The 115,343-nt window shown below is 37.1% G+C and carries 96 protein-coding genes and 1 riboswitch (1 of these 97 only partly in view); of the genes, 63 read left to right on the top strand and 33 right to left on the bottom strand.

Going from position 1 to position 115,343, the window contains the following annotated elements; all coding sequences use genetic code 11:
• A protein-coding gene (locus XM47_RS04055; protein ID WP_048689975.1) for a PAS domain-containing sensor histidine kinase crosses the window boundary here: on the top strand, nucleotides 1-1,532 show its 3' portion. The gene continues 295 nt to the left of window position 1, outside the view; 1,532 of the gene's 1,827 nt are visible here — the last part of the coding sequence; its start codon lies beyond the left edge, outside the window; its stop codon occupies nucleotides 1,530-1,532.
• Between the two features lie 6 nt (nucleotides 1,533-1,538).
• A complete protein-coding gene (locus tag XM47_RS04050; protein WP_048689973.1) occupies nucleotides 1,539-1,883 on the top strand; it encodes a response regulator in 345 nt (114 codons plus the stop codon).
• A 75-nt stretch (nucleotides 1,884-1,958) separates the two neighbouring features.
• Here XM47_RS04050 and XM47_RS04045 read toward each other — a convergent pair whose 3' ends face one another.
• From XM47_RS04045 to pepA, 3 genes are read right to left on the bottom strand one after another with little or no spacing between them, the layout of a single operon-like run.
• Nucleotides 1,959-4,808, bottom strand: coding sequence for a valine--tRNA ligase (locus XM47_RS04045; protein WP_048689966.1), 2,850 nt, complete (start codon nucleotides 4,806-4,808; stop codon nucleotides 1,959-1,961).
• 21 nt (nucleotides 4,809-4,829) lie between these two features.
• Entirely contained in the window at nucleotides 4,830-5,288 is a 459-nt protein-coding gene (locus XM47_RS04040) for a DNA polymerase III subunit chi (protein WP_048690128.1), read from the bottom strand.
• An 11-nt stretch (nucleotides 5,289-5,299) separates the two neighbouring features.
• Entirely contained in the window at nucleotides 5,300-6,811 is a 1,512-nt protein-coding gene (gene pepA / locus XM47_RS04035; RefSeq protein ID WP_048689963.1) for a leucyl aminopeptidase, read from the bottom strand.
• 262 nt (nucleotides 6,812-7,073) lie between these two features.
• Between pepA and lptF the strand changes: the two genes are divergently transcribed.
• Nucleotides 7,074-8,183, top strand: a complete 1,110-nt coding sequence (gene lptF, locus XM47_RS04030; protein WP_048689958.1) for an LPS export ABC transporter permease LptF — start codon at nucleotides 7,074-7,076, stop codon at nucleotides 8,181-8,183.
• Entirely contained in the window at nucleotides 8,183-9,250 is a 1,068-nt protein-coding gene (gene lptG / locus XM47_RS04025; RefSeq protein WP_048689955.1) for an LPS export ABC transporter permease LptG, read from the top strand. The genes lptF and lptG overlap by 1 nt, the downstream gene beginning before the upstream one ends.
• Before the next feature lie 3 nt (nucleotides 9,251-9,253).
• On the opposite strand, the gene XM47_RS18705 is transcribed toward lptG, so the two are convergent.
• On the bottom strand, nucleotides 9,254-12,136 hold the full coding sequence (locus XM47_RS18705; RefSeq protein WP_053084507.1) for a hybrid sensor histidine kinase/response regulator: 2,883 nt from the start codon (nucleotides 12,134-12,136) through the stop codon (nucleotides 9,254-9,256).
• A complete protein-coding gene (locus XM47_RS04015) occupies nucleotides 12,133-13,236 on the bottom strand; it encodes an ABC transporter substrate-binding protein (RefSeq protein WP_048689952.1) in 1,104 nt (367 codons plus the stop codon). The genes XM47_RS18705 and XM47_RS04015 overlap by 4 nt, the downstream gene beginning before the upstream one ends.
• A gap of 158 nt (nucleotides 13,237-13,394) precedes the next feature.
• Between XM47_RS04015 and XM47_RS04010 the strand changes: the two genes are divergently transcribed.
• Nucleotides 13,395-13,769 (top strand): YbaN family protein, encoded by a 375-nt coding sequence (locus XM47_RS04010; protein WP_077066462.1) that lies wholly within the window; start codon nucleotides 13,395-13,397, stop codon nucleotides 13,767-13,769.
• Here the strand turns inward: XM47_RS04010 and XM47_RS04005 are convergent, their stop codons facing one another.
• On the bottom strand, nucleotides 13,770-14,972 hold the full coding sequence (locus tag XM47_RS04005; RefSeq protein ID WP_172656499.1) for a flagellar assembly protein T N-terminal domain-containing protein: 1,203 nt from the start codon (nucleotides 14,970-14,972) through the stop codon (nucleotides 13,770-13,772).
• A 186-nt stretch (nucleotides 14,973-15,158) separates the two neighbouring features.
• Between XM47_RS04005 and XM47_RS04000 the strand changes: the two genes are divergently transcribed.
• Genes XM47_RS04000 through XM47_RS18700 form a run of 3 tightly spaced genes read left to right on the top strand, consistent with a single transcriptional unit; the run spans nucleotide 15,159 to nucleotide 17,021 of the window.
• Nucleotides 15,159-15,821, top strand: a complete 663-nt coding sequence (locus XM47_RS04000; protein WP_048689949.1) for a FlgO family outer membrane protein — start codon at nucleotides 15,159-15,161, stop codon at nucleotides 15,819-15,821.
• Nucleotides 15,818-16,288 (top strand): LPP20 family lipoprotein, encoded by a 471-nt coding sequence (locus XM47_RS03995; RefSeq protein WP_048689948.1) that lies wholly within the window; start codon nucleotides 15,818-15,820, stop codon nucleotides 16,286-16,288. The genes XM47_RS04000 and XM47_RS03995 overlap by 4 nt, the downstream gene beginning before the upstream one ends.
• 13 nt (nucleotides 16,289-16,301) lie before the next feature.
• Nucleotides 16,302-17,021, top strand: coding sequence for a FlgO family outer membrane protein (locus XM47_RS18700; RefSeq protein ID WP_149865446.1), 720 nt, complete (start codon nucleotides 16,302-16,304; stop codon nucleotides 17,019-17,021).
• A gap of 239 nt (nucleotides 17,022-17,260) precedes the next feature.
• On the opposite strand, the gene XM47_RS03985 is transcribed toward XM47_RS18700, so the two are convergent.
• From XM47_RS03985 to XM47_RS03970, 4 genes are all read right to left on the bottom strand, one after another.
• The gene (locus XM47_RS03985) at nucleotides 17,261-18,061 is read right to left on the bottom strand and encodes an ion transporter (RefSeq protein WP_048689946.1); all 801 of its coding nucleotides are present in this window, start codon (nucleotides 18,059-18,061) and stop codon (nucleotides 17,261-17,263) included.
• Between the two features lie 127 nt (nucleotides 18,062-18,188).
• Nucleotides 18,189-18,629: a Holliday junction resolvase RuvX gene (gene ruvX, locus XM47_RS03980; protein ID WP_048689945.1), complete on the bottom strand. Its 441-nt coding sequence runs from the start codon at nucleotides 18,627-18,629 to the stop codon at nucleotides 18,189-18,191.
• A 74-nt stretch (nucleotides 18,630-18,703) separates the two neighbouring features.
• Nucleotides 18,704-19,261 carry a YqgE/AlgH family protein gene (locus XM47_RS03975; RefSeq protein WP_048689942.1) on the bottom strand — a complete coding sequence of 186 codons (558 nt, stop codon included), beginning with the start codon at nucleotides 19,259-19,261 and terminating at the stop codon, nucleotides 18,704-18,706.
• Between the two features lie 30 nt (nucleotides 19,262-19,291).
• Nucleotides 19,292-20,221 carry a LysR substrate-binding domain-containing protein gene (locus XM47_RS03970; protein ID WP_048689940.1) on the bottom strand — a complete coding sequence of 310 codons (930 nt, stop codon included), beginning with the start codon at nucleotides 20,219-20,221 and terminating at the stop codon, nucleotides 19,292-19,294.
• 537 nt (nucleotides 20,222-20,758) lie between these two features.
• Here XM47_RS03970 and XM47_RS03965 point away from each other — a divergent pair.
• The 4 genes from XM47_RS03965 to XM47_RS03950 all read left to right on the top strand — a co-directional run bounded on the left by XM47_RS03965 (nucleotide 20,759) and on the right by XM47_RS03950 (nucleotide 24,489).
• Nucleotides 20,759-21,904 carry a methyl-accepting chemotaxis protein gene (locus XM47_RS03965; protein WP_048689937.1) on the top strand — a complete coding sequence of 382 codons (1,146 nt, stop codon included), beginning with the start codon at nucleotides 20,759-20,761 and terminating at the stop codon, nucleotides 21,902-21,904.
• An 11-nt stretch (nucleotides 21,905-21,915) separates the two neighbouring features.
• Nucleotides 21,916-22,773 (top strand): hypothetical protein, encoded by an 858-nt coding sequence (locus XM47_RS03960; RefSeq protein WP_048689935.1) that lies wholly within the window; start codon nucleotides 21,916-21,918, stop codon nucleotides 22,771-22,773.
• Between the two features lie 98 nt (nucleotides 22,774-22,871).
• Nucleotides 22,872-23,843 (top strand): aldo/keto reductase, encoded by a 972-nt coding sequence (locus XM47_RS03955; RefSeq protein ID WP_048689932.1) that lies wholly within the window; start codon nucleotides 22,872-22,874, stop codon nucleotides 23,841-23,843.
• A gap of 37 nt (nucleotides 23,844-23,880) precedes the next feature.
• Nucleotides 23,881-24,489, top strand: coding sequence for an HAD family hydrolase (locus tag XM47_RS03950; protein WP_048689930.1), 609 nt, complete (start codon nucleotides 23,881-23,883; stop codon nucleotides 24,487-24,489).
• 143 nt (nucleotides 24,490-24,632) lie between these two features.
• Here the strand turns inward: XM47_RS03950 and XM47_RS03945 are convergent, their stop codons facing one another.
• Nucleotides 24,633-25,937 carry a dicarboxylate/amino acid:cation symporter gene (locus XM47_RS03945; protein ID WP_281175789.1) on the bottom strand — a complete coding sequence of 435 codons (1,305 nt, stop codon included), beginning with the start codon at nucleotides 25,935-25,937 and terminating at the stop codon, nucleotides 24,633-24,635.
• Between the two features lie 133 nt (nucleotides 25,938-26,070).
• On the opposite strand from XM47_RS03945, the gene XM47_RS03940 reads away from it, so the two are divergent.
• A complete protein-coding gene (locus XM47_RS03940) occupies nucleotides 26,071-29,925 on the top strand; it encodes an Ig-like domain-containing protein (protein ID WP_048689926.1) in 3,855 nt (1,284 codons plus the stop codon).
• Here the strand turns inward: XM47_RS03940 and XM47_RS03935 are convergent.
• Complete coding sequence (locus XM47_RS03935) at nucleotides 29,881-31,065, bottom strand: N-succinylarginine dihydrolase (protein ID WP_048689923.1); 1,185 nt, start codon at nucleotides 31,063-31,065, stop codon at nucleotides 29,881-29,883. The genes XM47_RS03940 and XM47_RS03935 overlap by 45 nt on opposite strands.
• 188 nt (nucleotides 31,066-31,253) lie before the next feature.
• On the opposite strand from XM47_RS03935, the gene topA reads away from it, so the two are divergent.
• Both topA and XM47_RS03925 read left to right on the top strand, forming a co-directional pair.
• Complete coding sequence (topA, locus tag XM47_RS03930; protein ID WP_048689919.1) at nucleotides 31,254-33,923, top strand: type I DNA topoisomerase; 2,670 nt, start codon at nucleotides 31,254-31,256, stop codon at nucleotides 33,921-33,923.
• A gap of 294 nt (nucleotides 33,924-34,217) precedes the next feature.
• Nucleotides 34,218-34,568: a VOC family protein gene (locus XM47_RS03925; protein WP_048689916.1), complete on the top strand. Its 351-nt coding sequence runs from the start codon at nucleotides 34,218-34,220 to the stop codon at nucleotides 34,566-34,568.
• Between the two features lie 297 nt (nucleotides 34,569-34,865).
• Here XM47_RS03925 and XM47_RS03920 read toward each other — a convergent pair whose 3' ends face one another.
• Together XM47_RS03920 and XM47_RS03915 are read right to left on the bottom strand one after the other, a co-directional pair.
• Entirely contained in the window at nucleotides 34,866-36,050 is a 1,185-nt protein-coding gene (locus tag XM47_RS03920) for a hypothetical protein (protein ID WP_048689913.1), read from the bottom strand.
• A gap of 1 nt (nucleotide 36,051) precedes the next feature.
• The gene (locus tag XM47_RS03915) at nucleotides 36,052-38,025 is read right to left on the bottom strand and encodes a TonB-dependent receptor plug domain-containing protein (RefSeq protein ID WP_048689912.1); all 1,974 of its coding nucleotides are present in this window, start codon (nucleotides 38,023-38,025) and stop codon (nucleotides 36,052-36,054) included.
• 79 nt (nucleotides 38,026-38,104) lie between these two features.
• Nucleotides 38,105-38,308: riboswitch (cobalamin riboswitch) on the bottom strand.
• A gap of 240 nt (nucleotides 38,309-38,548) precedes the next feature.
• Here XM47_RS03915 and XM47_RS03910 point away from each other — a divergent pair.
• The 4 genes from XM47_RS03910 (at nucleotide 38,549) to XM47_RS03895 (ending at nucleotide 42,388) form a co-directional block, all read left to right on the top strand.
• Nucleotides 38,549-39,739: an amino acid aminotransferase gene (locus XM47_RS03910; protein ID WP_048689909.1), complete on the top strand. Its 1,191-nt coding sequence runs from the start codon at nucleotides 38,549-38,551 to the stop codon at nucleotides 39,737-39,739.
• Between the two features lie 97 nt (nucleotides 39,740-39,836).
• Nucleotides 39,837-40,427 carry a hypothetical protein gene (locus XM47_RS03905; RefSeq protein WP_048689906.1) on the top strand — a complete coding sequence of 197 codons (591 nt, stop codon included), beginning with the start codon at nucleotides 39,837-39,839 and terminating at the stop codon, nucleotides 40,425-40,427.
• 232 nt (nucleotides 40,428-40,659) lie between these two features.
• A complete protein-coding gene (locus XM47_RS03900) occupies nucleotides 40,660-41,535 on the top strand; it encodes a 6-carboxytetrahydropterin synthase (protein ID WP_048690111.1) in 876 nt (291 codons plus the stop codon).
• Nucleotides 41,516-42,388 carry a M23 family metallopeptidase gene (locus tag XM47_RS03895; protein ID WP_245623417.1) on the top strand — a complete coding sequence of 291 codons (873 nt, stop codon included), beginning with the start codon at nucleotides 41,516-41,518 and terminating at the stop codon, nucleotides 42,386-42,388. The genes XM47_RS03900 and XM47_RS03895 overlap by 20 nt, the downstream gene beginning before the upstream one ends.
• A 313-nt stretch (nucleotides 42,389-42,701) precedes the next feature.
• Here XM47_RS03895 and XM47_RS03890 read toward each other — a convergent pair whose 3' ends face one another.
• From XM47_RS03890 to lolB, 3 genes are all read right to left on the bottom strand, one after another.
• Nucleotides 42,702-43,655 carry a ribose-phosphate pyrophosphokinase gene (locus XM47_RS03890; RefSeq protein WP_048689905.1) on the bottom strand — a complete coding sequence of 318 codons (954 nt, stop codon included), beginning with the start codon at nucleotides 43,653-43,655 and terminating at the stop codon, nucleotides 42,702-42,704.
• 119 nt (nucleotides 43,656-43,774) lie between these two features.
• Nucleotides 43,775-44,629, bottom strand: coding sequence for a 4-(cytidine 5'-diphospho)-2-C-methyl-D-erythritol kinase (gene ispE / locus XM47_RS03885; RefSeq protein ID WP_048689902.1), 855 nt, complete (start codon nucleotides 44,627-44,629; stop codon nucleotides 43,775-43,777).
• Nucleotides 44,626-45,222, bottom strand: a complete 597-nt coding sequence (gene lolB / locus XM47_RS03880) for a lipoprotein insertase outer membrane protein LolB (RefSeq protein ID WP_048689899.1) — start codon at nucleotides 45,220-45,222, stop codon at nucleotides 44,626-44,628. The genes ispE and lolB overlap by 4 nt, the downstream gene beginning before the upstream one ends.
• 75 nt (nucleotides 45,223-45,297) lie before the next feature.
• Between lolB and hemA the strand changes: the two genes are divergently transcribed.
• The 5 genes from hemA (at nucleotide 45,298) to XM47_RS03855 (ending at nucleotide 50,682) form a co-directional block, all read left to right on the top strand.
• Nucleotides 45,298-46,557, top strand: coding sequence for a glutamyl-tRNA reductase (hemA, locus tag XM47_RS03875; RefSeq protein WP_048689897.1), 1,260 nt, complete (start codon nucleotides 45,298-45,300; stop codon nucleotides 46,555-46,557).
• Between the two features lie 20 nt (nucleotides 46,558-46,577).
• Nucleotides 46,578-47,663: a peptide chain release factor 1 gene (prfA, locus tag XM47_RS03870; protein WP_048689893.1), complete on the top strand. Its 1,086-nt coding sequence runs from the start codon at nucleotides 46,578-46,580 to the stop codon at nucleotides 47,661-47,663.
• 8 nt (nucleotides 47,664-47,671) lie between these two features.
• Nucleotides 47,672-48,535, top strand: a complete 864-nt coding sequence (gene prmC / locus XM47_RS03865; RefSeq protein ID WP_342669140.1) for a peptide chain release factor N(5)-glutamine methyltransferase — start codon at nucleotides 47,672-47,674, stop codon at nucleotides 48,533-48,535.
• Nucleotides 48,536-48,743: 208 nt separating this feature from the next.
• Nucleotides 48,744-49,499, top strand: coding sequence for a hypothetical protein (locus tag XM47_RS03860; RefSeq protein ID WP_048689891.1), 756 nt, complete (start codon nucleotides 48,744-48,746; stop codon nucleotides 49,497-49,499).
• Between the two features lie 37 nt (nucleotides 49,500-49,536).
• The gene (locus XM47_RS03855; protein ID WP_172656498.1) at nucleotides 49,537-50,682 is read left to right on the top strand and encodes a family 43 glycosylhydrolase; all 1,146 of its coding nucleotides are present in this window, start codon (nucleotides 49,537-49,539) and stop codon (nucleotides 50,680-50,682) included.
• A gap of 7 nt (nucleotides 50,683-50,689) precedes the next feature.
• Here XM47_RS03855 and XM47_RS03850 read toward each other — a convergent pair whose 3' ends face one another.
• Genes XM47_RS03850 through purM form a run of 3 tightly spaced genes read right to left on the bottom strand, consistent with a single transcriptional unit; the run spans nucleotide 50,690 to nucleotide 53,121 of the window.
• Nucleotides 50,690-51,436 carry a DUF3108 domain-containing protein gene (locus XM47_RS03850; RefSeq protein ID WP_048689886.1) on the bottom strand — a complete coding sequence of 249 codons (747 nt, stop codon included), beginning with the start codon at nucleotides 51,434-51,436 and terminating at the stop codon, nucleotides 50,690-50,692.
• Nucleotides 51,426-52,076 (bottom strand): phosphoribosylglycinamide formyltransferase, encoded by a 651-nt coding sequence (gene purN / locus XM47_RS03845; protein ID WP_048689884.1) that lies wholly within the window; start codon nucleotides 52,074-52,076, stop codon nucleotides 51,426-51,428. Before purN ends, XM47_RS03850 begins: the two co-directional genes overlap by 11 nt.
• A 4-nt stretch (nucleotides 52,077-52,080) precedes the next feature.
• On the bottom strand, nucleotides 52,081-53,121 hold the full coding sequence (gene purM / locus XM47_RS03840) for a phosphoribosylformylglycinamidine cyclo-ligase (protein WP_048689882.1): 1,041 nt from the start codon (nucleotides 53,119-53,121) through the stop codon (nucleotides 52,081-52,083).
• Nucleotides 53,122-53,371: 250 nt separating this feature from the next.
• Between purM and XM47_RS03835 the strand changes: the two genes are divergently transcribed.
• The 9 genes from XM47_RS03835 (at nucleotide 53,372) to XM47_RS03800 (ending at nucleotide 64,711) form a co-directional block, all read left to right on the top strand.
• Complete coding sequence (locus XM47_RS03835; protein ID WP_172656497.1) at nucleotides 53,372-54,454, top strand: DUF2066 domain-containing protein; 1,083 nt, start codon at nucleotides 53,372-53,374, stop codon at nucleotides 54,452-54,454.
• Between the two features lie 5 nt (nucleotides 54,455-54,459).
• Nucleotides 54,460-55,164: a DnaA regulatory inactivator Hda gene (hda, locus tag XM47_RS03830; RefSeq protein ID WP_048689876.1), complete on the top strand. Its 705-nt coding sequence runs from the start codon at nucleotides 54,460-54,462 to the stop codon at nucleotides 55,162-55,164.
• Between the two features lie 130 nt (nucleotides 55,165-55,294).
• Complete coding sequence (locus XM47_RS03825) at nucleotides 55,295-55,570, top strand: hypothetical protein (RefSeq protein WP_048689874.1); 276 nt, start codon at nucleotides 55,295-55,297, stop codon at nucleotides 55,568-55,570.
• Between the two features lie 18 nt (nucleotides 55,571-55,588).
• Nucleotides 55,589-56,290 carry an RNA chaperone ProQ gene (gene proQ, locus XM47_RS03820; RefSeq protein ID WP_078061832.1) on the top strand — a complete coding sequence of 234 codons (702 nt, stop codon included), beginning with the start codon at nucleotides 55,589-55,591 and terminating at the stop codon, nucleotides 56,288-56,290.
• Nucleotides 56,291-56,414: 124 nt separating this feature from the next.
• On the top strand, nucleotides 56,415-58,457 hold the full coding sequence (prc, locus tag XM47_RS03815; protein ID WP_048689872.1) for a carboxy terminal-processing peptidase: 2,043 nt from the start codon (nucleotides 56,415-56,417) through the stop codon (nucleotides 58,455-58,457).
• Between the two features lie 91 nt (nucleotides 58,458-58,548).
• Nucleotides 58,549-59,922 carry a sodium-dependent transporter gene (locus tag XM47_RS03810; RefSeq protein ID WP_048689869.1) on the top strand — a complete coding sequence of 458 codons (1,374 nt, stop codon included), beginning with the start codon at nucleotides 58,549-58,551 and terminating at the stop codon, nucleotides 59,920-59,922.
• A 59-nt stretch (nucleotides 59,923-59,981) separates the two neighbouring features.
• The gene (gene pepN / locus XM47_RS03805; protein WP_048690097.1) at nucleotides 59,982-62,597 is read left to right on the top strand and encodes an aminopeptidase N; all 2,616 of its coding nucleotides are present in this window, start codon (nucleotides 59,982-59,984) and stop codon (nucleotides 62,595-62,597) included.
• 59 nt (nucleotides 62,598-62,656) lie between these two features.
• Nucleotides 62,657-62,887 carry a DUF2835 family protein gene (locus XM47_RS18830; RefSeq protein WP_077066459.1) on the top strand — a complete coding sequence of 77 codons (231 nt, stop codon included), beginning with the start codon at nucleotides 62,657-62,659 and terminating at the stop codon, nucleotides 62,885-62,887.
• 252 nt (nucleotides 62,888-63,139) lie between these two features.
• Nucleotides 63,140-64,711 carry a hypothetical protein gene (locus XM47_RS03800; protein WP_149865444.1) on the top strand — a complete coding sequence of 524 codons (1,572 nt, stop codon included), beginning with the start codon at nucleotides 63,140-63,142 and terminating at the stop codon, nucleotides 64,709-64,711.
• A 97-nt stretch (nucleotides 64,712-64,808) separates the two neighbouring features.
• On the opposite strand, the gene infA is transcribed toward XM47_RS03800, so the two are convergent.
• Entirely contained in the window at nucleotides 64,809-65,027 is a 219-nt protein-coding gene (gene infA, locus XM47_RS03795; protein ID WP_048689862.1) for a translation initiation factor IF-1, read from the bottom strand.
• A gap of 260 nt (nucleotides 65,028-65,287) precedes the next feature.
• On the opposite strand from infA, the gene XM47_RS03790 reads away from it, so the two are divergent.
• Entirely contained in the window at nucleotides 65,288-65,818 is a 531-nt protein-coding gene (locus tag XM47_RS03790) for a YaeQ family protein (RefSeq protein WP_048689859.1), read from the top strand.
• Between the two features lie 118 nt (nucleotides 65,819-65,936).
• Nucleotides 65,937-67,577, top strand: coding sequence for a response regulator (locus XM47_RS03785; RefSeq protein ID WP_048689857.1), 1,641 nt, complete (start codon nucleotides 65,937-65,939; stop codon nucleotides 67,575-67,577).
• Here the strand turns inward: XM47_RS03785 and XM47_RS03780 are convergent.
• From XM47_RS03780 to nhaD, 6 genes are all read right to left on the bottom strand, one after another.
• A complete protein-coding gene (locus XM47_RS03780) occupies nucleotides 67,574-68,287 on the bottom strand; it encodes an arginyltransferase (RefSeq protein WP_048689854.1) in 714 nt (237 codons plus the stop codon). The two genes, XM47_RS03785 and XM47_RS03780, sit on opposite strands and share 4 nt — an antisense overlap.
• Nucleotides 68,277-68,906 carry a leucyl/phenylalanyl-tRNA--protein transferase gene (gene aat / locus XM47_RS03775; RefSeq protein ID WP_245623416.1) on the bottom strand — a complete coding sequence of 210 codons (630 nt, stop codon included), beginning with the start codon at nucleotides 68,904-68,906 and terminating at the stop codon, nucleotides 68,277-68,279. The genes XM47_RS03780 and aat overlap by 11 nt, the downstream gene beginning before the upstream one ends.
• 175 nt (nucleotides 68,907-69,081) lie before the next feature.
• Entirely contained in the window at nucleotides 69,082-70,035 is a 954-nt protein-coding gene (gene trxB, locus XM47_RS03770) for a thioredoxin-disulfide reductase (protein ID WP_048689850.1), read from the bottom strand.
• Nucleotides 70,036-70,133: 98 nt separating this feature from the next.
• Nucleotides 70,134-70,868: an oxygen-binding di-iron domain-containing protein gene (locus XM47_RS03765; protein WP_048689848.1), complete on the bottom strand. Its 735-nt coding sequence runs from the start codon at nucleotides 70,866-70,868 to the stop codon at nucleotides 70,134-70,136.
• On the bottom strand, nucleotides 70,865-71,482 hold the full coding sequence (locus XM47_RS19025; protein WP_149865443.1) for a hypothetical protein: 618 nt from the start codon (nucleotides 71,480-71,482) through the stop codon (nucleotides 70,865-70,867). Before XM47_RS19025 ends, XM47_RS03765 begins: the two co-directional genes overlap by 4 nt.
• Nucleotides 71,483-71,784: 302 nt before the next feature.
• The gene (gene nhaD, locus XM47_RS03750) at nucleotides 71,785-73,251 is read right to left on the bottom strand and encodes a sodium:proton antiporter NhaD (RefSeq protein ID WP_078061830.1); all 1,467 of its coding nucleotides are present in this window, start codon (nucleotides 73,249-73,251) and stop codon (nucleotides 71,785-71,787) included.
• A 771-nt stretch (nucleotides 73,252-74,022) separates the two neighbouring features.
• Here nhaD and XM47_RS03745 point away from each other — a divergent pair.
• The 5 genes from XM47_RS03745 (at nucleotide 74,023) to XM47_RS03725 (ending at nucleotide 81,696) form a co-directional block, all read left to right on the top strand.
• The gene (locus XM47_RS03745; protein ID WP_149865442.1) at nucleotides 74,023-75,417 is read left to right on the top strand and encodes a TolC family protein; all 1,395 of its coding nucleotides are present in this window, start codon (nucleotides 74,023-74,025) and stop codon (nucleotides 75,415-75,417) included.
• The gene (locus tag XM47_RS03740) at nucleotides 75,410-76,744 is read left to right on the top strand and encodes an efflux RND transporter periplasmic adaptor subunit (protein WP_077066458.1); all 1,335 of its coding nucleotides are present in this window, start codon (nucleotides 75,410-75,412) and stop codon (nucleotides 76,742-76,744) included. Before XM47_RS03745 ends, XM47_RS03740 begins: the two co-directional genes overlap by 8 nt.
• Nucleotides 76,744-79,833, top strand: a complete 3,090-nt coding sequence (locus XM47_RS03735; protein WP_048689837.1) for an efflux RND transporter permease subunit — start codon at nucleotides 76,744-76,746, stop codon at nucleotides 79,831-79,833. Before XM47_RS03740 ends, XM47_RS03735 begins: the two co-directional genes overlap by 1 nt.
• Nucleotides 79,834-80,080: 247 nt before the next feature.
• The gene (locus tag XM47_RS03730; RefSeq protein ID WP_048689834.1) at nucleotides 80,081-81,274 is read left to right on the top strand and encodes a porin family protein; all 1,194 of its coding nucleotides are present in this window, start codon (nucleotides 80,081-80,083) and stop codon (nucleotides 81,272-81,274) included.
• On the top strand, nucleotides 81,262-81,696 hold the full coding sequence (locus tag XM47_RS03725; protein ID WP_048689829.1) for a hypothetical protein: 435 nt from the start codon (nucleotides 81,262-81,264) through the stop codon (nucleotides 81,694-81,696). The genes XM47_RS03730 and XM47_RS03725 overlap by 13 nt, the downstream gene beginning before the upstream one ends.
• On the opposite strand, the gene XM47_RS03720 is transcribed toward XM47_RS03725, so the two are convergent.
• A complete protein-coding gene (locus XM47_RS03720) occupies nucleotides 81,688-83,826 on the bottom strand; it encodes a putative bifunctional diguanylate cyclase/phosphodiesterase (protein WP_048689826.1) in 2,139 nt (712 codons plus the stop codon). The genes XM47_RS03725 and XM47_RS03720 overlap by 9 nt on opposite strands.
• Before the next feature lie 307 nt (nucleotides 83,827-84,133).
• On the opposite strand from XM47_RS03720, the gene glnS reads away from it, so the two are divergent.
• Together glnS and XM47_RS03710 are read left to right on the top strand one after the other, a co-directional pair.
• On the top strand, nucleotides 84,134-85,795 hold the full coding sequence (gene glnS, locus XM47_RS03715; protein ID WP_048689824.1) for a glutamine--tRNA ligase: 1,662 nt from the start codon (nucleotides 84,134-84,136) through the stop codon (nucleotides 85,793-85,795).
• A gap of 148 nt (nucleotides 85,796-85,943) precedes the next feature.
• The gene (locus XM47_RS03710; RefSeq protein ID WP_048689822.1) at nucleotides 85,944-86,501 is read left to right on the top strand and encodes a YaeQ family protein; all 558 of its coding nucleotides are present in this window, start codon (nucleotides 85,944-85,946) and stop codon (nucleotides 86,499-86,501) included.
• Between the two features lie 28 nt (nucleotides 86,502-86,529).
• On the opposite strand, the gene XM47_RS03705 is transcribed toward XM47_RS03710, so the two are convergent.
• Together XM47_RS03705 and XM47_RS03700 are read right to left on the bottom strand one after the other, a co-directional pair.
• Nucleotides 86,530-86,841, bottom strand: a complete 312-nt coding sequence (locus XM47_RS03705; protein ID WP_048689819.1) for an EscU/YscU/HrcU family type III secretion system export apparatus switch protein — start codon at nucleotides 86,839-86,841, stop codon at nucleotides 86,530-86,532.
• Nucleotides 86,838-89,156: a flagellar hook-length control protein FliK gene (locus XM47_RS03700; protein ID WP_048689816.1), complete on the bottom strand. Its 2,319-nt coding sequence runs from the start codon at nucleotides 89,154-89,156 to the stop codon at nucleotides 86,838-86,840. The genes XM47_RS03705 and XM47_RS03700 overlap by 4 nt, the downstream gene beginning before the upstream one ends.
• Nucleotides 89,157-89,259: 103 nt before the next feature.
• Between XM47_RS03700 and ccmA the strand changes: the two genes are divergently transcribed.
• The 10 genes from ccmA to XM47_RS03650 all read left to right on the top strand — a co-directional run bounded on the left by ccmA (nucleotide 89,260) and on the right by XM47_RS03650 (nucleotide 98,323).
• A complete protein-coding gene (ccmA, locus tag XM47_RS03695) occupies nucleotides 89,260-89,859 on the top strand; it encodes a cytochrome c biogenesis heme-transporting ATPase CcmA (RefSeq protein ID WP_048689814.1) in 600 nt (199 codons plus the stop codon).
• Between the two features lie 2 nt (nucleotides 89,860-89,861).
• Nucleotides 89,862-90,536, top strand: a complete 675-nt coding sequence (ccmB, locus tag XM47_RS03690; RefSeq protein WP_048689812.1) for a heme exporter protein CcmB — start codon at nucleotides 89,862-89,864, stop codon at nucleotides 90,534-90,536.
• Nucleotides 90,537-90,580: 44 nt separating this feature from the next.
• On the top strand, nucleotides 90,581-91,312 hold the full coding sequence (locus XM47_RS03685; RefSeq protein ID WP_048689808.1) for a heme ABC transporter permease: 732 nt from the start codon (nucleotides 90,581-90,583) through the stop codon (nucleotides 91,310-91,312).
• A 69-nt stretch (nucleotides 91,313-91,381) separates the two neighbouring features.
• Nucleotides 91,382-91,591, top strand: a complete 210-nt coding sequence (gene ccmD / locus XM47_RS03680) for a heme exporter protein CcmD (protein WP_048689806.1) — start codon at nucleotides 91,382-91,384, stop codon at nucleotides 91,589-91,591.
• A complete protein-coding gene (ccmE, locus tag XM47_RS03675) occupies nucleotides 91,588-92,076 on the top strand; it encodes a cytochrome c maturation protein CcmE (protein WP_048689803.1) in 489 nt (162 codons plus the stop codon). The genes ccmD and ccmE overlap by 4 nt, the downstream gene beginning before the upstream one ends.
• A gap of 3 nt (nucleotides 92,077-92,079) precedes the next feature.
• Nucleotides 92,080-94,059 (top strand): heme lyase CcmF/NrfE family subunit, encoded by a 1,980-nt coding sequence (locus tag XM47_RS03670; RefSeq protein ID WP_048689800.1) that lies wholly within the window; start codon nucleotides 92,080-92,082, stop codon nucleotides 94,057-94,059.
• Complete coding sequence (locus tag XM47_RS03665) at nucleotides 94,056-94,643, top strand: DsbE family thiol:disulfide interchange protein (protein ID WP_048689797.1); 588 nt, start codon at nucleotides 94,056-94,058, stop codon at nucleotides 94,641-94,643. The genes XM47_RS03670 and XM47_RS03665 overlap by 4 nt, the downstream gene beginning before the upstream one ends.
• A 13-nt stretch (nucleotides 94,644-94,656) precedes the next feature.
• The gene (locus XM47_RS03660) at nucleotides 94,657-95,163 is read left to right on the top strand and encodes a cytochrome c-type biogenesis protein (RefSeq protein ID WP_048689794.1); all 507 of its coding nucleotides are present in this window, start codon (nucleotides 94,657-94,659) and stop codon (nucleotides 95,161-95,163) included.
• A gap of 1 nt (nucleotide 95,164) precedes the next feature.
• Nucleotides 95,165-96,445 carry a c-type cytochrome biogenesis protein CcmI gene (ccmI, locus tag XM47_RS03655; RefSeq protein ID WP_048689791.1) on the top strand — a complete coding sequence of 427 codons (1,281 nt, stop codon included), beginning with the start codon at nucleotides 95,165-95,167 and terminating at the stop codon, nucleotides 96,443-96,445.
• 447 nt (nucleotides 96,446-96,892) lie between these two features.
• The gene (locus XM47_RS03650; protein WP_077066457.1) at nucleotides 96,893-98,323 is read left to right on the top strand and encodes a glycosyl hydrolase 53 family protein; all 1,431 of its coding nucleotides are present in this window, start codon (nucleotides 96,893-96,895) and stop codon (nucleotides 98,321-98,323) included.
• 123 nt (nucleotides 98,324-98,446) lie between these two features.
• On the opposite strand, the gene XM47_RS03645 is transcribed toward XM47_RS03650, so the two are convergent.
• The 3 genes from XM47_RS03645 to XM47_RS03635 are packed head-to-tail and all read right to left on the bottom strand — an operon-like array spanning nucleotide 98,447 to nucleotide 101,073.
• Complete coding sequence (locus XM47_RS03645) at nucleotides 98,447-98,872, bottom strand: hypothetical protein (protein WP_048689789.1); 426 nt, start codon at nucleotides 98,870-98,872, stop codon at nucleotides 98,447-98,449.
• Nucleotides 98,865-99,686 (bottom strand): nucleotidyltransferase family protein, encoded by an 822-nt coding sequence (locus tag XM47_RS03640; RefSeq protein ID WP_048689786.1) that lies wholly within the window; start codon nucleotides 99,684-99,686, stop codon nucleotides 98,865-98,867. The genes XM47_RS03645 and XM47_RS03640 overlap by 8 nt, the downstream gene beginning before the upstream one ends.
• Nucleotides 99,679-101,073: a deoxyguanosinetriphosphate triphosphohydrolase family protein gene (locus XM47_RS03635; protein WP_048690088.1), complete on the bottom strand. Its 1,395-nt coding sequence runs from the start codon at nucleotides 101,071-101,073 to the stop codon at nucleotides 99,679-99,681. The genes XM47_RS03640 and XM47_RS03635 overlap by 8 nt, the downstream gene beginning before the upstream one ends.
• A 282-nt stretch (nucleotides 101,074-101,355) precedes the next feature.
• On the opposite strand from XM47_RS03635, the gene XM47_RS03630 reads away from it, so the two are divergent.
• From XM47_RS03630 to XM47_RS03580, 11 genes are all read left to right on the top strand, one after another.
• On the top strand, nucleotides 101,356-101,916 hold the full coding sequence (locus XM47_RS03630; RefSeq protein WP_048689783.1) for a hypothetical protein: 561 nt from the start codon (nucleotides 101,356-101,358) through the stop codon (nucleotides 101,914-101,916).
• 155 nt (nucleotides 101,917-102,071) lie between these two features.
• Complete coding sequence (flgF, locus tag XM47_RS03625) at nucleotides 102,072-102,836, top strand: flagellar basal-body rod protein FlgF (RefSeq protein ID WP_048689781.1); 765 nt, start codon at nucleotides 102,072-102,074, stop codon at nucleotides 102,834-102,836.
• Between the two features lie 28 nt (nucleotides 102,837-102,864).
• Nucleotides 102,865-103,653 carry a flagellar basal-body rod protein FlgG gene (gene flgG / locus XM47_RS03620; protein WP_048689779.1) on the top strand — a complete coding sequence of 263 codons (789 nt, stop codon included), beginning with the start codon at nucleotides 102,865-102,867 and terminating at the stop codon, nucleotides 103,651-103,653.
• A gap of 27 nt (nucleotides 103,654-103,680) precedes the next feature.
• Entirely contained in the window at nucleotides 103,681-104,373 is a 693-nt protein-coding gene (gene flgH, locus XM47_RS03615) for a flagellar basal body L-ring protein FlgH (protein ID WP_048689776.1), read from the top strand.
• Nucleotides 104,374-104,382: 9 nt separating this feature from the next.
• Nucleotides 104,383-105,489, top strand: coding sequence for a flagellar basal body P-ring protein FlgI (locus XM47_RS03610; protein WP_048689775.1), 1,107 nt, complete (start codon nucleotides 104,383-104,385; stop codon nucleotides 105,487-105,489).
• Nucleotides 105,490-105,506: 17 nt separating this feature from the next.
• Complete coding sequence (gene flgJ, locus XM47_RS03605) at nucleotides 105,507-106,466, top strand: flagellar assembly peptidoglycan hydrolase FlgJ (protein ID WP_048689772.1); 960 nt, start codon at nucleotides 105,507-105,509, stop codon at nucleotides 106,464-106,466.
• Between the two features lie 56 nt (nucleotides 106,467-106,522).
• Nucleotides 106,523-108,580 (top strand): flagellar hook-associated protein FlgK, encoded by a 2,058-nt coding sequence (flgK, locus tag XM47_RS03600; RefSeq protein ID WP_048689770.1) that lies wholly within the window; start codon nucleotides 106,523-106,525, stop codon nucleotides 108,578-108,580.
• A 3-nt stretch (nucleotides 108,581-108,583) separates the two neighbouring features.
• On the top strand, nucleotides 108,584-109,810 hold the full coding sequence (gene flgL / locus XM47_RS03595) for a flagellar hook-associated protein FlgL (RefSeq protein WP_048689767.1): 1,227 nt from the start codon (nucleotides 108,584-108,586) through the stop codon (nucleotides 109,808-109,810).
• Nucleotides 109,811-110,345: 535 nt separating this feature from the next.
• Entirely contained in the window at nucleotides 110,346-111,170 is an 825-nt protein-coding gene (locus XM47_RS03590) for a flagellin N-terminal helical domain-containing protein (RefSeq protein ID WP_048689764.1), read from the top strand.
• A 1,748-nt stretch (nucleotides 111,171-112,918) separates the two neighbouring features.
• Nucleotides 112,919-113,743, top strand: coding sequence for a flagellin N-terminal helical domain-containing protein (locus XM47_RS03585; protein ID WP_048689761.1), 825 nt, complete (start codon nucleotides 112,919-112,921; stop codon nucleotides 113,741-113,743).
• Between the two features lie 453 nt (nucleotides 113,744-114,196).
• On the top strand, nucleotides 114,197-115,024 hold the full coding sequence (locus XM47_RS03580) for a flagellin N-terminal helical domain-containing protein (protein ID WP_048689758.1): 828 nt from the start codon (nucleotides 114,197-114,199) through the stop codon (nucleotides 115,022-115,024).
• Nucleotides 115,025-115,343 lie beyond the last annotated feature (319 nt).

The raw sequence follows: 115,343 nt of genomic DNA, 5'->3' as shown, positions 1-115,343 counted from the left end.
GCGGCTCTTATGATAGAGATAAACAACTCATATTTGCAGTAGCCCACGATGTTACTGAAATAAAAAAAGCACAAAATATTTCGCTGCAAATAGAGAAAGCACTATATAAAGAAACTATTTTGGCAAAAACAGACTCTAATGGAGTCATTATTGAAGTTAATGATAAGTTTTGCCAGATAAGTGGTTATTCGAAACAAGAATTGATCGGCAAAACCCACAAATTAGTTAATTCGGGGCATCATCCTAAGTCTTTTTTTAAGTCTATGTGGCAGACTATTTCTTCTGGGAATACTTGGACCGGCGTGATTAAGAATGTTAGTAAATCTGGTCAATTTTATTTTGTTCAAAGTGTTCTTACGCCTATTTTTGATGCCGATGGGAACATAGTTAATTATCTGGCTATCCGCCAAGACATTACCGACAGTATAGTTAACCAAGCTAAGTTAACTAAAACGCTCGAAATTTTAAATGAAACTAACTCTATTGCGAATGTTGGTGGCTGGGAGCTAGATATTGAAACTGGTGATCTAACTTGGACTGAAGAAACGTTTAAGATTTTAGAAGTAGAGCAAAGAGTAGACTCAAAACCTATATTAGAAGAGGGAATAAAGCTCTTTACACCAGAATATATTCCCGTCATTGAAAATGCGGTTAACAGAGCGATTCAATATGGGGAATCTTATAGTTTAGAGCTACAGGCATTAACCGCTAAAGGTAATGTCGTCTGGGTATATACTAATGGTAAACCGAATTATAAAGATGGCAAGATAGTTTCCTTATCCGGCACAATACAAAATATAGATTTAAGAAAAAGCGCAGAAATAAAATACGCTAAAGAAAGACAGAAAAGTGCTCAAAACGCCAAATTTGCTTCATTAGGTGAATTATCGGCTAGTGTTGCACATGAGATTAATAATCCATTAGGCATTATCTCTGGAACTGCAGAGCTGGTTGCTAGGCCTAATTTTAAATTAGAGAAACTAGCTACTAAGATGGATGTTATCCATAAATCAGCCGATCGTATTTCACATATAGTTAAAAGTTTAAGAAAATTTTCAAGAACAGATGAAGTTAATGTCAAAAATGCTTATTCGATATCGCAAATTATTGAAGAAGCGATTACTTTAACTCAACCTAAGTTACAGCGAGAACTAGTTGAATTAAATTACACGGATTCTTCTAACGCTATGGTACTGTGTAATGAGATTGAAATTGAACAGGTTATGATAAATTTAATTAATAATGCAATTGATGCTGTTCAAGATTTGGCGGATAAGTGGATTAAAATTATTGTGCAAGACATTGGCAGCTTAGTACAGCTTGAAATAATTGACTCTGGTTCTGGTATACCAGAATCTATTCAACCTAGAATATTTGATCCTTTTTATACAACTAAAAATGTGGGTGAGGGTACGGGCTTAGGTTTGTCTATTATTAAAGGTATTCTCGATGATCATCAAGCCAATATATCGATTAACAATGACAGTACTCATACTTGTTTCATAATTCAATTTCCGAAACACGGAGGTTAGCAGTATATGTTTAGCCTGATATATTTAGATGATGAGCTTTCTTATTGTGAGATGTTCGAAGAATATTTTGCTTCCGATAACTTAGAAATTTTTACCTTTTCTTCTGCAAACAAAGCAATAAAGTTTTGTAATGATTCAGAGCGTAAAATAGATTTAGCATTTTTGGACTATAGATTAGCGGATACCACAGGCGTTGAAGTTGCTAAAGCAATTAGTTCGGATATACCAAAAATCTTGGTGACGGGCGAATTAACCAAACCTAACAGTGACGAATTTATTTATTTTATTAGTAAGCCTTTTAAATTTAGTGAGATAGAAGAAATCCTTCTCAAATGTAATTTATCTTTATAGCCCGGGTTTAGGTATCAAAAGCCGATCTAGTGATCGGCTTTTTCAGACTATTTTTCAGAGTGCAAAATTGCGCGATTAAAGTGCTTTAATCGTCGATTTTTGTTCTTCTAATTTACTGATAGCAGTTTGCATTTCAGCTAATTTAGCTTTTTCTTTGTCAATGACGGCAGCAGGTGCTTTGCTGACAAAATTATCATTTTTCAGCTTGCCTTCAACACGAGCTAAGTCTTTAGCAATTTTTTCGATATTTTTGTCGATTCGAGCAAGCTCAGCTTCAACATCAATTAAACCCGCCATAGGAATTAAGATAGACATTTCACCGACTAATGCAGCAGATGAAACAGGCGCTTCGTCTCCTTCATTCAGCACTGTAATGCTTTCCAGTTTGGCTAAACCTTGCAAGAAACCTTGGTTTTCTGTTAATCGGCGCTTATCTTCTGCGCTTGCATTTTTAATGAATGTATTTAGTGGTTTGTTCGGAGATATATCCATTTCACCACGAATATTTCGTATACCTAAAATAAACTGTTTAACCCAATCTAAATCAGCCATTGCTGCTTCGTCTACTTTATTCGCATCAAAAGTAGGGAAGGCTTGGAGCATAATAGTATCTTGATTAACACCCGTTAATGGCGCCACGTTTTTCCAAATTGCATCTGTGATATAAGGAATAAGTGGGTGCATTAAACGTAATAGTTTCTCTAATACGGTAATAAGCGTATAGCGAGTTGCTCTTTGCTGTGCTTCAGTACCCGAATTCAACACAGGTTTAGTTAATTCTAAATACCAATCACAGAACTGGTTCCAAGTGAATTCGTAAGCTGTATTTGCCGCTAAATCGAATCTATAGTTGTCTAAATGATCGGTGAAGGTTTTTACAGTGTTTTCGAACTGGCCTAAGATCCATCTGTCCGCTAATGAGTATTCAAAATCTTGGTTGTCGCCATAGCCACAATCTTGATCTTGAGTGTTCATCAACACATAACGGCTTGCATTCCATAACTTATTACAGAAGTTACGGTAGCCTTCTAGCCGGTTCATATCCCAATTGATATCGCGTCCTGTTGAAGCCATCGCCGCTAATGTGAATCTAAGCGCATCAGTACCGTGTGCTTCAATCCCTGCTTCAAATGCTTTGCGAGTATTCTTTTCGATCTTTTTAGCTAGCTGAGGCTGCATCATGTTGCCACAGCGCTTTTCAACTAAAGATTCTAAATCTATACCATCTATCATATCGATAGGGTCGAGTACGTTACCTTTCGATTTTGACATCTTGTCACCGTTTTCATCACGGATCAGACCAGTCACATAAACGGTTTTAAATGGCACTTGCGCTTTACCATTTTCATCTTTATTAAAGTGCATCGTCATCATGATCATACGAGCAACCCAGAAGAAAATAATGTCAAAACCAGTGACTAATACATCGGTCGGGTGGAATGTTTTAAGATCGGGTGTCTGTTCTGGCCAACCTAGAGTTGAGAAAGTCCAAAGTGCAGATGAGAACCATGTATCTAAAACATCTTCATCTTGGGTTAATTTCACGTCATCGGCTAATTGGTTTTCGGCACGCACTTCAGCTTCATCTCGACCGACATACACTTGACCATTTTCGTCATACCAAGCTGGAATTCTGTGACCCCACCATAACTGACGAGAAATACACCAGTCTTGAACGTCATTCATCCAAGAGAAGTACATGTTTTCGTACTGTTTTGGTACAAACTGGATTTCACCATCTTTAACGGCTTGAACTGCAGGCTCAGCTAGAGGCGCTACTCTAACGTACCATTGGTCTGTTAGTAATGGCTCAATAACAACGCCACTTCTGTCACCATATGGAACAGTTAAACTGTGATCTTCAATCTCTTCGAGTAAACCCGCTTCTTCAAATTCAGCTATGATTGCTTTACGTGCAGCAAAACGGTCTAATCCATGTAGGCGCTCAGGAATTGGCGCGTCTAGTTCAATTGCTTTACCAGTAAAGTCGTAGCTTTCACCTTGGCTTAAAATTGCAGCATCTTTATCAAAGATGTTGATCATAGGAAGCTGATGGCGTTTACCGACTTCGTTATCGTTAAAGTCGTGTGCTGGAGTGATTTTTACACAACCTGTGCCTTTTTCCATATCAGCATGCTCGTCAGCGACGATGCTGATGCGGCGGTTAACTATAGGTAATATGATGTCTTTACCAATTAGATCTTGGTATCTTTCGTCTTCAGGGTTAACAGCCACACCCGTATCACCTAACATGGTTTCTGGGCGAGTCGTAGCAACAACTATGTAATCTTTGCCGTCTTGGGTTTTAACACCATCGGCGAGTGGATATCTTAGGTTCCACATTGAACCTTTTTTATCTTTGTTTTCAACTTCTAGGTCAGAAATTGCAGTATGAAGTTTTGGATCCCAGTTAACTAAGCGTTTACCACGATAGATTAAGTCTTCTTTATGTAAGCGAACAAAAACTTCTTTAACCGCTTCAGATAAACCTTCATCCATAGTAAAACGTTCACGATCCCAATCAACAGAAGCACCTAAGCGTCTTAATTGTTTCGTGATAGTGCCGCCAGATTCTTTTTTCCAATCCCAAATACGGTCGATGAAAGCATCGCGACCCAAATCATGACGTGTTTTGTCTTCTTCGGCAGCTAGTTTTCTTTCTACAACCATTTGGGTTGCAATACCAGCATGGTCAGTACCAACTTGCCAAAGCGTGTTGTTGCCTTGCATACGCTTGTAGCGAATTAAGGTATCCATAATGGTATCTTGGAACGCATGTCCCATGTGTAAGCTACCAGTTACGTTTGGTGGCGGTATCATAATTGAATATGAATCACCTTGACCTGATGGTTTAAAGTAACCTTTTTCTTCCCATGATTGATATAAGGCTTGCTCGATTGCGCTTGGATTAAACTTAGTTTCCATAAAACTCTGTACTCAAATTTTTTACTTAAAATTGGCGATTTCAGCTGGGCTTGTTTGAATCACATAGCCAGCTTGTCTAAATGCTTTGTATCTTTCTCTAGCAGCTTGTTTCTGTACTTCGTCAGCTGGCACAAAATCATAAATGTGCTGAAATTTTCTTCCGAATTGAGGCACTTGCTGGCTAAAGTTAATTAATATTGGATACCTATTGGTTGGCGCTTGGTCGCCAATTTCAACTGGCGAACCAAAACTAGGGCCTTCACCTTGCAGATTGTGTGCAACAAAATGCTCAGGTGAAAATTGCCAGAGGGTTTCATCTATCGCTTCGGCAGTTTTTTTATCTTTGGTATAGATAAAAACTTTTTGCTTATCGCGATAGAGATTAGCCGTTAATTCACAAGCAAATTGATGCAAATCAGCCTCTGACGTAGAGTCAACTTGAGGTGATTCAGGCATGATAAAAAAAGTAACTTGTGTCATGGTATTGGCCACTAATCTTGGCTTTTATTGTTCGCGCGATTAATTAAATATTGGGTTAATAAAGGGACAGGACGTCCTGTTGAACCTTTATTTTTACCACTCACCCATGCAGTACCGGCAATATCTAAATGTGCCCAATGATACTTTTTGGTAAAGCGAGATAAGAAGCAACCTGCTGTAATACTACCAGCTGGCTTACCACCTATATTGGCAATATCGGCAAATGGACTTTCAATTTGCTCTTGATACTCATCCCATAAAGGTAGGCGCCAAGCTTTATCGCCTGATTGCTCTGAAGCATTAATTAAATCATGCGACAACGGATTATGATTACCCATAACACCAGTTGCATGGTGACCCAAGGCGATAACACATGCACCGGTTAAGGTTGCAACATCAATTACTACGTCAGGGTTAAAGCGCTCTACATAAGTTAAGGCATCACATAATACTAAACGGCCTTCGGCATCTGTATTTAATACTTCAACGGTTAAACCTGACATTGTCGTAAGAATATCGCCCGGGCGATAAGCATTACCTGCAGGCATGTTTTCACAGCCGGCTAATATACCAATTACTTTGATTGGTAAATTTAATTCAGCAAGCGCATTCATTGTGCCTAGTACGCTGGCTGCACCACCCATGTCATATTTCATTTCATCCATGCCAGGACCTGGTTTTAATGAAATACCACCTGTATCAAAAGTAAGGCCTTTACCAACTAAAACGATAGGTGCAGCGTCTTCAGGTGCATTTTCACCTGTGTAGCTAATCACTGACATAACAGATTCATTTTCTGAACCTCGACCAACTGCTAAATAAGAACCCATACCCAATTCAGCCATTTCAGCTTCTTTAACTAAGTGAGTGGTGACAGTTGAATATCTATTTGCCAAATCAAGTGCTTGTTCGCCTAAATATTCAGGGTTACAAATGTTAGGTGGCATATTAGCAACGTCACGACAAACTTTTTGTCCTGCGGTGATAGCTAGCCCATGCTCGATTGCTTTTTCGCCAGACACTAACTCGCGACGAGTTGGCACATTAAATACAATTTTGCGCAGCGGTCTACGAGCTTCTTCTTTTTTACTTTTCAGCTGGTTGAAGGTATATAAGCAATCTTGAGCTGCTTCAACTGCTAATCTTACTTTCCAGTAATTGTCTCGACCTTTAACATGTAATTCAGACAGGAAACAAACTGTTTCCATTGAACCTGTTTCGTTCAGCGTATTAATTGTTTTTGCAATAATTTGTTTATATTGGCGCTCATCTAGTTCACGTTCTTTACCACAACCTACGAGTAAAATACGTTCACTTAATACGTTAGGTACATGGTGTAAAAGCAGCATTTGACCGGCTTTACCTTCGATATCGCCACGTCTTAATAGGTTACTAATGTAGCCATCACTAATTTTATCTAATTGCTCAGCAACAGGTGTTAACCGACGCGGTTCAAACACGCCAACTACAATACAAGCACTGCGCTGTTTTTCAGGACTACCACTTTTGACGCTAAATTCCATATTGACCTCTAAATACGATGGATCGAGATTAATCTTATTTGTTTTTTAATTAATTTTTTGATTATTATCCCAATCAAATTGGACGAATGAGAATAATCAGTAAATAATAGTCAAAAATTCGGTTAGACTATTTAATTATTTTTGATTCTAACTCAAATTTTGCCATATTGGACTGCAATAAATAGATTTTTATTATAAAAATAACCAGTTTACTTAAATTTATTCGTGATTGCATCAAAATACAAATTTTACGGACATTCTCTTGATTATTTTTCGTTATATTTTTGCAGAAACATTTAAAGCCCAATTAGCGGTTTTTACTGTTTTACTGACAATTTTTACTTCGCAAACTTTAATGCGTGTTTTAGATGATGCATTGGAAGGAAAAGTACCCACAGAACTCGTATTTGGCATGCTTATGCTTAATATTCCGCCATTATCAGGATTGATTTTACCTCTAAGCCTCTTTATTGGTATTTTTCTAGCGCATGGGCAAATGTACGCTGATAGTGAAATGACAGTCGTTAAGGCTTGTGGTGTCAGCGAATGGTATGTTACTCGTGTCACTTTAGTGCTCGCGTTATTAATTGCATTATTAACCGCGTTTCATACTTTGTGGTGGACACCATCGTCATATGAACAAAGAGAAATTTTAAGGCAAGAAATTAAAGCCGATGCTGGGTTGGCAACTCTAATGCCGGGGCAATTTCAATATTCTAGTAATCAAAAATCCGTCATTTTTGTTCATAGTTCAGATAAAGATACGCAAGAGTTAGAGAAAATCTTTGTTGCTCAGGTTCAAAATAGAGAACAAATCGGCAATCGTTTTAATTTAGTCTATGCGGAAAAAGGCTATGTCGAGCAGGTTTCAACAGGCGCAGAAATGCTTAGACTAACAGATGGTCATGCTTATCAGGGGAGTATAGGTATGCTGGATTATAAACTTTCTGACTTCCAGCGTTATAGCATGATCATCAAAGAGCAAACGATTGAAGAACTAAGACTTAAAATAATGGCGATACCTACTTTAGAGCTATTATCTCGGGATGATAGCGCAGCACAAGCTGAATTACAGTGGCGTATATCCTTACCGCTTGCTGTCATTATTGTCGCTTTAATTGCTGTGCCTTTAGCTAGGGTAAAACCAAGGCAAGGTAAATACGCCAAATTAGTACCAGCATTTGCAATTTACCTAGTTTATTTTTTATTACTGATGGCAGGACGCTCGGCACTAGAAGATGGCAAAATACCGATGAAATTAGGACTTTGGTGGATACATGCGGGCGCTTTGGTTTACGGTATCTATTTATTTACCATGGAAAGAACATTAGGTAGACAGCTCCTCAGTATATTCACAAGGAGCAAAGCATAATGTTTAAGTTAGTTGATTTGTATATAGGTAAAGCCATAGCCGCTTCTACTTTTTTCTCTGTACTTATGTTAACTGCACTAAGTGGATTGATTCGATTTGTAGAGCAGCTTAGGTATATTGGACGTGGGACCTATACTATGTCTGATGCCTCTATGTTTGTTTTATATTCTATGCCTCGCGACTTAGAAGTTTTTTTTCCAATGGCTGCTTTGCTAGGCGGGTTAATTGGATTAGGGGCCTTAGCTTCGAATAGTGAGTTGATCGTACTCCAAGCTGCAGGTATGTCACGTCTTAAGATTATCAAGTCTGTAATGAAAACGACGACTGTATTAGTCGTTATTGTTTTGATTATTGGTGAGTATTTTGCTCCAAAGTTAGAACAACTGGGTGATGAACTCAGAAATGGCGCAATTTATGGCAGTCAACAAGAGACTTCAGCTAAACAGATATGGTTAAAAGATATTGGTAAATTTGTTCATGTAGGTGACGCTAAACACCCAGAAAAATTGTCTGATGTGACTATATATGACTTCGATAAATCTCTGAATCTAACCAAAGTCGTCAGTGCTCAATCTGCTGAGTTTCAACAATCGGATTGGTTACTCAAGAATGTAGAAGAAACTTTAATCAGCCCAGATAAGATTGAAAAAATCACCTTTAATGAACAAGTTTGGCAGACTAAATTAACCCCAGATAAATTGACTATAGTTGCAGCGACACCGGAAGCTTTATCTATTACCGAGTTGTCTGATTATTTAGATTACCTCAAAACCAATGAGCAAGAGTCAGGGCGCTACCAACTCGCTTTTTGGCGTAAAATTTTACAGCCGATAACCGTTGCGGTAATGATGTTAATGGCATTATCTTTTATTTTTGGTCCATTACGCAGTACCTCTATGGGCACACGTATTTTAATGGGTGTGATGACTGGTTTTGGTTTCTTTATTTCGAACCGTATTTTTGGTCCTGTTGTCTTGGTATACGAGTTTCCTCCTGTGTTAGGTGCTTTACTGCCAAGCCTTTTATTTACATTGATTGCGATCAATATGATTAAGCGGCAAAGATAGAGTTTACCTAAGCCATTTCTCGATCATTTTTTCTAGCGCTTGCGGATCAATTGGTTTGCTTAAATAATCTGTCATACCTGCGTTTAGGCACTTTTGTTTGTCGCCGACCATAGCATTAGCTGTCATGGCGATAATTGGAATGTTTTTAAATTGCTCTCCAGCCGAACCTTTTCTGATATGTTGAGTTGCTTCATAGCCGTCCATTTCAGGCATCTGACAATCCATTAGAATTAGGTCATATTCTTGGCTTAATTCTGAGTCAGATAGGGCTTTAAGTGCTTCCACGCCATCGCCAGCTAAATCGCAATTTAATTGCATGTTTTCCAATAAATTGAGTGCTACAGTTTGATTAATAAAGTTGTCTTCTACCAGTAGTAATCTTTTGTTTTCTCGCCAGTTAACTTGATTATCTTGGGTCGCTTCGTCTGCTCTTTTTAATGATTTTAAGTAGTTATGTGTGACTAAAGGAGTTGCCTTTTCCAGTACTTTTCCACCGCTTAAAACCACAGCTAGCGAGTCTAATAAATCAGATGTTGTCGCAGGTTTGGTAAAATAAGCATTAAATCCTATTTCACCAAACAACTCAGGATCTCCTGGTCTATCCAACGAAGTCATCATAATTAATTTAATATGATCTAAGTTTTTATTTTGTCGAATGATTGTTCCTAATTCTGCGCCGTCCATTACTGGCATTTGCATGTCTAGCAGCGCAACTTCAAATTGTTCTGCATATTCAGTTTGGTCTAATAAGTTTAGGGCACTGTCAGCTGAACTCGCTTGGGTTACAATGGCTCCCCAGTTTTCAAGTTGGCCTTGTAATACTGCTAAATTTGTTTGGTTGTCATCGACAATCAGAATATGTTTTTGTTTGATATCAAACTTAGGTAACACATATTCTGATTGTTCACTAACCCCAAGTTTTAGGTGGAAAGTAAAGCAGGTACCTTGGCCTTTTTGACTCGTTACAGAAATATCCCCATTCATTAATAAACAAAGCTTTTTGACTATGGCTAAGCCTAAACCTGTGCCACCGTATTTACGTGTGGTAGAAGCATCTACTTGGGTAAATGAATCGAATAAGCTAGATGTTTTATCTGGGTTAATGCCTATACCTGTGTCTTGGATGGAGCAGTGAAAGCTTAATTCTGAATCATTGATAGCTTTGGTTGAAGCTCTAATCACGATTTCACCTTTTTCGGTAAATTTAAGTGCGTTACCGACAAGGTTGGTTAATATTTGCTTGAGTCTGCCCGGATCGCCTTTGACCATAGACTGCTCAATATGAGTTAAGTCTAGAATTAGCTCAAGCCCTTGTTCTTGCGCTTTGAAAGACATTAACTCTGAAAAATCGCCAATTTCACGCCTGAGATTAAAATCTAAATTCTCTAATTCGAGTTTACCTGCATCTACTTTAGAGAAATCTAAAATATCATTGATGATAGTCAGTAATGATTCGCCACTTGCTTTTGCTAGTTTGGCGTAATGTTTTTGTTTTTCATTTAAATTGTCGTGCAGTAGTAAACTGAGCATACCTAGAATACCATTCATAGGCGTGCGTATTTCATGACTCATAGTTGCCAAAAAGTCGCCTTTTGCTTGTGCCGCAATTTCAGCCTTGTCTTTGGCTAAGACGAGTTCTTCTTCGTGCTGTTTCCTAACTGTTAGCATATGATTAAAAGCATATGCTAATTTCCCAATTTCATTATTTTCTATGATTTCGACTTGTTGATTTGTTTCACCCGATGCGACGCGCATGCTCGCTTTTGCCAGTTTGGATAAAGGCTGGGTTATATTTTTTGCTCTGTATATGGCGACAATCACAACGAGTAAGCTAGTGATAAACAGTAATAAAATACCTAGATAGGCTAAGTTTTTTGCTGGTGCTAGGGCTATGTCTTCGTTTACTTCACTAATGAGCGCCCAATTTTGGTTGGCAATTTTGATTGGGTGTAAAGTGCCAATAACTGGGGTTGAATCGGGCCCTATATAAGTATTTGTCCTAATATTTTCATGATTCAAAATTTGATTTGATTGTAGTGCTGTTTGCCATTGTCTTATTGGAGGTGTGAGAACTTGAGAGCTTAAAACTTGATTCCAATTATTTGTATTTATCGGTGTGTAAAGCAGACCTTGCTCATTAATTAGATAGTAGTTAATTTGGTTATTGTTTTCTCTGTGATTAATCAATAGGTTAAAAATTCTGTCTAGTCGTAATTGGATCGCAAAAACACCTATGATTTCAGCATTATCGTTAATGATAGGTGCTGTGATGAAGCCGGCAAGTTCGCCATTAGAAGGCGCGTAGCGCTCAATGCCTGAAAATGCTGGTTTACCAGTTGTTAAACTATATCGATAGGCTTGACTTAAACCACTCGTTGCTAACTCAGGTGAAGACAATAAGCTTTGGCCTAAATCAGATTCTTTAACCACAGTAAAGAGTATATTGCCGTTATCATCGATTAAAAATAAATCGTAAACGTAATCATAGTTATAGTTATATTTGACTAAATCACTGCCAAGTTTATGAGTTAATTTGGTCCAAGAATAAGATTCGACAAAATCAGGCGGAGACGTATTCTCCTGTTCTAACATTTGTTTTAATTCAATTAAAAATCGAGTATTTGTCTCTGACTCTGCTTGAGCCTCTAAATCCATAAAACGATAATCAAACCAATTTTTAATAAATTGAATACTTAATCGGGACGTGTTTTCTAATTGGCTGGAAGCCGCTTTCACTAAATCCTGACTAGCGGATTGAAAATTTAGCCAAGACACTAGGATGAGTGGTGCAATAGATAAAATTAAAAACCATAAAATCAGGGTATGCTTGATTGATGTGTAGTTTTTGTCTTTCGCTTTGACTTTAGCGTTGACGTTGTCACTCATAGCGGGTCACCAAACTTAGCGTGACTAGAAAGGTTTAAATCTATGTTAAAACGCTCATCGGCAAACTTATCTATATCAATTTTCTGTTTTAAAATTCTGGCTTCAACAGCGATTTGCATGATTTGGTTTAAACCTGCTTTGTCAATATTTAATTGATTGTAATTAATTACTTTTAATTCAGGATCTAAACTCGCGATTATTGCTTTAGCTGTGTGTGACGGTATGTATTGATGAATGATATCGACTAGTTCGGCTAATGCTTGCTGGTTGCTTCTTGCTTGCTCAATATCTTGGCCTGCTTTATGAATGTAAAACATGACTTCTTTTATAGCTGCTTGCTTATTCTTAATCGCGGTATTATTCGCCAGTGCTATGCACTCTACATGGCCAACATTCGATTTTAAAACTTGTTTTGAATACCAAGCTACTTTGCCAAAACCTTCTGTTTCTACCACATCAGCCCAAGGTAGAGATTGTTCAAATGCAGCAGCTTTGCCTCTAATACTTTTGCGAAGGAGAAATAATGGAGCTTTCGGTGGCGCTATACTCACCCCAATAACATGGGTATCAGCATTAGGTAAAATACTCATACTCAGCCCATGATTTTTTAAGTATTGGTATAGCACGACTGCATGAGTGGACTGTAAATGAGGCAGGGCAATTTCGATTGGTCGATTGGTTTTGTGGTAAGTAGCAAGTATAGCTTTGGCTGTTTTTTCATCTGCGGCTCTATCTTTTCTACTTTTAGCAATGGGGATTAATTTTTCTAACTCCTCATTGATAGCCAAAGCATTGCCATCTCTATGCATAAGTCCAATCCACTTGAAATTAGGTTTTTTATGATACATGTGCATTGCCAATGGACTCATGACAAAAGCTATATCCGATTTCTCTTCTAAAAAGTAAGCTTGTAATAAGTCCCAATTCTTCATTTGCTTAAGTTCAAAGTTAGCGTATTGCATTTTATCTTTATACTTATGATGAGCAACTATGGCAGCGTAATGATCTGCTAGGGGAATATATACCGCAGAGATGTTTTGTTTTGCTTGTCCCCCAAAAGAGAGGAGTAAAGAAAGTATAATCAAAACCTGTGGTTTCAAAGCGACCTCAAATCAATGACTTTATTTAGTTTGTTTTGAATAGTTTAGCTTATGTTAAAAGAATTGCTGCGATTCGAAACGGAAATTTATATCTGAATTAACGCTTTTCTAAATCTTGATTTAAAATAGTAAAAGATAAATCACTTAAAGGAATTAAAATGCAATCTAAATTAGTGAATTTTAGTTTGATGTGTGCAGGTTGGTTAGCCATGGTTTTGGCTGTACTTGGGGTTATTTTACCTTTATTGCCGACCACACCTTTCGTTTTGTTAGCTGCGACGTGTTTTGCCAAGTCGTCACCTAAATTCCATGCTTGGTTATTAAATCAAAAATTCTTTGGTGAAATTATTCGTAACTACCAAACCTATGGTGGCATGACGTTAAAAAGTAAAAAACAAGCTATTTTACTGATATGGATAGGGATGAGTATCTCAATTATCTTAATGCAAAAACTCATGGTTGCTTTTATATTGATTGCAATTGGCCTATCAGTATCAACTTATTTATGGCGCTTACCTTGTGTTAAAAATTAGCTAATTGTGAACAACTGGCATTAAAATATCGCCAATTTGAATATTAGCTAAATATGATTGATCTTCAGTACTTGCCACAGCTGAATTTGCATAAGTTTGGGATACTACGACTTTATAAGGGCTAATAATAAAGTGTGGTCGGGTATGTCCAGCCTGATCAACAAAGTTTGCTTGATGCAGTACTTTAAACTTATCACCTATGTTGACACTGTTTTCGCTGCCTAAATTTAGTCTTAGCATAGTGCTATTAGCGTCAATCACATAAGCTTTTGAATTAACACATTGGGCTATGTTTTCTAGTTCATTGATAGCTTTATCTAATGTGTTATCTATCATTTGACCATATTGGGTTAACCAAAATTGGCGGCTATGGATATTTATCTTATCTTTTGGATCTAAATCCCAGACTGCATCTGATTGAAAGTTAAAGCTTTGCAGTAATTCACCTGAATAACCATCGTGTAAGCTAAGTTGCATTTCAAAAAACCTTATGCCGTAGGCGCCAGTTAACCATTGTGATATTTGATTATTGGCTTTGCCTAAGGATAAATCCGTCAAACTACCAGATAGCACTAGTTGGCTGTCACTTTGCCTAGATATTTCTTTTATTTCGTTAAATTTTAATTGCTGGCTTTGTGGCTGCTCAACTGCGGGCAGAATTAAATTTGGGGTATAAGATCGGACATTTAGGTTAGTAGATTGAGAGTGTAATTTATTGAAAATTGTTTTACTAACTACTTGTCCTAGCTGATATAACTGACCAACTTGGGCTTGTTCTTGATGCTGTATATTGAAATTAACGACAGAGATAGATTTTTGGTAACCTGTGGTAAAGCATTGCCTATCTTCGGCAAAAATATCTGCTCTGAGCGTAATGGATAGCTCACCATTTAGAATACTTTCGTTAACGGTTTCGATTTCATTCACTACGCCAGAACTTCTCACCATGAACATATCTTGAGTCAATAATCCATTTGTGACCTGTTGGGTACTGGTAACAGAGGCGCCAGAAAACAATAAAGCTTCTTTTACTGCCTCTTCAACCGCTTTTTTTCTGGCTTTATCTATTTGGCCATTAATGACTTTGGCACTACCAGTCGATTGATACCAAGCCGCATGTAAACTAGCGACTGGCGAGCTCAACAGTAAAACAGATAAGGCTGCAATTAATTTTGATCTAGTTTGTTTTCTGTGTGCTTTCATACTTGGCTCTATACTAAGTTCTGTTTTCGACGGTTTTCTGACGTTTTGTTCCATATTAATGAGTAAAGCGAAATTTGTGCCAGTAAATTATAATTTCTAGGGTTAATTGAATTGCCGTGTAAAACTGGAATAAAAATTGCCTTGTTAACTTCAGTTGCTTTATTTAAGCGGTAAAAGGTCAAATTTATGACAACACGAATGCGAATATTTTGCTTAGTACTCCTAACTCAGTTTATGACTGCTTGTGCTTACAAAACGTCTCATAGCTATTTAGTACCAGAAGCACCAAAAAATTCGGATAAACATTATTATCAACCACAAGTTAGTGCTTTATCAATCAAAGCATACAGCTTTATGCTGGCGGACGAATTACTACTTAATGTTGATTTAGACGAAATTGCAGGTCGTTCAGTCGCGGTAACTCGATTTGTTGAACAAGATAGCCGGCAAGATATGAATTATTCGGGTAAGCCCCTGAAACATTTAGGTGGACAATTAGAAGAAAGCTTTGTTTATGAACTCAATAAGCGAGGCTATAAAGTGATTGATTTTAAATTAGCGCAAAATATTAAGGTGACGAATCAAGGTGATTTAATTTGGAGTAGAAACGTCGACGAATTGAATCCAGTCATCGAAGCGACTTATGTTGTTGCTGGTACATTAACGCCACATCAAAATGGCGCGGTAGTTAATTTACGTATGGTTAATATGAGAAATCAAAAAGTGATGGCCACGGCTATGGGGTTTGTTCCTAGTAATTTATTTTGGGCTGATGAAGAAGTGATGAGTCGAGATGGCATCTTAATTCATAAAGGCGAAAGACCAAGAGTTTATGGAGCAAAACAATGAAGCCTTTTTTAATCGTATGTTTTAGCTTACTTACATTAGCTGGATGTCAGTTAACAACACCGACTGTCACTATTGATAAAAATTACCAGTGGTTGTACCAGCTGCCAGAAGAAGATTATGTGGTCACTGCTACAGGTTATGCCCCCATATCGAGTCAGTTAGGCAATGACAAAACCACGAAAATGGTCAAAGCGATAAAAGCCTCTAAATTAGATGCGTATCGAGATTTATCAGAAAAAGTTCACGGTTTTAAATTATCTGCCGATGTTAGATTAAAAGATCTTGTTTTAGGCGACGAAAAAATGAAAGCCTCGGTTCAAGGTGTGATTAAAGGTGCAAGACTGGTTAAATCTTATCATCTAGATGGGGTTTATATTACCGAGTTAGAGCTTAATTTAAGAGATATGTACCGAGTCAGAGCCTTTACAAATGGCCAAACTAAAATTATTAACTCAAGGTATTACTAGTACCGGAGGCTATATGAAAAAATTACTAATATTACCTGCGATTATGTCTTTATCTGCTTGTCAGTCTTTAAACGATTGGTATCAAGATCAAGTTTTGGTTGAAAATGAAATGCCTAAAGAGGCAGTAGCGCCAACAGAGCAAGAAAATCGACTTACGCTTGAAGCATTTAATGGTCATCAAGATCCGGCTTTACTAAATCATTGGGCGCGTGATCCGCACAAATATTTGAATAATTATAATCAACACATCAGATCGGATACTCGTTTAAGTGTTAGTGATTATGTTGAAGCTATGTCAATTAAACTAGTAAAAAGCATGCGTTATGTGACAGATAAAACGCCAATTGCAGTTGCGAGTTTTGTACCTGTGGATTCTAATTTAGAGCAAACGAATTTATTGGGTATTCATTTAGCAGAGAGTTTTCAGCATCAAGCGCAAGTTTTAGGCTTGTCTGTGATTGATTATAAATCGACTGGTACTATAAGAGTCACAGAAACTGGAGATTTTGCTTTAAGCCGTGATATTGACGAATTAAGGCAGTGGCACCCAATTGAGTATATTTTAACCGGTACTTTTAGTTATAAAGATACAGGCGTAGAAGTGCATGCACGTGTGGTCGGTATCGAATCAAGAAGCATAGTTGCTTCGGCTCAGGGTTTTATACCTAATTCTGTTGCCCAAGAACTCATGCCGAGTATGGTTAAAGATGGCATAAAATTGGTTAAAAACTAAGTTTAGCCAATATTAAATCCGGTATAAAAAAACGAGCAAAAGCTCGTTTTTTATATGGTTCGAAGACTTAAACTAAATTAACCTCAACTCGATAACAACTTGCTTTCTTGAGGGCCTTTTTCCTGATAACTGCGTTGAATTCGCTTTGTTCTAAGAAAAATACCGCTCCGAAATAAAAATTTAATAATATCAATAGCTTCATGGGTTTAGCTAATTTCTTATCCCGAGCTAAGGTTAAATTAAGCTTTTTCTGACAATTGCTTTATCATCTGTTTTAGTTCGTTAATTTCTTGCTTAAGCTCTGTCATGCTTGGCTCGACACCATGCTTTTCCTGTTTCGCTTTTAAATGCTCTTCTTCCATTACATTCATGACGATACCTATCACCATATTTAAAAATGCAAAAGCCGTGAAGAAGATAAAAGTCATGTAGAAGATCCAACTGAAAGGATAAACCTCCATAGTTTCGTACTGGATATCAGTCCAATCTTCAAATGTCATTATTCTAAACAGGGTTAGCATAGAAATTGCGATATTACCCCAAAGCACATCATTGATATCTTTAAACATAAAGCTGCCGACTGCGGCGTATATGTAAAAGATGATAAACAATAACAAAACGACATAGCCTAGTTGAGGTAATGCTTTGATTAATGAGTTAATCAGCACTCTGAGTTCAGGAATAATGGACACCATGCGCAATACTCTGAATACTCTAACTAAGCGGGCGAGTAGTGCCATTTCTGAGTCATTAATTGGAATTAAGCTAATCACCACAACGAGCGTGTCAAAAACATTCCATCCGGATTTGAAGAAGTGCTTTTTGTTTGGCTCGGTGATAAATCGTATTGCGAGTTCGAAAACAAAAAATAGCGTGATAAAAGCATCTAGGATCTGAGTTGCTGATAAAGCTAAATCAGGCAAGTCATAGGTTTTGGCACCTATCTCTAATGCAGAAATGATAATGACAAAAATAACAAAAAACTCAAATGCCTTGTGACTGCGCAAGGCTTCTAATTTTTGATGGATAGCTCGGTACATAATGCTCAATATTTGGTTAAAAAGGAACGCAGGGAATCATAAATTTAGTCGTGAAAAGGTCAAGCTTTAGTTTACAAATATTGCAAGCTTATGCTGTATTAATCAGATTCAGGCTAATGATTAGCGATTAACAAGCTTGGGCTTCAAACCAGCTCATTAAAATAATTTCAGCGGATTTCGAGTCAATTTTATCTTTTTGTAAATTGCGATAACCACCAACTTCGAACAAGTAAGATTTAGCATCGACAGTTGTTAATCTTTCATCATAAGTTTCAACTGGATAACCAAAGCGACCGTGTAAACGATTGGCGAATTTTTTTGCTCTTTGGGTGATTTCTTGCTCGGTGCCATCCATATTAAGTGGCAGGCCGACAAGTAGTAGATCGGGTTTCCAATTGTTCAGTTCTTTTTCAATTAAGTCCCAGTTTGGAATGCCATCTTTAGCTTTTAATGCTGCTAGAGATTTAGTGGAGTATGAGAGCTCTTGACCAATCGCAACGCCGATACTTTTAGTACCATAATCAAAAGCCATAACGGTTCTTTGGCCAAATTTTTCATCTAATTTCATATGTAGGAATTCTAGTTTAAGCTGAACTCGTTATTGTACCTATGCGGCACCTAAAGTGGAAATAATATCAAAATTTATGCATGGCCAGCGCTGTCGCTGATTTGCCAAGTCGCGAAGCCAAGTGTTTCTGTTGCTCTTTGCCACCTTTGATGGATAGGTGTGTTAAAGAGTATTTCAGCTGTGGCTGGAATCGTTATCCAAGTATTTTCGAGTAATTCCTCCTCTAGCTGATCTTTATCCCAACCAGCATAACCTAAACAAATGAGTACATTTTCAGGTTCTTCACTTGTGCCTATTGATTCTAAAATATCTCTAGAAGTCGTGACCATGATGTCATCCGATAACTTTAATGAGCTTTTTAACCCTTTTTTAGGTGAATGAATGACGAAGCCGCGTTCAACATTAACTGGGCCTCCAGCATAGACAGGTATTTTGTCATTTATTGATTTGCCAGTGGTTTCAATTTCAATTTGTTCAAGCAGCTCAGTTAATATGATATCTGTAGGGTGATTAATGACTATTCCCATTGCACCGTTTTCGTCATGTTCACAAATATAAGTAACAGTTCGCTCAAAATACTTGTCTTCGAGAGACGGCATTGCAATTAATAAATGATTTTTTAAACTTTGCATTGAATCCCTTAAATTTAGTTTTCATACATTCTAATTATGGTTAACTTTAATCGGTTTTACATTATTTAAATTATTTAAACTGACAGTTTTACTGATATTAAAGAATGATTGAAGATATGCACGATTTTTTTCACGATATTTTACCGCTGCATACAACTCACTTTGTAACCCTGTTTTTGATAGGGGAATTGATTTAACCAAGCCTTGCTCTTCATATTCTTTAATCGCCCAAGAAGGTAAAGCCGCTACACCTAAATCAGCTGTCACCATTTGCAGTATCATTAAAGTTTGATCAACTTTTTTAATCTTTTTAGGCTGGACATTGGCAGGCAAAAGTAAATATTTAAAAATGTCTAGTCTAGCTGGCTCGACAGGGTAAGTTATTAAGGTTTGCTGGGTTAAATCTTGTGCATTGATGTAGTTTTTATTTGCTAATTCATGATTCGGTGACGTGACTAATACCATGTCAAAGCTGAACAAGGGCTCAAAATGAAACTCATTGGTTTCGAAAACGTCAGAAGTGATAACCAAATCTAATTCGCCTTCAGCTAATCCAGGCATAGCATCAAACATATAATCGTTGTTGAAACTTAATTCAACCATAGGCCAAGTCTGGTGAAATTGACTAATAGCTGGCATTAGCCATTGAAAACAGCTGTGGCATTCTATAGCGAGTCTTAGTTTGCCTTTATTCTGATGCTTAATATCTTTGATTCTATTTTCGCTATCTTGTATTTCAGGTAATACCTTTTCTGCTAAATCTTTGAGAATTTGGCCTTCAGCAGTGAACTTAATCGGTGAGGTTTTTCTTAAATAAATTGGATTGCCAATTTTTATTTCTAACTCTTTTATTTGATGTGACAGTGCAGATGGCGTTGTGTGTAGCCACTCTGCAGATTTAGCTAAGCTTCCCGTATTAGCCAAAGCTCGAATGGTTTTGAGGTGTTTAATTTCTATCATGAAAATATATCAACTTTAAATTAAAATTGTTGAGTTTAATTCATTTTAATCTTTCAGTCATACTATGCAATCACTAATCGTAAATTAGCTCGAAATTTTGCTGTAGCAAATAGCAAAAAATTTAAGCTAGCTTTGATTTATTACTTCAGCGTAATAGATTGCTATCTAACCTTAACTCGGGATAAGAAATTAGCCAATCCCCTTAAACTATTGCTATTATTGATTTTTTATTTCTTGAAAGGTATTTTTTCTTAGAACAAGGCGAATTTGCGTACGTAATAGCTGGCTATTACTAGCGAATTCAACGCAGTTATCAGGAAAAAGGCCCTCAAGAAAGCAAGTTGTTATCCCGAATTGAGGTTATCTATCGCACTGATAAGGTGCGAATGGACTCTAATGATTCAGGGCCAGTCGAGTCAAAATACAGCTTTAAGTAATAAATCGCCTAACGATAGTAAAAACTATATTAAAAACAATGTCTTGATGTGTTGGCACTTTAATTGCTTTGCTTTTGTTGCAAACACTGAGAGGAAGTGAATGAATACTGTAATGGCGCAGCCCACATATTTATTGATAAAAAGCATTGGATTGGTAAAAACAGCTTGGTTAATTTGGTTGTTTATCTTAGCGGCTGTGACTGGAACGTTTTGGATGCCAGATATAGTCCTGTATATATTTATTTTCTTAGCGGTTTATTTATCCGCATCCATATTTTTTGCGCTCGTCGGCGAATTAGATACCTTAGAACAAAAACTCGGGATTACAAATACAGCAGAATTTGATTACAGAAAGCTAGAGTTACAGTCAATTGCACTAGGTAAGCCGATCTTACGTTTGATTGATACATTAAGAGAACTTAGTCGTAATCATTTAAATTTAGTTGAACGTATGTCTGAGGTGGAGCATTCTTCTGTTCAAGTTATTGAATCTGCAAATCAAGTTTCAGTCAATGTTAAAAAACAATCTGACTCAACCAATTCAACTGCAGCCGCTATCTTAGAAATTAGTCAATCTCTCGAAGATGTTGTAGATAAAATTAACAATGTTCATACTGCATCAACGCATGCGTTAGATGTCACCTCGCAAGGACGAACTAGCATTTCTCAACTTAAAATAGAAATTGAACAAGTAAAGTTTGAAGCTGAACAAACTCAATTGCAAATGTCATCGTTAGATGAACTATCCGCAACCGTTGCGAGTATGTCGCAATCAATTCAGGATATTTCGGCGCAGACAAACCTACTTGCGCTAAATGCTTCTATTGAAGCGGCTAGAGCAGGTGAATTTGGGCGAGGTTTTGCTGTGGTTGCTGAAGAGGTTAGAGCTTTAGCACAACGCAGTAATGAATCTGCAGACAATATTATAAAAAATGTGAGTTCGGTTCGGGATCAAAGTCATCAAGTAACTGAAAAAATGATGGATGTGGTGGAGCGAACTCGACGCTGTTTTGATACTGCACTTCAAGCAGATGAAGCCTTAAATGAAATTACCAAAGAGACACAAAACGTCCAAGATCAAATTAATATTATTTCGGCTAATACCGAGCAACAGAATATGGCAACTCGAGAAATATCCCAACATATAGAGTTAGTTGTCGAAGGTGCTCGAGATAACGCAGAGGTAGCCGATCAAGCGGCAAAAGTTGCTGAACATTTAAAAAATCTCACGTTAAAGTCGATATAAAGGAGTTGTAAATGAATATCACTTATCTTGTTTCCATTGTGCTAGGCGTGAGTTTAATCACTTTGTTAGTTTATTTTGTTATTAGACAAAAGAAGAAAATTAAACGGTTACAAAACGAGGGATTATCTCTTATCAACCGAGTGAAAAATTTAATTAGTAATATTCAAAAGCACAGAGGCTGGTCTTCTGCTTATGCTAGAGGTGACACTTCAGTATTAGCCAATATTCAAGCGCTTCAATTAGAAATTGAAACCATTACTAAGGGATTAGAATCCGAAAATAAAATTAAATCTTTTGACCGCTGGGCAGGGTATGTTGAGCACTGGGGTCGATTGTCTAAAAATGTTTTGTCTTTATCATCAGACAATAGCTTTAAGCAACACACCCAGTTGATCGGTAATATGTTGTATTTGTTGGAAGATGTTGCAGAAAAACATTTTTTAACTGTCGAAGCTTTACCTAATTTTCCTATGGTTAGTTTGTTGTGGCGTGAATTATTGCATGTATCTGAATGTGTCGGTCAGTCTAGAGCTTTGGGGACAGGCGTTGCGACAGTTAAAGTTTGTAATCGCGTGGAAAAAATAAGATTAGGTTTTTTAAGGCAAAAAATAACCGAAATGTCAGAGATAACCTATGCCCAGCTCAAAGAATATAATCGAGATCAGAGCTCGGCAGAATTAAATATATTGATAGAAAAATCGAGCAAGCAAACACGCTATTTGTGTTCTGTAATCGAGCATGAATTAGTAGATTGTGAGCAAATAAAACTGGACGCCAAAAATTATTTTGAACTCGCAACTCAAGCGATGAATGCACTGAATGAAATTTTTGAAATGGAACTGAAAAAAATAGAACAAAATTTTCAGTAGCTACATTCGTATTCAATAAAATTAACCCAGTTAGACTACATCAAACCAAACTAAATTTGCTATATTGATTCAAATTTCCAAGATAAATTAGAACTAATATGGCAAATTTAGCAATACAAACTCATTTTCCTAATGCGAGCCAAGTGATTTATGGCTGTATGGGACTCGGGGGAGGCTGGAACCAAGGGAAAGTTGGCACCAGCGAAGTTCAGCAAGCCGAAAACATCATAGATGTGTGCTTATCAGAGCAGATTAACTTTTTTGATCACGCAGATATTTATGCCTTTCAAAAAGCAGAAATCGCCTTTGGCGGGGCGCTGAAAAATCAGCCTACACTGCGCGAAAAAATGATACTCCAAAGTAAATGTGGAATACGTTTAGCTGAAGATGGCCAAGTAAAACACTATGATTTGTCTAAAGATTGGATAATTAAAAGTGTCGAGGGCATATTATCTCGTTTAAATACAGAATATTTAGATATCTTGTTACTCCATAGGCCCGATCCTCTGATGCAGCCTGATGAAATTGCTGAAGCATTTTCAATATTAAAGCGAAGTGGCAAAGTCGACCATTTTGGTGTTTCGAATATGCACTCAGCCCAAGTTCAACTTATCCAATCTAGTTTAGATAGTCCTCTGGTCGCCAACCAACTAGAAATGAGTTTGGCTCAGTTAGATTGGCTTAATGAGGGTATCACTGCTTGTCAGCCAGGTTATCAAAATATCGCATTTAGTGCAGGCACCATAGAATATTCAATGATGAATGCGATTCAATTGCAAAGTTGGGGCTGTCTTGCACAAGGTTTGTTTAGTGGACGAGATGTGAGCAATCAATCTCAAGTTGTTCAAGCCACAGCTAGTTTGGTTAGCCAGTTAGCGCTGAAATATCAAACGAGTTTAGAAGCGATTGTTTTAGCATTTTTATTTAAGCACCCAATGAATATGCAGGCTGTAATTGGTACAACTGATATTCAGCGGATCAAAAATTGCACTCAAGTCGCCAATGTTAATTTATCAAAAATGGATTGGTATTTATTATTTGAAACTGCTCGTGGTGCAGAAATGCCGTAAAGCCATAAAGCCAGTTTATTAAGGTTTGTTAGATTTTATGCAAAGAAAGTATGAAGTTATTGTTTTTGATTTAGGCGGTGTCTTATTGGATATTTCGGGCGTCCAAGATATTTTATCTTGGCTTGGAAATCGACTGACTTTGCCTGAATTTTGGCTTAAATGGATTAATTCTGACAATGTTCAAGCATTTGAAAAAGGTTTAATGTCTCCTGACACCTTTGTCCGTGAGCTGATCAATGAATTTGATTTAGCTGTAAGCGAGCAAGAATTTGTAGATTCATATTCAACCTGGATTAAAGGTGTGTTTCCAAGTGTAGAGAAAATAATTAATCAGTTAAAGCTAGATTATAAAGTAGCCTGTTTAACCAATACTAATTTGATTCATTGGCCTGAAATTGAAAAAATGCAGCTGCTTGCTCAATTAGATTATCAATTTGTGTCTTTTAAAATGGGGGCGGTAAAACCAAATTCTGACATTTATCAACTCATGTTGGATGAACTCTCGGTATCGCCAGAGCAGGTATTATTTGTTGATGATAACCAAATTAATGTTGATGCCGCTTTAGCTTTAGGCATAGATGCTTATAGAGTGGTGGGTATTAGCGAATTACAGGCATTGCTTAAGCAACTCAACCTTATCGATTAAAACAACTAAAGATATCTATTGGTCAATTAAAACGAAAACCTTGGCTGATAGGGTAAAGGTAATTAGATATTAATAACAAGCTCAAGCATAAATGATTGAGCTTGTTAATTTTGCTTAAATTTTACTCGTGAAAATTAATCGCTTTACATTGGCTTGTTAAATTTCGCCATATCTAACTCTTTTTCACTCTTAGCGACAATACAGCTGACCATAGAGTCACCAGTAACATTGACCGCGGTTCGAGTCATATCTAATAATCTATCAACACCTATGATTAATGCAATCCCTTCAACTGGCAGTCCAACCTGTTGGAAAACCATTGCAAGTAATATAAGACCCACACCTGGCACACCTGCAGCGCCAATCGAAGCTAAGGTTGCGGTTAATAATACCGCAACGTAATCAGCCATACTTAAATCGATTGCAAAAACCTGCGCAATAAACACAGTCGCAACCCCTTGCATAATCGCAGTTCCATCCATATTGATGGTTGCGCCTAATGGCACTGTGAAAGATGAAACCGAGTTATTAACGCCCATCTTCTCTGTCACAGTTCTCATGGTAATTGGCATGGTGGCGTTGCTGCTCGATGTGCTAAATGCAAAAAGAGCGGCTTCTTTCATCTTGGTTAAAAATATCACCGGATTTAGGCCGCTTAAAAATTTTAAAATGAGTGGGTATGTAATTAGTGCATGGATAAAAAGTACGGCTAAGACGGTTAAAAAGTACCAAATGAGTGGTTCAATGGCTAAATAGTCTAGATAAGTAAATAATTTTGCCATTAAGAAAAACACGCCGTATGGCGCTAGATTCATTAAAATAGCGACTAACTTCATGATGACTTCGTTTAAGTCGAAAAATAAGGCAGATAATCTTTCGCCAGCTTTACCTGATAATGCCATTGCGATACCAAATAAAATTGCAAAAACAATTATTTGTAGCATATTGCCTTTCGCCATCGCATCTATCGGGTTACTTGGAAACATGCCTAAAACAACCTCGACAAAGCTAGGCGCGGGCTTAGGTGTAAATTCTGTTTGGGTCTGTAAAGTAAAGCCTTGTCCCGGTTCAATAAAAGTTGCGACACTTAAAGCAAGTGTAATCGCTATGGCGGTTGTAATTAGGTAGAGGGCTAATGATTTTACGCCTAATCTTCCGATTTTGGCTGAATCGTTCAAGGAGCAGGTACCGCAAACTAATGAGACAAATACCAGAGGCACAACTAACATTTTTAAGCTGGTGATAAATATTTGACCTCCAACATGAAAAATGCCTTCAACAAAGAAGCCTTTTAATGATAACTCGAAAATACCTAGGTTTATTAGTGTGTCGGTTTCTTTGCTAACACCTAGTCCAAATAACTTACCAACTAAAATACCAAGTACCATAGCTATGATTATTCTGAATGTCAGGCTTGTTTTTAGCAGGCTTACGCTGTTTTGAATCAAGATTGTCTCCAATTATTTTAATTTTGTGAAAAATATCTAGATAATTTGTTTGTGATAACTGTGAGTTAAAACAAATTTGGGCTAGTATTATTGAGAATACATTACTATAGAACTTAAGACCATGGAGTGCAAAATGCTAAAGCAGTATCGCTATTGGCTCGTTACCTTATTTATTACATTGTTAAGTGCATGTAGTGGAGGAGGTACATTAGAAGATCAAAACAGTGAAGGCAGTACAGAAGAGTCGGTTAATTATAGTTTAACCTTATCCGCAGTGGATAATACCGGACAATCTATAGAACCCTATACAACGTCAGTCGATAACAAGTTAACTGTAACAGCAACCTTGCTTGCAAATGGCAGCCCAGCTTCAAATCAAATTATAAATTTTGGCACCAGCGCCGGTAGTATTTCGCCTTCAACTTCGGTGGCAACTAATACTTCTGGTCAAGCCATAATTGTATTGTCACCAGGAACAGAAGTAACTGCTGATGTGCTGACTGTATCCTACACTCCCTCTGGCGAGTCTGATATTACTCAAACTCTAAACTACACCAGTGCTGGTGGTGGGAGCTCTGGTGGTAGTTCTGATAATGTCATTCTTACAGGAAATTTCTTTAAATGCCCTGCCGATTTTGATGCTGAGCCACTAACAGTTAATGAGACGAACTGTACAATTAAAAATGGAGATAATGGAGTTAATAATATTAATTCGATTGAGCCTATATATCTTGTTATTCGTGTGATGGAATCGGACAACACCACACCTGTTGCTGATGCTATCGTTAATGCTAGTACGTCTTTAGCTAGTTTAAACGTTAGTTCTACATTGACTAATTCTACCGGTTACGCATTATTCAGGCTAAATGGTAACGGCGTTGCTTCTGCAGACGCTATCTCAATTTCTTCCAATGACGTGACCCAAAATTTCAATTATCAAGTATCGACAACCCAAATTCCAAGTGAAACCGTTTCTAGTGACTATTCTATTGTGCTTGAATTACTGGATGTTGAGACTAACACTGTTGCGATCAATCAAGTGAGTGCGGCTAACAAAGGTTTACTTAAAGCAACTGTAATGAAAAACGGTGCTGTTTTACCAGCCAATGAAATTGCACTAGTTTCGTTTAATGCAAATGTTGGAATTTTATCTCCGTCTTCAGCTAGAGCAATTACTAGTAATGGCATAGCGACGATAGCGCTTAGAGCCGGTAGCGTTCCTGATGCTGGCAGTGCTCAAGCGAGTATAGAAGTTGCGACTGGAACGGTTAGTTCTAATACTATTCTTTATACTAGTGCGGGTGATGATATCAATATAATTAGTGACAGATATCAACTAGATTTAAGGCTTGTGGAAAAAGGGACAGAGAATGATATCAATACGGTTTCTACCAGTGTTCAAGGAGAGTTAATTGCTAGATTAACTGACTCTAGTAGTAATCCAGTTGAAAATGCAGTGATTCAGTTTACGACGAGTTTAGGTAATTTATTTCCACAACTAGGAACCGCTATTACCAATGAACAAGGGGTTGCGACCTTAGATTTAACCCCAGGTTCAGTTAAAGGTGCTGGACAATTAACGGCCACTTTTGAAACCGCTCAAGCATTTGAATTTTTTGAATCTGCTGGAGATGAAATCGAGCAAGACGCAGCATATGACGTGACAGCCCTAATGTATGATTGTTCGGCTGATGGTGCAGACAAGACTAATGGAACAGGATGTACTTTAGATACTTCTGTCACTTTAACTCAACCAAGGGTTTTAGTGATTAAGGTGACTGAAGAAGATTCAGGTGTCAACGGCACAGGCATACCTAATATGTTAGTCAATGTAACAACGGATAATGGTAATTTGAGTCCAGAAAATGGCCGAATACTGACTAATTCAAATGGTTTCGCTTATGTTGATGTTAATGCCGGAGAGGGGATTGGCGCTGGACAGTTAGATATTACCTTACCAAGTTCAAATGCTTCAGGAACAACAACTGCCTTTTTCCAAATTGGCGCAGCCAATATTGCCATGGGTAACCAAGTGAACGGCAGTTTTGAAGAAACCGTTTTAGTTAAAGAAGTTGATGGCACCACTGACTTAGCTTCGTTAGCACCAGGTAGAACGGCTACCTTAGTGGTGAATATTATTAATCTAGAAGATGATACGCCTTACACCGCTCCTATTGATGTGTTGTTTTCATCAGCCTGTGCTTCACTTGAAGAGCCTAAAGCTAAAATAGATTCTGTTGTTAAATCTATTAATGGTGTTGCTAAAGCTACTTATGTTGCGGATGGCTGTGAAAGTCAAGATGTAGTAACTGCCACAGCAATTGCAGGCACTCGCTCACTGAGTGCAAATGGAACAGTCGTTTTAGATGATGTACCAGCGGATTCTGTTTTGTTTGTCTCTACCGAAATTGCAGATGAAGTTGTTACGGATAATCCGGTTATTACATTCCCTGGAACGGGCACAGCTGATAAGGCAACGCTAACATTTAAAGTTTTAGATGATAATAATAATCCTAAAGCAGGACAAAAAGTTAAATTTTCACTTGCGAATGATATAGGCGAAATTAACGGTTTAGGCGGAATAGAATTATCACCAACTGAAGCAATATCTTTTACCGATGGTACAGTACAAGTTAACGTTAAATCGGGTCGATTTGCTTCTGCTATAGTCGTTTTAGCTGAGTTGGTTGACTCGAGTGATGATTTAGTTGCTTATGCCGTTTCTAATAAACTCTCATCTACATCTGGTATTGCCGATCAAAACAGTTTCACTTTCGCTGCTGAGCATTTCAATGTGTATGGCTGGGATGTGATATCGGGCGAAAGTGAGTTAACCGTTGTTATGTCAGATCATACAAACCATCCTGTAATTGATGGTACGACTGTGACATTTTTTGCTGAAGGTGGTAACACATCAGCAGGTTCATGTTCAACTACGAATGGGGTTTGTACAACAACTTGGAGATCTGTCGATCCTAAGCCGCAAGGCGATAATTTAGATGATGGATTTTGTGATATTGGTAATGATAATGATCCAGCAAATGATACTGCTGTAGATGGCAAACCTTGTTATGACTTTGCACTTGCATCTCCGGTTTCGTTACGTCGAGCTAGAGCGGGTAGAGTCGGTATTTTAGCTTATGCCTTTGGTGAGGAAACCTTTGTTGATGCTAATAAAAACGGTATTTATGACGCAGGTGAAACATTTTATGATTTAGCTGAAGCGCATCGAGATGACAACCAAGATGGTGTGTTCTGTGGTATTCAATCTGGTTTAACACCAGCACCTGCACCGGCAGATCCTAATACTCCTTTTATTGACCGAGGAGATGTTACATTTGCACCGGGTGTTGATGAAGATGATTGTTTTAGAACCTCATCAAATGCAGATGAATATATACTTTTAGGAGCTGCTGATGAAGAGTTTATCGATATCAATAATGACCAAACTTACAATAAAGGAAATGGAATATATAATGGTTTAGCCTGCACGGTTGAAAATCAAACCGCGGGTGTTTGTAGTCGTGATTTAGTGTCTGTTCGACGCAGCTTAACGCTTGTTATGTCGGATGATAATGCGAGAATTCGTATTATTGCTGATAATTCAGAGATAGATTCCTCTACTGGGGTGATTAATCTATGTCGAACAGGCAGTACAGATGCAGCTTGTGTTACCTATGGTGATGGCGTATCTAGTGTTAACTTTACTGTCTATCTAACGGACTTAAATAATAACCCTATGCCGGCAGGTACGAAAATAGATGTGCAAACTTCTAATGGTGAATTAGTTGGAACAACTAGTTTTACTGTTGGTGAAACCAATACGGCAATTCCACAAGGCTTCCCGTTTACTGTTAAACGAGAAGTTGCTGGAGAAGGAAACTCGGTCGATGCTGCACCACTGACTATCACTATCACAACGGAAGCAACAGATACTCGAGCTTCAACTGTGACGGCCTATGCCATTACGGTTGTTGATAGTGATTGATTTAAGTTCCTTTTGATTTAAAACCACTCTTAAGCGCAAACAGGCGGGTCCTCCGCCGTTTGCCATACTTTCACTTAAATCTACAAAATGCACGCTCTGAATTGGATTGTCGCCTTGTAGAACGCTTTTAATTATATCTGCTGTTACTTGGTTTTTTTTACATTGCACAGGGCAAATTAAAGCCATTTTTTGGTCTGGCAGAGTCACAATCTGGCTATTAAATAAATAGGTTTGAACGGCTTGCTTTAAACTTAGCTCTTGTTCTGTAATTTCAATTAGATACAAAGGTTTATTCGGGTAAAAATCTTGCCATTTCTGTTTTATTTTCGCTATGACAGCTGCTGTGTTTGCAAAGCTAAGTTGATGGTAGAAAAATAGATTTTCATTACCGACAGAAATGACATCATTGTGAAAAACGCCAGCATTTATCGCGTTAGGATTTTGTTGGATATGTAGCGTGTAATCCGGATCTAATTTATGTTTTCTGGCAATTGCTAAACCGGCTTGTTTTGACTGTCTTGCTGGGTAGATCAGTTTAGCTACGACAGGCGACATAGGGTCAAATCCGTAGATAAATATATTTAACCCTTTTACACCATGATCTGGGCTTAATCTAATATGGTTTGCAGACCCTTCGTCGGCAAACCAAGTATGATTTGGTAAAGCTTGATGCAGGGTGAAAAGCTGAGAATCGTTAAATATGTTGGCTAAATTTTGTTTGGTAGTTGAAGTCTCAATTAAACGATGAAAATAAGTTTGTAAATTAGCCGGTGTAATATGTAATTTGCCATCTAAAGTATCGCATGATGGGCTTACAGTTGCTGCATTTGCGGCCCACATAGACGAAGCAGACAGCAAAGAGTTTTTTAATTTTTCATCTAATTTATCAAAGTCAGTTTGATTAAATACGCCAATTTGTTCGAGTAATTGTTTATTTGGTCTAGAATGGATCGGTAAGCTGTATTGGTGAATGCCTAAATTAGTTAATAAATTAAACTTATTTAACCATTCTTGGCTCGCTTTATCTGGATTGGCAAGTTTGTTTTTTGAGTTAATCGAAGCTAGGTTACCAATAGATAACCCTGAAAAATTGTGTGTTGGGGAAATTTGACCATCAAAATTGACTTCGTAATACTTCATAAAGTTATAAATGTTAAATTTATGAAAGAATACTTAAAATATAGACGAATTTTTCTCCGATCAGCGGCTAAATACAAATATCTGGATAAAAAGGCTTGCTAGATTATTCTTTTATCTATATATCTTTAAAAAAGAGGTGCGTTTTGCACTGTTTTATTCCAATTAATTTATAGAACTATTGATATCATATGGGAAAGTCACTCGTAATTGTCGAATCGCCAGCCAAAGCGAAAACAATCAATAAGTATCTAGGCAACCAATATGTTGTTAAATCGAGTATTGGTCATATTAGAGATTTACCAACTTCATCAAAAGGTAAGGTTGGACTAACTGCTGACACTAAAAAAATGTCAGCAGAAGAAAAAGCTGCTTATAAAAAGAAAAAAGAAAAAGCTGCGCTAGTTGCAAGAATGGGTGTAAACCCAGAACAAAGCTGGCAAGCTGAATATGACATCTTACCCGGTAAAGAAAAAGTCGTAGCTGAACTACAAAAACTAGCGAAAACAGCTGACACTGTTTATCTCGCAACGGATTTGGATAGAGAGGGAGAAGCAATCGCTTGGCACTTACGTGAAGTGATTGGCGGCGAAGATACTAAATACAAAAGAGTTGTATTTAATGAAATTACTAAAAAAGCAATTCAAGAAGCTTTCTCTCAACCTGATGAATTAAATATTGACCGTGTTAATGCCCAACAAGCAAGACGATTTTTAGACCGTGTTGTTGGTTTTATGGTTTCTCCGTTATTGTGGAAAAAAGTCGCTAGAGGTTTATCTGCCGGCCGAGTTCAATCAGTAGCTGTTCGCTTAGTTGTTGAACGTGAAAGAGAAATCAAAGCTTTTATTCCGGAAGAGTTCTGGGATATCCACGCAGATACAAACACAGCCGGTAAAGAAAACTTACGCTTAGAAGTCGTTAAACAAAACGGTAAAAACTTCAGACCTGTTAATAAAGCACAAGCGGATGCTGCGTTTGCTAAACTTGAACCAGCTGATTATCAAGTTTCAGATTGTGAGACACGCCCAACTTCTAGCCGACCAAGTGCTCCTTTTATAACGTCTACCTTACAACAAGCTGCGAGTACGCGTCTTGGCTTTGGTGTGAAGAAAACTATGATGCTTGCTCAGCGACTTTATGAAGCGGGTTACATCACTTATATGAGAACCGACTCAACCAATCTAAGTGCTGAAGCGGTTGCAAGCTGTCGAGATTTTATTGCCGATAATTATGGTAACAACTACTTACCAGATGAAGCTAAAATATACGGTAGTAAAGATGGCGCTCAAGAGGCCCATGAAGCCATACGTCCTTCTGTTGTCACTACAGTTGCAGAGTTAGTTGACGGGGTCGATGCGGATGCTAAACGATTATATGAACTGATCTGGCGTCAATTTGTGGCCTGCCAAATGGTTCCTGCAAAATATAACTCTAGTACTATCACAGTAAAAGCTTCTGATTTCGAGTTAAAAGCTAAAGGTCGAGTCTTGGTTTTTGATGGTTGGACACGAGTTCAGCCGCCAGCTTCTAAAAAAGGAGCTGAAGACCAACTGTTACCAGCCGTGAATGTTGGCGATAGTTTAATCCTTGATAAGCTCGATCCTAAACAGCACTTTACTAAGCCACCTGCAAGGTTCAGTGAAGCGGCTTTAGTTAAAGAATTAGAGAAAAAAGGTATAGGCCGACCTTCAACTTATGCTTCTATCATTAGTACGATACAAGATCGTGGCTATGTCAGATTAGAAAGTAAGCGTTTCTATGCTGAAAAAATGGGTGAAATTGTCACAGATAGATTGTTAGAGAATTTTGACGATTTAATGAGTTTTGATTTCACAGCGAATATGGAAAAGCATTTAGATGACATAGCAAATGGTGATTTGCAGTGGATAGCTGTGCTTGACCAATTCTATTCTGGCTTTAGTAATAAACTTGAATTAGCTGAAAAACCACCAGAAGACGGTGGTATGCGATTAAACCAACCAATTAGTACCAATATTGATTGTCCGGACTGTAATCGCCATATGACGATTAGAACGGCTTCTACAGGTGTTTTCCTAGGTTGTTCAGGCTACGCTTTACCACCAAAAGAACGTTGTACTAAAACAATGAACTTAACCCCGGGTGAAGAAGCAGTTGACGCTAACGATGAAGAAGCCGAAACAAATGCTTTACTTGCAAAAAAACGCTGTGAAAAATGTGGTACAGCTATGGACAGCTATCTAATCGATACAGAACGTAAATTACATGTTTGTGGTAATAATCCGTTGTGTGATGGTTTTGAAGTAGAGCAAGGTCAGTTCAAGATTAAAGGCTATGATGGCCCAATTATAGAGTGTGATAAATGTGAATCTGAAATGCAGCTTAAAAATGGCCGATTCGGCAAATATTTTGGTTGTACTAATGATGAATGTAAAAACACACGCAAATTATTAAGAAATGGACAACCAGCGCCACCAAAAGAAGATCCTGTGCCTTTACCAGAATTACCTTGTGAAAAATCAGATGCTTACTTTATGTTAAGAGATGGTGCTTCAGGCATCTTTATGGCAGCTCACAACTTCCCTAAATCAAGGGAAACTAGAGCGCCAAAAGTAGAAGAGTTAAAGCGCTTTAGAGACAGAATTTCACCTAAGTTTTATTATTTAGCTGATGGGCCTGAAAAAGATAATGCAGGTAATCTTGCCATTATTAAATATAGCCGAAAGTCTAAAGAGCAGTATTTAGCCTCTGAAGTTGAAGTTGATGGCAAAGTAAAAGCGACAGGCTGGTCTGCAAAGTATGTAGATGGCAAGTGGGTTGAAGAGATACCAAAACCCAAGGCTAAAGCCAAGCCGAAGGCTAAACCAAAAGCTAAGAGCTAGTGCAGTGAGTTAATTGAATTAAACAAAAGGCGAATTTTTATTCGCCTTTTTTATTGACTAAATTTTAGAGAATGAACTTTATTTTTGGTTAATAAATAATACCAATCCATCCTAATTATTACTCAATTTTACGGGTTAAAAAACACGTAAACTGCGTTATGAATTTTGTTATTAGTTTACGAGTAGCGGCAATTCATGCCTTGTTAGCACACTTTTTTTCTACGTAAAATATAGACCAAAAATTTAGGGGAACTGGTATAAACTAAACAAAGAATTGATTTGAGGAATTGTAATATGAAACCAACCGCAATTAATTATTTGGAGCTACCAGCTTGCAATATTCAAGCAACTCAGAGGTTTTTTAAAACGGTATTTAATTGGCAATTTCAAGATTATGGCCCTGATTATACCGAGTTTAAAGATACAGCGATAACAGGTGGTTTTTATCGGAGTGAGTTAGAATCAAGAGTGGCAACTGGAGGCGCGTTAGTTGTTTTTTATGCTGAAAATTTACCTCAAATTCAGAGCAAGATTAAAGCTGCTGGTGGCAGTATCATTAAGCCAATATTTGAGTTTCCTGGCGGTAAACGTTTCCACTTTTTAGAGCCGAGTGGAAACGAATTTGCGGTTTGGTCAGATACATAAGTTGAAAAGCATTTTGAATCAAGTTCAACAACTTATTGGTAAACAATCTCAACTAAGGATAACAGCTTTCTTTCTTGAGGGCCTTTTTCCTGATAATTGCGTTGAATTCGCTAGTAATAACCAGTTATTAGGTACGCAAATTGCCCTTGTTCTATGAAAAAATACCTTCAATAAATAAAAATTGGATAATATAAATAACTTCATAGTATTAGCTAATTTCTTATCTCGAGTTAAGGTTAATCAGCTTTAGTCTTAAACTTAATAAAAGTAAAGACTAAAGCAATTAATGGTAGGGGCTTAAAAAGCAGATAAGAATCGAATTGTATTAGGATTTAAGTCTGTGCTGATACGTTGGTTAATTAGCTCACCTGTCGCTGTGTTTAATAAATCCAAGCCAGGGTTATCTGGATTTGCGACAGCTATCCATAATTGGCCAAATGAATCTAAAGCAATATAATTGATATCTTCACTACCAGAGTTAGCTAATTTAGTATTGCTGATTTCACCTGTTGTTGGGTTAAATTTGTATAAGCTAGATATTTCATGATAACTAGGTGTATAAACAGAGCCTGTTACTGTTAAATATCCTTCAGTATTTGAAACAATGGCTACCCCAGAAATATTACTAGATGTGTTACCTTGTACATCTGCTGCTGATACTACGACTTGGCTCTCGTAGGTATTAGCGTTGATTCTCTCAATCAAGCTAGTGTCAATTGTGCCGTCATAAGCGTCATGTGTATGAATGTATAAGTTATCTTGGTACACAGTCAGTGAGTTTTCTAGAGGATTTGTACCAGATAACTTAATACCTTTAAAGTTATCATTTGCATCACTATTTGTTTCAATCTCTAGATCAGTCTCGGTATCAAATACTGCAACATAGGCATCATGAGTAGCCCAGTTTTCATCTAATCGTTGTAAACTAATGAATAGTTTTCCATTGATAATTTTAGCATCTGATGCCGAAGGTGCTTGTTTAGCCGCAGTTGGGTTATAAACCGATAAGTCGATTTCACCGAGTTTGAACTCAGCGTATGTGGCAGCTGATGGGTTAACAATCCAAACTGTTTCTGCGCCATATCGTATTAAATATGCCTTCGTATTATTTAGTACGGCAAGCTTGTATGGGTTTTGTGTGGTCGATTGCGAATCTAAGGTTGAATATTGATATTCAGCAGTAGTCGCTGTCGCCGCGTTATATTTAGTAATAGTATCTAAATTTCTTTTTCCGATATGGAAAATACTATTTCTATAGGTATCAATTGTATAGTCGCTGTCTGTTTTAGTGTAATAGGTTTCAACTGTATTTGTGGTTAAATCAACCGAAACAACTTCTGAGCTTGAGTAATCAGCAGCAACAGTTTGCACCACAACGCCAGTTGTGATTGGGCCAGATGCGCCATTGTCATTCGAACAAGCAGCGACTAAAGTCAAAGTTGCGGCTAACGGCGCGTATTTTAAAAGTGAATTAAACGGCATATTATAAATTCTCTATGGTTAAAGTAAGTTGCAGGCGTCTACCCTGTGTAGGGCGGTTGGCAAGATCTTGGTAGTGGTTATTAAATAAGTTAAAAACGGTAGTTGTTAACTTGTAATCTTGATATTGGTAACGAAGAGCAATATCTGTTTGGTTATTTAAGCTGTTGTCATGCCCATCATCAAATTTATTAGGCTTATTATAATAAAGCTTATCTCTTAGCTGCTGTGACCAAGTTAAGTTCAGCTGATCACTTGCTTTGTATGTGATTTGATAGTTAAAGTTGTAGTGGTATATACCGGGTAAATATCTATCATTTGAAGAGGTCACTTTATCCGAACTGGTATTAGAGTTTAGGAGTTCTGTCCTAGCACTTATATCGATAGCATCATTAAGTTTATAGCTAATACCGGATTCTACGCCTTGTAATTTAGCATCACTGACGTTTTCGTAATGACCAGCACCAGATGAATAATAGATAGCGACTATGCTATTGGTTAGGTTTTTATGATAAAAAGCGAAATCAAAAGCGAATGCTTGAGTTTGGTAATCATATTCAAAACTAATCGAATCCGATCTTTCGTCTTGTAAATTTTTATTACCTTTAAAAGCGCCTCTGTCGCCAAAGAGTTCAAATAGAGTGGGGGGGCGACTGGCAGAATGTAGATTCAGCACATAGTTAGATTGCTCGGCTTGGTAGGCTACCCCAAACTCAGTTGTATGGTAGGTTTTGTCTCTGTCAATTTTTTCTGGTGATAATGCATTTGTTTCAATATTGGAGTTAGACTCAAATTGACTTGAATGCTGAAAAAAACTTGACCAATTTGCCGAGTGGTAATTGATTCTATTCGTTAACACTATTTTTTCTTGTTTTGCACTAATGTCGCAATTTGACTTAACACTTGAACTTTGGTCACAGTAAAAGGTCTCGCTATTTTTATAGCTAGTTGATTGATATTTTTCAATTAAGGCATTCAGAGCAGGTACATAACTAATCTGGCCCCATTGAAATGACGGAGATAAATTTGCTGCTAGCGTTTTAGTTCGGTATTCACCTCTAAACTCTTCAATACCCTCAGGCCGATCAAAATAGTCTTCATATTTATTTTCAATGTACAAGCTCATTTGCATTGAGTTTACCCAACTCGACTGAAGCAGCCAGTCATCTTCAGCACCGATGCGCCAACTACGGGTTTTTAGCATAGAACTATTGTCTGGGTGATTGTTTTGGTAATTAGCAAAGTGTTTTTGCTGATGTTTCACATCTAAATTTAATTTAATTGCATGATCACTGAGGTTGAAGTTATCACTTAAGTAAAAATTAGTTTTTTGGTATTGGTTATTTTTCAGTTTTTGTTCAGAGAAGTTATTTGGGTTGTTATATTCTCTTAGAAGACTTTCATAATCATTATCGACGTTCAATAATTCAAAACCAGCAAGTAAACTGTGAGATTTAAATTTTTTGACCATGGAGGTTGATAAGGAATGGTAGCCAAAAGACCCAATTGAGGTAGCTAATCGGTTATGGTCTTTGTTAGGATTTAAAGTATTAATTTTAATTACGCCACCAATTGGCGTTAAACCCGAACCTAAACTTCCATTTTTACTTATTTCTAAAGATTCGACTTGGTCTAATGATAAGGTATTTAAATCAAAGCTACCAAATTGACTGTCGTTTAGTAATTGACCATCTAAGTAGATTTGAACTTGTTTGGTTGTTGAGCCCCGAATTGATACAGAAATTGGATTACCTACGCCTGATACTTGGCGAATTTGAACACCGGCCATTTTTTGTAGAACACTGGTTAAATCTTGACCTAAGGCTAAGAGAGATTTTCTATCGAACACTAGGCTATTGTTTATAGAGGCAGTTTGCTCTCCATTAACTTCGATGGTTTCAATTGTATCAGTTGACTCTTTAGCGAATGCTAGATTCAAGCTAGAAAATAAGAAGAATATTAGAAGTAAATATTTCATTTGGCCTCAGAAGAGGCGGGCAGTATCATGCTTTATGAATACATAGCAAAAGCACTTTACTTATCGCCCACCGCAATAAATCAATTATTATCTGTAGGCCGGTATCCGGGCTGACGACTGAATTACTCTGGTAATATCCTTCCCATATTTTTCAATACAGTGGTTAGCATTTAAGCTTATATTACTTTTAGTCGATCACCGTTGCGGGGGCAGCGTTGGATTTGTTACTCACCAAACTTCCCGTTTAACTTGTACGAAACAAGCACCTATCAAATTCGGCGCTACTCTAGTCTTTTATAATCGAGAGGTCAAATAATTAACTTGAATTTTATTCAGTGATAAGTTGGATTTTTTTAAACTGGTTTAGCAAAAATATCGGCATTAAATGACTGTTTATTCTGTTTTGTTGAATAAAAATTCAAAAATTATTGATCTTTTCTCGTCTATTATCTGTTCAGTCACAAAATACTGTTGTATTATATTGCTCCATTTTTTGCTTAATTTTAGTTAGGAACCTAAACCAATGTTTCAACAATTAACTAGTTTACCGCCAGATCCGTTATTAGGCATTGCCGTTGCTTATCGTCAAGATACTAACCCTAAAAAGGTTGACTTAGGTGTAGGTGTATATAAAACCGAAGATGGTAATACGCCAATTCTAACTAGCGTGAGCAAATCGTTACAAATTTTATTAGATTCAGAAGATTCTAAATCATACATTCAAGCTCGTGGTAACCAAGCTTTCTTAGATGGTATGGAAAAGCTAGTTTTAGGTGCGAACAACCCTTTACTTACTTCTGGTCGTGTTGAAAGTGTTCAAGCACCAGGTGGTACAGGTTCACTTAAATTAGGTTTTGAATTAATTAAACGTGGTAATCCAAATGCTAAAATTTGGGTGAGTGACCCAACTTGGGCAAACCATGTTGCTTTAATTAAATCTACAGGCTTAGCAACCGAAGCTTATCCTTATTATGATAAAGCGAATAGTAAGTTAAAAGCAGACGAAATGTTATCTACGCTTGCTGAGTTAGGTCCAAACGATGTTGTGTTACTACATGGGTGTTGTCATAACCCAACTGGAGAAGACATTACACCTGAATTATGGACTAAAATTGCTGATTTAGCGGTTGAAAAAGGTTTTGTACCTTTCATCGATATCGCTTATCAAGGATTTGGTGCTGATTTAGAAACTGATGTTGCCGGTGTACGTGAATTGGTCAGTAAAGTACCTGAAGCTTTGATTGTTACTTCATGTTCTAAAAACTTTGGCTTATACCGTGAGCGTACTGGTTTAATCACAACAATTAGTGAAACACCCGTTTCAGCGGGTATCGCTTTAACTCACGTGTTAAACATTGCACGTGAAATATATTCAATGCCACCTTCATACGGCGGTGCAGCAGTTGGTATTTTATTAGCAGATGATGCGTTAACAACTGAGTGGAAAACTGAATTAGCTGAAATGTGTGGTCGTATGCGCAACTTACGTGCTTTATTAGTAGATAAATTACACGAGCGTAACGTAGAAAAAGACTTTAGCTTCATCAACAACCAAAATGGTATGTTTACTTTCTTAGGTATTAACCCTGAGCAAGTACAACAAATTCGTGATGAATATGCAATTTATATGGCTGGTAGCAGCCGTATCAACATTGCTGGTATTTCTAACTCGAATGTTGATTACATAGCGGACGCTGTTGCAGCTGTATTATAATTTTAATACTGACAATATAAGCTAAGGCTTATATTTGAATGCTATTTAAAAGGCTAAAACTTTGTTTTAGCCTTTTTTATTTTTGAAAGGAATAAAAATGTACCGAAATATTATCTTGACCACTTTGCTTTGTTTGTTGGTGTCTGCTTGCTCAACTCGACAAGCAGGTGAGCGTTATTCAGGTTCAACAGAACAGCGACTTGTCACCTATAGTATTCAGGATATGGCTGAACAAATTAAAAGCGAGCCGCTAGATGAGTTAGCGAATCAAAAAGTAACTGTAGAAAGTTATTTTCTATTGAAAAACCATGTCACAGAATATGCTGAAGCCAAGATTACTACTGCTTTAACCGAAGAATTTGGCTCTGAATTTATTTCAGCAGATAAAATAGACGTGGGTGTTAACCCTGCTAAATATAAACTCAAATTATTTTTTACCTCGTTAGGCACAGATAGAGACAGTGCTGGATTAAGTATACCTTTAGTGGATTACTCTGATCCCGAAAGAAGTACTTCAATTAATATTTTAGCGGTAGATATGTATCATGGAATTTCCGAATGTGAATATTATTTAATGGAGATAGCGAGCGGTAAAATTGTTCAAGAAGGCAGATTAAAAGCGAGAGTAAGAACAGATAACTTTACCACGCCTTTCTTTAGTTTTCCTATTTCTGATATTGACGATTAGTAGACCTTAAAATAAGGGTAACAAGTTTTACGCTCAGAAAGCTCTAAAATAATCTTCAATAATAAAGCCTGCTAGTAGAACTAATATCAGTCTGCTAGCCGGCTAAAATACAAAATTTCCACTCAATCTAGCTGTTATATAGATTTACAATCTTAGTTTTGTGTTTACCCCTGTCATTTATTTAGATAGCGGTTATAATGCTGGGCTATTCTTCATAATTTATTATTTAACCATGCATTTGTTTGTTAACGATTTAACCGTAATTGATTTTTCCTACTTAGACACAGCAAGAGGTATTGTTGGCGAGAGTTGGATTGTTGATGTTGCATTAATTGGTCAATTGAATGAGCAAAATATGGTGCTTGATTTTGGTGTCGTAAAAAGCCAAATAAAACGAATAATAGATGATGAATTTGATCACAAATTACATATTCCAGAAGATTCTTCAGCGTTAATTCAAAAAGACAGCAAAGATGGCCAGCTCAGTGTGACCTTTAAAATGGATAGTTTAGATTTGATCCATATGTCAGCGCCTGATTCAGCCTATTGTTTTGTTCAATCAGAAAATATCAGCATTGAAGAAGTACTACCGCTGATTCGCTCTACTGTGATGCGTCATATGCCGGAAAATGTTAAAGACATTGAAATCACCCTGAGAGCTGAGAATATTACTCAAGAGTATTATCATTACAGTCACGGCTTGAAAAAGCATGATGGCAATTGTCAAAGGATAGTACACGGCCATAGATCAAAGGTAACTGTCTTTAAAAATGGACAAGCGGATAAAGATTGGCAGTCATATTGGCAAAAGCGCTGGCAAGATATTTATTTAGGTAGCGAAGAAGATCTCAATCAAGAATTATCGACAGATTTTTGTCTACAGAATAATGTCCTAGCGGATAATTATTACGGCTTCTCTTATACTGCTAATCAAGGCTTGTTTGAATTAGTTTGCCCTAAAGCTATATCGGATTTGATCGATAGAGATTCTACGGTTGAGTGTTTAGCCGAATTTATGCTTGAAGTGATGCAACAACAGGAACCAGAAGCCGAATTTAAAGTATTGGCCTATGAAGGAGTCTCAAAAGGTGCGATTGCCTACAGCTAAAACTTCAGCGAGATGTTTATCTCTGCTGATAAGCATTTTATTTTTTTTACCAGCGGCTGCAATTTCAGCGGCGGCAGACACTTCACTGATTATTCACCAACAAGTATTACAAGCTGGTGGCTTTATTAAAGGCCAAGTTAGCCATTGTGATGAATACGTTTTAACTTATAAAAAACACCAACAAAAAGCCAGATGTACTGAGCAAGGCGAGTTTTTATTAGGCTTTGGTCGTGATGATGCCGGTTTACATACAGTTAAGTTTAACCTCAAACCCAAAGGCCAATTTGTATTTCAGTTTAATGTCGCTGGCAGGGAATATAAAACCGATAAAGTAAATGGTGTGCCTAGTAAGACAGTTTCTCCACCTAAATCCGTCACCGAAAGAATCAGCAAAGAAAACGAACAAATATGGCTTGCGAGAAATAAAGACTCTAATTTACATGCCTTTTTACAATCTTTTATTTGGCCTGCTAAAGGTCGAATAAGTGGTGTTTATGGCAGCCAAAGAATTTTCAATGGTGTACCGAAAAGGCCGCACTTTGGATTAGACATAGCAGCTAAAACGGGTACTGAAGTTTATGCGCCTGCAGACGGTGTTATTCGTGTCGCACATCAAGATATGTTTTATTCAGGTGGAACCATTATTTTAGACCATGGCTATGGCATATCATCTACCTTTATTCACTTGTCTAAACTCGAAATTGAAGCCGGCCAAACAGTTAAGCAGGGTGATTTAATTGGACGTATTGGCAAGTCGGGTAGAGCAACCGGCCCTCATTTAGACTGGCGCATTAATTGGTTTCAAGTCAGACTTGATCCTGCTTTTTGGGTAAAACCTCAAGGTAACCTTTAAAGCCTTTAATCACTAATCCTTACTACTTGATTGTAGTTAAGCATATGATAATGTTAGGTTAAATGATTCGAGTATTACTCATACATCGTGATTAATCTACAATAGACTTTAGCTCAAAGACGAGTCTAGTAATAGCTGGCTATTACTAGCGAATTCAACGCAGTTATCAGGAAAAAGGCCCTCAAGAAAGCAAGTTTTTATCCCGAGTTGAGGTTACTTATATAATTTTACTTGGGTGAAGAATATTTTTTGGAGAGTTTAGAGAGGTGAGTCCTGATTTACCAAAGTGGTAAATCAGGAAATCGCGGCTTGATTAGTTATATAATTCAAACATAGCCGAAATAGATTCTTCATTGCTAACACGACGGATAGCTTCAGCAAGCATAGAACTCATAGTTAATTGAGTAACTTTTTCTAATTTAGCCATTTCAGGGGAAAGTGGGATAGAATCAGTAATAACTAAGCCATCTAATAATGAATCACGAATGTTTTCCGCGGCATTACCTGAGAATACAGCATGTGTTGCGTAACCAAATACTTTACGTGCACCTTTATCTTTAAGTGCTGAAGCAGCTTTAGAAAGCGTGCCACCCGTATCTATCATGTCATCAACAATGATACAGTCTCTGCCTTCGACATCACCAATAATATGCATAACTTGTGCGATATTCGCTTTTGGACGACGCTTATCGATAATAGCTAAATCACAATCATCGAACTGCTTAGCAATTGCTCTCGCTCGAACAACACCACCGATGTCAGGAGACACAATGACAGGGTTTTCAAAATTTTGGTCTGTCATATGCTCCAGTAAAATAGGGCTACCGAAGACGTTATCTACAGGAACGTCGAAGAAGCCTTGAATTTGTTCTGCGTGTAAATCAACCGTCATCACACGGTCTACACCAACATTTGATAAGAAATCAGCAACTACTTTAGCTGTGATTGGAACACGAGCAGAGCGTACACGTCTGTCTTGTCTAGCATAACCAAAATATGGGATAACAGCAGTAATACGACCAGCTGATGCACGACGAAGCGCATCGATCATAACGATTAACTCCATTAAGTTATCGTTAGTCGGTGCACAGGTCGATTGAATAATGAAAACATCAGCACCACGAACATTTTCATTTACTTGAACACTGATTTCACCATCACTGAATCGGCCTACGACACAAGAGCCTAATTTAATAAATAAACGGCTCGCAATTTTTTGCGCTAATTCCGGTGTTGCATTTCCGGCGAAAATTTTCATATCTGGCACGATATAGAACCTCAGGTGATATCTATGGTTAAAATATTAATTGGACAGTAAATCCAAACTAAATCAATAAATCTTAGCAATTATAGCATCTAATCTTATTTCTATTAATTGCTAAATTTTTATTTAAGTAATAAATTCAAATTCTTGAGTACAGGGGATTGCTGCAGTGTTTCTACAACCCAAGTCTGAATACCAATTGGTGCGGTTTTCTGAACTTTGAGTGCTTCATTTTTGCTAGAAAAAACCGCAAAACTACATGCACCTGTACCTGTCATTCGAGATGGCGCGTATTCTAACAACCAGTCCAAGGTTTTGGCAACTAAAGGAAAGCGAGAAGTTGCAATTGGTTGGCAATCATTGTGAGTTTTTGCAAATTGATACTGCTCAAAGTCAATCTTTGCTGTATTTCTACACAAATTTTCTTCACCAAAAATATCTTGGGTCGAAATATGACAATTTTCAGGTAAGGCAATTAATAAATACTGAGTCGACTGTTTAGTGTCATATAAAAATTCACCTATGCCTTCAGCAAAAGCGGTTTGGCCATTTACAAAAACGGGCACATCCGCACCGAGCGAAACGCCTATTTCCATCAATTGGGTTTGAGCCAAGCCGCAATTCCAAAGTTTATTGAGTACTAACAAACAAGTGGCTGCATTTGAGGAACCGCCACCTAAGCCACCGCCCATAGGGATTTGTTTGTTGCAGTGTATTTGAATCCCTAACTCAGTTTTTTTGTATGGTATTAACTTTTCTGCCGCTTTATAAATTAAGTTATTGGTTTTAGAAACACCGGCAGTATCGCCTGTTAATTCAATTGTATTTTCAAGCGTTTGAGTAAAGCTAAGCTCGTCGTATAGACTGATAAATTGAAACAAGGTTTGCAATTCGTGGTAGCCATTTTCTCTTTGTCCGGTAATGTGGAGAAACCAATTAATTTTAGCAGGGGACTGTACAACTAGGTTTTGGATCATTGATTAATATTTTTCCATTCATTAATTTGTAAAATAATCGTATTATCAAGGTGCTTGCACTTTATTTTACTGGGTAGCTTCACCTTGTGTAGCTTTTCGTAACTCAAGTAATCTACTACCCATTCTTGAGTTGGACTGGTTCTTATTAGCACTTTTTTTGCACTGCCGTCAGGGTGTTTAGAAATGACCACACCTTTATGTAAACCTTTTATCCAATTGCTTAAATCGGCAATTGGAATTTGCCAGCCAATTTTGCTTAGGATAAGCCCCTCAGGATCATTTGATTGATATTTTTCGCCATCAGCAGATATTTTTATCTTATGTTTATTGCCACTTATTTCTGCGACTTGAATACCTAAGTAAGTACTTAATTGCAAATGGTAATTTGAGTTATTCTGTCGCCAAAAAAGCGAGGCAGATTTGGTCTCGTACGGAGTCTTAACCGCTATTTTCCCTAGCATCTGAAAATTGACAATTTGTTTAGGGTGACTGATATCATCTAGCTGGCTTAAATCGGGTGTGATGCTACAGCCGGAGGATAATATGATGAAAATCAATAAAGTTATTAGTTTGATGTCGGTTAATGCTTTCAAATTTTGCTTCCATCCCGTAAAATTGCGAGCTCATTTTGCATTTATTTTTTCTTCTAGGTTTGTTGTAATTTTTTAATGGCTTTATTTTCTTTTGGCGTCAGCTATAAAACCGCTCCAGTAAGTATACGGGAGAAAGTTGCGTTTTCTACAGAGCAAATGGTTAATTCTATTGCTGACTTAAAACAACAAGCTCAAATCGACGAAGCTGTTATTGTTTCAACTTGTAACCGCACCGAAATTTTTGTCACTGCAAAAGCTTTCTCTCAAACTCAAGCTTTAGCTTGGCTTGCCCATACGCATTCTATTGAAGCCGAGCAGTTGACTCAAGTGGTTTATTTTTATCAAGACAGAGCAGTTACAGAACATTTAATGTCAGTTGCTTGCGGTTTAGACTCCATGGTTTTGGGCGAACCGCAAATTCTCGGTCAATTAAAACAAGCTTATGCGGTTGCGGATACACATAATTTTGTCTCAAGTAGTTTAGCCAGATTATTTCAAATGACTTTCTCTGTTGCTAAAGATGTACGGACTAATACAGATATTGGCAGTTCGGCTGTATCTGTTGCTTTTGCCGCAGTGAGTTTAGCTAAACATATTTTCTCCGATTTAAGTCAAAATAAAGTTTTACTCGTTGGTGCAGGTGAAACCACAGAATTAGTTGCTCGTCATTTAGCTGAAGCTGGTTGTAATAAAATGACGGTGGCAAACAGAAGTGTGCAAAGAGCTGAAACATTGGCTGAAATTTTCAATGCTGAAGTCTCTACGTTATCGCAAATACCTGAGTTACTCGTTAATGCTGATATAGTGGTTAGTTCAACCGCAAGCCAGTTACCGCTCATAGGTAAAGGTATGGTTGAGACTGCAATGAAGTTAAGAAAAAATCGACCTATGTTTGTTGTCGATTTAGCTGTGCCTAGAGATGTTGAATCTCAAGTTAATGATATCGACAATGTTTACCTTTATACCGTCGATGATTTGCAAGGCATAGTGCAAAAAAACCAAGAAAAAAGACAAGATGCAGCAGAGAAAGCTAAGCTTATTATCGAACAAGAAGTGATTAAATATCATGCTTGGTTAGAGTCACTAAAATCAGTTGATTATGTTCGAAGTTATCGAGCAAATGCCGATGACATAAAGCAAGCTTTGCTGCAAAAAGCGGTAAACCAGATAAATCAAGGAGCAGAGGTTGAAAAAGTATTAGCTGAATTTGCCAATAAATTAACCAATCAATTGGTGCATAGCCCGACTGTTGCACTAAATAAAGCAGCGGCTGAAAAAGATAAAGCCAAAATTGAATTTTTAGCTAAACACTTAGGTGTTCACTCTGAATCATAAATTTAAAAACTGAGTTTTAAATGAAAGAAACAATTATACGAAAATTAGAAGGTCTTGAAGAAAGATATGAAGAGGTTCAAGTTCTATTAGGCGAGCCTGATATTATTATGGACCAAGATAAGTTCCGTTCATTATCTAAAGAATATTCTCAACTTGAAGACGTCGTAAAAGGATTTCGAGATTATAAGCAAGCACTTGAAGATTTAGCTGCTGCAAACGAAATGATGGAAGAAGACGATGCTGAAATGCGTGAAATGGCGCAAGAAGAAGTCAAAGCAGCGAAAATTCAGTTAGAAGAGCTAACAGATGCGTTGCAAATTTTATTGTTGCCGAAAGACCCTAACGATGACAGAAACTGTTTTATCGAAATAAGGGCGGGTGCAGGCGGTGATGAAGCGGCTATCTTCGCTGGTGATTTATTCCGTATGTATTCTCGTTATGCTGAAACTAAACGTTGGCGTGTTGAGTTAATGAGCGCAAACGCAAGTGAGCAAGGTGGCTATAAGGAAATTGTTGTTCATGTAACAGGTGATGGTGCTTACGGGCGCTTAAAGTTTGAATCTGGTGGTCATAGGGTTCAACGTGTACCAGAAACTGAATCTCAAGGTCGAATTCATACCTCAGCTTGTACTGTTGCTATTTTGCCTGAAATTCCTGAAGCAGAAGCGATTCAAATTAATCCTGCTGATTTAAGAGTTGATACGTTCCGTGCATCTGGTGCTGGTGGTCAGCACGTTAATAAAACCGATTCTGCGATCCGTTTAACGCATTTACCTTCTGGCATAGTCGTTGAGTGTCAAGATGAAAGGTCACAACACAAGAACAGAGCTAAAGCTATGTCTGTGCTGGCGGCACGAATTCAGGCAGTTGAAGATGAAAAACGTCAAAAAGAAGAAGAGTCTACTCGCCGTAACCTAGTAGGTAGTGGTGATAGATCAGAGCGTATTCGTACTTATAACTACCCTCAAGGTCGTATCACAGATCATCGTATAAACTTAACGCTTTATCGTTTAAACGAGATAATTGCTGGTGAAGTGGATGCAGTTATTGACCCTATTATTCACGAGCATCAAGCTGATTTATTAGCAACCTTATCTGAAGATTAAGGTTTAATTTGTTTATAAATCAAAGTTTAGAGCAAGCTTGGCGACATGCTGCCAGCTTGCTGACAAAGTCTGATAGTGCAACACTAGATGCTCAACTGCTTTTATTAGCTGCAATTGAGCGCGAAAGCCGCATCTATTTGATGACGTATCCTGAAACCTTATTAACCTTTGAGCAAGCTGATAAATTTACTCAGCTAATTGAGCAAAGGTTAACTGGCAAACCAGTCGCACATATTTTAGGGATTCGTGAATTTTGGGGCTTACCTATCCAGGTAAACCCGAGTACTTTGATCCCTAGACCAGATACAGAGACTTTGATTGATACTGTGCTGGAGAAATATCGAGATAGAATAAATGAGCCTTTAACTGTGCTCGATTTAGGGACAGGTACAGGCGCTATCGCCTTAGCTTTAAAATCTGAATGCCCAAATTGGCAAGTACATGCAGTTGAATTTAACCCAGATGCGTTTCAACTGGCTATATCTAATAGCCAAAAGCTTAGCCTAGATATTGAGCTACATTTAGGTTCTTGGTTTTCAGCTTTGCCAAAAAACTTTCCTCTAAAATTTGATTTAATTGTATCAAATCCACCTTATATAGATGAAAACGACCCGCACTTAAATCAAGGCGATGTTTGCTTTGAACCTAAGTCAGCGTTAGTCGCCGATAATCAGGGCTTGTCTGATATTGAGTTAATCACACATCAAGCAAAAGGATTTTTAAAACCTTCGGCTTATTTAATGTTTGAACATGGTTATCAGCAAGCTGATTTAGTTCAGAACATCTTCCAGAGCGAAGGTTATTCAGCAATAGAAACGATTAAAGATATTGCTGAAAACGACAGGGTTACTCTTGCACAAAATTTATCTTAAACACATCTAAACACGCCTAAACAACTCAAACCTAGATTTTCTAACTCACTCTATAAAGCAAGCTATTTCCAGTATTCAGCTCAGCTGGTTCTCGATTGGATTTGGACTGTGTTGCTGAACTTAACCTTACATAAATTTACAATTACTAACTAAGCCTGATGCACTGAGTATAGTAAATTACACTTTTCGCGGTTAAAAAGGTAATTCAATGAAACATTTTATTTGGCTAAGCTTAGTGTCAATATTATTGATATCAGGGTGTGGAAGTACGGCACAAGATAAAAATGGACAACAAAATTCGAATAATCTGCAAGCTAAAAAATTTGTCGCAGAAGTGATTTCTGGTGCTCAACTATATCCAGTAAATAAAGATAGTAAAGGCAGCGGCAAAAAACAGCAATTTGGTATTGATTGGCATGATATTAAAAGTCTTCCAGTTAACTCAGGTGCTTGGTTAGCTGTCGATCAAGTTGGTAAATTAGATAACAAAACTGATTGGAAAATTGTCGACAATATATTGACTCGTGCCAGTAAAAATAAATTTGGAAGAGGGCTCTCTTTTGTCATTAATAATAATGATGGGCTACTTACAGGCGAATACCCTTTTTCGTTTGAATACTTTTTAAAAGATGCTGATATTTCAACACCTGAAGTTCATAGCATGATGGCCTACCGAGTGACAGGCATTCCTAATAATGACTGGCAAGGGCAGATAAATCTCACTGCTGGTAATGGTGCGTTTGCTGGATCAGGCGCAACAGCATCAAAAGTACAAGGCTCTGTTGATTTAAAAAGCAAAGGAAAACTCGCTTTAACGTCAACTTGGCTCAAAGAAGAAGCCAAAATCGATGTAACTGGAATGAAATGGATAGTGATTTCTTTCGGTGTCAGTTCTAGGGAGGATACTAGCCAAGATCTATCTGAGGTGGTTGGCATCAGAAATGTCATGGTGCCTTCACCATAAAGGCTTTTATAACTTCAAAATTAAAATGAGTATTTTTATGTTTAACAAAATTTTAGTAAAGACGTGGCTTATTTCTGCTGCTGTTTGCACTTCTTTTAATTCACTTGCGGCTGGCTTTTCGGCTGAAAAAGTTGTGCCAAAGCAAGGAAACTCTGTTGCTAAATATTATAGTCTAGATGCATCAGAACGGCTCGATTTAAAAAATCATGACAAGGCGGTTAATATTTTTAAAGGCATGTGGTTAAGAGATCCTTATATTTATAAAGGACCAGATGGTTATTTTTATTACACCGGCACACGATTAGATAGAATATTGGGTGGCGCTAAATATGATCATGCGAACGAGGGCGTCGAAATTTGGCGTAGTAAAAATTTAGCCGATTGGGAATTACTAGGCGTGCCTGTTCGCCTGAGTATGTTATCTGAATTTGATGACTTAGTGGAACGGGCTAGTAAGAAACCACATAATGAAGGGAAAGCTTTATTATGGGCTCCTGAAATACATTCTTTTGATGGTAAGTGGTACATCACGCATACAACGAATTCACAGCGCGCAGCCTTATGGGTTGCGAATAACCCAGAAGGTCCTTACAAAGAGCTCATCGGAATTGGTAAATTTGGTCATAGACATGATCCGACTCTTTATCAAGATGATGACGGCCGCAATTATCTGCTTTATCGTGCAACCGATATAATTGAAATGAAAAAGGATTTTTCAGGCTTTATCGGTAATAAACAAGAAATAAAACCTAGTGATAGAAAAATTGGTCACGAAGGCACTTACATGATTAAAGTGGGTAAGAAATATGTTGTTTTTGGTACTGCATGGAGCACAGATAAAATGCGGCATGGTACATATAATCTTTATTACACAACATCAGACAACATTATGGGGCCTTATTCTGAGCGTAAATGGGTCGGTAGATTTCTAGGGCATGGTACACCATTTAAAGATAACCAAGGACGTTGGTGGATGACAGCATTTACTAATGGTAAATATCTTGAGTATGACACACTAATGGCACAAGATACTCAGGCTGATAAGGCTTATACCGGAACCAAAAATGGAGCTATGTTAGTGCCTATGGATATATCGACTGACGAAAAAGGGGAGGTTAGATTTAAAGTTAAAGATTATCGCTTTGCAACGCCTGGACCTGAAGAAGTACAAAGCTTTAATTAAACTTTTACTAGTTAGCTTTTGGACTAATTTGGTTAAAGACAAATTTTTCCAATTGCGCATCTAATTGTTCGCTACCATCTTTTTCTTGGCGGATGCGTATCATCATATAGCCGTATTCGGGTGCTAGCCAGGTTTCTGTTTTACGGCTGCTACCCTCGTCTCTGACACGAACTATCTTGATGGTATTAAAAGTGCCAGCTGGTACTTTAATTTGTTCTTCACCGACAATTTCAAATTCATAAAGCTTATCTTGCTTTTTGTGGTTGACCAAATAGTACTTTAGTGGGGTAACTTGATTGGTTAAATCTAACTTTAATTGTAACTGATAGCTAATTTCATCGAACCAAGCGATTGTGTTGTCTAGTTCTAGCGGTTTATCCGTTTCAATATCTATTACTTCAGAATTTTTAAACTCAAGCTGAGTGCTTTTATCGCTACCAGTTCCTTCGCGTTTAAAAAGATATCTTTTGGTCTGTATTTGACCATCTTTTATTACTAGCTCAGATGTCTCTCGACGTCTGTCACTTAATATCAGTAATGAAAGATTAGAAAAATAAGAAAGCGTGTATGAGTTTTCACCAATTTGAGACAATTGACTTTTTGCTGTACCTAAAGTCAATCGTCCTTTGGATATTTCGTATTGAGCATTAAAGGGCGTTAATGGAGTGGGGGTAATAGCATGACTGTTAGCAATAACAGCCATATTTAAAAAAACTAGGCCTGTAGATATTAAAGCACTAATTTTATTCAGCATATCGTATACCCGTAGCCTCTAATTGTTCGCCATTTAAAAATACTAAACTATTATCCATAGTTAGCTTGTTATCACAAAACCACTCTACCACTAAAGGGTAAATAATGTGCTCTTTTGTATGAATTCTTGCTGCTAAGGTGTCTGCTGTGTCTTCTGCAGTGATTTCTATCGCTGCTTGACAAACAACAGGGCCACCATCGAGCTCTTCAGTTACAAAATGTACGCTCACACCATGTTCTTTATCTTTCGCATCTAAAGCCCTTTGATGGGTATTTAGACCTTGATATTTAGGTAATAAAGAAGGATGTATATTGAGCATTTTACCCGCAAAGCGTTGGACAAATTCAGGGGTTAAAATCCTCATAAAACCAGCTAGTACGACTAAGTCTGGGTTATGAAGTTCAATTTTATCTGCTAAAACTTTGTCATAAGCTTCACGGCTATCAAAAGCTTTATGATCGACTACATGAGTTTGGATATTCGCATTTTGCGCTCTGGTTAAACCATAAGCATCAGCTTTGTTTGAAATAACGGCGCTGATAACGCCGTTAATTTGCTGACTGATACATGCATCTATTATGGCTTGTAGATTTGAACCACTACCAGATATAAGTACGACAATCTTTTTGCTTTCTTGCACTTATTTATACCATTTCAACTTGAGCTTCGTTTTCAGCAGCATCTTCAATGTGGCCGATTAACCAAGCTTTTTCGCCAGATTGACGTAAGCTTACAAGTGTTTTTTCAACATCATCTTGGTCAACAACTAAGATTAAACCAACACCACAGTTGAATGTTCTTAACATTTCAGTTGTTTCAACATTACCAGCTTGTTGTAACCAGTTAAATACTGACGGCCATTCCCAGCTTTTCTGGTTGATGACTGCTTTTGTATTAGCAGGTAAAACTCTCGGAATATTTTCCCAGAAACCACCACCAGTAATATGAGAAATCGCATTAACTGAAACTTCTTCTAATAATTTTAAAGTAGACTTAACATAGATTTTAGTTGGTTCCATTAGGTGTTCTTTTAATGGACGTCCATCTAAATCCTGGTCTAGGTCTGCATTGCTGACTTCTAATATTTTACGAATTAGAGAGTAGCCGTTTGAATGAGGGCCTGAAGAGCCTAATGCGATAAGTCGGTTACCCGCTTTTACTTGAGTACCATCTATGACATCTGCTTCTTCAACTACACCAACACAAAAACCTGCGATATCGTAATCGTCTTTCTCGTACATACCAGGCATTTCTGCTGTTTCACCACCAATCAGTGAACAGTTAGATAACTTACAACCTTCACCTATACCAGTAACAACAGATGCAGCAACATCAACATTTAACTTACCTGTTGCATAGTAATCTAAGAAAAATAGTGGCTCAGCACCTTGAACAATTAAGTCGTTCACGCACATTGCGACTAAATCAATACCAACAGTGTCATGGCAGTTTAAGTCAATCGCTAAACGTAATTTTGTACCAACACCATCTGTGCCAGATACTAATAATGGGCTTTTATATTTTGTTGGTAGTTTGCATAAAGCACCGAAACCACCTAAGTTACCCATAACTTCTGGACGTTTAGTTGCTTTTGATACACCTTTAATGCGATCAACTAATTCATTTCCAGCATCAATATCAACACCAGCATCTTTATAACTTAAGGAATTTTTTTGTTCGGCCACAGCGGCATCCACCTATCAATTAATTTCAAACAGAAAACAAATCTATTTTAACAAGTATAGTTTGCTAATAGAAAGCTTTTGTCTTTATATCGCAAAATAATTTTTAATTTTGTTTGATTTTTAATCACTTTACCAGTTTGTATGCAATATAAATTGAGTTTTATGATTTCCTAATCGTTTTTCGTGATTAAATGTTTTATGATCAAATTGTCTCAATATTAGGAAATTATACTTTGTGATTAGGACATTATTGCCCAAATTTACTTCAAATTTATCATTCACTTGGCTTTATCTTATTTTTACTAGCTGCTTTTCACTGACGGTGAACGCTATTGAAGTGAATGATTTATACCAGACTAAAATTGAAGTTGAAGATCAAAGCTATGATTCTAGAAAGTTAGCTTATCAGCTTGCACTTAAAGAGGTTTTTATTCGGGTTACCGGTAATCCCCAAATCGAACAAATCAGCAGCATTAAAAAAGCTATTCAGCGACCTGTGTCCTATTTAAATCGTTACCAATATGAAACACTGCAAGATAAGCTATTACTGCAAGTTCAATTTAACGAAACCGCAGTAAATAAGTTAATCAAACAAAATAATCAAACTATCTGGGGGAAACGCAGGCCATTGTTACTTTGGTGGATTGTAGTTGACAACCAAGGTCAGAAACATATTGTCGCTGATGGAGATGCTCAACCGAATACTTTGATTCAACTGCAAAGTAAAAAACGAGGCTTACCCTTACTTTTTCCATTAATGGATTTTGATGACCAAACCCAATTGACACTTACCGATCTTTGGGGGCGATTTCAAGCGCCTGTTTTACAAGCCAGCCAAAGGTATAACCCTGATTCAGTGGTAATGGTAAGAGTTTTTAAACAGGATAATGAACAAGAATCTGTTTTGGCTAATCAATGGATTGCGCAACTGACCTTAATAGAACAGGGGGAGCCTGTAACGCATGTGTTTAAAGCAGAAGAGCAAATTGAACTTTGGCCAGAAATGGTTGATTGGTTAGCAGATTATATGGCCGAAAAATATTCGATAAGAGCAAATAGTGTCAGCGCCGAATTTTTAAGTTTGACAGTTAATAATGTTAATGATGCAATTACCGCGATTAAAATCCAAGAATTTCTCGATTCTATTTCAGCAGTCGAAAAGTCTCAGATACAATCCGTCAATCCAAACGGTGTTAGCTTTAAATTAAAATTACTGGGCGAAGCCTTAGACGTGCTAGATGCGCTTTCTTTAGATAACCGGATTGAGATAGTTAAACCCAAATTTGGACAAGAACAACCAGCTATACCTAATTTATACCGCTGGAAAGGTTAAGTAATTTGAAACAACAGCTTACAATTGATTTTGCTTTACAATTAGAAGCAACATTTGAACACTTTTTTGCTGCGGATAATCAGGTTTTAATTGACAATCTAAAGCAATTTGTTGAAACCGAATCAGATATACCCAGTAAACAATTATTCTATATCCACGGTGGGAAAGGCGCAGGTAAGTCTCATGTGTTACAAGCACTCTGCCATTTTGCCGATCAAAAAGATAAACTAGCTCAATATTTGCCTGCTAACCAATTACTGGATATGTCACCAGAATTTACGTTAGGCCTAGAAAACTGTGAGTTATTATTAATTGATGATGTCCAATTATTTCAGCATAGCCCAATTTGGCAAACTACCATATTTGACTTAATTAATCGTTGTATTGAAGCAGGCAATAAGATTATTTTTACTGCTAATAAGCCAGCTGATCAAATTGACTTTACCCTTCCTGATCTTGTCTCTCGTTTAAATTGGGGCCAAAAATGGCCGTTATATGCTTTAGACGACGAACAAAGAAAAGCAATGCTGACATTAAGAAGCCAAGCTAGGGGGATTCCTATGAGTGACGAATTGGCTAATTTTATTGTCCTGAGGTGTCAGCAAGATAATGCAAGTATTCTGTCGTGTTTAGATAAATTAGATAAAGAATCTTTGCTGGAAAAAAGAAAAATTACCATTCCATTTGTCAAATCAGTGATGTCTTGGTAATAAAAAATGAATATTTGTCATGATAAATTTAAATAATCAGTTTAAATTTTGCGATAAAACGTTAAGCTTAGGCTTTATTCAGTGTATTATGCGCACAACTATGAATAACTAAGCTGAATTTGAGATTGATATGAAAGAAAGTATCTCTATTCAAGAATTTTTAGTCAGTCCTAATGATTTAGCAGATTGGCATGTCGATAGTGAATTAGCAGCTGATAATTATAATCAGGCGATTCACTGTATTTATCAACTGGTAGATGAAGATGTTGATGGCGATGTCTTACTTGGTTTATTAGAACAAGTATGGCAAGCGTTAGCAGCAGATGAATATCTAACCGAATTTGAAGATGAAAATGAAATTATTTTTTGGGCTGAGCAATATATTGAAACTCAATCTGAAGCATAATTTTTTAATGGTGTAATAATGCAAGAGACTACTGAGCTCAAAACAGTTAATCAAGAATCGGCAGAAACGACAGTGACTGCTGAAGTAGAAACAACAGAAGAACAAGTTGTTAAGTTAAAAGATTCACAGGTCGTGATTGCTTACTTAGCTGAAAAATTTCCAAACTGCTTTACGATTAAAGGGGCTGCTAAGCCGCTCAAAATTGGGATTTTTCAGGAATTAGCAGAAAGTTTAAAGGATGATGATAAAGTCTCTAAAACTGTTTTACGCTCTGCGTTACGTAAATATACTTCGAGCTGGCGATATTTAGAATCAGTTAAATTAGATGCTGACCGAGTTGATTTACAAGGTACTGCGGTTGCTAAAATTGAAGCTGAACATGCTGAGCATGCTGAAAAACAATTAGTTGAAAGTAAGCAAAAAGCGGCTGAACGACGTAAGCAAAATAAGCCAGCACGCAAAAAAGCGAATGTTCAAACACCAGATCGAGCTAAAAAATCGAATTTTAAATCGAAAAAAGACTCAGATAAATCTAAAGCTAAGCCTGCAGCTAAACCAGCGCGCGATCCTTCTTTACCATTGACGGTTGGTGAAAAAGTTCAAGTTTTATTAGGCAACTCGCCAGTAAGTTGTACCTTACAAGAAATAAGTGGTAACGACGTTGTTGTTATGACTAATTCTGGTATGACAATTAAAACTGAGAAAAATAAAATCGTTTAAAATCAATATTTCAGCTTGATTAGTCAGAATCAGCTATTATATATACTCAAGTAGTTTATTTTAAATCACCAGATTTATTCGCTACTTGAGGATAATCTCGATTCAAGTCTTTGGAGTAGAATGTATGAAATTTCCAGTTCGCAGTATTTTGCTGTCTTCTGTGCTCGTTTTTAGTCATCTTGTTCAGGCAGTAGATGCAACTGAAGAAATACCAGAACTTCCAAAGCTAAATCAAGAAAGCCAACATTCCCTAGCCAGTAAACGAATTTATCATGCTTTTACTCGTGAACATTATAAGCGGTTTAGCGTTGATGATGATTTTTCTCAAAAGGTCTTCGATCGTTACATCAAACAACTGGATTACAATAAACAGTTCTTTTTAGCTTCAGATATTGCTGAATTATCGGTTCATAAAAATAAGTTTGATGAAGCTTTTTATCGTGGGGAGTTAGATTTTGTTTATCAAATATATGAGCGTAATCTAGTTCGTCGAAAAGAGATGTTTACTTATGCCATTTCTTTATTAGATAAAGAAATGGATTTTACCAAAGATGATAATTATTACTATGACCGTGAAGACATAGAATGGCCAACTTCGGTTGATGAGTTAAAGGAATATTGGCGAACTAGAGTTAAATACGATGCGCTAAATTTAAAGCTTGCTGGCAAAGAGTGGCCAAAAATCCAAGAAGTTTTAACTAAACGATACAATATGGCTATCAAGCGTTTATCTCAGTCTCAAAGTGAAGATGTTTTCCAAACGGCTATGAATGCTTTTGCCCGAAGTATTGAAGCCCATACCAGCTATCTATCTCCGCGTAGTGCAGATAGATTCAACCAACAAATCAATTTAGAGCTTGAAGGGATAGGCGCTGTCTTATACACAGAAGACGATCACACTGTGATTAGAGAACTAGTACCAGGTGCGCCAGCGGAAAGATCAGAAAAAATTAAGCCCAAAGATAAAATTGTTGGTGTGGCTCAAACTGGTGAAGAATTTATTGACGTAGTGGGTTGGCGTTTAGATGATGTTGTGGACCTAATTAAAGGTCCAAAAGGTACTCAAGTTAGACTGCAGCTATTAAAAGGCGACTCTGCTGATAATCAAACTGTAGTAGTCCCTCTCGTGAGAGATAAAATTAGGCTTGAAGATCAAGCTGCCAGCTCTAAAGTCTATGTTCCAGATGCAGGCCCATACCAGGGTAGAAAATTAGGCGTTATTGAAATATCGAGCTTTTACAATGGCTTGACTAGAGACGTAATTAAAGAAATCAACTCATTACAAGCTGAGAATGTTGAAGGCTTAGTGGTTGATTTACGTGGTAATGGTGGCGGTTCATTACCCGAATCTATCTCATTGACTGGATTATTTATAGAAAAAGGTCCAGTCGTTCAGGTTCGAAGCGTAGGTAATAGGGTCAATGTTCATAGCGATCAAGATGCGAGTGTACTCTACAAAGGCCCTTTAATTGTGATGGTTGATAGGTACAGTGCTTCTGCATCTGAAATATTTTCCGCTGCAATTCAAGATTATGAGCGCGGGATAGTGGTTGGTGAACAAACTTTCGGTAAGGGCACGGTACAGGCTGCTCGACCATTAACTAAGCAATTAGACTTCTTGGTTAAGCCTTTAGGCAATATTCATTATACATTCGCTAAGTTTTATCGAATTAATGGTGGAAGTACACAGCACAAAGGTGTGGTGCCAGATATTAATTTTCCTTCAGCTATCAATGCCGAAGAGTGGGGCGAAAGCCATGAAGAAAATGCCTTGCCTTGGGATAAAATAAAAAGTGCTAATTATAGAGAGTTGGATGCTGTCGATCCAACAATCATTGATAAATTAACCACGAATCATTTAGCGCGGATTAAAACTTCGGCAGAGTTCGGTTATATATTTGATGACATAAAAGAATATAAAGACACTAAAGATAAAAAGTTCGAATCTTTGAAAGAGTCAGTCAGACTTGCTGAAAAAGAAAAGAATAAAGCTAAAAACTTACAAAGAACGAATGAAAGACTGGTCAGACTTGGTAAAGCGAAAGTTGAATCAATTGACGATGTGCCAGAAGATCTCGAAGAGCCTGACGTTTATTTAGATGAAACTGCTAATATTTTATTTGATTACATTGGTCAGTCTCCCAGTCATAAACTTGCTAAATCTTAGTACTAAAAGCTAGCCATTGTGGCTAGCTTTTTTATAGTTAACGCTAAACATTCCTTTAATTCTATAACTACAATAATTAATGGAGAGAGCTATGTCTCAATCTGAATTAACTGAATCTCATCAACTCTGGTCGAGCCGATTTGCCTATATTTTGGCTGCGACTGGTGCTGCGGTTGGATTAGGTAATATTTGGAAATTTCCTTACATCATGGGCGAAAATGGTGGTGGAGCTTTTGTTCTAGTTTACCTACTCTGTATCGTTTTAATTGGTATCCCAGTTATGATTGCCGAAGTTTATATCGGTAAAAGAGGCCGGAAAAGTCCACTTAGAGCGGTTGCGGAAGTCGCTAGGCAATCTAACGCTAGGCCGTTTTGGCAAGTCGTGGGTGGATTAGGTGTCGTTGCTGGTTTTTTAATTTTATCTTTCTATGCCGTCATTGCGGGTTGGGCCAGTGCATATGTGTTTAAATCTGCAGCAGGTACATTCAATGCGGCTGAACCTGAATTTTTATCCGAAATATTTAACGATTTAGTTAGTTCGCCAAAGCAACTTATACTTTGGACAAGTGCCGTATTGGTTGCGACTACAATTACAGTTGCAAATGGTCTGCAAAAGGGCTTAGAAAAAGCAATTAGTGTCATGATGCCTGTTATGCTCACTTTACTGGTTATTATTGCTATTTATGCCGCTATATTAGGTGACTTCTCGAGCGCTTTTCATTTTATGTTTTCACCAGATTTTTCTAAGTTGACAATAGAAAGTGTTTTAGTCGCATTGGGTCATGCTTTTTTCTCTCTTAGTTTAGCGTCTGGCATTATGATAATGTACGGTGCCTACCTTCCTAAAAATACTTCGATTGTAAAAACTTCAATTTGGATTGCAATTGCGGACACACTAGTTGCTTTATTGGCTGGGATTACTATATTTCCAATCGTATTTGCGAATAATTTAGAGCCAGGTGCCGGCCCTGGCTTAATTTTTCAAACCTTACCTTTAGCCTTTGGCCAAATGCCTGGCGGGCAGTTATTCGGCACATTATTTTTTGTCATGTTAGTGTTTGCTGCTTTCACTTCGGCAATCGCTTTGATCGAATCGAGTGTGGCGTGGTTAGTTGAAAAAATGGGCTTTAACAGACCATTAGCTGCTGTTTGTTGTGGTTGTTTACTATGGTGTTTGAGCTTACTGACTATTTATAGCTTTGCTGGTGCGCAATGGGCTCAACTGAATTTGTTTGGATTAGAAAAAAGTTTATTTGATTGGCTCGATTACTTAACAGCTAATTTAATGTTACCCATTGGCGGATTACTAATTTGTATTTTTGCCGCTTGGGTAGTGAAGGCAGAGGCATTTAAATCTGAATTAAAAGTCTCAGATAAAGTATTTAGTATTATTCAATTTTTATTACGTTGGTTAGCACCAGCTATGATAATTATTGTGTTCTTAAATTTGATTGATGTGTTGTAAACACTAAGTTGCATACGTCTTAAGGCATTCAATAAAAGATATTAATTATGAAAAATGAAATGAATACGCCAGCGGCAAAGCTGTTAAAAGATTACAAAAAGCCAAATTTTTTGGTTGATAACATCGAGTTAACGATAGAGTTAAATGCAGAGCAAACTAAAGTTTGTTCTAAAACCCGATATATTAACAACACCACTGGAAAGGGTGAGTTATTCTTAAATGGCGAGCAGCAAAAGCTTTTATCAATCAAATTAGACGGTCAAACGCTAACTTCGGATGATTATCATATAGATGAGTCTGGTCTTAGTTTTTCAACTAATTTGGATGCCTTTGAATTGGTCATCGAAACTGAAATTGATCCTGTCAATAACACATCTTTGGAAGGACTATACTTATCTGGCGGCGCCTATTGTACTCAATGTGAAGCAGAAGGCTTCAGGCGCATTACATTTTATCCTGATCGACCAGATGTTCTTGCTAAATTTACAACACATATTATTGCTAACACTAAAGAGTACCCGTATTTATTATCTAACGGCAATAAAACCGCAGAAGAAAAATTAGACGATGGTCGCACTAAAGTGACTTGGGTTGACCCATTTAGAAAGCCTTGTTACTTATTTGCCTTGGTGGCAGGTGATTTTGATGTACTTCGAGATAGCTTTACAACTAAATCTAATCGTGAAATTGCACTAGAGATATTTGTTGATAAAGGAAATATGGGGCGCGCACCTCATGCAATGGAGTCACTTAAAGCTTCAATGAGATGGGATGAAGAGCGCTTTAATCTTGAGTACGATTTAGATATTTACATGATAGTTGCGGTCGACTTTTTCAATATGGGCGCGATGGAAAATAAAGGCCTAAATGTCTTTAATTCCAGTTGTGTACTTGCAGATAGTCAAAGCGCCACTGATGCTGAATACTTACGTATAGAATCAATTGTCGGCCATGAGTACTTCCATAATTGGACGGGTAATCGAGTTACTTGTCGAGATTGGTTTCAGCTTAGTTTAAAAGAAGGCTTAACGGTTTTCCGTGATCAAGAATTTAGTATGGACCTAGGTTCCCGTGCCGTAAACCGCATACAGCAAGTTGGTGTTATGCGTGATCATCAATTTGCTGAAGATGCTGGCCCAATGTCACATCCGATTAGACCTGAATCTGTAATAGAAATGAATAACTTCTATACAGTAACAGTCTACGACAAAGGCGCTGAAGTCATACGTATGATGCACAGTATCTTAGGAGAGGATAAATTCCAGCAAGGTATGGCGCTTTATTTTGAGCGCCATGACGGTCAGGCTGTTACCTGTGATGACTTTGTTGCAGCTATGGAAGATGCTTCAAAGATTGACCTTAGCCTCTTCCGTCGTTGGTACAGCCAAAGCGGGACACCAATTGTCACTGCAACAGAAGATTATGATGCAGACTCAGGTGTTTACAAACTAACCTTAAGTCAAAACACTCAGCCGACGGCAGATCAAAAAAACAAATTACCATTACATATTCCGATTAATGTTGGTTTTTTTAGTCAAACTGGCCAGCCCTTGGCCGTCGAAGGTGGCGCAGAACAAGTATTAAACTTAACTCAGCCAAGTCAGACGTTTGAATTCAATGCATTTGAAAAGCCATATGTTTCTTTATTGAGAGATTTTTCAGCACCAGTTAAATTGAATTTTGAATACTCAGATGATGCACTTGCTTGTTTGATCCCTGCGGAGACCAGTGACTTTACTAAGTGGGAATTAACTCAAGCGCTTTATGTTAAACACCTAAAAGCTAAAATTTCAGATTCAAATTATCAATACCCATCCAGTATTCCACAAATACTGAAACAAATCTTGATGGATACTTCACTTGATAAAGCCTTACTGGCTGAATTACTGTGTTTACCAACTTTTGCGACCATGCTTGAGCATTTTGAAACAGTTGATGTCGATGCTATCTTAAGCGCGCGTAAATCTTTGATTGAGTTTATTGCTGAATCACTTGTCACTGAACTTCAACAAACATACAGTGCAAATCACAGCAGCCAATATCAATACAGTCAAAAAGCAATTGCGCAGAGAAGTTTAGCCAATGTCTGTTTATCATTGTTAGCTGATGTTAAGCAAGATTCACCAGCAGCGACTCAAGCGGAAATTGCTCAATTGGTTGTTGAGCAATTTGATTCGGCTGACAATATGACGGATTCACTTGCCGCAATGAATATCGCTAGAAAATTACCAGAGCAAGTCTTTTCAAATATATTAAAACAATTTGATCAAAAATGGCGTGGCGATGCTTTAGTTATGGATAAATGGTTCTCTACACAAGCAAGAATGGAATCCGACACCGTTTTTGATAAGCTCGATGATTTGCAGCAGCATCCAGATTTTAATTGGAAGAACCCTAATAAAGTTCGCTCTTTATTTGGTGCGTTTGCAATGGGAAATCATGAGCAATTTCATCATAGTAGTGGACGAGGCTATCAGTACTTAGCCAGTGTCATAACTAAGCTTAATACGATTAACCCGCAAATTGCGGCTAGGTTGATAAATCCGCTTATTCAATATAGAAAACTGGACCCATCAAGACAAAACCTGATTAAATTAGAGTTGGAAAAATTGGCCAAAATCGAAAATTTATCGAGTGATCTGTATGAAAAGATCACTAAAGCGTTAAAAGCATAACATCGTTTGGGCAGTGTCAACACACTGCCCATATTTCTCTTATTTCATTTCAATTTTTCATGTCATATTATCAAATTTATTTTTTTAGCTTAGACGTCTCTTATCAAGAGTGCAGTGTATTTTATACAGGGCAACTACCTAACGTATTGCTGATTTCTGAATGTGGTAAGCGAATTCAAGTACCGACTAGTAATTTAAGGCGCTTTATTAATAGTTCTGGATTGAAAGGACGCTTTAGAATGTTAGTTGATAGCAACAATAAAATTATGAGTTTCGAACAAACTAGCTAACTTCAAGTAGGAATAACAACTTGCTTTCTTGAAAGCCTTTTTCCTGATAACTGGGTTGAATCCGCTAGTAATAGCCAACTATTACTAGCGCAAATTTTCCTTAACTCCAAAAAAATGCCTCTCCATAAATAATCTAAATAACTTCATAGAATTAAATAATTTCTTATCCAAAATTAAGGTTAGTTAAATTTATTTGGAAAAATTTATTTATTTTCTATCCTTAGATAATAAATATCTAGACGGGATTCGATAATGAGATACATGAAGTTTAACCAAATTACTGGCTATCTAGCTGCGTGCCTTGTGTTATCTGGCTGTAATATTTCTATTCAAACAGACGAAGGGGAAGAGAGCGAATACCATTCTATTGCAGTTGAAAATATTTTTCCAACTGGTTTGGCTGCAGCTTCTCCTTTCTTAGAACAAGATAACTCGTTAATTATTGGGACTGCTGCTAGGTCTAGCAATTCAATCCCACACTATTTTTGGTCCACTCAGCGAATTGGCTTATTACTAAACAGTATTACACCTCTGCGTGATGTATTTATGCCTGAGAGTTTTTATCGAATTGCACATAATGCAAATTGCTTTGGCCCAAGTGTGAGTTTTACTGGCCACCCAAATGCAACGGATAGTACTAGCGAAAATGGTACTCTACCTGGTGGTGATTTAGGCATTTGGCTAGTTGAAGATGAAAATGGTGATGCATGTGCTGTAGCACAAACCAATGCTTTATTATCTGGTGTACAAGATCAGTCTAGAATGGCCCTTATGACACTAGCAAGCCTTATCTCTTCAGCAATAAGTCATGGTGAGTCATTACCAAGTGAAGGCCACACACTCAATTTGACTAGCTATATGAATACTCTAGGATTGATTAATGTGACTTTTGGTTTAGCTGAAATCACTCATAGTCTAGATACTTGGTTTTACCGTGTTGAATTTGATTGGGTAACAAGTGGCAATAGCTACTCAGTTTGGTTAGAAATGGAGCATATGCCAGGCAATGATTATTCAGAATACCAAGGGCATTTAAAATATATAGCCGAAGGAGAAAATGGCGTAACCGACGTTAATCTGCCAGGCAATAATTGCAGTCAAGACGAGCGAAGTTTAGCGGGCTCTTTAACATATGAAAGAGCAGGGGATAATATTAGCTTGCAAGCTCGCAATGCAACTTTATGTGGTCATAATGTCACCAGTGTTTTTACATCAGATGGGCTAGTTGATTCAGCTAATCAATATAATGTAACGACAAATATGAGTGGTTGGAGTGAAAATTTTAATATTTTTGGCGCTAATTTTGATTTAACAGATTTAAGTGGAGATTATACTTATGTTTGGCAAGCTGGTGTTAATGACTCGAATAGCCGAGTATTTAACATAGGTTTAAATCCGAATGAACCTATGGATGGTGAAGCGCATTATGGCTATGGTGATACTGTTGATAATACAGACGGCGCTATCCTAGGCTTTATTTGTGATTGGGCAACTCCATCAAGTACACATGCTTTGCAGGCATACACTCAAAGGCAATTTATTGAATATGATACTCTAACTAATACCTACCTAGGTAGCGATCATAGAGCTAATATTGAGTACGTGCCAACCTCAAGCTGTAGCTATGATGGCCTAGGTAACTTTGTTTTTGATATCGATGCGAGTGGTGTTTTGGGTGATATTACCGAAGAATCGGCATCTCAAGCCTTCATTCATGATTTATGGCAAGCGCCTGAAGGTTTGACGATTCAAGAAGGTTTATTAGCGAGAGGGATCCAAGTAGCAAATGTGCCATTAGGTTGGCCTGCAGATGGGTCTGAATAATAAAACTTAATATTCAGAAATAAAAAATCCAGAGTAGATCTTAAAAACTTAAGTACTCTGGATTTTTTTGAGGTCGATGCTGTAAGCCAGCGAGCAATTAACGTTGACGGAAAACGATGCGGCCTTTTGATAAATCATATGGTGTCATTTCGACAGTTACTTTATCACCAGTTAAAATACGAATGTAGTTTTTACGCATTTTTCCTGAAATGTGAGCCATTACAACATGTCCGTTTTCTAGTTCAACTCGGAACATAGTATTAGGTAAAGTGTCTAACACTGTACCCTGCATCTCAATGCAATCTTCTTTCGCCATTCAGTTAAAAACCTCAGAATTTAATTCGGTATAAAAATCGGCGCAGATCATGCCTTAACTAGCCTTGTAAGTAAAGCTTTTGCTGTTTTTTTCTCCGGATTAAAATTCAAATTGTAAATCCAGATGTGTTTGTAATTATCAGAAATTATTTATATGGCGATATAATGAGTTATTTTTCTGTATTTCACACAGTTTAGGATTAATTAGAGACTATATAGGGTAAACTAAATCAAATAGTTTTTAATTTACGAGCATTTCTTTTGGCGCTAAAACCAACCATTTATAAATTTAAAATCGGCTTGTCTGATTTTGATCGAGATTATTACGATAATTTAAATTTAACACTTGCCCAGCATCCATCAGAGACACTGGAGCGTATGATGGTTCGTTTGCTTGCTTTTTGTTTAAATGCAGATCCGGATTTAATTTTCACCAAAGGTCTAAGCTCAGTTGAAGAAGCTGATGTTTGGCTAAAAACGCTAGATGAGCAAACAAAACTTTGGATTGATGTTGGTGAGCCTTCCTTTGAACGGGTTAAGAAGGCAACCAGAATTTCAGATAAAGTTAAAGTATATAGTTTTAACACTAAGTCGGATGTATGGTGGAAGCAATCATCCGCCAAATTATCTAGTTTAAAAGCCGAATTTTATCAGTTTAATTTTGAACAAATTTCGGAATTAGTTAAATTAATTGATCGCAGTGTGTCCCTTTCATGTTCGATTTCAGCTAATTCTATCTTCGTCAGCTCAGATACAGCGGACTGTCAAATAGACTATAAAGTTTTAGATTAATGTAAGTTTTTTAAAAAAAGTTCATATTAATTTAATCTGATGATTAAATTTTTAGTATCATGAACTAAAATGAAAAAGCTTTTCTGCAATAGCCCCTACCTTTAGATGATTTAGTTAGATGGAAAAACAAGATTTAAATAATTTTTCAGCACTGAATGTTTTGATCATAGATGATCATAGTTTAGTCCACCATACTATAAAAAATACGCTGGCAGAATTAGGTGTCCAAAACATAGTTAGTGCAGAAAATGCCTACTATGCAATTCGTTTATGTGAAAAAACACGTTTCCATGTGGTTATTTGTGCTTTCAATGTTAAAAGTGATAAAGACGGTTTTCACTTACTCGAAGAACTTAAATTTAAAGGTTATGTGAACAAACGTACTGTTTTAATATTTTTGAGTGCTGATACAGAAGAGACTTTAGTTAATGGTATTGTTGAATTACAGCCAGATGATTTCTGGGTTAAACCACTGTCTCCAAAAAGTATAAAAGAAAGGCTAGCTTATATACTGGAAGTTAAGAAAACGCTTTTCAATGTCTATGAAGCATTTGATAAAAATGAATATAGTAAAGCGATTTATTATGTAGAAAGACACCTGCTTAATAATAAGTTACATAAATATCATTTAAATTTAATGCGAATGAAAGGGGATAGTTTACTCAACCTGCGAGAGTTTACAGAAGCTGAAACTTTTTACGAAGCGCTACTCGAATTGCATAAATATTCGTGGATGTATGTTGGCTATGCTAAATCATTAATTAAGCAAAATAAAATTGATGAGATATCTGAGCTACTGCAAAAGATGCAAGACAAGCCTGACACTCGGTTTGCGACCTATGATTTACTTGCAGAGCATTATATTGATCAACAAGATTATGAAAATGCTTACGACGTAATCAAGAAGGCGACTAAATTATCACCTAGAAACATAGAAAGAAATAAAAAATTCTGGGATCTTGCTCGTCTAAATCATGATCATGAAGGTCAATTTAAAGCAACTCAAGCTATGGCTAGGATTGCTAAAAACTCAGTCCATGATTCGCCAGACTTAACTTTAAATGTAATCCGCGCTGGGATTGATTTCGCGTCAACCTTGCCTGAAGAGTCGTCTAAAAAAATCTTACGTCAAGTAGAGCATTCTATTCATGAATTAGAAGGACAAGCTCAAAGTGCTTCACAGCTAAAAGAGCAAATATTTATTACTAAGGCTCGAGTCTTTAACTTAAAAAATGAAAGGGACCTAGCTGAGCGTTTAGTTGATGCACACGTTTCGCTAAAAGCTAAGCCTTCTTTGGAAGATAACTTGGATAAAGTTAAAGTGTTCCATGAATTAGGTAAAAGAGAAGAGGCTTTGGTATTGCTTGAGTCGGTACAAAAACAAATAACGGGTGACAATTTAACAGGTCAAGTTGTGAGTCGTTATATAGAGCAAGAATTAAAAGCCTGTTCTGAAATTCATTTCACAGCTAAACAATTAAATGAGATGGCTATTGAATATTTTAACAAGAGCCGATTTGAAGCCTCAATTAATTCGCTAAACCAAGCTTTGATGTTAACCCCTAAAAATGCACGAGTTATGTTGAGCATATTAAAAGTATTAGTGGTTATCCATCGGAAAGACGGATTAGATACAGATCAGAGAGAAACTGCAAATGAGATAGTTGATCTGTTAGGTTCCTCTAAGCTAAACGAGAAGCAATTTAAGACGTTTAAAAGCTTAGAACAAGAGTTGCAAGGGATTATCAGTGTAAGTTAAGCCTTGGACGTTGTAAGCCAATGTCCAGCAATTAGTTTTTCATGCGGTTGGTATTCTGTTTTATAGTTCATTTTTTGGCATTCATCTATTTGGTAGCCTAAATAAACATAATTACGCTGAGTGATTTTAGCAAACTCGACCATTTGTAATATTGCAAATCGACCTAAAGAATAATGAGAGTAATCAGGGTCAAAAAAAGTATAAACAGCAGAAAAACTATCAGGTAGACAATCGATAACTGAAATACTGATGAGTTTATTTTGATCGTATACCTCTAAAAAACCAACCTCGAGCCAACTAGCAGAGACAAAGTTTTCAAATTGGGCTAAATCTGGCGGAAACATAGTACTGTCGCTATGCCTTTGATTGATATACTTTGAATATAGCTCGAAATATTGGCTTGGTATGGCTTTTTTATTAATTCGAGTTGTGAAATTTTGGCACTTTTTCGCTGTTCTTTTTTGATTGCGACTTAAGCTAAATTCAGCTGCGGGTATGCGGATTGAAATACATTGTTGACAAGATTCGCAATGAGGCCTGTAAACTTGCTCACCACTTCGTCTAAAGCCTAAATTAAGCATTACTTCGTAATTGGTTGGATTATAAACAATATCATCTATCGCAACGAGTAACCTCTCATATTGTTCGGGTAAGTAGTTACAAGGAAAAGCTTGGCTGATGCCAAATTTGATCGGGATATTACCACTCATATTTTAATTGCCTCTTATGCCAAACATCAGAAGAAATGGAGGCTTGCTGTAATTCGGCTGAGATGGTTAAAAAATCATTGCGTTCAATTTCATAAATCCCAAGTGTTTGTAAATGACTATTTTGCATTTGGCAATCTATTAACTGGATGCCAAACTTTTTTGCTAACTCACAAAGCTGCCAGAATGCCGCTTTAGAGGCATCTGTGGCGAGATGAAACATAGATTCACCGCAAAATAATGCGCCTAGGCCAATACCGTATAGACCACCGACTAATTTATCGTTTTGCCAAACTTCTATTGAGTGGGCATATTTTTCTTCGTGTAATTTTGTATAAGCTGAAATCATTTCGTCGCTAATCCAAGTGCCTTCTTTAACTCTAAGTTTAGCGCAGTTTTGAATAACGTCGGAAAACGCTTGATTGACTGTAAACGAGAAATTACTTCTTTTGATGCTTTTTTTGGTACTTCGGTTTAATTTGAACTCAGCTGGTGTTATCACACCTCTAGGATTAGGGCTCCACCAAAGTATAGGCTCTTCGGGGTTAAACCATGGAAAAATACCAAGCTTATATGCATTGATAAGTCTTGTACTAGATAAGTCACCACCAATCGCGAGCAAGCCGTTTGGATTATCGAGCGCGAGCTGTGGGTTAGGAAAGGTTAGATCATCACTGGATAATTGGTATAGAGCGATTTTTTACCTCCACTAATTCGTTTTTTAAACAAATAGTTAATTTAGAACTAAGTCGATAAACGTTTCGACCTAGTTCTAATCTTGCGTCTAATACCTAGCGCTATTTAAGTGCATCTAAATAGCGCTCTGCATCAAGGGCAGCCATACAGCCTGTACCAGCAGATGTAATTGCTTGGCGGTAAATGTGGTCACATACGTCACCAGCAGCATACACACCTTCAACACTTGTTGCAGTGGCATTACCATTTAAGCCAGATTGAATCACAATATAGCCATCTTTCATTTCTAACTGACCTTCAAAAATATCAGTATTTGGCTTGTGTCCAATTGCGATAAATACGCCTTGTAATTCTAACTCGTTAGTTGCATCAGAATCAGTTGCTTTTAGGCGTACACCTGTTACGCCCATATCATCGCCTAAAACTTCGTCTAAAGTCTGGTTAACGTGTAAGATGATGTTACCGTTTTTCACTTTTTCGTTTAGACGATCGACTAAGATTTTTTCAGCTTTAAAGCTATCACGTCTGTGAACTAGGTGAACTTCAGCAGCAATGTTAGATAAATAAAGCGCTTCTTCAACTGCAGTATTACCACCACCGACAACCGCTACTTTTTGGTTACGATAAAAGAAACCATCACATGTTGCACATGCAGATACACCTCGGCCTTGGAATGCTTCTTCCGATGGTAAACCTATATACTTAGCAGAAGCACCAGTACAAATGATCAGAGAATCACATGTATATTCACCAGAATCGCCCGTTAAGCGGTAAGGTTTTTGAGAGAAATCAACTGTGTGAATGTGATCAAATAAAATTTCTGTTTCGAATCTTTCAGCATGTTCTTTCATGCGGTCCATTAAAGCAGGACCTGTTAAGTCATGCGCATCGCCTGGCCAGTTTTCTACTTCAGTTGTCGTGGTTAATTGACCACCTTGTTGCATACCAGTTACTAAAACCGGATTTAGGTTTGCACGAGCCGCGTAAACAGCGGCAGTATAACCAGCAGGACCTGAGCCTAAAATTAGTAGGCGACAGTGTTTTGCTTCACTCATTATATATCTCCAAAATCAGCATTAAGCCATTAATATGGTCAATTCATCATATCTCAAGTCAAGAATGACTGATAATCGAAAAAAATGATTTATTTAATCTATTTTATTGCGGTACCGACATCAAGTGCTTCAAACCAATCTAGGAATTTACCGACATTTTCTCCGGTAAATATCCGGCCATGCTGAGGTGCCATAATTTCAATGTCTAATTTTCTAACCCGGTTAATCCAGTCTAGCTTAGCGGCATTTGATGGCATCCACCTTTGGTGAAACCCTTTCATTTTAGGGATATGTTGTTCAAAATTATCAACATAGAGTGGGGCATCGACATCTTCTAATGCAGCGCCAACATCACCACTCATTAATAATTTACAACTAGGATCATAGATATGAAAATTACCAGAAGAATGGAGATAATGGGCTGGCACCATTTCAACACTGTGACTACCTAGATCAATTGTGCCGCCTTCATCCGGAACTGCGACATATTCGATATTATTCATTCCAAAATGGCGGATAAACCCTTCCCAAAGCCAAGGTGAATGCAGCTTAGCATTTGGTAATGCTTGATCCCATAAACCGAGCGAAGAGATGATGTCTGGATCTTGGTGAGATGCAAAAATATCCGTGATATGTTCGACCGATGCGTGCCGTAACACTGCACCTAACATGGGGGCAAATAACTCTATCCCGCCAGGATCCATTAATAAGGCTCTTTGACCTGCAACTAACATGTATTGGTTTGTGTCGATAATTTTATTTGGCTTTTCGTTATCTCGGCCAAACATTAGCCATTTCGAATTAGAGGATTGTGCAATTTCGGTTGTTTTCATCTTGTTTTTCTATCCGTATTAGAGAGCAATTGACTTGCTTTGTTTAATTCCGATTTGATTTGTTGTGCTGAAGTATCAATATTTTCAGATATCACTTCAAGTTGATTTTGGTATTGTCCTGATTGTGATGCTTCAATTTTTGACATACTTGATATAACACTTGCCGATCGAATTTGTTTCGCTGTTTCATCTAACAGTGAAGATAATTCAGAGATTAATTTATTGAACCTCTGATTAAGTTCAATAATAAGGCCTTGGTTTTGTTTCAGCATAGGTCTGATTGAATCTATATATTGCGCATCACTTGATCGAGAAATAACGTTTTCAAATCTAAGTTGAGCTTGTTGCGCTCTTTCTAATTGAGTTGCGACCATACTAATTTTAATCGCTATCATATTAATGCTTTGCGCTAGGGATATAGTTGAAATGGCCAGCTCTTGTATAAAGCCTGTTATAGCTGCAAATCCTACGGCTACTTGTCCAGCTCGAGCTGTAATTGCTCTTGCATTTTTTGCGGTTAGCGACAATTTCTCAGCTATTTTTGTTGCTGAATATAAATGGGCTGATATTTGGGCAGATACTACAAAAAAAACAGGGGATTTAGCTAGCGCCATATTATCCGAAATTCCGTTTGGTCTTCTTATGTTGATAAGCTTAGAACAGTATCAAGAAATTTCTATGTTTAAGATCAAAAATTTATAGCTAAATAGTGCTAACTCATCTGTTTTAATTATTTCAAAGATCAGTAGAGTCTAAAGCTTCTTAAAGTATTGAATTGGATTTGATGGTATTTTGTTTGATGAAGTGAAATATTAGTACTGTTTGAGCACTCTAGGTGTAATGAAATTGAATCAGAACCTAATAAGGCATAGCATCAAGTACTGACACTATGCCAAGTTACAGTATTCGGCAGAAGCTAATTAATCCAGAGATGGGTTAAAATTGAAGCTATATAGCCAAGTGCAATTGCCCAGCTCCATTTTAAATGACCAAAGAATGAGTAATTACCTTTAGATTGCCCCATAAGCGCAACGCCCGCAGCTGAACCAACAGATAATAAACTGCCACCAACACCAGCTGTCATAGTCACGAGCAACCATTGATCTAATCCCATTGCAGGGTTCATATTGATAACAGCGAACATGACAGGGATGTTGTCGACAATTGCAGATAAAACACCAGCTACAATATTAGCGTAAGTTGGATCCCAGTTGGTATACATAGCTTCAGAAATAAGCGTTAAATAGCCCATAAAACCTAATCCACCAACACACATTACAACACCAAAGAAGAATAATAAGGTATCCCATTCAGCTGCAGCTATTTTAGAAAATACATCAAATGGAACAACCTGACCTAAACGCTTAAGTGCTTTTTCATCTTTACGTTGTTGTGCTTCGGTACGCTTTTTCTCTAATGATCTTGGTAAAGATTTTCTTAAATAATAACCAAAGAATTTTAAATAACCTAAACCTGTCATCATGCCTAACACTGGCGGCATACCAAATGAATTAAATGCGATTACAGAGGTAATTATGGTTAAGATAAAAAGGAAAACGATGCGTTTCGCGCCGCGTTTCATTTCAAACTCTTCTAGAATAATTTGGCTAGGTTCTGAGCTGATGAATAAGCTCATAATAACTGCTGGGACTATGAAGTTAACAACAGAAGGAATGAATAAAGCAAAGAATTCAGTAAAGCCAACTAACTCAGCTTGCCACACCATTAGGGTAGTGATGTCACCAAATGGACTAAAAGCACCTCCGGCATTTGATGCAACAACAACATTGATACAAGCTATATTAATAAATTTTTTATTACCTTTGGCGACTTTCAAAATAATCGCACACATTAACATTGCGGTCGTTAGATTGTTGGCAAATGATGATATAGCAAAGGCAAGAATACCTGTTAACCAGAATAAATTACGTAAACTTAAGCCTTTAGACATCATCCAAACACGAATCCCGTCAAATACTTTTCGTTCTTCCATCGCATTGATATACGTCATGGCAACCAATAAAAATAGTAGTAGCTCAGCATATTCTAATAAATTATGCTCAAAAACTGATTTCGCCAGTTCTTGCATACCATTTTGAGTATAAACGTAACCTAAAATGAACCAAATCACACCAGCGGCGACTAATACTGGTTTAGATTTTCTTAAATGCAGATAATCTTCAGCAATAACAAGGCTGTAAGCCAAAGCAAATAAAAATAAAGCAAAATAGCCAGCCCAATGAGAGGTTAAGTCTAATGCGTGATTGCCCGTTGCTTCTAAGTTCAAACTGCTTGCCAATACACTTGATGGAATGGCGATTAGCAAAAAGAAAGTTATAAATTGGTATAAATAGGAATGTTTTTTGAAGTTAGTTAAACTCATCTGCCGATACTATTTTAGGTTGCACTATAAGCGCGCAATCTACCACAATATCAAGTTAACTGAAATTTGATTTTGACATTTTTATGAAATAAAGCCGGATAATATTTCTTTGTATTTTTTTTATCAAATAATTGAAATTTTAAGGTTTTTATTATGTAGGTTTTTTGTTTATAAAATAGTGACTAAATGATATCTTAAATCCTAATTTATAAGAGATTTTATATAATTAGTTGTTTTGTTGAACTGTATCGATTTATAAGAGTCTCTGTGAGTAGTTTAGATTACCTAATAGAACTATATTAATAGGGAATTCCTCAATAATGAGTTGTATAAATTTGAGTTAAATTTATCACTTTTGGTGCAAATTGATTGGTGTTGTTATGTTTTGCACTAATTTGGTCTTCGTTAGATTGGGTAAGATGTTGGCGCTAGCTTAAATTCTACTCGTTATTAATTGGGTTATTTTTTATAAAATAGTGGTCTGGAATTGTCAGTTTTTAGTAAACATAAATGATTCTCAATTAATTTATAGACAGATTTGTATTAGGTTAGTGGTATATTAATACAAAATGAACTAACTAAAATATTTCAGAATTATTCAACTCTTTATGACTATTGATTGAACTAGAGGCATTTGGTTTGCAGCTCTTGTCTGTTAGATTGCAAGTTGATTATTTTTTGATTGCTATTTTTATCAGTCACTTAGATGTTTGGTTTTAAATTTTAATAATATAGGAGATAATTTAAGTGTTACTTAAATTGGAATTAAGCATGGTCAAAAATAATGGTATAAAAATCTTTAAATTATCTTGTATCTCTTCATCTTTACTCTTTTTACTGTCTTGCAGCAGCACACCTACAACCGATATACAAAGTGAACTTGTTTCACCTACCCAATGGCAGTCCGTGCTAACTAAATATCAGGATACATCTCCTCTGCTATCTGACAATATACAATCAGACAAACTAAAAGCTTTAATTAATGATGCTCTGGTTAATAACTTAGAATTGCGCTCCCAAGCACTTAATTTGCAAAAAGCTGAGATTAATTTGAAAAGGGCGGGGATGGCACTTTGGCCAGATTTAGATTTTAAAGTGGATGCAAGTCGAGGTAATCGAAACGGTATCTCGAACAGTTTTAGCCTAGGTTTAACCACAAGTTATAATTTAGATATCTGGGGCAAATTGTCAGATGCGGAAAAAGCGGCACAGCTTGGCTATCAAAAAGCTGAAATTGCTTTTCTACAAACTAAAAATAATATAGTTAGTCAGGTCGCTAATGCTTGGTTTGATTTAGTGGCTGCCGAAAATTTTTATAAGCTATATGAGCAAAGGACATTAAATGTCAAAAATAATCTAGACATCATTGAGCAAGGTTATCAAGCGGGATTAAACAAAGCATTAGATGTGTACCTTACTCGAAGCGACTATGAAAAAGAGCAGTCAAGGTTAATCAGTCAGCAACAACAAATCGAAAACGCCAGCAGAAAGTTATCTCTATTAATTGGGGGCTACCCAGATAAATCTATTACGAGTGACTTTTTATTCAAACAGGTCAAAGTTAGTGTACCTAAAGGCGTACCGGCAGAGGTGATAAAAGCGCGTCCAGATATACAGTTAAGCTGGTTAGATGTGTTGATTGATGATGCAGAGCTTGCTATCGCTCATAAAAATAGGTTTCCAAAGTTTGAGATAAGGGCTTCCATTTCAGATGAAGAGTCCAAAGTATCTAATTTATTAAAAGATGGCTTGTGGTCATTAGCCGCAGGCATAACTTTGCCTATTTTAGATTCCAGAAATTTAAAATCAGCTGAAGAAACAGCCCAGCTAGAATTTCAACAAAGCGAGTTAGCTTATCTTAAAACCACTTATGAAGCTTTCCATGAAGTTGAGACAACTTTGACTCAAATTGATGTTTTAGATAGGCAAAAAAAGCATGCAGTATCTCAGAAGGAAAATGCGGTAATCGCCGAGAAGTTGGCCTTTGAACAATATCTAAATGGTTTGGTGACATACGCTACGGTATTAACTGCTCAAAACCGAACCTTAGATGCGGAAATTCAGTTACTCGAATTAAACAAAAATTTGGTGGTTAATCAAATTAGCCTCCATTTAGCACTAGGTAAAAATTGGCAATCGATAGCAGGAACAGAGATTAATGAATAAGCGTTTAAAAGTATTTATCCCATTTTTATTGCTGGCTGTATTTGTTTTACTCGCCTGTATGATTTTTTGGTTTAAGCCAAGTGCGGAAAGAAACTTTAAACCGCCTCAATCAAAAATTTCAGTTGATGTCGTCAAACTACAGCAGCAAGATTTTCAAGTCTATTTAAACTCCTATGGCGAAGTCGGCGCACTCATACAATCTAAATTGCAATCTCAAGTCAGTGGCAAAGTAATATACATTTCAGAATCATTACGCAGTGGTGGATTTTTTGAAAAAGATGAATTGTTGTTGCAAATAGAAGATGTTGATTATCAATCTGAAGTTGATATTAGCTATGCAAATTTGCTTGATATGGAACAAAAATTGGCAGAGCAGCAAGCTTTGGCTGAACAAGCTAAGTTGGACTGGGAGCGATTAGGTCAAAGTGGTCAACCAAGTGATTTGGTATTACGAAAGCCCCAATTATCAGCTGCTAAAGCTCAATTAGCGTCAGCAAAGGCTAAGCATAAACAAGCCTTAATTCAACTGAATAGAACAAAAATTCTAGCGCCTTTTTCAGGTCGAGCATTAGATAAGTATGTTGATATTGGCCAAGTTATTTCGACTAATACTTTGATTAGTGAGATTTATGCTTCTGATGCAATAGAGGTGGAATTACCGATTAAAAACAATGAATTAGAGTTAATGGATTTACCTGAGCAGTACAAAGGAAAGAGCAAAACTTCAGAAGCAGATGTCTGGATAATATCTGAAATATCTAACAAAGAAAAATGGCGTGCTAGGTTGGTTAGAACTGCAAGTACAATAGATCCCGTTAGTCGTCAGTTACATGTAGTTGCAAGGTTAAATGATCCATTTGGGGTTAAAGCAGAAGGCCGTTTCCCTCTAAAAATTGGCCAGTATGTCCGTGCCGAGATACAAGGTAAATTGTTGAAAGATGTCATAGTGATTGATAACTCAGCGATATACCAAGGTAGTTATGTTTACTTGTACTTAGATGGTGTTTTAAAGCGCCAGCCGGTCGATATCTTGTGGCAAAATAAAGCCAAAGCTGTAATTAAATCCGGCTTAACCTCAGATGATTATTTAGTGACGACATCTTTAGGCCAAGTTTCTAGTGGGACTTTAGTTAATGTTCAGAGTAAAGGTGATGATACGGCTAAAAATTTAACATCGAATAACAAAGCTAAACCATTTGATTTAGACAAAGCACTACAAAGAATCCCTGCTGATAAGTTAGCAAAGTTGAAACAGATGGCTAAAGATGAAGGCAAAAGTTTAGAGCAAGTGATTAAAGAGCAGCGTCGTAATCGAGGGCATAATTAATGATAGCTTGGTTCACCAAAAATCATGTCGCTGCTAATTTATTGATGGCCGCTATCATAGCAGCTGGTTTACTCAGTTTAACTTATCGGATCCCTTTAGAGGTTTTTCCTAGTATTGATTCTGATAAAATCAGTATTAAAGTTAGTTTAAGAGGGTCGACCCCCGAAGATGCTGAGTTATCTATAGCGACTCGAATTGAGGAAGCTTTGTTTGATTTAGAGGGAATTGAGGAACTAACGAGTCGTTCGACTGAGGGTGGTTCAACAATAACCGTTGAAGTTGAACAAGGCTATAACCCAAGAGATTTATTGGACGATGTAAAAAATAGAGTTGATTCAATTAACACTTTACCTGATGAAGCTGAGCGGCCCATTATTTCTTTGGCGGTACGCAAACGTGATGTTATTGATGTGACGATTTCGGGTAAAGATGTTTCGGAAAAAGAGATAAAGCAAATAGCTGAGAAAGTTAGAGACGATCTTTTAAAGTTGGATGGTGTTACCCAAGTTTCACTTGAAGGGGTTCGCCAATATGAAATTGCAGTCGAACTGGATCAAGATACACTTAGGCAATACGATTTAACCTTAAGTCAAGTGGCAAATGCAATAAACCGCAGCTCGCTTGATTTATCTGCAGGTAATATAAGGACTGAAGGGGGTGACATTTTAATCCGCTCCAAAGGCCAAGCTTATCAGCAGGACGAATTCGAGAGAATTGTGCTTAAAAGTCACGCCAATGGTACGGTACTGACTTTGGGTGATATCGCTAAGATAACAGATGGATTTGAAGAAACTGCATTAAAAACTCGCTTAGATGGAAATTTTGCTGCAACTATTTCGGTTTATAGGGTAGGGCAACAAAGTGCCATATCCGTTGCTGATCAAGTTAAGCTATATATTAATACTGAGCAAGCTAATATGCCCCAAGGTATAAAGCTTGGTTATTGGAGCGATGATTCTCGAATCGTTAAAAATAGGATAGCGACCTTAGTTTCTAACGCGCTTCAAGGCGGCATATTAGTTTTAATTCTGTTAAGTTTATTTTTAAGACCCGCTGTTGCCTTTTGGGTCTTTATTGGTATTCCTGTTAGTTTTTTAGGCGCTTTTTTCATCATGCCTTTCTTAGGTATCAGCTTAAATATTGTCAGTTTATTTGGTTTTATTGTGGTACTAGGGATTGTCGTAGATGATGCGATTGTGACAGGTGAAAATGTTTATAAACATTTAGGCGGCTCTGAAAATGGATTGCAAGCTGCGATTAATGGTACTAAAGAAGTCGCTGTCCCTGTGACATTCGGCGTGTTGACAACGGTTGCAGCGTTTTTACCTATCTTTTTTATGGAAGGTAATCGCGGCAAAATATTTGCTCAAATACCAGCAGTGGTAGTGCCTGTATTACTCTTTTCTTTAGTTGAATCTAAGTTCGTTTTACCTGCCCACCTAAAATATTTGAAAGTTTCAAAAGATATATCTAAGCAAACGCGTCTGCAACAGTGGCAACAAGGTTTTGCCTCTGGTTTTGAACAAGCTATTTTAAAGTATTATAAACCGGCATTAGATTTTTGTATTAATCATAAATCTTCTACTGTCATAAGCTTTGCGGGTATATTGATTTTGGTTATCTCGGCTGCTATGGCAGGGCATGCTAAGTTTACTTTTTTCCCTAGAGTACCTAGTGAAACTATTACTGCGACATTGACAATGCCGAGTGGTACACCGTTTGAGGTGACTGATAAGCACATTACGCGAATGACAGCGATTGCTCAGCAGTTACAAGATAAATATATAGATGAAATAACTAATGAAAGCATCATAATGCATGTTCTATCTAGAACAGGCTCTGGGGGCAATGCTGCCTGGGGACAAGTTAGATTTCAAGTTACGCCACCCGAAACAAGAGCAAATACGATGACAACTCAATCGCTTGCTAGAGAGTGGAGAAAGTTGATAGGTGATATTCCTGGTGCAGAAGAGTTAATTTATCGCTCTGAAATAGGCCGGTCATCCGATCCAATTGATATACAGCTGAGAGGAAACAATACTCAACTACTGGCTAAATTGAGTGAACAAATTAAGCAGAGATTGCAGACCTATCCAACAGTATTTGAGATTCGTGATTCGATGGAAGACGGTAAAGAAGAGCTCCAAATTGAATTAAAAACAGAAGCCTATTTATTAGACATCAGCCGTTCGGACATTATTCGTCAAGTACGCCAAGCTTTTTTTGGGGTTGAAGCGCAGCGAATACAAAGAGGTAGAGATGATGTTCGGGTTATGGTTAGGTTTCCTCGTGAGGAACGTGAATCTATCGCCTCGCTTAAAGATATGCTGATTACGACAACTAAAGGTCAAAAAGTACCATTATCTCAAGTTGCAGTGCTAAAACCAGGTAAAAGCCCGAGTGCAATTTATCGTCAGGATGGTTATAGAACCTTAAATGTTCGAGCCGATCTGGACAAAGAAAATACTAATGTGACAGTGTTGAATGCCGACATGTCAGGATTTTTAAAAGAATTGATTGGTCAATACCCTGAGGTTGATTATGTCATGCGCGGTGAAGCTGAAGAACAAGCAGATTCGTTTTCTTCTTTGTTTTGGGGGGTAACTGCAGCATTAGTCGCGATTTATGTCTTATTAGCAATCCCACTAGGCTCTTATTCAGTGCCGCTTATCGTCATGTCTGTCATCCCATTCGGCGTAATCGGTGCAGTATTAGGTCATTGGCTAATCGGCATGCATTTAACTTTAATGAGTTTACTTGGTCTGCTTGCTTTATTAGGCATAGTGGTAAATGATTCACTGGTGTTAGTTGATTACATAGGAAAAATGCGGGCTAAAGGGCATGACGTCTTAGAAGCGGTATTAACCGCAGGCGCTGCTAGATTCAGGCCTGTTATGTTGACCTCTATGACAACGTTTATTGGACTGATGCCTCTGTTATTTGAAAAGTCTACTCAGGCTCAATTTTTGATTCCAATGGCAGTTTCACTAGGCTTTGGGATCATTTTTGCAACCTTGATTACACTCATTTTGGTGCCAGTAAATTATTTGCTTGTTTATCAAATTAGGCAAAAGTGGCGCAGTTTATAAATCGGCTAACATTTAATACTAATCCATCCTAATTATTGCTCAATTTTACGGGTTAAAAAGCACGTAAACTGCGTTATGAATTTTGCGATTAGTTTACTAGTAGCAAAATTCATAACTTGTTAGCGCACTTTTTTTCTATGTAAAATATAGATCAAAAATTTAGGTGAACTGGAATAACAAATTCTCAATGATATTTTGATATTAGCGACTATAATCATTTTACAAGCAAATATATTAGGGACGACAAATGCGTGTATTGGTACTAATAGTTCTATTTCTATCTAGTGCAGCTAGCTTAGCGGACGAGGCAGCAAAAATACAATATTCTGGCTTTGCTCGATTTATCGGTGGAGCCACGATTTCATCTAATGATACGGCGATCGGTTACACTGATGACTTTAAAGTTAACCAGCATAGCTTAATTGGTATCCAAGCCGACTATGCTTTTTCTGACAAACTTTCGGCTACAGTTCAACTACTTGGTAAATCTGAGAATTTTGATTCTGGCTTAGAATGGCTCTATTTAACCTATCATCTCAATGAGAATTGGCAATTTAAACTAGGAAAGTTAAATACGCCTTTTTTCGAATATAGCAGCATTATCAATGTCGGTTATGCTTATCACTGGGTGCTACCACCCGAAGAAATTTATGCGTCCTTCTTTTTTCGAAAATTTAATGGCATACAAGCCAATTATTCATATTTAGCTGAGCAATTTGACTTAAATATTCAAACTTATTTTGGTTATGTTGATGATGAAATTCAAGCAGGTGAGACTGTATATACAGCTGAATCTGATGTTTTTACAGGTTTTGTAGCGAATATTTCAAGTGAAGCATTAAAGTTTAGAATTTCTCATACATTTGGTGATTACTTGGTTCGGGAAACTGAGTTAAGACCTTTTATTGATATACTTAATCAAGCCTCAGTAATAAATCCGGTTTACGCAAATGCAGCAGAAAAACTGACCGTAGATGGCGATATTAATTTCACCCAAATGAGTTTGTCTTATAACTTAGTTGATTTTTTCTTCAGTTCAGAATGGATCAAAGTTAAACATGATATTGATTTACTGACAGAAATGGAAAGTAAATACATCAGCTTAGCTTACCTAGTTAATGAGTTTACTTTTCATGTAACGCTTGCTAAAAAGTCCGCAAACTATGATGCTCAGCTACCTGCCATACCAACAACCGGCGGTTTAAACACCAATCTTGATGTTGTGATTGAGCAATATGAATTTTTACGACAAAACCGCCCAGATTCCTCATCCAAAAGCGTTACTTTGGGCTCAAGATGGGATTTCAAAGACAGTTTAGCTTTTAAGCTTGATATCAAGTGGATTGAAGGCAGCCCTACAACTACTTTGCCAACCATTGATAGTGTGCCATACGATGGTCGTTCGACTTTATTAGTCGGAGGTATCGAATGGGTGTTTTAACTTGGCCAAAAAAGCTTTTGTTGTTTTCAAGCTTTTTTACATCCTACTGTGTTTCTGCTGATATTTTGGTTGTGACACACAAAGACAGCAAACTTGAATTGACACGTCAGCAAATAAAACACTTATACTTGGGGGCAAAGATTGCGGATGGTGAAACAATTGTCAAGCCTATTAGTTTACCTTCGGGTGACATGACTCGAACTATTTTTCATACGAGAATTGTTGGGTTGAGTGAGTCAAGAATTCAATCTTACTGGGCTCAGATGCGCTTTAGTGGGCAAAGAAAGCCACCTGTTGAATTATCGGATATGCAACAAATAAAACTGCTAGTGACTGAGAAGAAAGGTTATATTGCTTATCTTCCTTCCGGTTCCTTGAATCAAACTGCTTACAAAGTATTATATAAAGTCAGTTTAAAATAGATTACTTGCTCTGTTTTTTAATTTTTGTTCAGTTGCTAGGCACTTTAATAAGTGATCTATTTTGAGCAGTGTTTCGGCTAAGTCATTATATTTTACAGGTTTTGAAAAGTAGTAGCCTTGGATTAAATCACAACCTAGGTTTTTTAAGAATTCGTATTGCTGTTTAGTTTCTACCCCTTCTGCGCATATCTCTAAATTTAGCTTTTGTCCCAAGGAGATAATAGATTCAACCACTAGTCTGTCATTTTCTGACTTGAATAAATTTTTAATAAATTGCTGATCAATTTTTAATGTATTGGCTTGCACCTGGGTCAGATAACTAAGTGAAGAATAACCAGTGCCAAAATCATCTAGGGCAATAGCACAGCCCATAGCTTGAATATTTAGCATAAAGCCTTGCGCGATTTCAAAATTCTCCATGTAAGCAGACTCTGTAATTTCAAATTCAACTAGCTTAGGTGATACTTGATGTTCAGATATGGCCTGCCTAATATGTTGAATAAAATCTGGTTTTAAAATGTCAAAGGTGGATAAGTTAAAACTAACTTTTATATGCTTTTGATAATCATTGTATAGAGAATTTATTTGTTGAAAGCCCTGATTGATTACCCAAAGTGTAATTTCGTGAATCTTACCTGACTGTTCTGCAATTGGGATAAACTCTGCAGGCGAGATAAATCCTAAGCTTTTGCTATTCCACCTTATTAAAGCTTCTAACCCTACGACGCCTTTTTCGGCACAAACTTTAGGTTGATAAAGCATACTAAACTCGTTGTTTTGTAAACCTTTACTGATAGCACTTGCGATTTGTAGACGGCGATCTTGTTCAACCTGCATCTTGGAAAGGTAAGCAATACTTTGGCTTCTGCCACTGGATTTAGCACGATACATAGCGGTATCGGCATTACTCAATATTTCAAGCATGCTAATGTTTTTGGGCGTATTGTAAGCTATACCAATACTCACAGTGATTTGTAATTCCCAGCCCTTAATATGCATAGGCCTATTTAATTCTTGGATAATGCGACTACATATATCCAAAACATTATTCCTTGCTTTGTCTTCATTAAAGCAAACTATGCTAAATTCGTCGCCACCAATCCTAGCGATCAGTTTTTCTAATTTTAATAAGTCCTTTAATCTAGTTGTGACTTCCACTAGTAGCTCATCTCCAGCTGCATGCCCTAAAGAGTCATTAACTGTTTTAAAATCATCTATATCTAAGAATAAAACTGCAAGTTTCTTATTGTCGTTTTGTGCGGTTCGTAGATAACTACTTAGGATTTCCATAAATAGTTTTCTGTTTGGGAGGCCAGTTAAAGGATCATAGTTAGCCAGCTGGATTAGTTTCTTTTGTTGTTCTAACAGGGCTTTAGTTTGCTTTTCTGCTTCAGTTTTTTGTTCAGAAATCGTTGCTAACATTTGGTTGATGTTAACACTCAATACATGTACTTCATCGTTACCCGATTCTTTAATTCTCAAATCATAATTTTTTGATTTTTTAACGTTAAAGATAAGCTCTGTCAGATTAATCAACGGCTTAATGGTCGAATTTTGTACCCACTGCGATATCAATATGATGACCACAACTGCTAATAAAGCCAATGGTAATAGCTTAGCTAGAAAAATACTCTGACTGTTTTTTAATCTTGAATGATAGTTAAAAGATAAAATTAAATAACCAACAGAGTAATTCTTATCTCCTATTGGTGTTGTCACTAACATCTCAGTTTCAGTTAAATCTGTATTCAGTTGAGTGAAATTACGGTTTATGACTAACTCTAAAGTTCGATTTAACTCAGATATCAATTTTTCAGAATGTAGAGAAGGGTTGATGAATTGCTGTATAACTTTATGTTGGTTGTCTAATACTAAAGCATATTTCATATGACTTTCGGTATCGAGCTTCAGAAGTTCTGTCGATATGCCAAAGTCATCAATGGGCTCTTGATTAAAGTATTCGATTAAATCATTGGATAAATTAGTTGCGAGCGCTTGGGCGTCAGAGCTAAAGTTTTTTTTGTAAAGCCGAGTGTGCTCGTTAATGGATATCAGTAACAACGCAACTGATGTGACAATAACCACAGTTGACGTCATCAAAATTAATTTAGTACGAATACTAACAAACATTTATTATCCTTGTGTAAACTTGGTGGTGCTACGTCAGCCTGACTCTATGTTTATTGGTTAATTCATTGAAAAATAACCCAGACATTTACAGATAAGATTTACATACTTAACTATTGTCTAAATTTGTGCTTTTTCAATTAAATTATTAACTAATCTAGTTAATTTTGCTTAACAACACAATAGAAAAACAATTAAACTATCTGAGATTGTGAGCTCAATGCAAAATACGATACAATGTTCACACTTTTATCGTTTATTTGTCTTAATTATCATTTTTAAATTAAGCTTTCCGGAGAATTAACATTTTATGGTCGACACTGTAGATCGCCCGAGTAATTTTATTCGAAATATCATAGATGAGGATTTAGCGAATGGAAAACATAGCCAAATTCACACTCGTTTCCCACCTGAGCCTAACGGTTATTTACATATAGGTCATGCTAAATCAATTTGTTTAAACTTTGGTATAGCTCAAGACTATCAAGGGCAATGTAATCTGCGGTTTGACGATACTAATCCTGAAAAAGAAGATATTGATTATGTTCGTTCTATTCAAGACGATGTCAAGTGGTTAGGCTTTGAATGGAGCAATGAGATTTGCTACTCATCAAACTACTTCGATCAATTATATGCCTATGCCGTTGAATTAATTCAAGCAGGCAAAGCCTATGTATGCTTTTTAAATGCAGAAGAGACGAGAGAGTACCGCGGTACTTTAACTCAACCAGGTAAAAATAGTCCTTATCGAGATACGAGTCCTGCTGAAAATTTAGCGTTATTTGAAAAAATGAAAGCGGGCGAGTTTAAAGAAGGTGAGTGCGCGTTACGAGCTAAAATCGATATGGCGTCACCTTTTATGTGTATGCGTGACCCAATCATTTATCGAATCAAATTTGCTCATCATCATCAAACAGCGGATAAATGGTGCATTTATCCTATGTATGATTTTACCCATTGTATTTCTGATGCAATCGAAGGCATCACACATTCGTTATGTACACTAGAGTTTCAAGACAATAGACGTTTGTATGACTGGGTCTTAGATAATATTTCGATTGAAGCTAGACCACATCAATATGAATTTTCTCGATTAAACCTTGAATACTTTGTCATGAGTAAACGAAAGTTAAATACGCTCGTGACTGACGGCCATGTTAGTGGCTGGGATGATCCACGTATGCCGACAATCGCTGGTTTAAGACGACGTGGTTATACCCCAGCTTCAATACGTGAATTTTGTAAGCGAATTGGCGTAACTAAGATGGAAAACATGGTAGAAATGCCTATGTTAGAAGCTTGTATTCGAGAAGATTTAAATACTAACGCAGCCAGAGCTATGGCTGTTTTAGATCCATTGAAGATCATCATCGAAAATTACCCAGAAGCAGATGAAGAAATTTTATCTGTCTCAAACCATCCGCAAGATGAGTCTTTTGGTAAGCGTGAAGTACCTTTTGCTCGTGAAATTTTTATCGAAAAAGAAGACTTTAGAGAGTCTGCAAATAAGAAATTCAAGCGTTTAGTATTGGATAAAGAAGTCCGATTACGTGGTGCTTATGTGATTAAAGCTAACCGTATCGAAACGGATGAGAATGGCGAAATCACTACGGTTTATTGTACCTATGATGCTGATACTCTAGGCAAAAAACCAGCAGATGGACGCTCTGTGAAAGGGGTTATTCATTGGGTTTCTGCAAAACATGCTAAACCAGTTGAAGTTCGTTTATACGATAGATTGTTTAGCGTCGCTAATCCTGCTGCTGAAGAAGATTTTTTAAACGCAATTAATCCTGAAAGTTTAGTTACTAATAGTAATGCGTTTGTTGAACCAAGTTTAGTCGATATAAAGCCGAGCAAAGCCGTTCAATTTGAGCGAATTGGCTATTTTTGCAAAGACTCAGTTGACTCTACTGCAGAAAATGTCGTTTTTAACTTAACGGTTGGTTTAAGAGACACTTGGGATAAATAAAGTTTAATCTTTATTCTCTAACGACTTTAAAAAGGCGAACTAGTTTTACTAATTCGCCTTTTATTTTGATCCGATTTCAGTCAAAACTCGTAAAATAAAAATTATCAATTAAAATATAAGTTATAACTTTTTGTTTTGAAGGTGTGATGTGGCTGATGGCAGTTTTATTATTAAAGCCGAACTGAATATTTCTCATGTTGATACACATGAATACTTTAATTTAAATCAGGTTCTGGCAACCAAGTCTTCTGAATCAAGTGACCACTTAGTTCAGCGTATTTTGGCGCTCGCCTTATTTAAACATCAAAACTTAGAGTTTAATCAAAATGACTTCTTGGCAGGAGAACCAGATCTTTTTGTTAAACGTAATCAAGCACATTACGAACATTGGATAGGTGTGGACGGCTTTTTACCTGAACAGTTAGAAAAAGCAGAAGCTAAATCGGAGCATGTTTGGCTTTTTTATCATGATACAGACAAAGCAAGCAAACTGCTAAAGTCAATCAATAAACATCCAAGATTACAATTAATCCAATACTCACCAGAGTTAATCACTCAACTCAGCCAATGTATCCAAAAGCAGATAAAATGGAGCGTGATGATAGATGGTGACTTATTGACGGTTGCTGCAGATGACTTGTTCGTTGAATCTGAAATTCATCAGTATCATCCATTAACAGTACCTAAACTCGACTTTATTCACTAGCTTAGCTATATGGATTGCGAAATTGGCTTTATATGGTTTGGTCAATTCGATTATGAATATTATTCCAGTTTTCAGGCTCTAGCCCTCTTAAAATGTAAGACCAAGCAATTAATTCTGCAATAATGATATAAACTTCTCTTGGGATTTCTTCACCTATATCCAACTCAGCTAAAAAGTTGGCTAATTCAGTATCTTGATGCAGTAAAACACCGTGTTCTTGTGCTAAGTTAATAATTTCATCAGCTAAATCATCAAAGCCTTTAGCGATTACTTTAGGCGCCCTCGGTGCGTCGTAAGTTAAAGCTATGGCTTTATTGTCTAGATTTTTATTGTTTGTCATTTTGAATAAAATCCTTGTAGTGAGGTTTCTTGCCATAAATGCTCGGCGATTTTGGCGCAGTTGTATTCGACCTCGTTGAGCTGTATGCCGGATTCAGCTAATTTTTTCCTCAAATGCGATATTTTGTCTTCCGCTATAATAGCCAGTTTTGGGTTTTCACAATATAAATTTAACCTGAGTTCATTTTCAAATAGACTTGCTTTAGTGACCATTTTACCAAGTGCTTCTAAGTCAAATTTTACTGAAAACTTCCACATAGATAAGGCTTTGTCTTGATTTGATAATTCGTCTTCATGTTGTTCTAGATTAATTTTGACTTCAGCTTGTTCAACTTTGCTATTCGCACCGAATGGGATAGTTGCAAAAATTTGAGCGTGAGATTCTGTTTTAGATAATGCCGTTTGCTGTTGGTTGTGCTGTATGTGTTTTAAACTCTGGGCTAGGGCCTTAAGAGTTAGGCTGCCTTCTGGGCTTAAATGCGGTTTGTTTGTTTTAGCGCTAGTTGTCGTTTCTTTATTATAATTTCTAGATGTTTTAGGCTTTAATAGTAGTTGTAAAGCTAGTGCCAGCTGGTTCGATAATCCAGTAGGGTTAGTCTGGCTGGTTAAACTTTGCGGCATATTTATTTGGCTTTGGACTATCTGCTGTATCTGCTCAGCATTGTGTAGTTGAGTGAATTGGTTTAGTAAACTTCTAATGGCTTTAGTGACGCTTTCATTTGGTTTCGGTGCCGCCGAGATTAGTTCAGCATTTTGTTGCTCTGTCACTTGAGCTTGTAATTGACTAAACAGCTCGTTTAAGGGTCTTATCTGACCTACTTGGTGTTTAAGTTGCTGATTCAATTGTGATTTACTGCTGGCACTAAGTTCCAAAATCTGCTTATCTGAAATGAGACTGGTTTGGTTAAGTTGTTTTAATAAACTCTGTTCGGATAACTTAGGATCAAATTTTTCAAACAGCTGAGTCTGTGAGCTAGATAAATTTTCTTGATGAGTGTTTTGAATATCTGGATTTAATTTTACAGTGTTTTCTTTTGTTGGGGCGTTGATTAATCCTGATTGCTGTAAATCATTTTTCAGTTTAGCACTCATAGGTACAGATATACTGGTATGAGGTTGTTGGCTTAAAACTAGGTTTTTATTTTCTAAATTTAGTCTGAGACCAGCTAAACTATTTAGTTGTTTTAATGCCTCTCTATGCTCCGGAAGCAAACTAACATTCAATTTTTCAAGCACTTGTGTAATGTTCGAGTTTTGTTTAGCTACTTGGTTATTTTGCTGCTCAATTAAATTTTTAATACTCGGTATTTCATCCATGACAAAATGGAATTTTTGACCATTTGCTAGTTTTAGTTCGACTTGGTTATGAGCTAATTTTACATTTGCTAATTGACTCTGTGCGGCTGTATTGGCTTGTTTTAAGTCTTCTAAAGCTATTTTAACCTTTTGCCCCGCAAGTTTGATGTTAATTTCTTGGTCGTGGATTTGTATGGTTTTAATTAAGTGATTTCCCTGCTTAGGGATTAATTTTGTGATTAAAGCATCAACAAAACTATTGTTTAGTTTGTTTAAATTAAGTTTATGAATCTCCTTTGTTTGATTATTGATTAATTCAATCATTCTCTCGGGATTGTGGCGACTTGAACCTTGGGTTTTCAAACTAGCGGTATAGGAACCGGTTATTAAACTTGCTAAGCTTTTAGGGAGTTGAATCTTGTCATTTGAGATATGTAAAAAACCATTACTGATTTTAGTCTGTAGCTCAAAAGGCGCTATGATAGGTTTTTCGTTTGTATTAATGACTTTTACACTTAAACCATTATTCGTTTGGTTGACTTGTAGGTATACCGATTGTTGTTTAGCTAATTTGGCTGAAACAGGGATTTGATAAACTCTGCCGTCAAATTCAAACCTTGCTTGGTTATTAGAGATTTTTGCTAATACTATATTGCCTTTTGGCGTCTCAGATTCTGAATGCTGCAGCGCTTGGTTAAACAAAAACGCTTTATTGCTATCGGTTAATGTCTGGCTAAATATTTTGATTGATGCAGGCCTAATAATTAATTTATCCGAGTTTAGCTCGACTGAAACAGTTTTTACATTCTCTAATTGTTGCTGCTGATGTTTAGTTAACTCGACATGAACTTTTTGCCCTGTCTGAAAAGTTAATTGGCTGGTAATTTGATTTACTTTTGTTAAAGCCGCTTGGCGAATGTTTCCAATTTGGTTCAATGAGTTTTGATAGCTAGCACTCGCTTGCTTAACTAAATCAGCCGCGTTATTTTTTAATTTATTTAAAGATTGATTAAATGTCATGATTGATATCAAGTTATCTGGTGATAATTAGTCTCTCAACTGTCGTTTTTAAACTGCATTGTGTTAATATCTCGCACAAAATTATTCGTGGTTAATATTCATTTTGTTATCGGCCAAAAACCTGACTTGCGTTAGAAATCAACGTGTTTTATTTGAAAATTTGTCATTAGAGCTCAATGCTGGGCAGTTAATGTATGTTACCGGCCCTAATGGCGCTGGAAAAACGACCTTACTCAGAAGTTTAGTCGGTTTAAATCAATTACAACACGGTGAAATCACTTTTAACCAACAAAACATTTCCGAATGTGGAACTAATATCTTGTTCATCGGTCATAAGCCCGCAATAAATGAGTGGCTGACAGCAGAACAAAATCTTTTGCATTGGCTCTCGTTAACACAGGTACAAGCAGATTCTACAGAGTTGTTATACAAAGTCGGTTTAACTGGTTTGACTGATGTACCTGTTAGATATTTATCAGCCGGTCAAAAAAGAAGAGTTGCTTTGGTTAGAATGTGGATCTCCCAAGCTAAAATTTGGGTATTAGATGAACCTTTTACTTCTATTGATCATAAAGGTGTTGAGGTTTTAACTGCCTTATTTAAACGGCATAAGGAAAACGGTGGATATGTCATTGTGACTAGCCATCAAAGCTTACCTGAATCGATTGTCGATCAAGAATTTAAATTGGCATATAGGTTTTAATTATGATGTATAGCCAGTTTTTTAAGCATATGCTGCAACGAGATTTTCAGGTGGCTGCAACGCAAAAGCATGAGTTTGGTTTGCCAATTATCTTTTTTATTTTAGTGTTAGTGTTATTCCCACTTTCTATTGGTCCTGAACCCGGTTTGTTAAATAGACTAGCACCAGCAGTTGGCTGGATTGCATTAATTTTAGCTATGCTAATTGCCTTGCCTAGAATGTTTGTTGAAGATTATGAAAATGGATGGTTAGAGCAATTATTTTTATCAGGTTATCCCGGTAGTTTAATTGTCTCCGCTCGAATCATCAGCTTTTGGGCGCTATATTGCTTGCCGCTTGTATTAACCAGTTTTTTATTGGTGCCGTTCTTTTCGTTAGAAATTAAGCTTTGGTGGGTTTTAGCTCAGACTTTGTTATGTGGCAGTATGTTGATGGCTTGTTTAGGCTCAGTAGCAAGTGCATTACTAGTTGCAAGTCGAAAAGGTAGTGGCGTGATGGCTTTATTAGTGGTTCCGTTATTGATACCTGCCTTGATTTTTGCGACAGCAACTATGGATGCAGCTGGACAGAATTTGCCAATAACAGGTCCTATGTTCATTTTAATGGCGTTAACTATTTTCGCTTTAACAGTGGCGCCAATAGCGACAGCACAAGCATTAAAGTTGAATTTGGGCTAGTTAATAAATCATTCAGAATTAGAGTAATATTTAAGAGAATCGTTATGTTTAAGTGGTTACACCCGTATGCTAAGCCTGAAAAAGCTTATGAACTTTCTTTAAGTTTTTACAAATGGCTAATGCCGCTCTCTTTAATTGGAATTTTTGTCGGTTGCTTATGGGGTTTAATGTTTGCACCAACTGATTACCAGCAAGGCGATTCTTTCCGCATTATCTATATCCATGTTCCTTCTGCTATTTGGTCAATGGGCATTTATATGTCTATGGGCATTGCAGGGTTTTGTGCTCTGGTTTGGCAGATCCGTTTAATGGAAATTAGCGTATTGGCTATGGCGCCCATTGGCGCGATATTTACAGCGCTGGCATTAATTACCGGTTCTCTTTGGGGTAAGCCTATGTGGGGCACTTGGTGGGTGTGGGACGCGAGACTGACTTCGGAACTCATATTGTTGTTTTTATACCTTGGTGTGTTTGCTTTGTTTCACAGTTTTGACGATCAAAGAACAGGCGCTAAAGCCGCTTGCATCTTAGCCGTTATCGGTATGATTAATGTGCCTATTATTCATTACTCAGTTGAATGGTGGAATACGTTACATCAAGGTGCCAGTATTACCAAGTTTGATAAACCTTCTATTGCAGGGCCTATGTTATGGCCATTATTAATCAATATTTTCTCAGTGCTATTATTTTTTATTGCTTTAACTGGTTACCGATTTGCAACTGAGCTGTTAAGGGCTGAAAGCCACAGAAAATGGGTTATTAACTTAATTAAATAAAGGCCATTAATGGTGAGATCTAGGTTAATCCCAAGATCATGTACAGAATTTTAAATTTATAGGTGTGTTATGGGTGCGTTTGATTCTTTTGCAGAATTTATCTCGATGAATGGTTATGCAGATTATGTCTGGTCTTCGTATGGGATAGCGGCTTTATTAATTGTTGGTTTAGTATTTTGGTCTAAACATAAACGAAAACAATTAATTGAAGAAATTAAGCAACAAGATGAGATCAAAAAACGTAGAAGCCAACACACAAATTCGGAGATGAGTTTATGAATCCAAGACGCCAACGCCGTTTATTCACTGCACTAATTTTAATTGTCGGTTTATCACTAACTGCAGGCTTAGTTTTATATGCGCTAAAAGATAATATCGATTTATTTTATACGCCTTCAGAGATTATCAATGGTAAAAACGAAACTGGAATTAAACCTTCTGTTGGTCAAAGGTTAAGAATTGGCGGTATGGTGGTTGATGATAGTGTTAAGCGTGCAACTGATAGTCTAGATGTTGAGTTTAGAATTGTTGATACTGGTCCAGAAGTGACAATTAAATACACGGGCATTTTACCTGATTTATTTAGAGAAGGTCAGGGCATAGTCGCCAATGGATATTTGCGTGAAAATAATGTCATTGAGGCATTTGAAGTATTAGCTAAGCATGATGAAGAGTATATGCCACCTGAAGTTGCTGAAGCAATGAAAGGTATTAAGCATGTTCGCCCTGAATACACTGAATCACAATTAAACCAAGGTCAGTAAAATATGATACCTGAAATAGGCCATTTTTCGTTATTAATCGCTTTTGTATTTTCAATCTGCTTAGCGATATTTCCTATGATAGGTGCCCAGAAGCGCATTGCTGATTTAATTGCGCTGGGAAAACCTTTAGTCCATGCTAATTTCGTTTTATTGTCAGTTTCCTTATTCTGTCTTGCTTGGTCTTTTTATCATAACGATTTTTCTGTTTATTATGTCGCGATGAACTCAAATTCAGAGCTACCTTGGTATTATAGATTATCTGCTGTTTGGGGCGCTCATGAAGGTTCACTGTTACTTTGGGTGTGGATTTTAGCCCTATGGACTAGTGCGGTTGCAATCTTTAGCCGTACTCTGGATGATGATGATGTTGCCCGTGTCCTAGCGGTAATGGGTTTTATTTCTATTGGCTTTTTAGCTTTCGTTATTTTCACTTCAAACCCATTTGAAAGAACCTTCCCAAATTTCCCTATTGATGGACGTGATCTGAATCCATTATTGCAAGATATTGGTTTGATTATTCATCCACCTATGCTTTATATGGGCTATGTTGGCTTTTCTGTTGCGTTTGCATTTGCAGTTGCTGCACTAATTAGCGGTAAATTAGATGCTACTTGGGCTCGCTGGTCTAGACCTTGGACATTAGCGGCTTGGATCTTTTTAACTGCTGGTATTACTTTAGGTAGCTGGTGGGCATATTATGAACTTGGCTGGGGTGGCTGGTGGTTCTGGGATCCTGTAGAAAATGCTTCGTTTATGCCTTGGTTAGCTGGGACAGCTTTAATTCATTCATTAGCAGTTACAGAAAAACGCGGTGCATTTAAAAGCTGGACTGTTTTACTGGCGATTTCGGCGTTTTCTTTAAGCTTGCTGGGTACCTTTTTAGTACGTTCAGGTATTTTAGTTTCAGTTCACGCGTTCGCGAGTGATCCAACACGTGGTTTGTTTATTCTCATTTATTTATTGTTAGTGATTGGTGGCGCGTTAACTTTATATGCAATTAGAGCCTCTAATGTTGTCAGTACTCATAGATATAAATTGTTCTCTCGCGAGGTTTTCTTATTCTCGAATAATATCTTACTCGTTGTCGCTTTAGTTGTTGTGCTTTTGGGTACTTTATTACCTTTAGTTCACAAAGAAATTGGTTTGGGTTCAATCTCGATTGGCGCCCCCTTCTTTGACCGTATAGCAGCGCTTTGGTACTTGCCATTTTGTTTGTTACTTGGAGTTGCGCCTTTTGTACGGTGGAAACAAGATAAGTTATCGCGTTTAACTGGAAAGCTTGTTTCAGGACTCGTTATTGCTTTACTTACAGGACTGACTTTTTATCTAGCTTTAGAGATAGACTCTGTCGTTACTATGACAGCTGTGGTGTTAGCCGGATGGGTTGCTGGTTTGACTTTATTGGAATTAGTTAAAAATAAACAAATTTTAAAAATATCATTGTCTCATTGGGGCATGATATTTGGCCATTTAGGTTTCGCTGCGTTAGTGCTTGGAATTGCTGTTACACAATGGGGCACAGTAGAGCAAGATGTTCGAATGAAAGTCGGAGAGCAAGTGGTACTTAATGATTATACCTTTAAGCTTGAAGCGGTTGATTTCGTCAAAGGACCAAACTATTCAGCCTACCATGCAAAATTCGATATTGCACAAGGCGATAAGCAGTTCGATTTACAAGCGGAGAAGCGTTATTACAATGTACAGTCTAATGTAATGACTGAAGCTGGAATTGACGCCAGCTTGGCTCGAGATCTATACGTTGCTTTAGGTGAGCAATTACAAGATGGCGCTTGGGCTGTCAGAGTTTACGTTAAGCCATTTGTACGTTGGATTTGGCTAGGTGGGCTATTAATGTCAATTGGTGGTTTACTCTGTATTGCAGATAAACGCTATCGTAAAATTTTGAGTGCTAAAGCTTTAAATAAGCCAGTAGGCAGCCAAGACGAAACTCAAGTTAAAGCAGCGCAAGAGGTGCAAGCATGAAGTCAATTCGAGTCATTATTCCGATTGTCTCCTTTTTAGCTGTCAGCATATTCTTGTATAAGGGACTGTTCTCAGACCCGACAGATATTAAAAATGCCAATGTTGAGCGCCAATTTCCAGATTTTAATCTGCCAGATTTAATGGATGAAAACCTTTTCTATCAAAAAGATAGTGTTAAAGGTGATTATACCTTAGTTAATGTTTGGGGGACTTGGTGCGTTACTTGTCGAGTCGAGTTGCCTTATATGACACGATTAAGGCAAGAGGGTGTCAGAATTGTCGGCGTCTATTACGACAACGCAGCTGATGCCGCTTTTGGGGAAGTGAATGTAGAGCAAACTCGGCTTGAAGTGAAACAAATGTTGGCCCAACTCGGTAATCCTTTTCAGTTTAATATTTATGATGTGAAGCGAGACCTGTCTTTAGATTTAGGCGTAACGGGTGCACCGGAAAGCTTTTTAGTGAATCCCGAGGGGGTCATCATTGCCCACAGACGTGGTGCAATAGATGAACGTGTTTGGCAAAAAGAGTTTCAGCCACTACTCAATTCGTATTCTAATCAAGCTAAGAGCCAATCAAATTAAGCAGGGCTATTAAATGAAAGAATTTTTTAAATTTGTTATTTTTATCACAAGTGTGTTTGCTTCAGCTAATTTACTCGCTGTTGAAGAGAATTATCCGTTTGAAAGTGAAGCTAAACGCGCGGATTTTGAAGCCTTAGTGCAAGAATTAAGATGCCCTAAATGTCAAAATCAAAACGTAGCTGACTCGAATTCATTAGTGGCAATCGACTTAAAAAATAAGACTTATCAATTGGTTCAAGAAGGCAAAACAAAACAAGAAGTGGTTGATTACATGGTGCAAAGATATACTCAATTTGTTCATTACGATCCGCCAGTAAATCATGTCACAATTTGGCTTTGGATAATCCCAGGTTTTATTTGTATTTTTTTGGTGCTATTTGTACTTAAGCGCAACCGTACAGAATCAGGTAGTCAGATTACCGATCCTCATATAAGAGAAGCAGAAGCTATTTTTGCTGAACTTGAAAAACAAAGTCAATTAAAAGCCAATTCAAATACAACTCAAGAGGTTGATAAATAAAGTGATTAATTTAACTATTGTACTGGCTTTAATCGCCATTATAGCCTCTGTTGCTGTTGTATTTCCTTGGCTGAGAAAAAAACACGTATTGCAGTTAGACCAAAAACGGCAAACTGAGCTGTATGCTGAAAAATTAGCAGATATTCAAGCTGATTTAACATCAGGAAATATAGATGAGCAAGCCGCGCAAGCTGCAAAAGATGATTTAAAAATTCAATTAGCAAGCGAATTGGCGTTAAACCATTCTGGACATGGCAAGGGCTTTAATCCAAAGTTACTTTGGTTATTACCAGTTGTAACTTTGGTTATCGCGTTTTCAATTTATCGCATTCAGGGTAAACCTGAGCAAATGATTCAATTTTATCAAGCCAAAGAAAACACGCCAGCCTTTGGTCAAAAATTATTGAGTGGTGATCAAAATTTTACTACTGAAGAATTACAGCAATTTTACATTGGCTTAAGGCACCAATTGAGCCAAAAGCCGAATGATGCAGTTGGTTGGCTTCTACTTGGCAGAGTTGCCTATTCAAATGGTGAATTAACCAATGCCATCGCCGCTTTTGAGCATTCAATCAAGCTAGATGGTTCGAATATATCTGCTTTATTGAGTTATGGGCAGGTATTGGTTGCGACTAATGATGAAACCTATTTAAAGAAAGCCGCTAACGTTTATTTGAAAGTTTTACAGCAATCACCACAAGAGAGTGAAGCTTTAGCTATGGCTGGCTATGTGGCGTTACAGTTAGACGATATGGAATCTGCTACTCAATATTGGCGTTTTGCTTTAAAGCTATTACCTGAGAATGATTCGCGCCGTTTGGTGATGGCAAGAACTATCCCTGTTTTAGCTGAAGAATTTAATATAGATATTAGTTCATCAGCAATGCCGCAAAACCATCCAGCAACAGCAGATCACCCCGTTAGCGAGCAGAAAACTCAAGATGCTAATGCAAATCAAATTTTAGTAAGTTTTCAGTTAAGTGATGAAACTCAAGCTAGATTATCTGAGTTTAAATATTTAGTTGTGTTTGCTCGACCGGCATTAGCAGGTCCACCAGCTGCTGTGGTCAAGATTGATCTTGATAAATATTTCCCAACGCAAGTTAAACTATCTGACGATAACGCTATGATGCCTAATTTCAACTTATCTTCGTTAACCTCTGCTCATGTGACTGTACGTTTATCTAAAGACGCTGATGTGAGCAAGAGCGAAGGGGAGATAGAATACAATAGCGAAAAACTTGAGCTGTCAAACAACACGGCGCTGAATATTTTACTCTAGGCTGTTTAAAGTATTAATCGGTTAAACAGACCAAACTTATAACCTAGTCTCTGCTTATTTGAACTGAGATTAGGCTATATTCATCCCTTATGGCCACGATCTGAGTTTTTCTATCTCCTTAGATTGATTTAAAAGCGATAGTACAGCAAGTGCTTTAGCTACTAATCTAATGCTAACTCGCTAGTTGCGCTTTAATTTAAGTTCTAAAGCACAAATATCATGATATGAATTAATAAAATACCTCTATTCAAATTTAGATTTTGGCCATTTCTATACAACCGATAATAACAAAAAATAATGTTAATCGTTTAACTTTATTTTGTCTTTAAAATCAAAGCTGTATTTTCGATTGTTAAATAAAATATGAAATAAAGCTTGTTAAACGTTTACTTTGATGTGTATTATATTGTTGAAAGTTTGTTAAATAATTAATAAGGCAATAACGATATGATAAAAACAAAACTTATTCTGACAATAATTTCAGGGATTGCGTTAGTTTTTACCCACACGAGTGCATTCGGATTTGCTAAAGGTGCGGATGTAGGTTGGTTATCTGAGATGGAATACTACGGCACTGAGTTCTATAACGATGCTGGAGAAGAGCAAGATGTATTACAAATCTTAAAAGATCATGGTATGGATTCGATACGACTGAGAGTATGGGTCAATCCTGAAGCTGGTTGGAATAGTGTAGATGATGTAATTGCGAAAGCGATAAGAGCAAAAAATGCTGGTATGAGAATTATGATCGATTTTCATTACAGTGATTCATGGGCAGATCCTGCGAAGCAATTTAAGCCAGCTGCTTGGGAAACTTATGATATAGATGGTCTAATGTCGGCTGTTTGGTGGCATACCTATGATGCTTTAAATGCGATTAAAAATGCAGGTATCACACCTGAATGGGTACAAGTCGGTAATGAAACAAATAACGGTATGTTATGGGAAGAAGGGAAGGCAACTAATAGCATGCAAAATTTTGCATGGTTAATAAATAGTGGCCATGACGCTGCCAAAGAAGTTTTTCCGAATGCTCAAGTTATCGTTCATCTAGCTAATTGTCATGATAATGCTAACTTTCGGTGGATTTTTGATGGTATTACACAGCATGGCGCAAAATATGATGTCATAGGTGCTTCAGCTTATCCAACTAATGCGGCTCCAACAGCTTGGCAAACCATTAATAACCAATGTTTAGCTAATATGAACGATATGGTTTCTCGTTATAATAAAGATGTGATGATTACCGAAGTTGGGGCCCCTTGGGATGATGAAAATGCACCCGCTATCATTGCTGATATGATATCTAAAGTTCGACAAGTTGAAGGTGGCAGAGGCTTAGGAATTTTTTATTGGGAACCACAAGCTTCTAATTGGAATGGCTACACCTTGGGTGCTTGGGATCCAAATACAGGCAGACCAACACAAGCTCTGGATATGTTTTTAGAGTCAAGCTCTACATACCCGTCAAATCGAATCCAGTCTCGTCAAAGCAATAAATGCATTGATGTTAATGGTGCTAAAACAGCAAATGGCGAAGATGTTTTACAATGGACTTGTCATAATAATGCCAACCAGCAATGGTCTTTTGAACCAGTTGAAAATGGTTACTTTCAAATTAAAGCGAACCATAGTGGCTTGTGCTTGGACATCTATGCTCATAGTACCGAAAATGGTGGGAATATAGTCCAGTGGAGCTGCTCTGGAAATTATAATCAGCAGTTTTTTAAAGAAGATATGGGTGACGGATATTATCGTTTGAGATCTAGATTAAGTGATAAGTGTATCGATGTAAATGCTGGAGGAACCAGTAATGGAGACTCAATAATACAATGGACTTGTCACAGTAATTGGAATCAACAATGGAAAGATAATTAACGTTTTATTGTTTAGTTAAAACTTTTAACTAATGTAAACTTAAAGATAGCTTGATGATGCTATCTTTAGGTTTTGATTCATCTTGAAACTCAATATAAATCGTAAATTAAACCAAAGATAGATTTAAGATGACTTTTGGTGGCAAAGCAGAGGGAGTTCATTAATTATGTTATTACATACTCCATTTTTTACTTTAGCTTTGCGGCAAGTTGACGTAGCCCAACTTACTTTCGCCATATAGTCACTCGTTTCTGGTACTTTGTAACAAACTTGGTCACTCAATTTAGCGTTTTTAAAGCAGGTATAAAAAAATTGTTTTAAGCCAACGGTACAATTTGAATCTCGGCAGTCGTTACTCTGCTCAATCACCTTGGTTAAACAATCATTTTGATCATGAGTTTGAGCAAACTTCACTGCATCTGCTTCTGCTTGAAGCGTTATTTCTTCTAAAATCCCCTTATTTTCTTGCCAGTAAAAATAAAAGGACAAAAAGGTTAGGGTAGCAAAGAGTAAACCTAAGCCTAAGAGTAAATATCGAGTCTTAATCATTGAGCGCTAATTCCAAATTTTTCTGATAAAAAGGGTTTAAGACAAAGTCGGAATTATAACCTAAATTTAGCTCTGTCGGTTGGCTTAATAACTGGTTTAAGTCGGCTAAGTTTAGCCCATCTAAATATCTGTTAGGGTAATGACTAGCTTCGTAATCAAGAATATGAGAAATGTCAGCTTGAGTAATACTTGTGTTTAGAAATGTTTGTAAATTTAAACTAATTTGTTTCACCGGCTTGCTAACTAAACACCTTAATACGCGAGTTACTGCGCCTATTTGATTGGGATTTTCCGCTAGGTTTATATCAATTGTTTGGCTCGTTAGCTCATCAAAATACTTGGGGTTATGGATTAAACGATTATGTTGGAAATCAAATAAAATGGCATCCCAATTCAATATTGTCGTTTTTAGTAAACTATCGACAGATTCGAAATTAATTATATTTTGTTTAAAAGCCCAAGTTGACTCTAACGCCCAAACATCTAACCACCATTTATCACACAGTATGCGGTAGCCGCCAAACTTATTTTTAATGATTTTATGCTCAGGCGCAATTTTGTATATGGCTGCATCTAATACTGCGGGGTTGCAATCTACAACAAAGTCGAGATCAGAATAAAAATCTCTTATTCCTTGCAACGCTATGTCACGTATAGCACCACCAAATAAATAAACCGGACCAGAGTTTGCTAATTCAGTTAGTATCTCTTTAACTTGAGTTCTGCCAATGTTTTTGTGCTGAAAAAAAAACCTGTTTAACCTTTGTTTAAGTACACTTGGTTGATTTGCTATAGATTTTACAACTTTAGTCATGTAAATTTTTAAGCTCGTCGTGGATATGTATTAGGTAACTATCTGTCATACCGGATACCGCATCTGCCAACAACTGAGCTTTTTTATAATTCTCGCTCATTTTATTATCAGCATTTTGATATATGCGGCGGTAATTCTCTGAAATTCGATTATAGGCATATTGGCCAAATAAGCTTTTCTCAGCATTATCTAGACTATTGTTTTCAATGCCTTGCCACAACATATCCATAATACCCGATATATAGTTATTACCCTTTAGTTCAAGTTCGAGCACTGATTTATGCCTATAACCATGAATATAATCGAATTGCTTCATCGCATTACAAAATTCAGCAGCGGCAGAATGACTAATAATATCGTAATTGGGGGATATTTCATTCTTTAGGATTTTACTGATGTCAGTGACAAAAGCTTCAATGACGGATTTCACCATAGCACTAATGGCATAAACCCGAAACATTTGCATTGAAACTTCATTTAATTCTTTAGGGCTTAAACCTGCTGATTTAAACTCTTTGTTCTTTTTCTTCGCGGCTGACAGAATATTATTGGTGATTAAATCGTCTGGATTTTGATGCTCTAAATGGTCGACAATGTCTGAAAATGAAGCGATATCTTTTTTGACTATATCTTCTGCGTCTAGCACTGAATAAGCGATATCATCGCAGGCTTCCATTAGCAAAGTAAAAGGGTGGCGAATACCGACCTCTAGACCTGTGGTTTGCCAGATATCTTCTACAATCTCTTGTTCGGATTGAAAGAAACCAGATTTTTTCCAGCCCATTGGTTGGTTTTGATAACTATTTACTGGGTATTTTATCATTGATGCTAAAGTTGCGTAGGTTAGGTTTAAACCAAAGCTATCATTTAATACCTGTAAACGAGTGACGAGTCTGAGTGTTTGTGCATTGCCATCAAAGTTAGTGAAATCTAAACTATCTGGATGCTCTGTTTGACCAAATACTTTAACTTCGTTGCGTTTAAACCAGTGTTGAATTGCTTTTTCACCTTGATGACCAAATGGTGGGTTACCTAGATCATGAGCTAAACCAATAGCTGAGAGTAATGCAGGAACACAGCGCTCTAAGCTTGCATCTGAAGCATTACCAAAAACCTTGTCTCTATAATCAAATGCGAGCCTTATTCCTATACTTCTTGCTAGACTTGATACTTCATGAGAATGAGTTAGACGGTTACGAACACTATCATTTCGTTCAAGCGGAAATACTTGTGTTTTGTCTGCCAATCGTCTCGTTGGTGTGGCAAACAGTATTCTGTCATAGTCCCTTTCTAGCTCAATTCGACCATTAGCAGATAAAACATTACTGCCAATTCCATGCTTATCTTTGCGTCTTGCACCGGATAATAATAAATCCCAATCTAACATAGCTAATTCATCCCAAATAAGATTTTTATAATTTGCCAGTATATTGAATAGAAAACAAGCAGTAGTTACTGACGGCCATGATTTGATGCCAAGGTCTGTTAATCGTTGTGTTTTTATTGAGCAATAAACTATTTTATTCATGAAGCAATAAATAATACTAAAAATTTGTGTGGAGCTAGTGACTTGTTTTTAAGGATTTTTTCACAAGATTACTTTCGATAATCAAGTTTATAGTTATACTCATACATTAGAGCTAATTTATACTGGAAAACGGATTAATTCATGACTGATCTTTCTAACACAAATCAAGTTTCAACGGACGGCGAGTCTCGCGATTGGTGTTTTCGTTCTCAAACCGCTAATTTACTGGCTTTGTCGATAGCACAAATACATATGAGTTTAACCGAAGGTGATAATTCTATTGATACCTTAACTCAGTCATTTCAAGATTTAGCTCATTTTTGCATGAAAGTTGAAAACTTAGCTAAAACTGAAGTTAAAGAAGAAAGCAGTCAAGAAATTGTCAATGTTGCCTCTGATATGTCAACCCAAATTAATGGCGCTATTATGGCTTTTCAATTTTATGATAGGTTGTGTCAACGCATGAGTCATGTTGCCACCAGCTTGGATAAATTATCAGAACTGTTGAAAGAAGAAGCTCATCTTGAACAGCAAGAAGGCTGGCAAGATTTGAGAGAACAGATTAAGCAGCAATATACTATGAAAGCAGAGCATCAAATGTACGAATTAATAATGCAAGGATGTTCTCCTGAAGAAGCTTTGGCTAAGCACAAAGATGCTATGAATAGCCAAGATGATGAAAATGATATTGAGTTATTTTAATTAACCTTCACCGATTAAACTCGTCCGCGGCTCAACCCTAGAAGCCGCAAAGTCCTTATAAAACAGTCGCTTAAAATTAAATCCCTATCTTTTATATACTTGGCATAAATATCGCTTTATCACACTAGGTGTCAATTTTTTTACGGCGGTTAGTCATGGATAAAATGCTTTATGTTGCAATGAGTGGAGCTAAGCAAAATTTACTTAGTGTCGCTATGCAAGCTAACAATTTAGCAAATGTTAAAACGATAGGCTTCAAAGCTGATCTAGCGCAGGCTAGATCAATGCAAGCATTTGGAGAAGGTCACCCTTCTCGTGTTTTTTCTATGACTGAACGTCCGGGACAAGACATGTCTGGTGGTACTTTAATTACGACAGGCCGTGATCTGGATATCGCAATTCAGGGAAATGGTTGGTTAGCGGTTGAAGATGGTCAAGGCAAAGAAGCTTATACCCGAGAAGGGAATTTACAAATTACCAATGAAGGTTTACTCACCACAGCTAGAGGGAACCCTATTTTAGGTGAAGGTGGACCTATTGTCTTGCCTGTTCCAGTCGGTAAAGTCGAAATTGGATCTGATGGCATGATAGTGGTTCGGCCTCAAGGTGCTCCGCCAAATTTCCTTGAGGAAGTGGACCGACTCAAGCTGATCAAACCCGCAGATGATTTTAAATTGGATAAAGGTAATGATGGTTTATTTCGACCTGAAGAATTAAATGAGTTTGCTCAATGTGGTTATTGTGAGGCTTCACCTGATGTACGTATTGTAAAAGGTGCACTTGAGTCAAGTAATGTCAATTCAATTAGCGCTATGGTCGATATGATAGCGTTGCAAAGACAATTTGATATGCAAACTAAGATGATGAAAAAAGCTGAGTCTTTAGATCAAAAATCAGACATGTTAATGAGAGTATTTTAATTGAGTTTAATCACTCAGGAGGTGAATTATGCATTCAGCACTCTGGATAAGTAAAACTGGGCTTGATGCCCAGCAAAAAGATATTTCAGTTATTTCTAATAACTTAGCAAATGCTAGCACAGTCGGTTTTAAGAAGAGCCGAGCTATTTTTGAAGACTTACTTTATCAAAATATAAATCAACCAGGTGGACGCTCTTCACAAGATACTGAATTGCCGAATGGTTTGATGTTAGGTGCGGGTGCAAAAGTTGTAGCCACACAGAAAAACTTCACCCAAGGTAATACATTAACCACTGAAAACTCTTTAGATGTCATGATTCAAGGCAAAGGTTTTTTCGAGATACTTCAACCAGATGGCACCATAGGTTATACCCGAAATGGTCAGTTCACCATTGATGGTGATGGTCAATTGGTTACTTCAGGCGCGGGTTTCTTATTACAACCTAATATCACGATTCCACCAGACGCTCAGTCAATCACTATCTCACAAGACGGTGAGGTCTCGGTTAAATTACCAGGCCAAGCGGATAATGCTGTGGTGGGTCAAATCACCATTTCTGATTTTATTAACCCATCTGGTTTACAACCAATTGGTCAAAATTTATTCACTGAAACCGCAGTGAGTGGTGCGCCAGTTCAAGGTAACCCTGGTGTTGATGGTTTAGGTGCTGTGGTGCAAGGTGCGCTTGAAACTTCTAATGTAAATGTGACGGAAGAGTTAGTTAATTTGATAGAAACTCAGCGTGCATTTGAAATGAACTCAAAAGTAATATCTGCAGTTGACCAAATGTTAGGTCAAGCAATTCAGCAGTTATAGTTAATTAAGGTGAAAATGGTGAAACCGATGAAAAATATCAAAACAGCTTATTTAATTTTGAGCATGTTCGGACTTATTTTGTCGGGGTGTGCTAGTTCGCCAGAAACAAGTGCGATACCGGATGATCCAGACTTTGCGCCGATTGAGCCACCGCAACAAGTTGTCAATATCGTACCGACAGGTTCTTTGTTTAACACTATACATACGAATGGAATATACTCGGACAGCAAGGCGAGAAGAGTCGGTGACATTATTACTGTGATGTTACAAGAAAAAACGTCTGCCTCAAAACAGGCTAAAGCTGAATACGGTAAAGAAAATGATATTAGCTTACAGCCATTTTCGGCACTGGGTAAAAATCTCACTATAAATGGTAACCCTTTAGATTTAAGTTTAAGTTCAGAAACTGAATTTAAAGGCGATTCGAAAGCGGATCAAAGCAATAATTTAACTGGGCAAATTTCTGTTCATGTTACGCGTATACTTTCAAATGGTAATTTAGTTGTTCGCGGTGAAAAGTGGCTGACATTAAATACAGGCAGTGAATATATACGTTTAACCGGCACGATTAGAGCTGAAGATATTAGTAGTGGTAATACAATTGCAAGTAACAGAATTGCCAACGCAAGAATTCAATATAGCGGTACAGGTTCTTTTGCAGATTCTAGCCAACAAGGCTGGTTATCTAAATTTTTCTATTCCACTTGGTGGCCATTTTAGGAGTTGGATATGAGAAATTTATTCAAATTACATTTAGTCCTCGTTTCACTGTTTTCCATTTTATTTTGTGAAGCGGTTTACGCTCAAAGGATAAAAGATCTAGCCAGCATTCAAGGTATTCGTGATAACCAATTGGTTGGTTATGGCTTAGTCGTTGGCTTACCTGGTACAGGTGAGCAAAGCCCTTTCACAGAGCAAAGCTTTAGAGCTATGTTGAATAATTTTGGTATTTCATTGCCATCCAACATTAAACCTAAAATTAAAAATGTGGCAGCTGTGGCGGTTAGTGCTACTTTGCCTCCTTTTACTAAACCAGGCCAATCAATTGATATTACCGTTTCATCTATCGGTAGTGCAGGTAGTTTAACTGGTGGTACTTTACTACAAACCTTCTTAAAAGGGGTGGATGGTCAAATTTACGCGGTTGCTCAGGGCAGTTTGATTGTTGGTGGTTTTGGTATTCAAGGTCAAGATGGTTCAAGTGTGTTAGTTAATACGCCAACAGTTGGTCGTATACCGAATGGTGCCTTGGTTGAACGCGAAGTTGCTAATAGCTTTGGTCATGGTGATCATTTAGTCTTTAATTTACACAGATCTGACTTCACCACAGCTAAACGTTTAGCTGCTGCGATTAATGATTTAGTCGGTCCTAATACCGCAAAAGCGATGGATAGTACTTCAATTCAAGTCACCGCGCCTAGAGATGTATCACAGCGAGTATCTTATATCGCGACATTAGAAAATTTAGAATTTAAACCGGCTGATGCGCCAGCTAAAGTTATTGTGAACTCTCGAACGGGTACCATTGTCATTGGCCAAAATGTTAGGCTTCAACCTGCAGCAATTACTCATGGTGGTTTAACTGTGACAATCGCGGCAAACCAACAAATTAGTCAACCGAATGCGTTTGCTGCTGGTGAAACTGTTGTAGCAAAACAAACAGTAATAGACATTGCTCAAGATGACACTCGTATGTTTGTGCTGGATACAGGCGCAACTTTAGATGATTTAGTCCGTGCTATGAATGAAATTGGTGCTGCACCAGGAGACTTAATGGCTATTCTAGAAGCCTTAAAAGAGGCGGGTGCATTACAAGGTGAATTGGTTGTCATTTAATTGACACTGAGGTTGTTATGGATAAATTAGATCAAGTTAGCTTATATTCAGACCCAAGTGGTTTAGATAGTCTTCGTCAGGGCGCGCAAGCCAATGACGAAAAAGCTATGCGCAAAGCTGCTGAACATTTTGAATCTATATTTACCCGTATGATGCTAAAGAGTATGCGTCAAGCGGAAGATGTTTTAGCTGATAAAGATAGTCCGTTCAATAGTGAGACGACTAAATTTTATCGTGGTATGCGAGATGATCAGATGGCAATTGAAATGTCATCAAGTGGCGCATTAGGTTTTGCTGACTTAATTGTTGAACAAATGATGCCACAGAAAGGGAATTACATGCCAAGCGGCGTAATGCGTAGTAATGCCGATCTTACTGGAGCTATGAGACAACACCAAAGTGTTCAGGGCTCAGCGAATGTCGCTGCTGAAAACAATAATCAAGACATATCTGCAAGCACACCAATTGAAAAAACCAAGCAAGATATATCTTTTAATGATAAGCAAGACTTTGTAGATAAACTTATGCCTATAGCTGAAAAAATTGCAGCTAAAATAGGGTTACCTCCAGCGGCTATGGTTGCGCAAGCTGCTTTAGAAACAGGCTGGGGACAGAAAATGATTCAAAACTTTGATGGCTCCAATGCACTTAATTTTTTTGGTATTAAGGCCGATCAAAGATGGCAGGGCGATAAAGCGACTGTCAATACACTAGAGTTCCGTGAAGGCGTCGCCAGAAAAGAACAAGCACAGTTTCGTTCATATAATTCAGTGGAGCAGGGGCTTAATGATTATGTAAACTTTGTTTCTGGCAGCGATAGATACAAAGATGCGGTGAAACATGCCGACCAACCAGATAAATACTTTTCTAATTTACAGCAAGCCGGTTACGCGACGGATCCTAATTATAGCCAGAAAATTTTATCTATACTTAAAGATACAGTATTTGATAAGTTTGAGAATGTGCTAAAGTTTTAACTATGCATGCCGATAAATAATCGAGCAAAACTAAATATTAACTCTTGGTGTAGTAAATGACAGACCTTTTTAAAATTGGCACATCTTCATTATTAGGTAACCAGAATCAGCTGGCCTCTACCAGTAACAATATTGCCAATGTAAATACACCAGGCTACACCAGACAACGCACTGAATATACCAGTTATGTTGAGTGGGGGGTGGGTCGCCCACAAGTTGTCAGAATGTTTGATAAATACGCAACAGACCAATTAAGACGCGACACAACTGAGCAAGCTAAATTACAAACCTACTCTGATAATTCTTCAATTTTAGATAATCTTTTCTCTGATGAATCAACTAGTATTGCGAAAGGTTTAGATAGTGTATTCCAGCGTTTACATGAAGCAAGTGACGAACCAACTTCTTTGACCCCTAGGCAGTTATTTATTTCAGACGCTAATGCACTTGTTGCACGTATGCAAGGTTTATCAGATCGAGTGCTTGAACAAGAAGAAATCGTAAATGATGAGCTAAAACTTGAAGTCAGTGAAACTAACTCCTTAATTAGTAGCTTATATGATTTAAATGGGAAAATTGTTACTTCTAAAAAATCGAATGATGTTACAGGTGAAGCGTCACCGGAGTTATTAGATGAGCGTGAAGAGGTTGTCCGTCAATTAGCCAGTAAATTAAATTTACAAGTAATGGAAGATGATGCAGGTGCCTATTTAGTTAACACTCAAGGTGGTCAAACCTTAGTTACTAATGCCAATTACTTCCAATTAGCCGCAGTTCCTGGTAACCCAGATCCACAAAGAACAGACATAGAAGTTTATATTAATAGTAATCCATCAATTACAAAAGATTTTAGAACAGAAGGCTTAGGTGGCTCTTTAGGTGGACTTACTGCTTACCGAACTGAAGTGTTGGATCAAACCATTAATTCATTAGGCCAACTAGCGATTTCATTTTCGGATGCAATTAACGAACAAAATAAACTAGGTGTCACGCTAGATGGTGAATTAGGTGGGGATGTCTTTAACATTCCAACGATAAAAGCTTTGGGCTACGATGACAACTCTAGTGCGGATCATTTAATTGAAATTGGTGTCGAAGATGGTTTCGGCGATCAAGTTGCCAATTTTGATTATGAGCTAACCTTTACTTCTGCAACTGAATACACACTGCAAGCATATCAAGGTGGCGAAACTATAGGTTCTATGTCTGGTCCTTTTACGATTCCAGCAGTCGCCACAGACTCACAGGCAAGTGCTGATGGTTTACCAGATGGCCTAGAGTTCACTTTCTCACCAGATGGTAGTTTCGCAGAAGGTGATACATTTTTAGTACGGCCTTCTCGCTTAGCTGGGGTTCAAATTGAAATGAATTTGAACCGCCCAGAGCAATTGGCTTTAGCTTCACCAATTACAGTTGAAAATCCGATTACTAATATAGGTAGTGGAAAAATCGAAATTGAATCTATTACCAGCACTAACACTGATAATACCAATGCAGATGAAACCGCATTTAGCTCGAATGGATTTGATGCAGCAGCACCTGCTTCTATTCAGATCAATGCATCAGGAGGTTATGATGTATATGATACGGCAGGCACCTTAATTGGTACGGCTAGCTCAGGTGATAATATTATGCAGCAATTGAAGGCGGCTGGAGATTTTGATGCTGGAGGTAGAGCTGCAACTGGAGATGATTATCCAGGATTTGAAGTTAACATTAGCGGGGATCCTAAACCTGGCGATGTTTTTAATATTGGATTTAATTCTGAAGCCTTAGATGATAACTATAATGGTTTAGCATTAACCGATTTACAATCGGAAGATACCATGAGGCGAAATATCGCTGGCTCTGGGAACAACACCTTAACTTTTGGTGAAGCGTACTCTAATTTAATTGGTTACATAGGTGATACGGCTAATCGAGCGGAAATTGATTTAGCTTCAAGTAATGCTTTATTAGAGCAATCTTTTGCTCGGGTACAAGATATGGCAGGTGTTAACTTAGATGAAGAAGCTGCAGACTTAATTAAATTTGAGCAAGCCTATAATGCTTCAGCTAGGATATTAACTGTTGCTCAAACTATTTTTGATTCATTATTATCTGCGGTGAGGTAGGTTATGCGTTTAACGACTAACATGATTTATGGCCGTAATTTAGACGGTATTCTGGAAGCCCAAAAACGATTGGTAAGAGCCCAGGACACTTTAGTTAAACAAACTAATATTTTAAAACCTTCTGATGATCCAACTGGCGCGACGAAAGTTGTCCGTTTTAATGAAGATTTGAGCAGATTAGAACAGTTTGGTCGAAATGGTGTTCGAGTTGAAAATCAATTAACGCAACAAGAAGGCGTATTGACAAGTATTAACGAAGCGTTAAATCGTGCTAGCACATTAGCGATTCAAGGTGGTAACGGTGCTTTAAGTTTTAGTGATAGACGAGCTGTGGCTAATGAACTTTCTTTAATTAAAGAAGAGTTATTAGATTTAATGAACTCTAAAAACTCCCAAGGTGAATATCTATTCTCGGGTTCTAAATCTGATGTGATTCCTTTTGTTCAAGATTCATCAGGTCAGTTTCAATATCAAGGCGATGAAAACGTAAAAAAAGTTCAAATATCAGAGACCTTAAAATTAGAAACCGGTGTACCAGGTTCAGGCTTAACACTGTTTCAAGATGTCAAAGCTAGAAGTAGCCTTACTCTTGACCCTAATAGTACATCTACAGCATCAGGTAGTTATCGTTTAGAAAACCCTGATGCATTTGATCGTTTTCAGAAACAAAATTATGTCCAAATTCCACCAAATCCGGCCGGCAGCAATGATTTTAGTATTGTTTTAGGTGCTGGTACCTATCAAGTATTAGATAGTGGTGGCAATGTGATAGAAAATGGTAATTATACAGCTGGCGAACCGATTAATTTTAAAGGTGCGGAATTTAATATTAGTGGTAATGCAGGTGATCAGTTAGATTTCAGCTTAGATCCACCAAATAAAAACAATATGTTGAATGTAATGGATGAAATGATCCTAGCATTACAGGCGAATGAAGTACCTGGTGATGATATGTTCGATACTATCAAACATTCAATTTATGCGCTTCAGCAATCTCAAGAAAATATTGGTTTTGCTCGATCTGAAATTGGAGGCAGGTTAAATGTATTAACCAGTGTTACTTTATCCAATGAAGATTTAGAAATTAATTTAAAAGAAGCTAAAGCAAAAGTATCTGAAGTGGATATGGCTGAGGCAATCACCGAACTGCAAAAACAAGAAACAGCGCTAACGGTAGCCAACCAAACTTTTGGACGAGTAACCAACTTATCTCTATTTAATTTCTTATAGGTTATTGGCTCACAATCAGCCAATAACTTCCTTTAAGCATTCTATTCACTTAACCACTTAATCCAGTTAACTCTCATTTCTCATGCTTTTAGATAAAAAATTAATATAAATCAAGCTATTAATTTCTATTCTATATTTTTAACTCCGCATTTACTGTCTTAAAAAGGACCAATTAACACCTAAATTAAACTCTTCTTGATAATATTCTCCATTTCATCTCGATTAACTTAATTTTTTCAAATTTCATTAATATCTGCTCAATTCTGGAATTAAGCTGGAATTTTAATTTTTTATAATTAATTCAATGAATTAAATGAAAATTAAAGAATTTTTATTTGGTTCTGACTCGGCAATTTGATTAATTTCTTTAGTTAAAAAAGATCGATTTATTTAACTTATATTCGTAAAGCTCTCCTTTCCCATACCGATATATTAAGTGTCAAGGAAAGACAATTAATAACAAAAAGCTAATTTAATTTTTCTGGGTAGTTAGGCCCAAATAACGATAACTCAATAAGAGTTAGGAGAGAATAAAATGACAATGTTTGTAAACACGAATGTATCTTCTTTGAATGCTCAAAGACAATTAATGGGCTCTGGTAATGCGCTAAATACTGCATTTGAGAGACTATCATCTGGTTTCAGAATTAACCGAGCATCTGATGATGCCGCGGGTCTTCAGATTACTGACAGGATGACAACCCAAATCCAGGGTTTAAATCAAGCGGTAAGAAATGCAAATGATGCTATCTCACTCAGTCAAACTGCTGAGGGTGCAATGCAAGAAATTACCACTTCGTTACAGCGAATTCGACAATTAGCGATCCAGTCACAAAATGGTATTAATAGTTCATCAGATAGATTAGCTCTACAAAAAGAAGTGAGCGCACTTAAAACTGAAATTAGTCGAATTGGTGCCACCACTCAGTTTGCTGGGGTAGAGCTGTTAACGGGTAATTATTCAGCTAAATTCTTAGTTGGCGCAAATGGTGGTCAATCTATATCAATTAATATGTCGCGCTCTGGTGGTTTTGGGGCTTCTGGTTTGAGCATTGGTACACTAACAGTTGCGACTGAAGCCGATGCATCTGCTGCTTTAACAGCGATTGATGCGGCAATATCAACCATAGGTTCAACTCGGGCAGATCTCGGTGCGTTGCAAAACCGATTCCAATCAACGATTCGAAATTTAAGTAATGTTGTTGAAAATGTTTCAGCTGCACGTTCTCGAATCAAAGATACAGATTTCGCAACTGAAACCGCTAGCTTAACCAAAAATCAAATCTTACAACAAGCCAGTACAACTGTGTTAAGTCAGGCTAACCAGAGACCTCAATCAGCCTTGTCTTTACTAGGTTAATGAATAATAGAAGGCCGTACTCGACAAATTCGAGTGCGGTGTCTTTGTTTAGCACTGAAACTTTAATAAGTGGCAGTGGACGAGTTCCTATTTATTTAATGGTTTTTCTAGCTCTATTTTTATTAAGTGTTTGTTTATTGACTATTAAATAAATTGATTTTGTCGACATTTGTCGCCTATTTAAATGATTTTTAAGAATTAAAGCTTAGCTTTAAACCAGATCACACACTCTCTCCTAATTCGTGTGTTGATTGGCCGGAGGGATTTCCTCCGGCAGTTTTAAACTAAGCAATTTATAAGTGTTAAGAAGAGAGTCTTAACGAATATTAGATGAGGTAATGCGATAAGAATATATGGATTATAACTAACAATAAACTTGCGAAAGCACCTAGTTTGTAGCTCGGCATACTCAATTTTTGTGATGTTAGGCTTTAAATTAGAGACAATTTGGACAACTAGCATATAGTTTGAGGTTGATTTTTACAATGGGATAATCGAATTTAGCGAAGTAGTAATTGCTAGGTTTTAGTCATTATCACAGTAAAGAATCTAATTAACTTAATGATCAGATATATTGTGCCAATCAACAAGTGATGTGTTTGCGATTACCGTCATTTGATGTAAATCACGAGATTAAGAGCTACCTAATTCGTTCTTGATTGCTCAAGATAAGCATAGATATAGGCCCAATTTAAATTTGATCTCCCTCACGTTAACTTTATCTGCCGGTATTGTGTCTTGCGATTTCACAATATTGTTTTCTATTAAGACCAGTGCTTACCTAATTCGGCACTTGGAATTAATAAATTAGCTGGATAGTTTAGCGTTATAGGGCTCTTGGTTAGCAATTAAATCTGTTAATTTAGCTTGTTTGGTAACGCATTATATTTATTTCTATGCCTTAGAGATAAATTGGAGACGATCTGACTTACTAGCCTAACTTGACTTGTTTGATTGCGGATAACATTTTGCTGAAGCAAATGTATATCTTGATTCAGTTACTTCATTGTATTTTTTTATCACGAATGTATAAGCAGATATAAATCTTTAGCCTAGGTTTATTAAACCAGTCTTATGACTTTTTATTTTTTGTTTGAGGTTTAAAGTTAGGGAGTGGTTGCAAATAATTTAAGTTCTAACCTACTTAAATTTCGTCTGTATCCTTTGTATGGACATAAACATTGGCCGTAGAAAGATTTAAAAGTAATTAAAGCAACGAATGTTATTTCTATTTGAATCTTTGCTTTGACCCATTTTTATCTGTTTGCCCTTCTTGAATCATCATCCTCCATCAATCTTTATATTTATATGCAGTTCGCACAGCGCTCAAATTTTATACCCAGGAATTCAATTCTTAAATGAATTGAATTTTAGATTGGTTTAGTTCAGCTGTGATTAAGCTTATTCGTTCAAATATTAGGTCTTTTAATGCCTAACTGAAATTGAGTAGATTCGAGTGTGCTTTCCATTTTTATTTTTTAAATTATATATTTAATAATATGTTTTTTATCATGTTTTTAATTTTGATTGTTATTTGTTTTGGTTGTTTTGTATTATTTTAAGTATGTGTGTCGTATAAGTTTTTATTAATTAGTTATTTTTTGCTTAAAAATAATAAAACAAATATCTAAAGTGTTTTTTTGTTTTGCCGATATGTAAGTTGAGTGGAGCTTTAAGTTGTATTTATAAAGCTTCGGTAATAAAAGTTTGGTTTTTAATATAAATATACTTCTTTAGGAGTGAGTACTATGAGTATGTTCGTAAACACCAACGTATCATCTTTAAATGCACAACGTCAGTTGGCAGGTTCTGGTAATGCGTTAAACACGTCATTTGAGCGTTTATCATCTGGCTTTAGAATTAACCGTGCTTCTGATGATGCCGCGGGCCTTCAAATCACAGACAGAATGACTACCCAAATCCAAGGGTTGAATCAAGCTGTTCGTAATGCTAATGATGCGATCTCGTTAACCCAAACGGCTGAGGGTGCCATGCAAGAGATAACTAACTCTTTGCAGCGTATTCGTACGCTAGCGGTTCAATCGCAAAATGGTATTAATACTTCTGCAGATAGAACAGCACTACAAAAAGAAGTTTCTGCACTTAAAACTGAGATTAGTCGTATTGGTACGACAACCCAGTTTGCCGGTGTTGATTTGTTAACAGGCGGGTATTCAGCTGCATTCTTGGTTGGCGCAAATGGTGGTCAAACAATTTCTGTTAACTTATCTCGAACAGGTGGCTTTGGTGCCTCAGGTTTAAGCTTGAGTAATACTACTGTCGCCACTGCGTCAGATGCTTCAGCAGCCTTAACCGCAATAGATTCTGCAATATCATCAATTGGTGCTGCAAGGGCTGATTTGGGTGCATTGCAAAATCGTTTTCAATCAACAATTCGTAACTTAAGTAATATTGTTGAGAATGTTTCAAGTGCAAGAGCACAAATCAGAGATACTGATTTTGCGACTGAAACGGCTGAGTTAACTCGAAATCAGATTATTCAGCAAGCCAGTACTACTATTCTGAGTCAAGCTAATCAGCGTCCACAATCAGCATTATCTCTATTAGGATAATATTTGATTTGACTCTGCTTTCACCCACTGGAAGCTAAGTCAGGAGGTAGTGTAAGGGCATAGCAGGCCAGGCGGGTGTAACTCGCTCCGGTTTAGGGGTTTTCGATGAGGTTAACCCCTTCTTTTCCGGTCAGCCTGCCTCTTATTTTCTACTTTAGTCAGACTTTAGGCTTTATTTAGTTATTTTTTATTAAAAGTTAAATAAAAAATAACTAAAGTTTTGCCGCTCTATCTTACTGTAATTACATATCTAAATTTTTAATTTCCGCTTTTTTCAATCTTCATTGCCTATTTTCGGCAAATAATCCCCGATTTGTTTGTTAAAGATACGAATTATTACTCCGATAACTTAATTGTCAGGGCAGACAATCATAAAAATAAGGGGTCTAGAAAAGACCTGGTGCGAATAACCGCACACCATAAATCGCAATGTAAGAATTAGGAGAGAGTATTATGACTATGTTCGTAAACACTAATGTTTCATCATTAAATGCACAAAGACAATTAATGGGTTCAGGTACAGAGTTAAGCACTGCATTTGAACGTTTATCTTCAGGTTTTCGTATTAATAGAGCATCAGATGATGCTGCAGGTCTACAAATTACAGACCGAATGACAACTCAGATTCAAGGCCTAAATATGGCAGTAAGAAATGCAAACGACGCAATTTCTTTAACTCAAACTGCTGAAGGCGCTATGCAAGAAATCACGACTTCATTACAAAGAATTCGCCAATTAGCAATACAATCACAAAACGGTATTAATAGTTCATCTGACCGTTTAGCACTTCAAAAAGAAGTATCAGCATTAAAAACAGAAATAAGCCGTATTGGTGCAACGACTCAGTTTGCTGGCGTTGAGTTATTAACTGGAAATTACTCAGCTAAATTCTTAGTGGGTGCAAATGGAGGCCAATCCATCTCTGTCAACCTTTCTAGAACAGCTGGTTTTGGTGCTTCTGGTTTAGGCGTTGGTAGTTTAACAGTTGCCACGGAGCAGGATGCATCTGCCGCTTTAACTGCAATTGATGCCGCAATCTCTGCTGTAGGTAGTGCAAGAGCTGATTTAGGTGCATTGCAAAACCGTTTTCAATCAACGATTCGTAACTTAAGCAATGTTGTTGAGAATGTGTCAGCTGCACGCTCAAGAATTAAAGATACAGACTTTGCCACAGAAACAGCTTCATTAACTAAAAATCAAATTTTACAACAAGCGAGTACAACAGTATTGAGTCAAGCGAATCAAAGACCTCAATCAGCGTTATCATTATTAGGTGGTTAATACTCGTTGAACAGAATCGCAACTTTCTCCTAGTTGTTGCGCTTGCCGGAGTTCTACTCCGGCGGTTTTTAATTCAAAATGTTTGAATGAAGGAAGGTTGGCTTAGATTGTGCTTAGTTAACCAAGCAAAGTGATTTGCTAAGGTTGAGTCAAAATATTGTTGTTAGCTTCCCTCAAAGTTAATTTCAAATTGACTTAATCTAATCGTCGATTGGCAGGGCTGATGACTTGAAACCTCATCCCTTACTACCTCCTGGCATTAATTCTGTCGGTCGACGTGTTTTTCTACCTTTATAAGTCCAAAGTCCAAAGTCCAAAG

This window comes from Catenovulum maritimum (genome assembly GCF_001050375.1).
GTDB lineage: Bacteria > Pseudomonadota > Gammaproteobacteria > Enterobacterales > Alteromonadaceae > Catenovulum > Catenovulum maritimum.
The sequence above is the reverse complement of the archived record's forward strand: the minus strand, read 5'-3'. Positions and strand labels throughout refer to the sequence as shown.

Coding starts and splice junctions, on each gene's coding strand:
- XM47_RS04050 (WP_048689973.1), top strand. CDS start 1,539: ATGTTTAGCCTGATATATTTAGATGATGAGCTTTCTTATTGTGAGATG.
- XM47_RS04045 (WP_048689966.1), bottom strand. CDS start 4,808: ATGGAAACTAAGTTTAATCCAAGCGCAATCGAGCAAGCCTTATATCAA.
- XM47_RS04040 (WP_048690128.1), bottom strand. CDS start 5,288: ATGACACAAGTTACTTTTTTTATCATGCCTGAATCACCTCAAGTTGAC.
- pepA (WP_048689963.1), bottom strand. CDS start 6,811: ATGGAATTTAGCGTCAAAAGTGGTAGTCCTGAAAAACAGCGCAGTGCT.
- lptG (WP_048689955.1), top strand. CDS start 8,183: ATGTTTAAGTTAGTTGATTTGTATATAGGTAAAGCCATAGCCGCTTCT.
- XM47_RS18705 (WP_053084507.1), bottom strand. CDS start 12,136: ATGAGTGACAACGTCAACGCTAAAGTCAAAGCGAAAGACAAAAACTAC.
- XM47_RS04010 (WP_077066462.1), top strand. CDS start 13,395: ATGCAATCTAAATTAGTGAATTTTAGTTTGATGTGTGCAGGTTGGTTA.
- XM47_RS04005 (WP_172656499.1), bottom strand. CDS start 14,972: ATGAAAGCACACAGAAAACAAACTAGATCAAAATTAATTGCAGCCTTA.
- XM47_RS04000 (WP_048689949.1), top strand. CDS start 15,159: ATGACAACACGAATGCGAATATTTTGCTTAGTACTCCTAACTCAGTTT.
- XM47_RS03995 (WP_048689948.1), top strand. CDS start 15,818: ATGAAGCCTTTTTTAATCGTATGTTTTAGCTTACTTACATTAGCTGGA.
- XM47_RS18700 (WP_149865446.1), top strand. CDS start 16,302: ATGAAAAAATTACTAATATTACCTGCGATTATGTCTTTATCTGCTTGT.
- XM47_RS03985 (WP_048689946.1), bottom strand. CDS start 18,061: ATGTACCGAGCTATCCATCAAAAATTAGAAGCCTTGCGCAGTCACAAG.
- ruvX (WP_048689945.1), bottom strand. CDS start 18,629: ATGAAATTAGATGAAAAATTTGGCCAAAGAACCGTTATGGCTTTTGAT.
- XM47_RS03975 (WP_048689942.1), bottom strand. CDS start 19,261: ATGCAAAGTTTAAAAAATCATTTATTAATTGCAATGCCGTCTCTCGAA.
- XM47_RS03970 (WP_048689940.1), bottom strand. CDS start 20,221: ATGATAGAAATTAAACACCTCAAAACCATTCGAGCTTTGGCTAATACG.
- XM47_RS03965 (WP_048689937.1), top strand. CDS start 20,759: ATGAATACTGTAATGGCGCAGCCCACATATTTATTGATAAAAAGCATT.
- XM47_RS03960 (WP_048689935.1), top strand. CDS start 21,916: ATGAATATCACTTATCTTGTTTCCATTGTGCTAGGCGTGAGTTTAATC.
- XM47_RS03955 (WP_048689932.1), top strand. CDS start 22,872: ATGGCAAATTTAGCAATACAAACTCATTTTCCTAATGCGAGCCAAGTG.
- XM47_RS03950 (WP_048689930.1), top strand. CDS start 23,881: ATGCAAAGAAAGTATGAAGTTATTGTTTTTGATTTAGGCGGTGTCTTA.
- XM47_RS03940 (WP_048689926.1), top strand. CDS start 26,071: ATGCTAAAGCAGTATCGCTATTGGCTCGTTACCTTATTTATTACATTG.
- XM47_RS03935 (WP_048689923.1), bottom strand. CDS start 31,065: ATGAAGTATTACGAAGTCAATTTTGATGGTCAAATTTCCCCAACACAC.
- topA (WP_048689919.1), top strand. CDS start 31,254: ATGGGAAAGTCACTCGTAATTGTCGAATCGCCAGCCAAAGCGAAAACA.
- XM47_RS03925 (WP_048689916.1), top strand. CDS start 34,218: ATGAAACCAACCGCAATTAATTATTTGGAGCTACCAGCTTGCAATATT.
- XM47_RS03920 (WP_048689913.1), bottom strand. CDS start 36,050: ATGCCGTTTAATTCACTTTTAAAATACGCGCCGTTAGCCGCAACTTTG.
- XM47_RS03915 (WP_048689912.1), bottom strand. CDS start 38,025: ATGAAATATTTACTTCTAATATTCTTCTTATTTTCTAGCTTGAATCTA.
- XM47_RS03910 (WP_048689909.1), top strand. CDS start 38,549: ATGTTTCAACAATTAACTAGTTTACCGCCAGATCCGTTATTAGGCATT.
- XM47_RS03905 (WP_048689906.1), top strand. CDS start 39,837: ATGTACCGAAATATTATCTTGACCACTTTGCTTTGTTTGTTGGTGTCT.
- XM47_RS03900 (WP_048690111.1), top strand. CDS start 40,660: ATGCATTTGTTTGTTAACGATTTAACCGTAATTGATTTTTCCTACTTA.
- ispE (WP_048689902.1), bottom strand. CDS start 44,629: ATGATCCAAAACCTAGTTGTACAGTCCCCTGCTAAAATTAATTGGTTT.
- hemA (WP_048689897.1), top strand. CDS start 45,298: ATGGCTTTATTTTCTTTTGGCGTCAGCTATAAAACCGCTCCAGTAAGT.
- prfA (WP_048689893.1), top strand. CDS start 46,578: ATGAAAGAAACAATTATACGAAAATTAGAAGGTCTTGAAGAAAGATAT.
- XM47_RS03860 (WP_048689891.1), top strand. CDS start 48,744: ATGAAACATTTTATTTGGCTAAGCTTAGTGTCAATATTATTGATATCA.
- XM47_RS03855 (WP_172656498.1), top strand. CDS start 49,537: ATGTTTAACAAAATTTTAGTAAAGACGTGGCTTATTTCTGCTGCTGTT.
- XM47_RS03850 (WP_048689886.1), bottom strand. CDS start 51,436: ATGCTGAATAAAATTAGTGCTTTAATATCTACAGGCCTAGTTTTTTTA.
- XM47_RS03825 (WP_048689874.1), top strand. CDS start 55,295: ATGAAAGAAAGTATCTCTATTCAAGAATTTTTAGTCAGTCCTAATGAT.
- proQ (WP_078061832.1), top strand. CDS start 55,589: ATGCAAGAGACTACTGAGCTCAAAACAGTTAATCAAGAATCGGCAGAA.
- prc (WP_048689872.1), top strand. CDS start 56,415: ATGAAATTTCCAGTTCGCAGTATTTTGCTGTCTTCTGTGCTCGTTTTT.
- XM47_RS03810 (WP_048689869.1), top strand. CDS start 58,549: ATGTCTCAATCTGAATTAACTGAATCTCATCAACTCTGGTCGAGCCGA.
- pepN (WP_048690097.1), top strand. CDS start 59,982: ATGAATACGCCAGCGGCAAAGCTGTTAAAAGATTACAAAAAGCCAAAT.
- XM47_RS18830 (WP_077066459.1), top strand. CDS start 62,657: ATGTCATATTATCAAATTTATTTTTTTAGCTTAGACGTCTCTTATCAA.
- XM47_RS03800 (WP_149865444.1), top strand. CDS start 63,140: ATGAGATACATGAAGTTTAACCAAATTACTGGCTATCTAGCTGCGTGC.
- infA (WP_048689862.1), bottom strand. CDS start 65,027: ATGGCGAAAGAAGATTGCATTGAGATGCAGGGTACAGTGTTAGACACT.
- XM47_RS03785 (WP_048689857.1), top strand. CDS start 65,937: ATGGAAAAACAAGATTTAAATAATTTTTCAGCACTGAATGTTTTGATC.
- XM47_RS03780 (WP_048689854.1), bottom strand. CDS start 68,287: ATGAGTGGTAATATCCCGATCAAATTTGGCATCAGCCAAGCTTTTCCT.
- trxB (WP_048689850.1), bottom strand. CDS start 70,035: ATGAGTGAAGCAAAACACTGTCGCCTACTAATTTTAGGCTCAGGTCCT.
- XM47_RS03765 (WP_048689848.1), bottom strand. CDS start 70,868: ATGAAAACAACCGAAATTGCACAATCCTCTAATTCGAAATGGCTAATG.
- XM47_RS19025 (WP_149865443.1), bottom strand. CDS start 71,482: ATGGCGCTAGCTAAATCCCCTGTTTTTTTTGTAGTATCTGCCCAAATA.
- nhaD (WP_078061830.1), bottom strand. CDS start 73,251: ATGAGTTTAACTAACTTCAAAAAACATTCCTATTTATACCAATTTATA.
- XM47_RS03745 (WP_149865442.1), top strand. CDS start 74,023: ATGGTCAAAAATAATGGTATAAAAATCTTTAAATTATCTTGTATCTCT.
- XM47_RS03740 (WP_077066458.1), top strand. CDS start 75,410: ATGAATAAGCGTTTAAAAGTATTTATCCCATTTTTATTGCTGGCTGTA.
- XM47_RS03735 (WP_048689837.1), top strand. CDS start 76,744: ATGATAGCTTGGTTCACCAAAAATCATGTCGCTGCTAATTTATTGATG.
- XM47_RS03730 (WP_048689834.1), top strand. CDS start 80,081: ATGCGTGTATTGGTACTAATAGTTCTATTTCTATCTAGTGCAGCTAGC.
- XM47_RS03725 (WP_048689829.1), top strand. CDS start 81,262: ATGGGTGTTTTAACTTGGCCAAAAAAGCTTTTGTTGTTTTCAAGCTTT.
- XM47_RS03720 (WP_048689826.1), bottom strand. CDS start 83,826: ATGTTTGTTAGTATTCGTACTAAATTAATTTTGATGACGTCAACTGTG.
- glnS (WP_048689824.1), top strand. CDS start 84,134: ATGGTCGACACTGTAGATCGCCCGAGTAATTTTATTCGAAATATCATA.
- XM47_RS03705 (WP_048689819.1), bottom strand. CDS start 86,841: ATGACAAACAATAAAAATCTAGACAATAAAGCCATAGCTTTAACTTAC.
- XM47_RS03700 (WP_048689816.1), bottom strand. CDS start 89,156: ATGACATTTAATCAATCTTTAAATAAATTAAAAAATAACGCGGCTGAT.
- ccmB (WP_048689812.1), top strand. CDS start 89,862: ATGATGTATAGCCAGTTTTTTAAGCATATGCTGCAACGAGATTTTCAG.
- XM47_RS03685 (WP_048689808.1), top strand. CDS start 90,581: ATGTTTAAGTGGTTACACCCGTATGCTAAGCCTGAAAAAGCTTATGAA.
- ccmD (WP_048689806.1), top strand. CDS start 91,382: ATGGGTGCGTTTGATTCTTTTGCAGAATTTATCTCGATGAATGGTTAT.
- ccmE (WP_048689803.1), top strand. CDS start 91,588: ATGAATCCAAGACGCCAACGCCGTTTATTCACTGCACTAATTTTAATT.
- XM47_RS03670 (WP_048689800.1), top strand. CDS start 92,080: ATGATACCTGAAATAGGCCATTTTTCGTTATTAATCGCTTTTGTATTT.
- XM47_RS03665 (WP_048689797.1), top strand. CDS start 94,056: ATGAAGTCAATTCGAGTCATTATTCCGATTGTCTCCTTTTTAGCTGTC.
- XM47_RS03660 (WP_048689794.1), top strand. CDS start 94,657: ATGAAAGAATTTTTTAAATTTGTTATTTTTATCACAAGTGTGTTTGCT.
- XM47_RS03650 (WP_077066457.1), top strand. CDS start 96,893: ATGATAAAAACAAAACTTATTCTGACAATAATTTCAGGGATTGCGTTA.
- XM47_RS03645 (WP_048689789.1), bottom strand. CDS start 98,872: ATGATTAAGACTCGATATTTACTCTTAGGCTTAGGTTTACTCTTTGCT.
- XM47_RS03640 (WP_048689786.1), bottom strand. CDS start 99,686: ATGACTAAAGTTGTAAAATCTATAGCAAATCAACCAAGTGTACTTAAA.
- XM47_RS03635 (WP_048690088.1), bottom strand. CDS start 101,073: ATGTTAGATTGGGATTTATTATTATCCGGTGCAAGACGCAAAGATAAG.
- XM47_RS03630 (WP_048689783.1), top strand. CDS start 101,356: ATGACTGATCTTTCTAACACAAATCAAGTTTCAACGGACGGCGAGTCT.
- flgF (WP_048689781.1), top strand. CDS start 102,072: ATGGATAAAATGCTTTATGTTGCAATGAGTGGAGCTAAGCAAAATTTA.
- flgG (WP_048689779.1), top strand. CDS start 102,865: ATGCATTCAGCACTCTGGATAAGTAAAACTGGGCTTGATGCCCAGCAA.
- flgH (WP_048689776.1), top strand. CDS start 103,681: ATGAAAAATATCAAAACAGCTTATTTAATTTTGAGCATGTTCGGACTT.
- XM47_RS03610 (WP_048689775.1), top strand. CDS start 104,383: ATGAGAAATTTATTCAAATTACATTTAGTCCTCGTTTCACTGTTTTCC.
- flgJ (WP_048689772.1), top strand. CDS start 105,507: ATGGATAAATTAGATCAAGTTAGCTTATATTCAGACCCAAGTGGTTTA.
- flgK (WP_048689770.1), top strand. CDS start 106,523: ATGACAGACCTTTTTAAAATTGGCACATCTTCATTATTAGGTAACCAG.
- flgL (WP_048689767.1), top strand. CDS start 108,584: ATGCGTTTAACGACTAACATGATTTATGGCCGTAATTTAGACGGTATT.
- XM47_RS03590 (WP_048689764.1), top strand. CDS start 110,346: ATGACAATGTTTGTAAACACGAATGTATCTTCTTTGAATGCTCAAAGA.
- XM47_RS03585 (WP_048689761.1), top strand. CDS start 112,919: ATGAGTATGTTCGTAAACACCAACGTATCATCTTTAAATGCACAACGT.
- XM47_RS03580 (WP_048689758.1), top strand. CDS start 114,197: ATGACTATGTTCGTAAACACTAATGTTTCATCATTAAATGCACAAAGA.